The organism is Maribellus sp. CM-23, assembly GCF_021354595.1.
Lineage (GTDB): Bacteria > Bacteroidota > Bacteroidia > Bacteroidales > Prolixibacteraceae > Draconibacterium.
The window spans coordinates 517,808-633,150 of the sequence record NZ_JADWYJ010000002.1 but is presented as its reverse complement, the minus strand read 5'-3'; the positions used below and the strand labels follow the sequence as shown (position 1 = coordinate 633,150).

General features: G+C 43.2%; 89 protein-coding genes, 2 tRNA genes, 1 pseudogene and 1 riboswitch (1 of these 93 cut by a window edge). Of the genes and pseudogenes, 60 read left to right on the top strand and 32 right to left on the bottom strand.

Annotated features, from left to right (window positions below):
- Positions 1-12: 12 nt before the first annotated feature.
- From folD to INQ51_RS09905, 11 genes are all read left to right on the top strand, one after another.
- Positions 13-888 (top strand): bifunctional methylenetetrahydrofolate dehydrogenase/methenyltetrahydrofolate cyclohydrolase FolD, encoded by an 876-nt coding sequence (gene folD / locus INQ51_RS09955; protein ID WP_233377824.1) that lies wholly within the window; start codon positions 13-15, stop codon positions 886-888.
- A gap of 278 nt (positions 889-1,166) precedes the next feature.
- A complete protein-coding gene (locus tag INQ51_RS09950; RefSeq protein ID WP_233377823.1) occupies positions 1,167-1,580 on the top strand; it encodes a DUF3276 family protein in 414 nt (137 codons plus the stop codon).
- Between the two features lie 176 nt (positions 1,581-1,756).
- Complete coding sequence (locus tag INQ51_RS09945; RefSeq protein WP_233377822.1) at positions 1,757-2,350, top strand: RNA polymerase sigma factor; 594 nt, start codon at positions 1,757-1,759, stop codon at positions 2,348-2,350.
- Between the two features lie 227 nt (positions 2,351-2,577).
- On the top strand, positions 2,578-3,615 hold the full coding sequence (locus tag INQ51_RS09940; protein WP_233377821.1) for a FecR family protein: 1,038 nt from the start codon (positions 2,578-2,580) through the stop codon (positions 3,613-3,615).
- Positions 3,616-3,760: 145 nt separating this feature from the next.
- Positions 3,761-7,300, top strand: a complete 3,540-nt coding sequence (locus INQ51_RS09935) for a SusC/RagA family TonB-linked outer membrane protein (protein ID WP_233377820.1) — start codon at positions 3,761-3,763, stop codon at positions 7,298-7,300.
- Between the two features lie 18 nt (positions 7,301-7,318).
- Positions 7,319-9,124: a RagB/SusD family nutrient uptake outer membrane protein gene (locus INQ51_RS09930; RefSeq protein WP_233377819.1), complete on the top strand. Its 1,806-nt coding sequence runs from the start codon at positions 7,319-7,321 to the stop codon at positions 9,122-9,124.
- A gap of 261 nt (positions 9,125-9,385) precedes the next feature.
- A complete protein-coding gene (locus INQ51_RS09925) occupies positions 9,386-10,063 on the top strand; it encodes an endonuclease/exonuclease/phosphatase family protein (protein ID WP_233377818.1) in 678 nt (225 codons plus the stop codon).
- 8 nt (positions 10,064-10,071) lie between these two features.
- Entirely contained in the window at positions 10,072-10,830 is a 759-nt protein-coding gene (locus INQ51_RS09920; protein ID WP_233377817.1) for a hypothetical protein, read from the top strand.
- 2 nt (positions 10,831-10,832) lie between these two features.
- The gene (locus INQ51_RS09915) at positions 10,833-11,627 is read left to right on the top strand and encodes an endonuclease/exonuclease/phosphatase family protein (protein WP_233377816.1); all 795 of its coding nucleotides are present in this window, start codon (positions 10,833-10,835) and stop codon (positions 11,625-11,627) included.
- A 71-nt stretch (positions 11,628-11,698) separates the two neighbouring features.
- Positions 11,699-13,537 carry a PQQ-binding-like beta-propeller repeat protein gene (locus INQ51_RS09910; protein ID WP_233377815.1) on the top strand — a complete coding sequence of 613 codons (1,839 nt, stop codon included), beginning with the start codon at positions 11,699-11,701 and terminating at the stop codon, positions 13,535-13,537.
- On the top strand, positions 13,534-14,460 hold the full coding sequence (locus tag INQ51_RS09905; RefSeq protein ID WP_233377814.1) for a phosphodiester glycosidase family protein: 927 nt from the start codon (positions 13,534-13,536) through the stop codon (positions 14,458-14,460). The genes INQ51_RS09910 and INQ51_RS09905 overlap by 4 nt, the downstream gene beginning before the upstream one ends.
- A gap of 426 nt (positions 14,461-14,886) precedes the next feature.
- On the opposite strand, the gene INQ51_RS09900 is transcribed toward INQ51_RS09905, so the two are convergent.
- Together INQ51_RS09900 and INQ51_RS09895 are read right to left on the bottom strand one after the other, a co-directional pair.
- Complete coding sequence (locus tag INQ51_RS09900) at positions 14,887-16,773, bottom strand: ABC-F family ATP-binding cassette domain-containing protein (RefSeq protein ID WP_233377813.1); 1,887 nt, start codon at positions 16,771-16,773, stop codon at positions 14,887-14,889.
- 8 nt (positions 16,774-16,781) lie between these two features.
- Entirely contained in the window at positions 16,782-18,041 is a 1,260-nt protein-coding gene (locus INQ51_RS09895; protein ID WP_233377812.1) for a serine hydrolase domain-containing protein, read from the bottom strand.
- A gap of 299 nt (positions 18,042-18,340) precedes the next feature.
- Between INQ51_RS09895 and nth the strand changes: the two genes are divergently transcribed.
- The gene (nth, locus tag INQ51_RS09890; protein ID WP_233377811.1) at positions 18,341-18,988 is read left to right on the top strand and encodes an endonuclease III; all 648 of its coding nucleotides are present in this window, start codon (positions 18,341-18,343) and stop codon (positions 18,986-18,988) included.
- An 84-nt stretch (positions 18,989-19,072) separates the two neighbouring features.
- Here nth and araA read toward each other — a convergent pair whose 3' ends face one another.
- From araA to INQ51_RS09870, 4 genes are all read right to left on the bottom strand, one after another.
- On the bottom strand, positions 19,073-20,578 hold the full coding sequence (gene araA, locus INQ51_RS09885; RefSeq protein WP_233377810.1) for an L-arabinose isomerase: 1,506 nt from the start codon (positions 20,576-20,578) through the stop codon (positions 19,073-19,075).
- Positions 20,579-20,691: 113 nt separating this feature from the next.
- Positions 20,692-22,125 carry a pyridoxal-dependent decarboxylase gene (locus tag INQ51_RS09880; RefSeq protein WP_233377809.1) on the bottom strand — a complete coding sequence of 478 codons (1,434 nt, stop codon included), beginning with the start codon at positions 22,123-22,125 and terminating at the stop codon, positions 20,692-20,694.
- Between the two features lie 97 nt (positions 22,126-22,222).
- The gene (locus tag INQ51_RS09875; protein ID WP_233377808.1) at positions 22,223-22,495 is read right to left on the bottom strand and encodes an acylphosphatase; all 273 of its coding nucleotides are present in this window, start codon (positions 22,493-22,495) and stop codon (positions 22,223-22,225) included.
- Between the two features lie 58 nt (positions 22,496-22,553).
- On the bottom strand, positions 22,554-22,913 hold the full coding sequence (locus tag INQ51_RS09870; RefSeq protein ID WP_233377807.1) for a hypothetical protein: 360 nt from the start codon (positions 22,911-22,913) through the stop codon (positions 22,554-22,556).
- A 183-nt stretch (positions 22,914-23,096) separates the two neighbouring features.
- On the opposite strand from INQ51_RS09870, the gene INQ51_RS09865 reads away from it, so the two are divergent.
- Positions 23,097-23,321: a hypothetical protein gene (locus tag INQ51_RS09865; protein WP_233377806.1), complete on the top strand. Its 225-nt coding sequence runs from the start codon at positions 23,097-23,099 to the stop codon at positions 23,319-23,321.
- 33 nt (positions 23,322-23,354) lie between these two features.
- On the opposite strand, the gene INQ51_RS09860 is transcribed toward INQ51_RS09865, so the two are convergent.
- Positions 23,355-24,350 carry an FAD:protein FMN transferase gene (locus INQ51_RS09860; RefSeq protein WP_233377805.1) on the bottom strand — a complete coding sequence of 332 codons (996 nt, stop codon included), beginning with the start codon at positions 24,348-24,350 and terminating at the stop codon, positions 23,355-23,357.
- Between the two features lie 272 nt (positions 24,351-24,622).
- Here INQ51_RS09860 and INQ51_RS09855 point away from each other — a divergent pair, with 272 nt between their 5' ends.
- From INQ51_RS09855 to INQ51_RS09845, 3 genes are all read left to right on the top strand, one after another.
- Positions 24,623-26,449 (top strand): sodium:solute symporter family protein, encoded by a 1,827-nt coding sequence (locus INQ51_RS09855; protein ID WP_233377804.1) that lies wholly within the window; start codon positions 24,623-24,625, stop codon positions 26,447-26,449.
- A gap of 10 nt (positions 26,450-26,459) precedes the next feature.
- The gene (locus INQ51_RS09850; RefSeq protein ID WP_233377803.1) at positions 26,460-27,647 is read left to right on the top strand and encodes a glycosidase; all 1,188 of its coding nucleotides are present in this window, start codon (positions 26,460-26,462) and stop codon (positions 27,645-27,647) included.
- A 188-nt stretch (positions 27,648-27,835) separates the two neighbouring features.
- Positions 27,836-28,855 carry a Gfo/Idh/MocA family protein gene (locus tag INQ51_RS09845; RefSeq protein ID WP_233377802.1) on the top strand — a complete coding sequence of 340 codons (1,020 nt, stop codon included), beginning with the start codon at positions 27,836-27,838 and terminating at the stop codon, positions 28,853-28,855.
- A gap of 446 nt (positions 28,856-29,301) precedes the next feature.
- Here INQ51_RS09845 and INQ51_RS09840 read toward each other — a convergent pair whose 3' ends face one another.
- Positions 29,302-30,771: a sulfatase gene (locus tag INQ51_RS09840; RefSeq protein ID WP_233377801.1), complete on the bottom strand. Its 1,470-nt coding sequence runs from the start codon at positions 30,769-30,771 to the stop codon at positions 29,302-29,304.
- Between the two features lie 280 nt (positions 30,772-31,051).
- Between INQ51_RS09840 and INQ51_RS09835 the strand changes: the two genes are divergently transcribed.
- The 3 genes from INQ51_RS09835 to INQ51_RS09825 all read left to right on the top strand — a co-directional run bounded on the left by INQ51_RS09835 (position 31,052) and on the right by INQ51_RS09825 (position 36,099).
- Positions 31,052-32,947, top strand: a complete 1,896-nt coding sequence (locus INQ51_RS09835) for a sulfatase (protein WP_233377800.1) — start codon at positions 31,052-31,054, stop codon at positions 32,945-32,947.
- 18 nt (positions 32,948-32,965) lie between these two features.
- The gene (locus INQ51_RS09830) at positions 32,966-34,351 is read left to right on the top strand and encodes a sulfatase (protein ID WP_233377799.1); all 1,386 of its coding nucleotides are present in this window, start codon (positions 32,966-32,968) and stop codon (positions 34,349-34,351) included.
- A 185-nt stretch (positions 34,352-34,536) separates the two neighbouring features.
- The gene (locus INQ51_RS09825) at positions 34,537-36,099 is read left to right on the top strand and encodes a sulfatase family protein (protein WP_233377798.1); all 1,563 of its coding nucleotides are present in this window, start codon (positions 34,537-34,539) and stop codon (positions 36,097-36,099) included.
- A gap of 112 nt (positions 36,100-36,211) precedes the next feature.
- Here the strand turns inward: INQ51_RS09825 and INQ51_RS09820 are convergent, their stop codons facing one another.
- The 6 genes from INQ51_RS09820 to INQ51_RS09795 all read right to left on the bottom strand — a co-directional run bounded on the left by INQ51_RS09820 (position 36,212) and on the right by INQ51_RS09795 (position 50,664).
- Positions 36,212-39,457: a DUF5107 domain-containing protein gene (locus INQ51_RS09820; RefSeq protein ID WP_233377797.1), complete on the bottom strand. Its 3,246-nt coding sequence runs from the start codon at positions 39,455-39,457 to the stop codon at positions 36,212-36,214.
- A 90-nt stretch (positions 39,458-39,547) separates the two neighbouring features.
- Entirely contained in the window at positions 39,548-42,373 is a 2,826-nt protein-coding gene (locus INQ51_RS09815) for a sugar-binding domain-containing protein (protein WP_233377796.1), read from the bottom strand.
- Positions 42,374-42,385: 12 nt separating this feature from the next.
- Entirely contained in the window at positions 42,386-44,347 is a 1,962-nt protein-coding gene (locus INQ51_RS09810; protein ID WP_233377795.1) for a glycoside hydrolase family 97 protein, read from the bottom strand.
- An 8-nt stretch (positions 44,348-44,355) separates the two neighbouring features.
- Positions 44,356-45,750, bottom strand: a complete 1,395-nt coding sequence (locus INQ51_RS09805; protein ID WP_233377794.1) for a sugar porter family MFS transporter — start codon at positions 45,748-45,750, stop codon at positions 44,356-44,358.
- 21 nt (positions 45,751-45,771) lie between these two features.
- A complete protein-coding gene (locus INQ51_RS09800; RefSeq protein ID WP_233377793.1) occupies positions 45,772-49,044 on the bottom strand; it encodes a sugar-binding domain-containing protein in 3,273 nt (1,090 codons plus the stop codon).
- A 63-nt stretch (positions 49,045-49,107) separates the two neighbouring features.
- A complete protein-coding gene (locus INQ51_RS09795; RefSeq protein ID WP_233377792.1) occupies positions 49,108-50,664 on the bottom strand; it encodes a sulfatase in 1,557 nt (518 codons plus the stop codon).
- 254 nt (positions 50,665-50,918) lie between these two features.
- Here INQ51_RS09795 and INQ51_RS09790 point away from each other — a divergent pair, with 254 nt between their 5' ends.
- Positions 50,919-51,845 (top strand): AraC family transcriptional regulator, encoded by a 927-nt coding sequence (locus INQ51_RS09790; protein ID WP_233377791.1) that lies wholly within the window; start codon positions 50,919-50,921, stop codon positions 51,843-51,845.
- Between the two features lie 97 nt (positions 51,846-51,942).
- Here INQ51_RS09790 and INQ51_RS09785 read toward each other — a convergent pair whose 3' ends face one another.
- Together INQ51_RS09785 and INQ51_RS09780 are read right to left on the bottom strand one after the other, a co-directional pair.
- The gene (locus INQ51_RS09785) at positions 51,943-53,244 is read right to left on the bottom strand and encodes a hypothetical protein (protein WP_233377790.1); all 1,302 of its coding nucleotides are present in this window, start codon (positions 53,242-53,244) and stop codon (positions 51,943-51,945) included.
- 169 nt (positions 53,245-53,413) lie between these two features.
- Positions 53,414-55,069 carry a putative transporter gene (locus tag INQ51_RS09780; RefSeq protein ID WP_233377789.1) on the bottom strand — a complete coding sequence of 552 codons (1,656 nt, stop codon included), beginning with the start codon at positions 55,067-55,069 and terminating at the stop codon, positions 53,414-53,416.
- Positions 55,070-55,686: 617 nt separating this feature from the next.
- A riboswitch (cobalamin riboswitch) is annotated at positions 55,687-55,923 on the bottom strand.
- A 192-nt stretch (positions 55,924-56,115) separates the two neighbouring features.
- Between INQ51_RS09780 and INQ51_RS22730 the strand changes: the two are divergent.
- The 21 genes and pseudogenes from INQ51_RS22730 to INQ51_RS09685 form a co-directional block, all read left to right on the top strand.
- Positions 56,116-56,274: pseudogene (locus tag INQ51_RS22730) on the top strand (DUF6922 domain-containing protein); the annotation flags it as partial.
- A 97-nt stretch (positions 56,275-56,371) separates the two neighbouring features.
- Entirely contained in the window at positions 56,372-56,521 is a 150-nt protein-coding gene (locus INQ51_RS22725) for a nucleotidyl transferase AbiEii/AbiGii toxin family protein (protein ID WP_410796250.1), read from the top strand.
- Between the two features lie 679 nt (positions 56,522-57,200).
- Positions 57,201-58,136, top strand: a complete 936-nt coding sequence (locus tag INQ51_RS09775) for a hypothetical protein (RefSeq protein ID WP_233377788.1) — start codon at positions 57,201-57,203, stop codon at positions 58,134-58,136.
- A 53-nt stretch (positions 58,137-58,189) separates the two neighbouring features.
- Positions 58,190-58,843, top strand: coding sequence for an NAD(P)H-dependent oxidoreductase (locus tag INQ51_RS09770; protein WP_233377787.1), 654 nt, complete (start codon positions 58,190-58,192; stop codon positions 58,841-58,843).
- A gap of 27 nt (positions 58,844-58,870) precedes the next feature.
- Entirely contained in the window at positions 58,871-59,527 is a 657-nt protein-coding gene (locus INQ51_RS09765) for an SDR family NAD(P)-dependent oxidoreductase (protein WP_233377786.1), read from the top strand.
- Between the two features lie 86 nt (positions 59,528-59,613).
- Positions 59,614-60,297 (top strand): VOC family protein, encoded by a 684-nt coding sequence (locus INQ51_RS09760; protein WP_233377785.1) that lies wholly within the window; start codon positions 59,614-59,616, stop codon positions 60,295-60,297.
- A 10-nt stretch (positions 60,298-60,307) separates the two neighbouring features.
- Positions 60,308-60,652, top strand: a complete 345-nt coding sequence (locus INQ51_RS09755) for a 5-carboxymethyl-2-hydroxymuconate Delta-isomerase (protein WP_233377784.1) — start codon at positions 60,308-60,310, stop codon at positions 60,650-60,652.
- A gap of 45 nt (positions 60,653-60,697) precedes the next feature.
- Positions 60,698-61,249 (top strand): DUF7010 family protein, encoded by a 552-nt coding sequence (locus tag INQ51_RS09750; RefSeq protein ID WP_233377783.1) that lies wholly within the window; start codon positions 60,698-60,700, stop codon positions 61,247-61,249.
- Positions 61,250-61,326: 77 nt separating this feature from the next.
- Positions 61,327-62,490 (top strand): helix-turn-helix domain-containing protein, encoded by a 1,164-nt coding sequence (locus tag INQ51_RS09745; RefSeq protein ID WP_233377782.1) that lies wholly within the window; start codon positions 61,327-61,329, stop codon positions 62,488-62,490.
- Between the two features lie 26 nt (positions 62,491-62,516).
- Positions 62,517-64,316: a tetratricopeptide repeat protein gene (locus INQ51_RS09740; protein WP_233377781.1), complete on the top strand. Its 1,800-nt coding sequence runs from the start codon at positions 62,517-62,519 to the stop codon at positions 64,314-64,316.
- Positions 64,317-64,445: 129 nt separating this feature from the next.
- On the top strand, positions 64,446-64,991 hold the full coding sequence (locus tag INQ51_RS09735) for a carboxymuconolactone decarboxylase family protein (RefSeq protein ID WP_233377780.1): 546 nt from the start codon (positions 64,446-64,448) through the stop codon (positions 64,989-64,991).
- Between the two features lie 65 nt (positions 64,992-65,056).
- Positions 65,057-65,479 carry a nuclear transport factor 2 family protein gene (locus tag INQ51_RS09730; protein WP_233377779.1) on the top strand — a complete coding sequence of 141 codons (423 nt, stop codon included), beginning with the start codon at positions 65,057-65,059 and terminating at the stop codon, positions 65,477-65,479.
- 10 nt (positions 65,480-65,489) lie between these two features.
- Positions 65,490-66,383 carry a helix-turn-helix domain-containing protein gene (locus INQ51_RS09725; protein ID WP_233377778.1) on the top strand — a complete coding sequence of 298 codons (894 nt, stop codon included), beginning with the start codon at positions 65,490-65,492 and terminating at the stop codon, positions 66,381-66,383.
- A gap of 242 nt (positions 66,384-66,625) precedes the next feature.
- The gene (locus tag INQ51_RS09720) at positions 66,626-67,621 is read left to right on the top strand and encodes an NAD(P)-dependent alcohol dehydrogenase (protein ID WP_233377777.1); all 996 of its coding nucleotides are present in this window, start codon (positions 66,626-66,628) and stop codon (positions 67,619-67,621) included.
- Positions 67,622-67,781: 160 nt separating this feature from the next.
- The gene (locus INQ51_RS09715) at positions 67,782-68,153 is read left to right on the top strand and encodes a DUF4260 domain-containing protein (protein ID WP_233377776.1); all 372 of its coding nucleotides are present in this window, start codon (positions 67,782-67,784) and stop codon (positions 68,151-68,153) included.
- 5 nt (positions 68,154-68,158) lie between these two features.
- A complete protein-coding gene (locus tag INQ51_RS09710; RefSeq protein ID WP_233377775.1) occupies positions 68,159-70,501 on the top strand; it encodes a TonB-dependent receptor in 2,343 nt (780 codons plus the stop codon).
- A 4-nt stretch (positions 70,502-70,505) separates the two neighbouring features.
- Positions 70,506-71,309 (top strand): DUF4249 domain-containing protein, encoded by an 804-nt coding sequence (locus INQ51_RS09705; RefSeq protein ID WP_233377774.1) that lies wholly within the window; start codon positions 70,506-70,508, stop codon positions 71,307-71,309.
- Positions 71,310-71,327: 18 nt separating this feature from the next.
- Entirely contained in the window at positions 71,328-72,041 is a 714-nt protein-coding gene (locus INQ51_RS09700; protein ID WP_233377773.1) for a DUF4386 domain-containing protein, read from the top strand.
- A 20-nt stretch (positions 72,042-72,061) separates the two neighbouring features.
- The gene (locus INQ51_RS09695) at positions 72,062-72,709 is read left to right on the top strand and encodes a hypothetical protein (RefSeq protein ID WP_233377772.1); all 648 of its coding nucleotides are present in this window, start codon (positions 72,062-72,064) and stop codon (positions 72,707-72,709) included.
- A gap of 11 nt (positions 72,710-72,720) precedes the next feature.
- Entirely contained in the window at positions 72,721-73,713 is a 993-nt protein-coding gene (locus INQ51_RS09690; RefSeq protein ID WP_233377771.1) for a DMT family transporter, read from the top strand.
- A 68-nt stretch (positions 73,714-73,781) separates the two neighbouring features.
- The gene (locus INQ51_RS09685; RefSeq protein ID WP_233377770.1) at positions 73,782-73,928 is read left to right on the top strand and encodes a hypothetical protein; all 147 of its coding nucleotides are present in this window, start codon (positions 73,782-73,784) and stop codon (positions 73,926-73,928) included.
- Between the two features lie 804 nt (positions 73,929-74,732).
- Here the strand turns inward: INQ51_RS09685 and INQ51_RS09680 are convergent.
- Both INQ51_RS09680 and INQ51_RS09675 read right to left on the bottom strand, forming a co-directional pair.
- A tRNA-Pro gene (locus INQ51_RS09680) sits at positions 74,733-74,810 on the bottom strand.
- 13 nt (positions 74,811-74,823) lie between these two features.
- Positions 74,824-74,910, bottom strand: a tRNA-Ser gene (locus INQ51_RS09675).
- Between the two features lie 424 nt (positions 74,911-75,334).
- Here INQ51_RS09675 and folE point away from each other — a divergent pair.
- The 4 genes from folE to INQ51_RS09655 all read left to right on the top strand — a co-directional run bounded on the left by folE (position 75,335) and on the right by INQ51_RS09655 (position 79,505).
- On the top strand, positions 75,335-76,057 hold the full coding sequence (gene folE / locus INQ51_RS09670) for a GTP cyclohydrolase I FolE (protein ID WP_233377769.1): 723 nt from the start codon (positions 75,335-75,337) through the stop codon (positions 76,055-76,057).
- A 237-nt stretch (positions 76,058-76,294) separates the two neighbouring features.
- Complete coding sequence (gene glyA / locus INQ51_RS09665) at positions 76,295-77,575, top strand: serine hydroxymethyltransferase (protein ID WP_233377768.1); 1,281 nt, start codon at positions 76,295-76,297, stop codon at positions 77,573-77,575.
- Between the two features lie 127 nt (positions 77,576-77,702).
- Positions 77,703-78,458 carry a sulfite exporter TauE/SafE family protein gene (locus tag INQ51_RS09660; protein WP_233377767.1) on the top strand — a complete coding sequence of 252 codons (756 nt, stop codon included), beginning with the start codon at positions 77,703-77,705 and terminating at the stop codon, positions 78,456-78,458.
- A 138-nt stretch (positions 78,459-78,596) separates the two neighbouring features.
- Complete coding sequence (locus INQ51_RS09655; protein WP_233377766.1) at positions 78,597-79,505, top strand: CobW family GTP-binding protein; 909 nt, start codon at positions 78,597-78,599, stop codon at positions 79,503-79,505.
- Between the two features lie 19 nt (positions 79,506-79,524).
- Here the strand turns inward: INQ51_RS09655 and INQ51_RS09650 are convergent, their stop codons facing one another.
- From INQ51_RS09650 to INQ51_RS09620, 7 genes are all read right to left on the bottom strand, one after another.
- Positions 79,525-80,220 (bottom strand): LrgB family protein, encoded by a 696-nt coding sequence (locus tag INQ51_RS09650; RefSeq protein ID WP_233377765.1) that lies wholly within the window; start codon positions 80,218-80,220, stop codon positions 79,525-79,527.
- Positions 80,208-80,567, bottom strand: coding sequence for a CidA/LrgA family protein (locus tag INQ51_RS09645; RefSeq protein WP_233377764.1), 360 nt, complete (start codon positions 80,565-80,567; stop codon positions 80,208-80,210). The genes INQ51_RS09650 and INQ51_RS09645 overlap by 13 nt, the downstream gene beginning before the upstream one ends.
- 26 nt (positions 80,568-80,593) lie before the next feature.
- Positions 80,594-81,178, bottom strand: coding sequence for a beta-phosphoglucomutase family hydrolase (locus INQ51_RS09640; protein WP_233377763.1), 585 nt, complete (start codon positions 81,176-81,178; stop codon positions 80,594-80,596).
- Between the two features lie 167 nt (positions 81,179-81,345).
- Positions 81,346-82,074 carry an SIMPL domain-containing protein gene (locus tag INQ51_RS09635; protein WP_233377762.1) on the bottom strand — a complete coding sequence of 243 codons (729 nt, stop codon included), beginning with the start codon at positions 82,072-82,074 and terminating at the stop codon, positions 81,346-81,348.
- A gap of 3 nt (positions 82,075-82,077) precedes the next feature.
- Positions 82,078-83,802, bottom strand: a complete 1,725-nt coding sequence (locus INQ51_RS09630; protein ID WP_233377761.1) for a cellulase family glycosylhydrolase — start codon at positions 83,800-83,802, stop codon at positions 82,078-82,080.
- A gap of 103 nt (positions 83,803-83,905) precedes the next feature.
- Entirely contained in the window at positions 83,906-84,793 is an 888-nt protein-coding gene (locus INQ51_RS09625; RefSeq protein ID WP_233377760.1) for a dienelactone hydrolase family protein, read from the bottom strand.
- Between the two features lie 114 nt (positions 84,794-84,907).
- Positions 84,908-85,795, bottom strand: coding sequence for a metallophosphoesterase (locus INQ51_RS09620; RefSeq protein ID WP_233377759.1), 888 nt, complete (start codon positions 85,793-85,795; stop codon positions 84,908-84,910).
- A 67-nt stretch (positions 85,796-85,862) separates the two neighbouring features.
- Between INQ51_RS09620 and INQ51_RS09615 the strand changes: the two genes are divergently transcribed.
- Positions 85,863-86,309, top strand: a complete 447-nt coding sequence (locus INQ51_RS09615; RefSeq protein WP_233377758.1) for a YybH family protein — start codon at positions 85,863-85,865, stop codon at positions 86,307-86,309.
- A 14-nt stretch (positions 86,310-86,323) separates the two neighbouring features.
- On the opposite strand, the gene INQ51_RS09610 is transcribed toward INQ51_RS09615, so the two are convergent.
- Both INQ51_RS09610 and INQ51_RS09605 read right to left on the bottom strand, forming a co-directional pair.
- Positions 86,324-87,661, bottom strand: a complete 1,338-nt coding sequence (locus tag INQ51_RS09610) for a carboxypeptidase-like regulatory domain-containing protein (RefSeq protein ID WP_233377757.1) — start codon at positions 87,659-87,661, stop codon at positions 86,324-86,326.
- Positions 87,658-88,242 (bottom strand): RNA polymerase sigma factor, encoded by a 585-nt coding sequence (locus tag INQ51_RS09605; RefSeq protein WP_233377756.1) that lies wholly within the window; start codon positions 88,240-88,242, stop codon positions 87,658-87,660. The genes INQ51_RS09610 and INQ51_RS09605 overlap by 4 nt, the downstream gene beginning before the upstream one ends.
- Before the next feature lie 113 nt (positions 88,243-88,355).
- Between INQ51_RS09605 and INQ51_RS09600 the strand changes: the two genes are divergently transcribed.
- From INQ51_RS09600 to INQ51_RS09585, 4 genes are all read left to right on the top strand, one after another.
- Positions 88,356-90,203, top strand: a complete 1,848-nt coding sequence (locus INQ51_RS09600) for a vWA domain-containing protein (RefSeq protein ID WP_233377755.1) — start codon at positions 88,356-88,358, stop codon at positions 90,201-90,203.
- A gap of 126 nt (positions 90,204-90,329) precedes the next feature.
- Positions 90,330-92,453, top strand: coding sequence for a S9 family peptidase (locus tag INQ51_RS09595; protein WP_233377754.1), 2,124 nt, complete (start codon positions 90,330-90,332; stop codon positions 92,451-92,453).
- A 257-nt stretch (positions 92,454-92,710) separates the two neighbouring features.
- Positions 92,711-93,454, top strand: coding sequence for a helix-turn-helix domain-containing protein (locus INQ51_RS09590; protein ID WP_233377753.1), 744 nt, complete (start codon positions 92,711-92,713; stop codon positions 93,452-93,454).
- Between the two features lie 30 nt (positions 93,455-93,484).
- Positions 93,485-93,910 carry a VOC family protein gene (locus INQ51_RS09585; protein ID WP_233377752.1) on the top strand — a complete coding sequence of 142 codons (426 nt, stop codon included), beginning with the start codon at positions 93,485-93,487 and terminating at the stop codon, positions 93,908-93,910.
- 8 nt (positions 93,911-93,918) lie between these two features.
- Here INQ51_RS09585 and INQ51_RS09580 read toward each other — a convergent pair whose 3' ends face one another.
- Positions 93,919-95,376 carry a PLP-dependent aminotransferase family protein gene (locus INQ51_RS09580; RefSeq protein WP_233377751.1) on the bottom strand — a complete coding sequence of 486 codons (1,458 nt, stop codon included), beginning with the start codon at positions 95,374-95,376 and terminating at the stop codon, positions 93,919-93,921.
- Between the two features lie 87 nt (positions 95,377-95,463).
- On the opposite strand from INQ51_RS09580, the gene INQ51_RS09575 reads away from it, so the two are divergent.
- Positions 95,464-95,910 (top strand): GNAT family N-acetyltransferase, encoded by a 447-nt coding sequence (locus INQ51_RS09575; RefSeq protein ID WP_233377750.1) that lies wholly within the window; start codon positions 95,464-95,466, stop codon positions 95,908-95,910.
- Between the two features lie 1,010 nt (positions 95,911-96,920).
- A complete protein-coding gene (locus INQ51_RS09570; RefSeq protein ID WP_233377749.1) occupies positions 96,921-98,237 on the top strand; it encodes a tetratricopeptide repeat protein in 1,317 nt (438 codons plus the stop codon).
- Positions 98,238-98,703: 466 nt separating this feature from the next.
- On the opposite strand, the gene INQ51_RS09565 is transcribed toward INQ51_RS09570, so the two are convergent.
- Positions 98,704-99,720: a LamG domain-containing protein gene (locus INQ51_RS09565; RefSeq protein ID WP_233377748.1), complete on the bottom strand. Its 1,017-nt coding sequence runs from the start codon at positions 99,718-99,720 to the stop codon at positions 98,704-98,706.
- 462 nt (positions 99,721-100,182) lie between these two features.
- Positions 100,183-101,625, bottom strand: coding sequence for an SDR family oxidoreductase (locus tag INQ51_RS09560; RefSeq protein WP_233377747.1), 1,443 nt, complete (start codon positions 101,623-101,625; stop codon positions 100,183-100,185).
- Between the two features lie 422 nt (positions 101,626-102,047).
- Here INQ51_RS09560 and INQ51_RS09555 point away from each other — a divergent pair, with 422 nt between their 5' ends.
- The 8 genes from INQ51_RS09555 to INQ51_RS09520 all read left to right on the top strand — a co-directional run bounded on the left by INQ51_RS09555 (position 102,048) and on the right by INQ51_RS09520 (position 112,181).
- Positions 102,048-102,845, top strand: a complete 798-nt coding sequence (locus INQ51_RS09555) for a class I SAM-dependent methyltransferase (protein WP_233377746.1) — start codon at positions 102,048-102,050, stop codon at positions 102,843-102,845.
- A gap of 307 nt (positions 102,846-103,152) precedes the next feature.
- On the top strand, positions 103,153-103,785 hold the full coding sequence (locus tag INQ51_RS09550; protein ID WP_233377745.1) for a DUF6563 family protein: 633 nt from the start codon (positions 103,153-103,155) through the stop codon (positions 103,783-103,785).
- Positions 103,786-103,812: 27 nt separating this feature from the next.
- On the top strand, positions 103,813-104,613 hold the full coding sequence (locus INQ51_RS09545) for an ion transporter (RefSeq protein ID WP_233377744.1): 801 nt from the start codon (positions 103,813-103,815) through the stop codon (positions 104,611-104,613).
- 219 nt (positions 104,614-104,832) lie between these two features.
- Positions 104,833-106,023 carry an aspartyl protease family protein gene (locus INQ51_RS09540; protein WP_233377743.1) on the top strand — a complete coding sequence of 397 codons (1,191 nt, stop codon included), beginning with the start codon at positions 104,833-104,835 and terminating at the stop codon, positions 106,021-106,023.
- Positions 106,024-106,148: 125 nt separating this feature from the next.
- Entirely contained in the window at positions 106,149-107,660 is a 1,512-nt protein-coding gene (locus INQ51_RS09535) for a LysM peptidoglycan-binding domain-containing protein (RefSeq protein WP_233377742.1), read from the top strand.
- Positions 107,657-109,126, top strand: coding sequence for a GDSL-type esterase/lipase family protein (locus tag INQ51_RS09530; RefSeq protein WP_233377741.1), 1,470 nt, complete (start codon positions 107,657-107,659; stop codon positions 109,124-109,126). Before INQ51_RS09535 ends, INQ51_RS09530 begins: the two co-directional genes overlap by 4 nt.
- Entirely contained in the window at positions 109,126-110,481 is a 1,356-nt protein-coding gene (locus INQ51_RS09525) for a GDSL-type esterase/lipase family protein (protein ID WP_233377740.1), read from the top strand. Before INQ51_RS09530 ends, INQ51_RS09525 begins: the two co-directional genes overlap by 1 nt.
- 11 nt (positions 110,482-110,492) lie before the next feature.
- The gene (locus tag INQ51_RS09520) at positions 110,493-112,181 is read left to right on the top strand and encodes an MBOAT family O-acyltransferase (protein WP_233377739.1); all 1,689 of its coding nucleotides are present in this window, start codon (positions 110,493-110,495) and stop codon (positions 112,179-112,181) included.
- A 4-nt stretch (positions 112,182-112,185) separates the two neighbouring features.
- Here the strand turns inward: INQ51_RS09520 and INQ51_RS09515 are convergent, their stop codons facing one another.
- Positions 112,186-114,024: a hypothetical protein gene (locus tag INQ51_RS09515; RefSeq protein WP_233377738.1), complete on the bottom strand. Its 1,839-nt coding sequence runs from the start codon at positions 114,022-114,024 to the stop codon at positions 112,186-112,188.
- Positions 114,025-114,182: 158 nt separating this feature from the next.
- A protein-coding gene (locus tag INQ51_RS09510) for a sulfatase (RefSeq protein ID WP_262909895.1) crosses the window boundary here: on the bottom strand, positions 114,183-115,343 show its 3' portion. It continues 447 nt past the right edge of the window; only the last 1,161 of its 1,608 coding nucleotides appear in the window; its start codon lies off the right edge, out of view; its stop codon occupies positions 114,183-114,185.

The window sequence follows — 115,343 nt, the reverse complement described above, 5'->3', positions numbered from 1 at the left end:
AAATCAGAAGTAATGGAATTGATCGACGGGAACAAAATTGCAGCAGAAATTAAGGCGGAGATTGCCGAAGAAGTAAAAACCATTATTGCCAACGGAGGGAAACAACCGCATTTGGCAGCGATCCTTGTAGGACACGATGGTGGCAGCGAAACTTATGTAGCCTATAAAATTAAAGACTGCGAAGCAGTTGGTTTCAAATCTACGTTGATTCGTTACGAAGATGACGTTACCGAAGAAGAGTTGCTGGCCAAGGTGGATGAGTTGAACAAGGATGAGGACCTGGATGGTTTCATTGTACAGCTGCCTTTGCCCAAACATATTTCAGAGCAAAAAGTGATCGAAGCCATCGATCCGAAAAAAGATGTGGATGGTTTTCATCCAATCAATGTTGGCCGGATGGTGATTGGCCTTCCATCGTTTGTTTCGGCTACTCCCTACGGAATTGTGGAGCTTCTGAAACGCTATAAAATTGACACCAACGGTAAAAACTGTGTGGTTTTGGGGCGTAGTAACATTGTGGGCCGCCCGATGAGTGTATTGATGTCGCAAAAGGCGATGAATGCCACCGTAACCGTTGCTCATAGTCGCACAGAAAACCTGAAGGAAGTTTGTCGTAATGCCGATATTCTGATCGTGGCTATGGGCGTTCCGGAGTTTGTGAAAGGCGATATGGTAAAAGAAGGAGCGGTAGTAATTGATGTGGGGACCACCCGTGTAAAATCGGATCAGACAAAGTCGGGATGGAAACTGAAAGGCGATGTGCTGTTTGATGAGGTCGCTCCTAAATGTTCTTACATTACGCCGGTTCCGGGTGGTGTTGGCCCAATGACCCGTACTTCGTTGCTTCTGAATACACTGCTTTCAGCTAAAAAGGAAATTTATCAGTAGATACAGAATACCTGTTTAACTAAAATTCCGGAGGCGCTTGTAAAAAGTGTTTCCGGAATTTTTTTATGTCTATAAGTGAATCATTTAATTGAACATAAAATCAAAACATGAGATTTTCAGTTTGCGTTGGATGATTGAAAAATCCTAATTTTAAATGGATTCTTTATAAATAGAATAAATTGATTTATCCGGTGCGAGGTTTCTGTTCTATTGTTAAATTTTCTAAAATATTTTTCTATTTTTGAAACTAACTAAGTCAAAAATCAAAAATTGAAAGAATGGAAAGTGCTGGAAGTAAGGAGGGAACAAACAATTCTGGAAGCAAATTTAAACAGGAAATTCATTCAAAAGTTATCCGCGCCGGGAAAAGAACCTATTTCTTTGATGTAAAAAGTACCCGAAGCGACGAGTTTTATCTAACCATTACTGAAAGTAAGAAACGCTTTGGCGAGAACGGAAAGTTCAGCTACGAAAAGCATAAAATCTTTTTGTACAAAGAAGATTTCGAGAAATTTATGGAAAGCTTGCAGGAAGTAGTGGATTACATTTTTGAGAAGCAGCCGGAAGATGAACTGGTAAGCCGCTCAAGAGACGAAGGATATGAAGCCGAAACCGAAACCGAAGCCGAATTCGAAGAAGCCGAAGCTGCCGAGGTTAAAGATTACACAAACGTAGAGTTTGAGGATATTTAAAATTGTAAGACACTAATTATTAGTTCCCACGGGGTTGTTATTCACATACTTCCTAATCATTATTTATTTAAAGTAGCCACAAAGATCAGGGTAACTTTAATCTTTTTTTAATTGTCCTTTCTCAGTTGAAGTAGATATTCGATCTATCTTCGCGACAGTTTTATTAATTCGAATTAATGAATAAAGAAATTAATACTGATCACAAATTGTGGCAAGAGATCTGTGCCAACAACGAAAAAGCGTTCAGTATAGTTTTCGATAAATATTTTAACCGGCTTAGTTATTTTACCCATTCCATAGTTAAAGACCACGAAGCGGTCGAAGATATTGTTTCCGATGTTTTTGTAAAGTTGTGGTTAAACAGGCATAAAATAAAACTTACAACTGAGCTAAAACCCTATCTTTTTGCGGCTGCTAAAAATACAGCACTAAATTATTTAAGAAGCTCAAAGGTGACTCTCTGTATCGAAGATGTGCCCGAAAAGGATATGGTCTCGAATGTTAGCGCCGACTCTGATTTGGTTCACAGCGAAGTACTAAGTGAGTTTAAGGAATTATTAGGGATGATGTCGCCGCAACAAAGTCTAGTCATTAAATTACACAAACTGGAAGGTTTAAGCCAAAAGGAAGTAGCCGATAAATTATCCATTTCATTAAAAACTGTACAAAATCACATTTACCTGGCGATGAAATTTCTATCCGAAAAAATGGCTGCCAAACAATATGATCTCTATTTTCTTTTCGTGATACTTTTGCCGGCAATTAAGTAATTCTCTTCAATCTTAAGCTCTTCTTATTATTCCCGATTCTCTTGTACTCTGAGATACAAAGCTGAAGCAATTTCATAGTGACTTGACTCCCAAAGGACAATGAAACGTTAATGGTCTCATGTCATGGAAAAGTTTCATTTTTATGTTGTTTAACATTTTAATCGTTTTGTAATAATTTCTGCTGGGAAAATTTTCGATTTGCTGTGTCATACCATAAAGCATTTAAAATGAATCGAGAAGAATTATACGAATTATTTGCAAAGAAAGAATCCGGAACAATTACAAAAGATGAATTAGACCGCCTCGAACTTATTCTAAAATCGGATCAAAACAAGGCACTTTACGATGAGTTTAAAAGGATTGTTGATCAAAAAGAAAACTATAGCAACACACCTGAATTTAATTATGCCCGAACACGTGAGAAAATAATTTCCGGAATTCAAAAGCAGGAACCTGAATTTAGCATGGGAGAAGCCGGCAAAAAGCGATCGATCAACCGGTTCAGGAGTGCGTATAAAGTAGCCGCCGTTGCCTTGGTATTACTGGGGATTGCAGGTGTGGTATTTCTTAATCAAAGGGCTCATAAATCTTCTGTTCCGGTGGAACTGGCCTACCTTGAATTCAGCACCAAACCTGGGGAGAATCTAAATGTTGATTTGCCCGATGGTTCTTTTATTCGGTTAAATGGCGGCTCAAGCCTTCGTTTTGAAGAGCATTTCTCGAAATCAAAAAGGGAAGTTTATTTGACGGGCGAAGCTTATTGTGAAATTGCGAAAGACCATAAGCGACCATTTACAGTGAATATGGGTGATTACCAGGTAGAGGTACTTGGAACAACTTTTAATGTTGATGCCTATCCCGATGCCACTAACCTTTCGGTGGCTTTAGTGGAAGGTAAAGTGAAGGTTTGCCAGGCCGAAGGTGAAAATGTTTTTCTTGAACCGGGAAAAATGGTCGCCTTTAATCGGGAAACGCGGGAGTATGTAAAAAGTGATTTTGATTTTGATGAACAATTGGGGTGGAAAAATAAAACCTTCAGGTTTAAGAACACGCCTCTTCCCGAAGTATACCGGCAATTGGAATATCGGTATGGTGTAAGTTTCGAAACCGGGGAACTCGATGTTTCAGGCATCAAAATAAACGCAAGCTTTGATGACGCTTCTTTCCTGACAATTATTACGGCCATTGAAGTGGGGACTGAGTTATCATATGAGATACTTGAGGATAAAAAAATAACTGTTACGAATAATAAGAAACTGAATTAGATATGAGATAAATCCTAATCCTGACAGCATCCAAATCGGATGCAAAAAAAAGTCCCGGGAATTTGAGAAAGGATCAGTTTCTCAAATCCCATCAGGACAAATTGTACAATTAAATATTGAAGCATTAATTACACAATTCAAAATTATGAAAAAAACAATTATTGGAAAGTACTTAATTATGTCATTCTATGCCATATTACTACAATTGGTATTTGCGGGGACTGTTTTGGCCACTGCAACAGGCAGAAGCCAGAGCATCGAGCGGATGAAATTAGACCTCGAGACAAGATCCTGTACCTTAAAAGAATTCTTCGATGAGGTGGAACAAAATTCCACGTTTCGTTTCTTTTATATTGAAAAGGAAATTGACGAAAACAGCCGGGTAACGATCAATCCCGGAAAGGAGAATTTTAAAGAAACCTTGCAGGATATTGCTAACCAGCAAATGTTGCAATTCAAGGTAATCAACGAGGTAATTGTTGTTAAAGATGCGAAAGAAGAAAAACCGGCGGTAATTGAACAAGAGGTAAAAACCATAAAAGGTAAAATAACCGATTCATCAGGTCAGCCACTACCCGGAGCTTCTATCGTTATAAAAGGTACATCAGTAGGTGTTACTTCAGATTTTGATGGTAACTATACCATCGACGTACCTGTTGATGTCAAAGTTTTGGTTTTTTCATTTATTGGAATGAGAACGCAGGAAATTGAGATTGGTACACAATTGAATTTGAATGTGCTGTTGGTTGAGGAGAGTTCTGAACTTGAGGAAGTTATCGTTGTTGGATATGGTACCCAGAAAAAGGTGAATTTAACGGGTGCCGTTGAAGCTGTGGGGAGCGAAGCTTTTGAAAATCGTTCAACTTCGAACACAACACAGGCCTTGCAAGGAGTTATCCCGAACCTGAACATCTCATTGGAAGACGGAAAGCCTACTCGTTCAGCTTCCTACAATGTGCGTGGTAAGACATCAATTGGGCAGGGGGGAAGTGCGCTGGTTCTGATTGATGGTGTAGAGGGTAATCCTTCATTATTGAACCCGAACGACATTGAGAGTGTCAGCGTGTTGAAGGATGCCGCTTCGGCTGCCATTTACGGAGCCAGAGGTTCGTTTGGCGTGGTACTGATTACAACCAAAAAACCACAGAAGGGCAAGACGAAAATTAATTATACCGGCAATTATTCCATTCAATCCTTAGCTCAGAAGCCTGAGTTTGTTACTGACGCCGTTACTTGGGTTGAACATTTCAGGGCATCCTATTTTAATCGTCAGGGAACAGTGCCAACTTCAATCAACAACAATACACAAGCATACAGCGATGAGTGGCTGGAGAGGTTAAAGGCATGGAAAGCCTCAGGTGAAGGTCCGAAAACAGAAATATTGCCCAATGGAGATTATGAATACTATAGCAATACCGATTGGATGGATTTGCTTTTTAAAGATCAAACATTTACCCAGGATCACAATCTGACGATTTCCGGAGGCAACGATAAATCAGATTTTTATATTTCTGGTCGCTTATACGACTTTGGTGGCATGTATAATTTTGATCCGGATACTTATCGTTCTTATAACCTTAGGGCAAAAGGATCATTACAGGCCTATCAGTGGCTGCGTCTTTCCAATAATATGGAATATGCCAACGATTCCTATCACATGCCTTTCTCTGCGCTGGGACGAAGTGCAAACATTCAACGTTACATTGAGGTAAGCGCTTTTCCAAGCATGCCAATGTACAACCCCGACGGAACCTATACCCGAGGTGGAGCTTCAACTTTAGGTGGTTTTGTTGACGGAAACAATTACCAGAATAACAAACGAAATCTATTCAAAAATACGGTATCTCTTAATACTAATTTTTTCGGGAATAAACTTCGTGTAAATGGAGATTTTACCTTCCGCTACGATGGTCGTGATTTCTTTTGGAAAAGGGTAAAGATTCCGTATTACCAAAATGAAAATGCTACCAGTCCAAAATATCTTGGCGATACCAATGGTGTCATTTACGAGTGGATGGGGCACACACTATACAAGGCATCCAACCTTTACGCCGAATATGAAAATACCTTTGTTGACAAACATTACGTAAAAGCAATGGCTGGATGGAACTACGAAACATCGTCATATAAAGCCAATAGTATTCAACGTAACCAGTTGTTACTTGAAAGTGCTGAAAGTGTTCAGTTGGCAACAGGTACCTCCATTACTCCGGGAGCAAGCGTTACCCGATGGAAAACTGCCGGAACATTCTTCCGCGTAAACTATGGCTACCTCGATCGTTATTTGGTGGAAGTAAACGGACGCTATGATGGTTCATCCAGGTTCCCTACTGATCAACAATGGGGTTTCTTCCCGTCTGTTTCGGGAGGATGGAGACTTTCGGAAGAACCTTTCTGGAATGTGAATGAAAGTATTTTATCGGATATCAAATTCCGTGCGTCATACGGTTCTCTGGGGAATGGAAATATTTCTCCTTACCAGTTTCTTGAGTTGTTGAGTATCGGCACTTCGGGGCGCGTACTCGACGGTGCTTTGAACAAAAAGACAAGTGCGCCATCTCCTATTCCTGATGGGCTTACATGGGAAATAGCTACAACAACCGACTTTGGTCTTGATTTGGGGATGCTGAAGGGCAAACTCCGTTTCAGCGGAGACTACTATGTTAGGAAGACAACTGATATGTATGTGGCTGGCCCAACCTTGCCTGATATTTTTGGTGCCACATCTCCAAAAGGAAATTATGCAGATATGACCACAAATGGATTCGAGATTACATTCACCTGGCAGGATAAGTTCAACCTGGCCAACAAGCCTTTCAACTATCAGATACGCGGTTCGCTGTACGATTATGTATCAACAATCGACAAGTTTAACAACCCAACCAAAAAGATCACTGATTACTACGAAGGACAAACAGTTGGTGATATTTGGGGCTTCAGAACAGATGGTTTGTTCCAGGAAGATCCTGATCCGAGTGAATACATCAATACCATTTTTAATAGTTCTGCTGATGCTGTGTGGCGTGCAGGTGATCTTAAAATTAGGAACCTGGATGGCAGTGCCGATAACATGATTACACAAGGAGAGCAAACGGTTGATAATCCGGGAGACCTTACCATTATTGGTAATTCTGAGCCTCGTTATCAATACAGCTTTAATCTGAGTGCCGATTGGAACGGATTTTTCTTTTCTGCGCTTTTCTCCGGTGTAGGCAGGCAAGACTGGTATCCGGGAAGAGAGACTGCATTTTGGGGACAGTACAACCGGGGATACAATCAAATGCCTGCATGGCATCTTGGCAACTACTGGACTGAAGATAACCGCGATGCATATCTTCCAAGATATTCACAGTACAACGGAGTACTTTCGTGGGGAGCGGGTCATGTACCTAACGACCGCTATCTGCAGAGGATATCTTATTTAAGGCTGAAGAACTTGCAAATTGGTTATTCTTTGCCTAAAAGCTGGATATCAAAAATCGCAATGAAAGAAGCTCGGGTTTATTTCAGTGGAGAAAATTTGGCCAGTTGGTCGCCGTTGTATAAAGTGGCCAAAAACTTTATGGATGTATCATCTGCAACTGGCGGAACCGATTCCGATTTGAATAGCAGTTACAATCAGGGTGATGGAAACAGTTATCCGTTGCTAAAAACAATCTCGTTTGGTGTTTCGCTTACCTACTAATTAAAAAAACAGAAGAATATGAAAAAGTATATATTAATAATATTAGCAATCGTACTTTTTAATAGCGGGTGCGAAATGGACGAACCGGCTATTACGACAACCGATAAGGATGCAATATTCGGATCCGAAGAAGGATTGAATGCATATTCGATGTCATTTTACGATATGTTTCCCAGTGCATCTGATCAGGCAATTGTTGAACAATCATTGGTTGATTTTGGGGCTACCAGTACACTCAGCGGATTTACTTTGCTGAATGCATACAGCGAGAATAATTCATCAGGATGGAGCTGGTCTAATTTGCGGAATGTCAATTATTTTATTGAAAATTGTACCGATCCTGATATTCCTGAAAGTGTTCGGAATAATTATATGGGCCTTGCACGCTTTTTTCGTGCCTGGTTCTATTATGGTATGGTACAACGATTTGGTGATGTCCCGTGGGTAGATCATCCGTTAAGCCCGGGAGAAGAGGATATTCTGTATGCTGCCCGCGATTCACGCGAGTTGGTGATGGAAAAAGTATACGAAGATCTGATGTTTGCCGCTGAGAATATCAGCAGAACAACGGATGCCACACAATGTACTATGATTACGAAGTGGGTTGCTTATGCATTTGCTTCACGCGTATGTCTTTTCGAAGGTACGTTTCGTAAATACCACAACCTGAATCTGACCACTTCGGCTGCAGTTTGGCTGAAACGAGCTGAAGATGCTGCAAGTATTGTGATGGAACAATCAGGAAAATCACTGAACAGCAATTACCGTGCTTTGTTTACCAGCGATAACCCTCCTACATCTGAAACTATGCTGGCCATTGCTTCAAGTGCTTCATTAGGTATAAAGCACAACACAAACTGGCGCTGGACTTCCGAAACTTTCGGGACGGGATTAAATATGGTTCGTTCTTTCCTTTGCACTTATTTGCAATCCGACGGAACTCCTTATACCAGCCGCCCAGGATGGCAGTACGAGGATTTTTATGAAGAATTTCAGAATCGTGATTCCCGTTTAAATGCAACGCTTCGTTATCCGGGATACAAACGTGAAGGTGTGCTGACTTTGCCGGTTTACAATGGCTATGCTCGTATAGGTTACCAGCCAATTAAACTTTGTGTTGATGCAACAATTGGCGATACACAGAGCGAGAGTACCCACGCGATTCAATTAGTCCGCTTTGGTGAAGTATTACTTAATTATGCGGAAGCAAAAGCAGAACAAGGAACACTTTCCGACGCCGACTGGGCAGCTACCATCGGAAAACTTAGAGCACGTGCGGGTATTACCGGAGGTCTTACCCAAAAACCAACGCAACTTGATCCATACATGCAGGAAACTTATTTTCCGAACATTACTGACCCGGTGATCATGGAGATTCGCCGTGAAAGAGCCATCGAACTAATATTTGAAGGATTCCGGTTTGACGACTTACTTCGCTGGAAAGCTGGTGATTTGTTTAAAAATAGCTGGACCGGGATGTACATTTCTGGGATCAACAAGCCTCTTGATGTAGATCATAACGGTACCGACGACGTAATTTACTATACTGACGATGCCGGACTCGAAGCTGCAATGGCTCTTTCAAATAATGCAAATCCATATAAAGTAAAAGTGAGTACTGATCCAACTGCAAGCGTCATTCAGGTACATGCTGCCGGCGATGGCACAGGCTATTATCTTGCCTGGTTTACCAATAACGACTCAAAGAAAGTGTGGGGACCCAAACAGTATTTCTATCCTATTCCGGTAAGTGCATTAAATAAAAACCCCCAACTTACGCAGAATGCAGGTTGGGAAAATGGTGCAACAAACGACGGGAATTAATCTCTGGTAATAGAATCGTTTAAAAACGATCGTGATTATAACTTTTCTCTGTGTTGCTCTGTGGTAAAATAGAAATATTAGACCACAGAGTTTCACAGACTTATAGTGTGTTAATATACAATGAGCAAATTGAATTCAAACCAAATGGAAAAAAGCGTAAGGTTAAAGCAGTTTAAAATAAAACTCGTGCTTGTTTTCTGTGGAGTTCTACTTGTGCTTCAACAAAGTACGGCACAGTCAAATCCTTTCCGGTTAAAAATAATGAGTTTCAATGTTTGCAGGTCGGGAGAACTAACCCAGTACTCGGTTATTCCTTTTGCCGACCTGATCAGGCAATACGAGCCTGATATTATTGCCTTACAGGAGCTCGATTACATGACAAGCCGAAATACGGGGATTGATTTTACTACAAAACTGGGGGCCGAGTTAGGGATGTTTCCGGTATTTGGAAGAACAATTTACTACAAAGGTGGAGAATATGGCCTCGCGGTGCTTTCAAAATATCCTTTTTTGCAAGTAAAAACAGAACCCTTGCCAACTCCATCGGATAAAGAGCAAAGAGCTGTTCTGATTACTGAAGTTCGTCTTCCTACAGGTCAGAACGTACGGTTTGCCAGTACACATCTCGATCATTCCAGCGATGCGATAAGTGCAGTGATGGCCCAAGCCATGAATGATTTTCTTTTGAAAGACGATATGCCAACCATAGTTGGGGGCGATTTTAATACAAGACCGGAAGAAGGAACTATTGCCAACGGTATGCAGCAATGGAAACGGTTTTGTAACGACAATCCTACTTGCCCTGATATTCCAACAAAAAAAATTGATTACCTGTTTGGATACCCAAAAGAAAAGTGTTCGACCATTAGCTATCAGGTTATCGAGAAGACAGGAATATCGGATCATTGCCCAATTGTCGCAGAAGTTGAATTTCAATGATTGTGAAAATGAAAAAAATAAATATTCTGCTCTTGTCGTTGATCGGTTTTTGGTCTTTTATTTCTTGCGGGGAAGAGGAAAATCCTTCGCCTGATTTACCAGAGACAGGAACAAACAATAGCATTTCAATTCAGGTTTATTCGCGTTTTAATAATCAAAAGCTTTTTAATGCGAACGACTATGCCGCGGTAGTAGGTCGGATTCGGAGTAATCAAAATTCTGTTGTTCTTCTTCAACGGGTTGATGCTACGACTAGCTCAACTGAAATAAAAAATCCAATGGTTACGATTGCTGAAGAGACCGAGAAAATACCTCTTTTCGCATGGACCCGCTATGCCGATACGCAAATTGAAGGTTCCGGTATTCTGGTCGGGCAAACCATTACTGAAATGAAAAGCATCCCAACGAGTGAGGGCTGTTGCTATGTATCGGTTCCGTTAACGGTAACCGGAGGTAACGGCATGAATTTTTCATCAATAACTTTCGAAAATGAAACACAGTTGGCAACAGGAATTGCTGCAGTAAAAGCGAATCTGGACGATAAAACAGTGTTGATTGGGTTTGCGGCAAAATCACTTCAAAACAAACTGAAAACTGAATTTTCTGGAGAAACTTATCGTTTCGAAACCATGGAAAGTTCAGGGGGAAACACTACTCAATTTTTGTTTTTACTAACCAATCCTAAATGGAAACTCCAAGAGTACAAGGAAACTGCTGTCGGAACAGATGGTATATCCTGTATCGATTTAAAAATTGAAAAGTTATAATTATGAATACTAAGTTTATCTTCTTCTTTCTTGTTTACATTCAGTTCTTTCTTGTTTTACCGGATGCAACGGCGCAGGAAGAACAAGCACCTGTAAAACTCAAGATACTCTGTTACAATCTTCGGTTTGGAGAATTGGCTTCGCTGGAAGAACTGGCTGCCTTTATCAAGGAGCAGGATCCCGATATTGTTGCCTTACAGGAAGTGGATTGCCGAACCTACCGTGAGCGTGCACCCAAACAGCACGGTAAAGATTTTGCCACCGAACTTGGTTTTCGCACAGGCATGCTTTCGGCCTATGGCAAAACCATTGACTATGCGGGAGGATACTACGGAATTGGAATTTTATCCAAATACCCGATGGCTTCAATCGAACGCATTTTTCTGCCTAAAACCGAAAATGGTAAAGAGCAACGTGCTGTTCTGGTTGCTGAAGTTGAACTTCAAAAGCAGCAGTACATAACATTTGCCTGTACGCATCTGGATTATACAAATACGCTCGAAAGGCAGGTACAGGTGGATTCACTGAACGAAATTCTGCAAAAGAAGATCAATCCTGTAATTTTATGCGGTGACTTTAACGCACAGCCTGATTCAAAAGAGATCAAAGAAGGAATGAGTGCCTGGAAAATAGTCTCGGATTTAGAGCCTACAATTCCGGCCAACGATCCCAAAAATACCATTGACTATATTTTTTGCTATCCGAAAGATAAGTGGATTGAAACCGACGCGAAGACGCATAACGTACAACTTTCTGATCATTTGCCGATAAGCAGTACCGTGGAATTGAAGTTATAAGTGGAGTTCAATTCAGGCAAATAAGCCTTAAATACTTTCAAATGGAGAATTCAATTTTAAAAGAGTTTATTATGAAAAATATAGGGAGAACGATTATCCTTATTTTCTGTGTTTTATTATTTATTGCTTGCGAGACAAACGACGAAATCCGTTTTGCATTTGTAACTGACGTTCATATTGGGCGCGATAAATGTGACGAGGACCTGAAGAAAACGGTAGACGATATTAATTCGATGAAAGATGTTGACTTTGTAGTTGTGACAGGAGATGTTGCCAACTTTGGAGCAGACGAAGAATTACAGCAGGCAAAGTCAATTCTGGATAAGCTGAATAAGAAATGGTATATTCTTCCCGGAAATCATGATACCAAATGGAGCGAAAGCGGATGTCGCAGCTTTGAAAGGATATTCGGAACAGAACATTTTGAGTTTAAACACGGGAAATATCGTTTTATTGGTTGCGGAAGTGGCCCCGAAATGCGCATGGGGCCGGGGATGGTTCCGTATAGCGAAGTACTTTGGTTGGATTCGGTTATGACGAAAACAGTCGGAGAACCAGTTATTTACTTAAACCATTATCCAATAAATGAAACATTGGCCAATTGGTACAAAATAATTGACATCCTCAAAAAAGGAAATACGCAAGCGATCTTGTGTGGGCACGGACATAAAAACCAGCAACTGAATTTCGAAGGTATTCCCGGAGTTATGGGGCGTGCTAACGTCAGAGGGAAAGATGAAACAGGAGGATACAACCTGGTAACGATAAAAAACGATTCAATTTTTTTTGCTGAGCGGACTCCCGGAATAGAGACACATGAAATATGGAATCGTGTAAGCCTGAAAAATCCTGGGGCGGACGATGAATCATATCCTCGTCCTTCTTATGATATAAACGAAAAATACCCCGAGGTAAAAGAACTGTGGAGCTTGCAGGACAGCAGTGACATTGTTTCAGGAATGGCAGTTACCGACAGTTTTTGTTTTTATACCAATACCCGGGGAGAAATTGTTGCATTGAATATCAACTCCGGTAATTTGTTATGGAAATACCAAACAGCAGGAAAGATATTCTCAACACCGGCTTATTCAAATAAAATGCTTGTAACCGCATCTACTGATGGAAGCGTGTATTGCCTGGATGCATCAAGCGGAAAACTGATATGGAAAGTTGTGACATCAAAACCGATTGTGGCATCTCCGGTAATCGATGAGGAAGTGGTTTATATGGGAAGTTCTGAAGGAAAAATGTCAGCCTTATCACTTGCCGATGGAACACTGATTTGGGAAAATGCGACCTTGGAAGGCTTTATTGAAACGCAGCCACTGGTGGATGATATACATATTTATTTTGGAAGCTGGGGCGGATATTTTTATGCACTGAACAAAGCGGATGGTACAATCGATTGGCAATGGAAATCGAAGAAAGGACAGCTGTACTCTCCCGCGGCCTGTACTCCCGTTTCTGCTCATGGAAAAGTTTTTATTGTTGATCCGGAACGCTATACAACGGCATTTGATGCTGTTTCAGGAAAGCAGATTTGGCGCTCGAACCGGTATGAAGGCCGTGAATCGATCGGAATATCTGAAGATAAATCACTTATTTATGTGAAAACTATGAGGGATTCGGTGGTCGCACTTTCGGCAGAAGCAGATGAGTGTAAGCTGGAATGGGCCGTGAATTGTGAATTTGGTTTCGAGCTTGATCCTGCGTCGGCTGTCGAAAAAGAGGGAGTGGTTTTTGTGCCATGCGATAATGGGTGTATTTATGCGATCGACCGGAATAGCGGGCAAATAATTTGGATACGAAAGCTTTCCAATGCGCTGATCAACCCCATATATCCCCTGGGAAACCGTCAATTACTGGCATCGACAATGGATGGTAAAATTATCAGATTAGAATACAAATGAAAAAATGTACTTTCACTCTCTTCTTGGTTTTCGTAATTACGGTCGTTGCAAATGCGCAGAACGACTCGCTGGCGTTTGTATCGGCCAAGTGGCAAACGGAAGTTGTTCATCCGGAAGTAAAATGGATGAGTTATCATTTTAACGATGGGGAATTATTCCAAAGTAATCAAAACATCAGCGTCCTGGAATTACCCGCAAAACGGAAAAAGGTAAAGCTAAGTATTGTATATAGCGATTCACTGGAGTTAAGTTCACAACTGGCTTCAAAAAGTCATGCGATCGCCGGAATTAACGGATCATATTTTGAAATGAGGGGAAAAGATCCGGATAATCATCCAGAGTTAACAGCTGTACCTCACACTTCTCCGGCAAATATCAATCGCAACCGTTCACAAACTTATCTGAAAATTGACGGCAAACTGATTGCTGAGAACTATGCGAAGTCATCGCACGTAAAACGTTATCCGCGCGGAGCACTTGCTTTTGGGAAGAAGGATATTTCAATTTTTAAGGTTGATACTACCATCAGCAACTGGGAGAACAGTATCCGGGCAAAGAACATTATCACGTCGGGGCCCATGCTTGTGAGCAAAGGTATGGAAAACAGTATGCCTGACGATTCGTTCTGCGGTAAACGTCATCCCCGCACGGCGGTTGGCTTACGTGCCAATGGTTCTGTACTGTTTGTGGTGGTCGATGGCCGCTCAAGCGACGCCAATGGGATGAATCTGAATGAAATGCAAAAGATTATGCGTTGGCTCGGCTGTGTGGATGCCCTAAACCTTGACGGCGGTGGCTCGTCAACAATGGTTATATGTGAGCAGCCATTTCACGGAGTTGTCAGTTACCCGTCGGATAACAAAAAGTTCGATCACGAAGGAGAACGAGAAGTGGCTAATGCCATTTTAATTTTGGAGAAATAGTTGTCGCCGGTTTTTAAGGAAAACCATTCTCTCTTTAGTGTTCAATCTATTCGTACATATTGATAAAGCTTAAAAGAAAAGAGAAGTTACAGGGGAAAGCTTGACCATGCCCGGTGAGCAGAAAAAATTGCCCGGGGGAGGCTCAACTTTGCCGGTGAGCTTAAAAAACTGTCCGGGGAAAGCTAAAATTTGTCAGTGGGGTTAAAAAACTGCCCGGGGAGAGGTTACTCAGGCTGGTGAGCAGAAAAAAACGTCCGGGGAAGACTCAACCTGGCCGGTGGGAAGAAAAAAGTCCCGGGGAAGGGGCGAACCTGCCTTGGGACCAATAGAATTAAGGCTTTCAGATTTGTTTCTTGTAGAAGCCAGACAAAAAAATCAAGAGAAAATGCTAAAATTGGAATTAAAATCTATACAATAGACGGAATTTTATCCCAACTCGCTTAACTCCAGCCATCTCATCTCTTTCTCATCGAGCAGGGTTTTTATTTTATCTAGCTCCAGCGATTTCTCGTACAGTTCGTCGTGTGGAAGATTGCCCGAATTCATGGCCTCTTCCAGTTCTTCCTTTCGCTGTTCCAGTTCCGGGATTTCCTTCTCAAGCTGCTCAAATTCTCGCTTTTCGTTGAACGTAAGTTTGCGTTTGCCCTGGCTCTTTTCTTCCGTTTTTACCTTCGTCTGAACCTTTTCCTGTGCCTGATTCTGAGCCTTTGCCTTCGCCTGTTCTCTCTCCTGGTCTTCCTCTACCTTATTGCGGTAAATGGTGTAATTTCCAGGGAAATCGCTGACTGTTCCTTCGCCTTCAAAAACAAAAAGATGGTCCACTATTTTATCCATAAAAAAGCGGTCGTGCGAAACTACCACCACACAACCCGCAAATGCTTTCAGGTAATCTTCCAGTACATTCAGAGTGATAATATCCAGGTCGTTGGTTGGCTCGTCGAGTATCAAAAAGTTGGGATTTTGCATCAAAACGGTGCATAAATACAACCGTCGTTGTTCGCCTCCGCTCAATTTTTCAATGTAATTGTATTGCGTTTCCGGAGGGAACAAAAAGCGTGTGAGCATTTGTGTGGCGCTCATTTTTGTGCCGTCTTCAAAGTGAATAAACTCGGCAATTTTCTGAACGGCCTCAATCACTTTTTCTTTTGGATCGAATTCAATGCCGTCCTGACGGTAATACCCAAATTTGATGGTTGGGCCAATCTCAATCGTTCCGGTATCGGGAGTGAGTGTTTGTGTCAGCAAATTCAGAAAGGTTGATTTACCGGTACCGTTGTTGCCAATAATACCCACTTTCTCAAAACGCTGAAACTTATAGGTAAAATCCTCGATCAGCTTTACACCCGGAAACGACTTTGAAACATGCTCCAGTTCAACAATTTTTTTCCCGAGGCGAGCCGATTGTACGTTCATTTCCACTTTGTTGTCGCGGAAATTATGCGAGGCTTTGTCTTGCAGATCGTAAAAAGCATTGATGCGGTATTTGGCTTTGTGACTGCGGGCCTGCGGCATACGGCGCATCCATTCAATTTCGGTGCGCAGCAGGTTCTTGGCTTTGGCTACTGTTGCCTGTTGCATTTGAACCCGTTCCTCTCTTTTTTCTAGAAAATAGGAGTAGTTCCCTTGGTAGCGATAAATCTGGTTGTCCTCCATTTCGATGATCTCGTTACACACCCGGTCAAGGAAATAGCGGTCGTGCGTAACCATCAAAAGGGTCGATTTTGTTTTTTCGAGGTACGCTTCCAGCCATTCGATCATTTCCAGGTCGAGGTGGTTGGTGGGCTCGTCCAGAATCAGTAGGTCGGGTTGGTTGATCAGCACTTTGGCCAGTGCCAGCCGCTTTTTTTGTCCGCCTGAAAGCTGCGAAACCTTTTGTTCGAGGAAATTGATTTTTAGCTGGGTCAGAATCTGTTTAATCTCCACCTCAATGGACCACGCACCCAGTTCATCCAGCTTTGATGAGATGGCTGCAATTTCTTCCTGGTTATTTTGGGCCAGAGCCAGCTCAAACGCTTTTATGGCATTGATTTTCTCGTTGTCGGTTTCGAAAATTTCTTCAATAACGGTATGGTCGGGATTAAGATCCGGTATCTGTTCGAAATACCCGATTCTCACATCATTGGTAAGTGTAATCGTGCCTTGGTCGGGCGAATCTTTTCCTGCCAAAAGATCCAGCAGTGTTGATTTTCCTGTGCCGTTTTTAGCGATCAGGGCCACCTTTTGCCCTTCAAATACGGTAAACGATATATTTTCGAAAAGCAAAAGTTCTCCCCAGCGTTTCGATAGGTTTTCTCCCTGTACAAATGGTTTCATGAAGCGTGTTACGATTTATCGTCAATGTTTTTGGCCGAAGAATTTTCCATTGCGATTCTTTCTTTTTCGGCAAAAATAAGGTTCAGAAAGTCCGGAATGTTCTGCGCACTTTCGCTCACCGGCGAATTGGTAAGAAGTGCAATACCGATTTCTTCATCTTCGCAATAGGCCATTTCTGCCTTGTACCCGGAAACATAACCACCGTGATAGGCCACTTTTCGGCCTTTGTAATCGACGATTCTCCAGCCAATGGAATATTGTTTGGATTGAACTCCTTTTCCCCAACTGCGGAAATAACCACGATTCAAAGGCGATTTTACGAGTGGTGTTAATATGGTTTCGCGGACTTTGTCCGAAATAACTTTCGAGTCAGGATCGGTAAGATTTGCCAGCAACTGGCCCAGGTCGGAAATGCTTGCATTTACTCCCGCTGCGGGTGCTGTGGAATAATACCGGTCGTTTAGTTTCAAGGCCTTAAAATGGCGGTTCCCCACATTTTGATGAGGATAAGCTTTGTTCTCGTTTTCCTTAAAGGCCTCAAAACCGGTAGAGGCATCCTGCATCAGAAAAGGAACGAAAACTTTTTCACGCATGAGGTGGTCAAAACTTTGCTTGGTTTTAGCCGAAGCCACCGGGTCGTAAAGACTGTACATCACATTCTGGTACCCGTATATTTCTCCCGGTGCTGCTGTTAACGGAACTTCAGGTAAGCGTTCAATAATTTTCACAAGCGGAACATGGTCTTCCACCATTAAATCATAGGCATGGGGCACCAGTCCTGTGGTGTGGCTTAATAAATGCCTTACGGTAAGCTCTTGTGCACAATGCGGATCATGTAAGGAAAATCCGGGAATATAATCGGCTACTTTGTCATCGAGGTTAACCAGATTCTCATCGTCGAGAATACTCGCTAAAACACCGGTAATGGATTTGGAGACGGAAGCCAGACGGAAAATCGTGTTTTTATCTACCGGATCTTTTGTGCCCGCTTTGCGAACACCGTAACATTTTAACAAGGCAATCCGGCCTTTGTACGTTACAACGGCGGCAGCGCCAACCGTTCCCGATTGTTTTAAATTTTCTGATAAAATACTGTCGAACCGATCAAGCGTAGATTGTATTTCAACAACCGGATTATAAACGGGTTCCGGTTCTTCCAGTTCTTCTGTTTTGATATTAACAGGTTGCTTTACAAACGAATGCACCGTGAACGTTAGAATCAGAAGAACTGAAACTATTACTGCGAAATAAATCTTTTTTCTAGCCATCCAACACCTTTCCTTCCGAGTTTGAAACAAAAATATAACTTCTCCGACGGAATAAAAGTATTCTGATGTATTTAGAATTGATTTTTTATTCACTACCGGGTTTTGATAACGGTATTGAAACAAAAAAAAGCCGGTCATCACCGGCTTTTTATACGTCTGTTTAATTATTTGCTTAAAACCACTTCTATCAAGGGGAGAAATGATACTTAAGAAATACATTCAATAAGACAATGTTTAAGCAAAATTGTTACAGACGGAAAGAAAAAAAATTAAATTATTTTTGAAAAAACATTTTAAGAATGCGAAAAAGAGAGTTATTCGACCGTGTGATTGCCTATTTTGAGGAAACGATGCCGATTGCAGAAACCGAACTGGATTATCAAAATCCGTTTGAATTGATTGTAGCTGTTATACTATCGGCCCAATGTACCGACAAGCGTGTGAACCAAATCACACCCGATTTACTCAAGCGTTTTCCAACTCCTTACAAAATGGCGGAGGCCGAGGTAGCCGAAGTTTTTGATTACATCAGAAGTTGTTCGTACCCCAATAACAAGGCAAAGCATTTGGTGGGAATGGCTCAGAAACTTATTGAATTGTACGGTGGGGAAGTGCCCAGTGACGTGGATGATCTTCAAAAGCTGCCGGGGGTAGGACGTAAAACCGCCAATGTGATTGCTTCGGTGGTTTACAATAAACCTGCTTTGGCCGTGGATACCCATGTATTTCGGGTGGCAGCGCGAATTGGTTTAAGCACCAATGCCAGAACTCCCCTGGCTACCGAAATGCAGTTGATGAAGTACATTCCCGAAGAGTTGGTTCCCAAAGCGCATCACTGGCTCATTCTGCACGGGCGTTACACCTGTGTGGCCCGAAAACCAAAATGCGAAAAGTGCGGCTTAACCGAAATCTGTAAATACTATCAGAAAGAAGTAGCCGGCAAATAATTCAGCTCTCACCTTGGTATTCAAAAAAATACCCGGAGAAAACGAGCTTCACCGGGTAGAACTACTTTATCTATGGAAACTTAATCAGATTCCTTTTGCCAGCAGGTAATACACTTCGTTCCACTTCAGTTCTTTTTTGAATTCCGGAACTTTTGTGTCTTTATCAATAAATACATATTCCACATCGGCATATTCTGCAAACGTTTCAATAAAATCGGGTGTTAATGCCAACGTGAATACCGAGTGGTGCGTGCCGCCCGCATAGATCCAGGCTGCAGCCCCGTCGGCCAGGTTCGGCGCCGGTTTCCAGAATGCGGAAGCCACCGGTAGTTTGGGCATTTTTTCAAGAGGCTCAATTACCTCAAGTGTATTTACAATCAGCCGGAAACGGTTCCCCATATCGATCATGGTAACGTTCAACGCATCGCCGGTGGCGCTTTCAAAGATCAGGCGGGCCGGAGCATCTTTACCGCCGATTCCCAGTGGTTGTACTTCCAAACGTGGCTTTTTTGCTGCAATGGTAGGGCAAATCTCGAGCATGTGGGCGCCCAAAACTGCTTCGTTTGCCGGATCCATGTGGTAGGTATAGTCTTCCATAAAAGAGCTTCCGCCTTTCATTCCGGCCGACATGGTTTTTACAATCCGAAGTAAGGCTGCTTGCTTCCAGTCTCCTTCGGCACCAAAACCATAACCGGCTTCCATTAAACGCTGGGAAGCGAGGCCGGGCAACTGGCTCAGTCCCGTCAGGTTTTCGAAGTTGGTGGTGAACGCCTTGAAATTGCGGTCTTTCATAAAACGTTTCAAGGCAATTTCGTAACGCGCCTGAACCCTTACATTTTCATGAAATTCTCCTCCTGGCTTGCAATTTTCTGCCACTTCGTATTGAGCTTCGTATTCTATGTACAGTTCGTTCACTTCTGCATCGGTAACTTTGTCGATGTAAGCCACAAGATCGCCAACACCGAAAGCACTGATCTGCCATCCGAATTTGATTTGAGCTTCCACTTTATCACCTTCAGTTACGGCTACTTCGCGCATGTTATCACCAAAGCGGGCCACTTTCAGTCCTTGCGAATCGGCCCAGCCAATGGCAGTTCTGCACCACGCTGCCATCTGGTCCTGAACTTTTTCATCGGCCCAGTGCCCCACCACTACTTTGCGGTTTTTGCGCATCCGGGCGTTAATAAAACCGTATTCGCGCCCTCCGTGTGCACTCTGGTGCAGGTTCATATAATCCATGTCGATTTCGCTCCACGGAAGATCGCGGTTGAACTGCGTATGAAGGTGCATGTATGGTTTGCTGAGTGCTTTCAATCCTCCAATCCACATTTTGGCCGGAGAGAAAGTGTGCATCCAGGTGATGATACCAATGCAGTTTTTATCGGCACTGGCCTGGACACAAATATCCAGAATTTCATCGGGTGTTTTTACAACCGGTTTAAAAATAACCGGAACCGGAATTTTTCCTGAGGCGTTTAAACCATCAACAATTTTTGAAGAATCTTCGTCAACTTGCTGCAATGTTTTTGGACCGTATAAATGTTGACTTCCAGTGACGAACCAAATTTCCATCTGTTTAAAATCTGCCATGTTTTATCGATTTAAGTTTGATTACGAATGTAGCAAATTTTATATAAATGTAAAAATTACACTTTTAGGAGTTGAGAAAATTTCATCCTATACATGTTCATCGTGTTTTAAAATCAGGCTAATTTCCGGGCTGTATCCGAAATAATGTTCCAGGCCTCCTCAACATGCTGAAGTTCAGTGTGGGTTTGGCCGATACTCATTCGCAAAACCACCTGGTTGTTTAGTTTGGTATGGGTGAAAAATATTTTTCCCTTTTCATTGATGGTGTTCATCAACTTCATATTGAAATCGTCGCCTTTTTTATGACGGAAGCAAACCAGGTTCAGTGGTGGTTCAACAAATAATTCAAAGTTGTCTGATTCTTTGATCCATTGAGTGAATTTCTCAGACAGTTCCACGTGTTTGCGAATATGGAATTGTAACCCTTCAATGCCGTAATGACGGATCACAAACCATAGTTTTAGCGAACGGAAACGGCGTCCGAGTTGAACGTGCCAATCGCGGTAATCAAAAACCGCCCCCGATTCGGTGGCTTTGTTTTTCAAATATTCGGGCAGAATGGAAAAGGTATGGATCAGCTCGTTGCGGTTGCCTACCCAAAATACGTCGCAATCAAAATTGGTGAACATCCATTTGTGCGGGTTGAAAACAAAACTGTCGGCAAGTTCCACACCTTCCATAAAATGCCTGAATTCGGGGCAAAGCATGGCTGTTCCCGACATGGCACCATCGATATGAAACCAGCAGTTTTCTTTTTGGGCTATTTCCCCGATTTTTCGGAGCGGATCTATGGCATTGGATGAAGTGGTTCCGAGCGCACCGCAAACAAAGAAGGGGAGGAGCCCTGCTTGTTTGTCTTTTCGAATTTGCTCATCAAGTAGTTCGGGGCGCATGGCAAATTGGGCATCCACCTCAATCAATCGGAGGTTCGCTTTACCAATACCTGCCATTTTTATGGCTTTTTCGAGCGAAGAGTGCGTTTGTGTGGAAATATAAGCTACCAGTTTCTGGCGTACTCCCGTTTCATTTGATTCAAATTTTGTGGCGCGTTCGCGTGCGGCAATCACAGCAGTTAATGCCGACGTTGAAGCGGTATCCTGAATAACGCCGCCACCCGTTGAGCCTGACATGAATTTTTCGGGCATTCCCATTGCCTGTGCCAGCCAGTCGAGCACCCGCGTTTCCACTTCGGTGGCAGCGGGGCTGGTGGCCCAGATCATTCCCTGTACGCCCAGTCCCGATGAAACCAGGTCCCCCAAAATGGACGGAAAAGAAGTGTTGGAAGGGAAATATGCATAAAAATGAGGCGATTGCCAATGCGTAATTCCGGGCATAATTTTTTCATCCAAATCCTTCATCATTGCACTCATTGCCTCGCCATGGAAGGGCGGATTTTCCGGAAGAGAGGAAAGAATTTCTCCGGGTTTTACCTGTGAAAGAACAGGATATTTTTCAATGTTTTCGTAATAATCGGCAATCCAGTCGATGATTTTTTTGCCTTCTTCCCGAAATTGTTCGGGAGTCATGTGGTAGCTCGTTTCTTTCAAGGTTACATGTTTTTATTGATACCCGTAAAGATATCAATTAATGTGGGAACCTATTTTTGAGCTTTGCAAAATTTGAGATGCGCCTTTTTCGCCTGTATCAATAGCGGATGGTAAATTCAGAAAAAACATTTACTACCTGCATTTCTACTTTTTGAAGGCTGGAAACATGAGAACGTGTCGGCCCAATCCGGAGATAATCGGTAAAAGTATCGACGTCTGTTTGGTGTCCCTGCACAAGTATAAGCACCGAACCGTCGGGAGCGTTCTTCACCCATCCTTTTAGTTCAAGAATATCAGCTTGTTTTTTGGTGAAATACCGGAAGCCAACTCCCTGTACTCTTCCGTTTACTTTAATTTCGTACTGAACCATACTGGAAAGAACGGTTTTAAGCCGGAAGTTGTTGACTGAAACTTTGTATTTTCACGGATCAGGAGTTTTTGAAAAGCTCCACTGTTTCCGGATTACTCAGCACCCAAATCGAATAAACCCCAATGGCAGTTCCCACAGGAAAACTTACCAGGTCAAAAACCGAAAGGATCAGTGTCAGGATGCGCGCCCATTCTTTTTTCCGAAACAGGCCGATACCGGCAACAATTCCCGGCAGGCTGAGTACGGTCGCAAATACGATCATCACATTGGCGATAATCGACAAAACCACTTGTGCTTCGTGTTCCCCGGTAAAATCGCCGATAAAATGGAGCAGAGCAAAAAGAACTCCTGCTACAACCAATCCGAGCAGGCGTAAGCCGATTTGTAGCGCTGCCAGTAGATTTACATGTTTTTCCATGATGTTGTTGTTTTTTGTTTCCGTAAAATTAAAAAGCAGTAAGAAAAGAATTGTTAAGTTTTAGACGAACCAGAACAATTCATCGTTAAAATAGTTATTTCGGTGGGGATTATTTTATTTCAAAAGAGTAATTTTGCATTCTAAAATCTAGGAAAGAAAATGGAAGTTTTAAAAGTTATTTTGATGGCGGTTGCATTAGTGGCAATTGGAATGCTCGGAATGGCCATTACCATGTTAGTGAAGAAGGGCGGAAAATTTCCAAATACGCACGTTAGCGGAAACAAACACCTGAAAGAGCAAGGAGTTAGCTGTGCCCAAACACAGGACCGCCTTGCCCAGCGGGAAGCCTGGAAACAGGTTAGTTATAAGAACGCATCTTTTACACCAGATATGAAAGCCGGCAAATAACCGGCTTTTTTTGTGTTTTTTTTCGGCTTGGTTTTACCGGGCCACGTACTGCGAGAAACCTTCCGACATGTAGACCTGGTTGTTGCCCTGATCGTCGGCATAAATAAAATAGATTTCCAGCCCCGGAACTTTTCGGGCCACTTCAATTCCAGCATCCTTTCCCAAAACCATAAAAGCTGTGGCAAAAGCGTCGGCTGTCATACAATTGTTGGCAAGAACGGTGGAACTAAGTACGCTGTGCTGTACCGGATATCCCGAAGATGGATCGATGGTGTGGGCATATTTTTTCCCGTCTTCTTCATAGAAATTCAGGTAGTTTCCCGAGGTCGCCAACGCGTGGTCGGGTAAACGGATGGCGGCATTCAGATCATTGCTGAATGGATTTTCCACCGGTTCGCGAATCCCAATGGTCCAGGTGCGTCCTTTGTCGTTGTTTCCTTTGGCAACCACTTCGCCACCTATATCAACCATAAAGTTTTCGCAGCCTTTTTTAGCCAGGAAATCACCAATAAGATCACAGGTGTAGCCTTTGGCAATGGCGCTCATATTCAGTTGAATTTCAGGAATCTCTTTCTCCACTTTCCCGTCAACGATTTTTATTTTTTGGTAACCGGTAAACGCTTTTAGCGAATCCACTACCGACTGGGTCATTTTTTGTCGGTTTTCGGGGCCAAATCCCCAGGAACTGATAAGCGGGGCGGCGGTAATATCAAAAGCACCGTTGGTTATTTTGGCAATTTCCTGCGCCCGGTTAAAACAGGTAACAAATTCAGGCTCCAGCTTAACTTCTTCGTTGCGGTTAACCTTTGAAATCGTCGATTCTTTTTCGTAGTGCGAAAAGATCATTGTTAAACGCTGAAATTCCTTGTCAACTTCTTCCTGGAAATCCGATCCGTTGGGACTTTCATATTTTATACTGTAATAGGTACCGTAAACCATACCGCTGTTGGCAATGTACTTGGCGGTAGGCTGGTTGCAGGCCGACATCAAATATAACGTAGCAGCCAGAATTATAAAACGTATCTTCATTTGTTTGAATTTTATTTTCAAGGAAATCTGTTGTGAGCCAAATGCTCTTTGCAAAATTAGCATTTTCGAACAGAGCTGGTTTTACCCGGTCGATAAAATTGGAAACGGCTATCGGTCATCTTTTTTAGGGTTCGAGAAAAAAAAGTTATTGTAAAAAGTACGAAAAGTGTATCTGCTTTTGTTTTTAAGTACTGATTTCTGTAATATTGAGCGTCCTGAAAACGGAAAACAAACCGTTTCAGGACTCAAAATCAAAAACTAGTAAGCCTACGATGAAACTAACAAGCATTGACATTGTGATCATCTTTACCTACCTGGTATCTACGGTTGTGATCGGGTTGGTACTCAAGAAAGTTGCCCAGAAAAGCAAATCAAATTATCTGTTAGGCGGAAATAAGCTGCCCTGGTATATGCTGGGTTTGTCCAATGCATCGGGTATGTTTGATATTTCAGGAACCATGTGGCTGGTTACCTTGCTGTTTGTATATGGTTTGAAAAGCATCTGGATTCCGTGGCTGTGGCCGGTTTTTAACCAAATATTCCTGATGGTGTTTCTCAGTATTTGGTTACGGCGCTCGAAGGTAACCACCGGTGCTGAGTGGATCAACACCCGCTTTGGCCGGTCCATGGATAGCAACCTTTCGCACGGAGTGGTGGTGGTGTTTGCGCTCATCCTTTGTTTAGGCTACCTGGCTTACGGGTTTATCGGACTGGGAAAATTTGTGATGATCTTTATTCCCTGGGACATTGTTCAGCCACATTTGCCCTTCCAGGTGCCGCTCGAATATGTTCCGCACGTTTATGGAATAGCCTTTACTCTCTTTGCAGTATTTTACGCGGTTCTCGGAGGTATGACCAGTATTGTTTGGGCCGATGTGTTGCAATACATTATTATGACCATTTCAGCGATTTTGATAGGTGTGCTGGCGATGAAAGCCCTGGCAGTGGAATCGCTTCATGTTCCCGAAGGCTGGCATTCGCCGTTTTTTGGCTGGCGGCTCGATGACCTCGACTGGAAGGGAATAATCAACGAAGTAAATTCCAAAATTTCCAGCGACGGCTATTCGCTGTTCTCCATCTTCTTTATGATGATGTTGTTTAAAGGACTGCTTGTTTCGCTTGCCGGTCCTGCACCTACTTACGACATGCAAAAGATTCTTTCAACCAAATCGCCCAAAGAGGCGGCAAAAATGAGTGGTTTTGTTTCGGTGGTTCTGATGCCGATCCGCTATTTTATGATTGCCGGTTTTGCTGTGCTTGCCATTTTGTATTACGATAAACTGAACCTTTTGGTGGCCGGGCAGATCGATTTCGAACAGATACTTCCGTCGGCTATTGCTGAATTTGTGCCGGTTGGTTTTATGGGGCTTCTGCTCGCCGGTTTGCTGGCAGCTTTTAACTCTACCTTTGCCGGAACCCTGAATGCTGCCCAAGCCTACATTGTAAACGATATCTACCTGCGGTACGTGAAACCCGAAGCCGATAACCGTCAGATCAAAAATATGAACTACATCACCGGTGTGGTGGTGGTGATCATCAGCATCATTTTTGGGGTGTTTGCACAGGACGTGAATAGCATGTTGCAATGGATCGTTTCGGGACTGTACGGAAGTTACGTGGTTTCGAACGTGCTGAAATGGTACTGGTGGCGTTTTAATGGCTACGGCTATTTCTGGGGAATGGTGTTTGGCTTGATCCCGGCACTGATCTTCCCACGTGTAACCGACACCCTCGACCTGTATTATTTTCCCTGGTTGTTTGTTATCTCGCTGGCAGGTGCCCTGTTGGGGACTTTCCTCTCCAAACCAACCGATGAAGCAACCCTGAAGGATTTCTACAAGACCGTTAATCCGTGGGGATTCTGGGGGCCGGTTCGCGACAAGGTAGTGGCCGAGAATCCGGGATTTGTACCCAATAAAACGTTCAAACGCGATATGCTGAATGTAGTTCTTGGAACAATCGGACAAACAGCACTGGTAGCTCTTCCTATCTACATCGTTTTACAGGAGGCCGTTCCGATCTGGATCACCATCGGAATAGCGGTTGTTTGCGGATATATTTTAAAAAAAACATGGTGGGATACGCTTCCCGAACAATAATAGTTGATGTATGAAACCTACAAAAGAACAATTTGAAAAGAGGCTTTCAGAATTAAAAAAACAACACGAAAAGCTTCTGGCGAAAAAGAATAAAAGACGGAAGAAAGAGTTCAACGGAATTTATCATCGTTACAAACGACCGGTTTTAACGGCTGCACACGCACCCCTGCACTGGCGTTACGATTTCAATTACGAAAGTAATCCTTACCTGATGCAACGAATCGGTGTAAATGCCACCTTGAACAGCGGTGCCATCTATCTCGATGGCAAATACCTGTTAATGGTGCGCACCGAAGGCTGGGACCGCAAATCGTATTTTGCAGTGGCAGAAAGCCCCAACGGGACTGATAATTTCCGCTTCTGGGAGCGTCCGGTTACCTTGCCCGAAACCGAAGATCCGGATACCAATGTGTATGACATGCGCCTTACGCAGCACGAAGATGGCTGGATTTACGGAGTATTTTGTTCCGAAAGAAAGGATAAAAGTGCGCCCCAAGGCGATACTTCGATGGCAACCGCGAGTGGAGGCATTGCCCGCACCAAAGACTTGGTAAACTGGGAGCGTTTGCCCGATTTTATTTCGCATCATGGGCAACAGCGGAACCTTGTGCTTCATCCCGAATTTGTGAATGGAAAATATGCTTTTTACACCCGCCCGCAGGATGGTTTTATTGAAGTTGGTGGCGGTGGCGGAATCGGCTGGGCACTGGTTGAGGACATCACAAAGGCGGAAGCGCCCGAAGAAATGATCATTGATGAGAAGATCTATCATACCATAAAAGAGTTGAAAAACGGACAGGGCCCGGCGCCGATCAAAACCGAAAAAGGCTGGCTGCATCTGGCTCACGGCGTTCGCGGTTGCGCGGCAGGTTTGCGTTATGTGCTGTTTATGTTTATGACCGATTTGGAAGACCCGTCGAAAGTAATTGCCCGCCCGGGTGGTTATTTTATGGCTCCTGAGGGCGACGAACGGATCGGCGATGTTTCCAACGTACTTTTTACCAATGGCTGGATTTGCAACGAAAACGATGAGGTGTTTATTTATTATGGCTCTTCCGATACACGGATGCATGTGGCTACGACTACTGTTGATCAGCTGATTGACTACTGCCTGCATACGCCGGAAGACGGATTTCGGTCGGCTGCCAGCGTACAAACCATCAATAAACTGATCGATAAAAACAAAGGGATGTATTAAATTTGGCTGCAGAGATGAGCCAGATATCCTGCGATCGCCGAAACTTTATGTAAATTAATCGCATTGAACTGTTTTCCTGGTTGAAGGGAGATAGTTGAGAGGAAAACGGTGTAAAGTTTAAAGGAGAAACAGTAATATGGCTTTCTCTGGTAAGGCAGGTATAATAATCTTTGAAACATAAATCAGTCATGAATCAATCGTCAGAAACAAAAATATATAACTGGGCCGTTTTAGGCTGCGGAAAGATCGCCCGCAAATTTGTCAGCGATCTTAAATTATTGTCCAATGCACGGCTTTATGCTGCTGCCGCGCGCGATTTGTCCCGGGCACAGGAATTTGCCGGTGAACTGGGCTTTGAAGTGGCTTACGGAAGCTACGAGGAGATGGTCAGTGATCCGAAAGTAGATGTTGTTTACATTGCCACGCCGCATTCGCATCACCGCGAACATGCCTTGTTGTGTCTGAGTCACCAAAAAGCAGTATTGTGCGAAAAAGCCCTGGCCATGAATTCAAACGAAGTAGACGAAATGGTGGAGTGCGCCCGCAAAAACAACACCTTTTTTATGGAAGCTTTCTGGACGATGTTTCAACCCAGCTACCAAAAAGCAATGGCAATTCTTCGCTCGGGGGAGCTGGGGAAACTAAAAATCGTTCGTTCCGACTTTGCCTTTAATGCGCCATACCTGGAAGACAAACGCCTGTACAATTTAAAATTGGGCGGTGGTTCGTTGCTCGACATTGGTATTTATCCGGTGTTTGCGGCACTCACTTCGCTGGGCTTGCCCGAAACGATCAAAACATTTGCCGATTTCAGCCCGACTGGTTCCGAAGAAAGCATCAGCGTAATTTGTAAATACGCTGACGGCGCCATGGCCAACCTAACATCGAGTTTCTCGTCGTATTCGCCCACGCAAACCGAGTATTTTTGCGAAAAAGGTCACGTGGTACTGACCCCGCGTTGGTTTACGCCTACGCACATTACGGTGTGGAAAGAAGGGGGCGAAGTAACCACGTATCCCAACGAGCACAAAGAGGGATTTGGTTACCAGTACGAAGCAGAGCACGTAATGGAGTGCCTCGATCAGAACCGGATCGAGAGCCCGGTAATGAGCTGGCAAATGAGCCGCGACCTGATGAAGTTCCTCGACCGCATCCGGATCGATGCCGGAATCTTTTTTCCCGATCACGACAAGAATTTGTTTTTCTAAAGACTTCGGAGAATAAGCGTTTAGAGTTCAGTGTTCAGTGTTCAAAGTTCAGTGTTCAAAGGATGACCTTGTTCTGTTGAATGCAATGCTCATTTGAATTTGCACATTGGTTTTTTGAACGTGCACAATCTTCATTCGAAGATGTACAATGTCCTAATGAAATTATACATTGTTCTGTTGAAGTTTTACAATGCTCATTTGAGTGTGTACATTGATTTTTTGAACGTGCACAACCTTCATTCGAAGATGTACAATGTCTTAATGAAATTATACATTGTTCTGTTGAAGTTTTACAATGCTCATTTGAATTTGCACAAAGCTTATTCGAAGTTGAACATTCCCATAAGCCACGAATATCCGGCCACCGGAATGCTGAGGCTTGCGAATATGTTTGTCTCCAAAAACTGATAGCTGAGACCGGGACTGTCAACTAAGTTGATAAGCGCTTAGTTAGCGTATAAGCCGGTATTTCCTTTTTCCAACAGAGGCATAAGCTGCTTAACAATTTCCGGGTGAGTGCCTGCAATGTTTTGGGTTTCGTTTGGATCTGTTTTATGATTGTACAGTTCGATGTCCGGCATTTGATCCCGAAAATATTTGGTCAGCCGGTATTGTTCGGTTCGCAGGGAGATCCCATTTCGAAAATACCCGTAGGAAACATTGGTCCATGCTGTTTCCGGATCATTCAAAAGCGGAACAACACTTTTGCCGTCGGTAGCGAAAGGCATTTCAACGCCGCACAAATCCATCAGGGTAGGATAAATATCGACCGAGTTTACCACCTGTTCAATTTCAGAACCCTGTTTCATTCCCGGTGCGCGGATAGCAAAGGCACTTTTCAGCGCGCGTTCAAAAATGGTGTGTTTTCCCCACACCAACTGATCGCCCAAATGCCAGCCGTGGTCGCCCCAAAGAACCACAATCGTGTTTTCTGAAAGTCCAAGTTTATCCAGCTGGTCGAGTAATTTTCCAACCTGGGCATCGGTGTAACTCACACAGGCAAAATATGCATGCCGCAGTTTGCGGGCATAAGCATCTGATATTGGGCCATCGAGCGTAGCCTGTTCATCGCCCAGCAAATAGCCGTTAAACTCGCCGCTGGTATGTAAACTGGCTTTGTTCACATTCTCCGGAATAAATGGGTTGGGAGAAAGTGGAAGCTCCTCTTCGTTGTACAAATCCCAGTATTTTTTGGGGGCATTAAACGGAAGATGCGGTTTAAAAAAGCCTACGCCCAAAAAGAAAGGCTGGTCTTTGCGGGCCAATTCCTCCAGCTTTTGAAGGGCCAGTTCTGCGGTCAAGCCATCGGGGTAACCGGTGTCGTCGGTATCAGCACATTCATAGGGTTTTACCTGCCGCTTCCGGCTTTGGCGGTTGCTTCCGTCGGCATAGGCAAAAAAGGTGTTCCATCCGGTACCCCATTTTCCGGGGTTGAATAGCATTTCATCCCAGCTGTGTGGCAATTCGTATTCGGTCCCCACTGAATCTTCGTACTCATACAACAAGCCATCCACATAATGGCTTATTTTCCCTACGCCAACCGTGTAATATCCATTCCTCCGCAGGTGGTGAATAAAAGTCTCCGGTTTCTCGGTTTCTGCTTTTCCCGAAATAAAAGTACGGGCGGCCTCGTTGCTCAAATGTTTTTTTGTTGTGGGCAACATGCCGCTTAGCATGCTGTAGCGCGATGCCCCACAGGTTGGAATCTGTACAAAATGATTCACAAACAGTGCCCCCGAAGCTGCCAGTTTGTCGATGTTGGGAGATTGAATGTAAGATGCCCCGTAGCATCCCAACTCAGGTCGAAGATCGTCGACCGCAATAAAAAGAACATTGGGTTGTTGTTTGTTCTTGTCGTCAGAATGGGAACAGGCAAAAAGCAGGGGCAGAAGAGAAAGAATGATCCATTTATACATGATTCCTTTGGCTTAGATTTGAGTTAAGTCGATCAGCTTGATTGAAATTTCGTTTAAAACTACATGTTTTAATTGAGCAAATAGTGGTTTTTAGGAATCTTCGTAATCTCTCATCCAATTTTTTTGAATGAATAATGACCATTTCTGATTTTACGCTGCATATGCACATTTTTGAACGGAAATTACTTCTAAAATGAATTAAACACTGCTCCTCTTTGCTGGTCTAATTTTTATCTTTATGTGCAGTTTTCGCGTGTAATTAAACCAATAATCTGAACGAATGAAGAAAACTTTGTGGACTTTATCATTTCTACTGGCCGTATTGATTGGTGTAGCACAAAACAAACCCAATATTCTATGGATTACCATTGAAGATTCGTCTCCTCAGTTTTTTGGGTGTTACGGAAATAAGAATGCGCGAACACCGGTGATTGATAAACTGGCCGAAGAGGGCGTTCGCTTTTCCAATGCATTTTCTACCGGAACGGTTTGCTCTCCAAGCCGGAATACAATTATCACAGGGGTAAGAACATTTAAAATGGGCACCGGAAATCACCGGAGCAATTACCCCATCCCCGAATATATCAAGGGATTTCCTTTTTACATGCAGCAGCAGGGATATTATGTTACCAACAATGCAAAAACCGACTATAACGTAGCCAATGCCAAAGCCTTTACACAGGAAGCATGGAACGAAAGTTCGGGGAAGGCCGGCTGGTGGAATCGCCAACCCGGGCAGCCGTTTTTTGCTGTTTTCAATTTTGAAGATTCGCATCAATCGCGCACCATGACCATGCCTTATGAGTGGTACCTCAAAAATGTTTGGGAGAAGTTGACGGAAGAAGAGCGCATTGCGGAGGACGATTTCCGGATGCCGCCCATTTACCGCGAAAGCCCGGAAATGCGGAAACATTTTGCACGTGTTTACAATTCCATTTCATTGACCGATAAACGGATCGGCGAATTGCTCGACCGGCTTAGTGCCGATAACCTGCGCGACAGTACCATCATCTTTTTTTATGCCGATCATGGAGAGGGCGAGCCCCGCGGGAAAACCAACGGGATCGATTACGGCTATCGCGTGCCTTTTGTTATCTGGTTCCCCGAAATGTACAGGCATTTATCGCCCTGGGGGACTGCTGGTGCTGTAAGCGACGAACTGATCGATTTTGAAGACCTGGCTTCAACACTGGTAAGCCTGGCCGGGGCGGAATTGCCGGAGCATTTAAAAGGCCGGGTTTTAATGGGAGAGAAGCGCTCGGAGCCTGCCGGTCATTTGATTTTATCGGCCGACCGCTCGGATAACGGGATAGATATGGTACGCAGCATAACCGATGGCAGGTACATGTATTCGCGCAATTACCTGCCGTTTATTCCGCAGGGAAGATACATCCGTTACATGTACATTTCTGAAATAGTACAGCAAATGCGAAGTGATTACAGTGCTGACCGGCTGGATTCGTTACAAAAAAGTTATTTTGAGGAACGGCCTCACGAGTACCTGTTCGATATTGAAAATGATTTGTGGGAAACTAAAAATCTGGCAAATGATCCTGAATACAAGTCAGTGCTTGAAAAAATGAGACAGCAGCTGGATGACGAAGTTCTGAAAGCCCGGGATGTGATGTTTTTGCCCGAGTATGAAATTGGCCTGATTTCGGAAAGCGAAACTCCTTACGAATTCAGGCTGGATGCGCAGAAATATCCGTTTGAGGAAATATCTGTGGCGGCATCTCTTTCCGGAAAAAGAGGAAAAGATATAGCGGAGGAACAAGTAAAGTTACTTCAAAGTAAAAACGATGTTGTCAGATATTGGGCCGTAATGGGATTGAGGAGCCAGCCCCGGGAAGTGCTGGATAATTTCCGGGAGCCGATAACTGAAAGCATGAATGATGCATATCCTTTGGTTTCGTTGACTTCTGCAGCCATTGCTTTTCAGTTTTGGGGAAATCAAAAGGCAGCCGATATTCTTATCAAAAATTGTGAGTCGGAGAACATGGATATTGCCTTGCTGGCTATCAACTTTTTGATGTACACTGACAACAAGGCTCCCTTTGTTGAAACAATTAAAAAGGTACACGAAATGCCGGAAAGAAACTACCATGTAAAAGCTGGTTGCATGGATTTTCTGGGCAGTTTAAACCTGGTTCCCAATAATTTTGAATACAGAGATTAAACGAATAAACCAATCATTATGAGATCAAAAATATTGTTACTACTGCTTACCTTTTGTTTATCGGATATCAGCCTTTGGGCACAGGAACAGAAGCCAAATTTTATCATTATTTTGGCTGACGACCTGGGTTTTGCTGATTTAAGCCTGAACGGAAGCAAGCAAATTCCCACGCCGCATATCGACCGCCTGGCGGAAAACGGTATAAACTTTACCAACGGTTATGTTTCAGGCCCGGTTTGCAGTCCGTCGCGGGCGGGTTTGCTCACCGGAAGAAACCAGGTTACTTTTGGGCACGACAATAACCTGAGTTCCGTGCAGCCCGGTTTCGATGAAGAGTACAACGGTCTTCCATTAACCGAAACCACGATTGCCACCCGCTTGAAAAAGCTTGGTTACGCAACCGGTTTAATCGGGAAATGGCATTTGGGCGAATTGCCAAAATTTCATCCGCTTCAGCGTGGATTCGACGAAATGTGGGGTTACACAGGCGGTGGACACGATTATTTTTCATCAAAACCGGATGGAAAAGGCTACCAGTGTCCGATTGAATGTAATTATAAAACGCCTCAGCCGATCACTTATATTACCGATGATAAGGGGGATGAATGTGTTGATTTTATTCGGCGGCATAAAGAGGAGCCATTCTTTTTGTATGCTTCGTTTAATGCGCCGCATGCACCCATGCAGGCTATGGAGGCCGATCTGGAGTTGTTTCAACACATTGCTGACAAAAAGCGCCGGACCTATTGCGCCATGGTTCACCGGCTTGATGTAAATGTTGGCCGGATAATGCAGACCCTGGAAGAGAACGGACTTGCCGAAAATACACTGGTGGTTTTTCTGAGTGACAATGGCGGCCCCTGCGATTCGAACGGGTCCATCAATGCTCCCTTCAACGGGCAAAAGGGGATTTTACTGGAAGGTGGAATTCATGTCCCTTTTGTAATGAGTTGGAAAGGTAAACTGCCCGCAGGGTTAAGCTATGAAAATCCGGTTATTTCGCTCGATTTGGCGGCTACTTTTTTTGAGCTGGCAGGTGGAGAGAAAACCCCGTATGTGAAATTCGACGGAGTCAATCTTGTACCTTTTCTGCTGAATGAAAACGCCGGGGAGCCGCATGAATTTTTCAACTGGCGGTTTACGATTAGCGCCGCTATCCGGCAGGGAAACTGGAAGCTGGTGCGTTTGCCCGATCGTTTGCCCATGTTGTTCGACCTGTCGAAAGATATCTCGGAACAAAACAATGTGGCTTTGGATCATCTCGACATCACCAGAACCTTGCTGAAAAAACTGGGCGACTGGGATGTGTCGCTTCCTCATCCCGTATTTTTGGAAGGTCCCCAGTGGCGCGTCAGGCAATTGCACCTGTACGATGAGAAGTATCAGTTGTCGCAACCGGAATAAGGTTTTGGTTTTTACGTGCCATTCAAATCAATATTTAAGCTGAAATAGCAGGATAATAGATGATTGTTTAATATTTTAGCATGCTACAAATAAAAAGACCATGTCTGCGCAGTTGGAGACTTTCTAAAACCAGAAAGCCTGTCCGCCGGCTGAAGAACCGTTAAAAACAAACAATTCTAAATCATATGAAAAAGATCACATTATTTTTTCTTGCATCCATTGTCATCGAACTGGTTTTCAGTGGATGTGCAGGGAATTCAGGGAAAGTTGCAACTGAAGAAGCTGCAACCGCCAAACCGAACATTGTTGTTATTTACCTCGACGATTTGGGCTACGGCGATGTGGGGGCTTACGGGGCTACCAAAATTCAAACACCCAATATGGACCGTCTGGCAACCGAAGGGGTACTTTTTACCGACGGACATGCGTCGTCTTCTACATGCACGCCTAGTCGTTATGCTCTGCTTACGGGTGTTTACCCCTGGCGAAACAAGGATGCCAAAATTTTGCCCGGAACAGCTCCGCTTATTATCGATACTGCGCAGCAAACCGTTCCTAAAATGCTGAAAGAGCAGGGATATTACACGGGCGTTGTGGGGAAATGGCACCTTGGTTTGGGTAGTGGGCATGTGGACTGGAACCAGCACGTTTCGCCCGGGCCAAACGAAATCGGTTTTGATTATTCCTACATTATGGCAGCCACGCAAGACCGGGTACCAACGGTTTATCTTGAAAATGGCCTGGTGGAAGGACTTGATCCGAATGATCCGATTGAGGTGAGTTACAGCCAAAATTTTGAAGGAGAACCAACCGGAAAAGACAATCCTGAGTTGTTGACGATGAGATGGGAGCATGGGCATAACAACTCAATCGTGAATGGCGTGCCCCGGATCGGTTTTATGAAAGGTGGCGAAAAGGCCAAATGGAGCGATGTGGATATGGCGGATCATTTTCTGGCCAAGGCACAAGACTATGTAAAACAACATAAAAACGAGCCTTTCTTTCTGTATTACGCCTTGCAGCAGCCGCATGTTCCGCGTACACCGCACCCAAGGTTTGTGGGTAAAACCGATCTCGGTCCGCGCGGCGATGTTATTGTGGAAGCCGACTGGTGTATTGGTGAGTTCATAAAAACACTCGAAGAAGAAGGAATTCTGGAAAATACATTGATCGTATTTTCGAGCGACAACGGGCCTGTACTAAACGATGGTTATTACGACGATGCCGTTGAGCGAAATGGGGATCATACTCCCGCTGGGCCACTCAGAGGAGGAAAATACAGTTTGTTTGAAGCCGGAACACGTGTTCCCTTTATCACTTATTGGAAAGGAAAAATTCAACCAGGAACATCGGATGCCCTGGTTTGCCAGATGGACTTGCTGGCATCGTTGGCGAGGTTGGCCGGAACCCGCGTTGATAACACCGACAGCGAAGAATTGCTGGATGTGCTGATGGGAACCAGTAAAGAAGGGCGCAGTTCGCTGGTTTTGGAAGCGTCAACACGCACAGCCTATCGGGCAGGCAACTGGTTGATGATCCCTCCTTACAACGGTCCGGCAGTTGCCAGCAATGTAAATATTGAGTTGGGAAATTCACCTGAATTTCAATTGTACAATTTAAGCGATGACCTGGGGCAACAGAATAATCAGGCAACAGAAAATCCTGAGAAATTGCAGGAGATGTTGGAGGATTACAAAGCAATCATCGGTGCATCCAATCCGAAAGTGGAGGCGCTGGAATTAAAATAGCCAATTTCCAAAAGCAGGATATTTCCATATTTTAAAATGGAAATATCCTGCTTTTTTTGTTGTTTTATTCGCGATCTCTCCAAATCACGCAAACACTCTTCTTGCTACATTCTTACACCTCTTTTGTCAATTCGCCGGCGCCGGTATGCATGGCGTTCAGTTTTATCACTTCAGAAGCGATTTGTTTTGATTCAGAAATGTTTCCCAGGCCTTTCTCTGCCAGTGCTACCAGGTATTTGTTTTCCCAACAGCTGCGTTTTTGCAGGTCGTCATCAAAAACCAGCAGCAGCGGCAAAGAGGTAGCAAAATAGTCGATCTTTACTTCTTCTTTCAGTTTTTGTTCGGCGTATAATTTCAGCTTTTTCAGCAACTCAGAGGCTTCGTTTTCCCGGCCCAGTTCTCTTAGCGAAAGGGCGCTGTAATAGGTTAGCTCCGAGAAAGCACTTACTTCCATATTAATAAAATCGCCTTCTTCGCTGGCACTTGCCCCGAAGTGTTTGGTAGCAAGCTCGTGGTTGCCCAACGTTTTGTAGGCTTTCCCCAGCCAGTAGTTTATATGGGCTACGGCTTGTAAGGGGTGGTATTTTTCACCGAGGTTGTCAGGGGTGTTGATGGCGCGCTGAAACCAGTCAAGCGCCTGTTCTGCCTGATTGCTTTGAAGGGCTTCCTGGCCCAAGGCCAAGCAGCTGTGCGTGTATTGTTTCAGCACCTGTCCTTCGCCGCCTTCCCAAGGGTGAAAGTTGTGACTTTCAAGAAGCAGAAGCGCTTTTTTGTGTTGTCCGTTAAAATTGTACAAGGCAGCCAGTTCCACGCTGAAATCGTCGCGGGAAGTTATTTTTTCTCGGAGTGGTTCCAAGTCTGCCAAACGTACCACCGGATCATCGTTTCGTTTTTTTCGGAGCTGGTCGTATTCGTATTGGATGCGCATGTCTTCGGGCGAAAGCTCAATGGCTTTCCGGTACCAGTGCGCAGCTTTTTCGCCTTCGGAAGAATAATTCCAGCAGGCAATACCTAGGTTGCGGTACAGGGTAGCATAGCAACAGTCGTTGTTGGCAGCTTTTTCCCAGGTTTCAATGGCATCGGCATGGCGTTTCAGGTTGTAGTAATAATTTCCTAAACCATAAGCAGCAAGCGGATTATTTCCCGTTTTTTCCAGCGCCCATTCCAAAACCAGTTGTTCGTTTATTCTGGATGGAAAGAAATAATCGTACGAAAGGTTTTCTGTCTTGTTTAATAGTTCGGTTGACTTTGAATGTTCTCCGGCTTTTCCGTATAGCCAGGCCAGCATAAAATACGTGGACGGCGATACATTCATCGGGGTGGGAACGGCGTATTCAGTTACTTTGTTTTGATGATGCCATTCTATCAGACTGATGGCGTCTTTATAAAAACCTACATCCGCATAGTCAAAAGCAAGATCAATGATCACTTGTGCATCGTTACCGCCCGAGCTCAGAAAAGAATGGAAGTTTCCTGTCAATATCGATTGCTCGTAGTTGGCCCACTGGTCAAGCGCATCTTTTTTTCTGAGTTCACCGAGCGTTTCGGCAGCTTCCTGTTGTTGCCCGGCTTTTCTTTGTAAAATGGCTTTTAAAACCAGTGCCTTGTTGTTTTGCCGGTTGGTATCGAGCGAGGCTTCGATGTGTTCCTGCGCTGTATCAAAGTCCGATTTCCGGCAATCCAGCAATGCCAGCTGGTAGTATGCCGCCGAGCGCCATTCATAATTCCATGTCGATTTATAGAAAAGCGCGTAAGCTTCCTCCGTTTTTTCCTGTTTCAGACAGGCAAGCCCGCAGTAATAATGTGCTTCGCCTGTTGCCGGATTTGGATGATAGCGGGTGATGATTTTTATGGCATTTTTGAGATGATCCTCTGCGTCTGCAAACCTCCCTATTTTGTAGGTCGAGCGCCCCAACGCAATGTGCGACCGGTAGCTGTCCGGATCGCATTGGATCGCTTCCCGGTGGTAGGTTTCCGCTTTCCGGGTAGGATGACGGTACAGTTCAAGGTGTTCTCCAATAAGCTCCAGCTCGTTGGCGCTGGTAATTTCATTGGCCTGTTTGGGTTCAAAAGCCAGGTTGCGGGTTCTGCCAGCACTTGTTTCCCGGTGATGGTACGAAATCAGTTCCTGTCGTTCGGAGGTTTCTACGCTCAGCGAAAGCATGTTTTCCTGTCCGGCTGTTATTGAAATATCCGGGCCTTTCCATGTTTTTTCGGGAGATATTTCGATGTGTTCAAAAATGGTTGTTTGATCCCCGGTTTTTAACACTACGCGCAGGTTTTTGTGACGCTTGCTGGCGGCTACTCCAAAGTCGAGTTTGTTGCCTTGCCGGATTTGCAAACGTATCGCCATCTCTTTATTCGCATTCTGAACCGGCCCCAGGTTTTTGTAGCTCCACCAGAATTGCGAGAATGTTTTGGTTTCGTAGGGCAGGAGGTAGGTGAAATCGGGTTGATTGTCGGTGTAAACGCCCGCCATCAGTTCGAAATACGGCCCGTCTTCATCGGTCAGTTCGCGGTCCCAGGCTTTGCCAAATGCCTCGTTTCCCCAGGTCCACTGCTTTTTGCCGGGAGCAATGTGCCGGTTGGCCACATGTACAAAACCACCGTCGGCTTTAAAATCGTAACCTCCGAAAAAATCATAACGCGTATCGCAAACCATGTAGCTGGTTGGCACCGGAATATCCTGGTAACGACGCAAATCGTTTTTTCCGGGGCGCCGGTGGTAAGGAACTCCGTAATAATCGTTTTCTGCCAGCGGGAAACTGCTCATCGCACGAACAGCGTGGTCGGCCACATAATTTACATCGGGCGGGAAAAAACTTTGGTAATCTTCGTGCACCCGAACAGCCACATTTGCCCACCAAAGAAAAGTGTGGGTCACGGGTGTCGGGTTGTACAATCTTCCGCGCAGCTCAATTAATGAACTGTCGGGACGCAGCCGTATGCCGTGCATGCCTTTCAGACGGTTCATGGGGTCGTATTCCGACATCCATACGGTGCGTGCCCCGTCCGCTTCTTCTTCGATATGTACCGCAGTTGGCAGGTAGGTTCCCGGACGGTGGTGCTGGGGCCAGTTAAACTCAACGCCGCCGCTAATCCAGGGGCCCGCAAGCCCTACCAAAGCCGGTTTTATCACGTGTTGTTTGTAGAAGAAATCGTAGTTGTTGTTGGCTTTGTCCTGTGCTTCAAAAATACGTCCGCCGATTTCGGGCAACATTACGAGGCGCACAAAATCGTTTTCAAGCCTTACCGAATCGTATTTTTTATCCGTTTTATGATCGAATACTTTGTCGATAAACGGAGCCGGGTATACTTTGCCTGAAGATCCCTGGTAAACCCTTTTTTCAAAAAACATTGGGTTAATTTCAGGTTTCCCCAAACCATATGTCGGGACTATTATTTCCTCTCTTTTACAAATTACTTGGTTGATCATTCTCTGAAAAAACTAGTTGAACATTTTTTGTATTTCTTCGGGGGCCAGTTCGCTGACCGGTGCAAATTTTTCGCTGCTCATGTACTTCATCAGACTGTATTTTAGCTGACGGGCTTCCGGCCGGTTTTCCAGATCGGAAGTTAAATCGATGCCCGAAATCAGCAGTTTGCCTTTGCCCACACGGGCTTCAAAAAGTAAGGCGAGTTGCCGATTGGTCACCCAGTCGTCGATAACCCTGACGATGGGTTGTAGTGGTTGTGAAAAAGCTTCATGCATGATTGCATTTGAATGGCTCATGGCATCCCACCACTGCCAGTTGGAGTGGTATTCGGTGGGGAATTGCTCCAGCGCCGGATGCTCAGGATCGCACAAAATTCCCAAGGTGTGCGGTTTTTGACCTCCTGTCCAGGCAGTATTCCAAAAAATACTGGAAAAGCCAATGCCAATATCTCCTCCGTAGGCCGCGTTTATACTGCCTTTTAAGGTAGTAAGAAGTACATCTTCGCCATTCTTTAGGGCATCGATGGTTCTCTCATCGAGCGTATTAACCACCCTGATATTTTTTGAAACCGGAGGCGCCTGCGCCGGATAAACCCAGCAATCCCAACTATTGGCAAAATCTCCGATATTCACTTCGAGCGTGACTTTTCTCGGACGGTTTTCTGGCTGAAATTCATAAACAATTTCTCCCAGTTGAAGGCCGTTGCCAATGGAAATATCCTGCTGTCCCAGTGTCCCTTCGGCAATTGTTTTATCGCCTTCCGTAAGTTTCCATGCCGGGTTGGCTGAGATGGGATTTTCGCCAAAATGAGCCACTTCGATCGCGGCAGTCAGGCTTTCGCCTTCGTTAAAAACTCGTTTCGGAAGCCTTGCCAGGGGCACGGTGGTATTGCAAAAACGCCTGTACTCTTCGGGCGAAATATAGCCTTTTTCTTCCCAGAACGGATCGAGAACGCCCACCAGCGCAGTTCCCTGTCCGGGGAAATCGTGTAAGTCGAGTAACTGAAATCCAGCAAAACCCGGTGTTCTCAGGGCTGCTTCAATATCGGCTTTGTAGCAAAGAGCCTGTAATTTTCCGGAAGCCAGTAAAAAGCTGTCGGCCAGTTCTTCCATGTGATGGGCTTTCAGGCTTTCGCGAAACACTTCAAAGTTTTTGGCTTTTAGTACGCCTGTATATTTTTCAATTTCCCGGAAGTTGGGATACACACACCATTGCCCGATTTCGTGGCTGACAACCGGAATTCCGTCAGCCGGAAGTTTGCTGGTCCAGTCGTAATCGGTTCGGGGAGGCTGTGCATTAATAATGCTGTTGAGCTGTTCGCCCCATCCCTGGATACGCGGAGCAGGTAAATTGTGGTACTGGTTCACCGAAAGTGCCGGCCAGCCTGCCGCACTGGTATACACACGCCGCTGATCGTTTTCTTTCCAGTAGTTCACAAATTTGGTGAGGTATTCCCGGTATTTCGGGCCGCCGGGCTCGTTGCCGTAAGTCATCATTACAAACGAAGGATGGTTGCCATAGGCTTTTACAATGCGCTTGCTCTCGTCCCGGATATACTGATCTACAGGAAAGCCACTTCCCAGTTGGGTACTTTGGTTGGCCCACGACGAACACTCTACCTGTAGATAAACACCCATTTCGTCGGCTGTTTCGAATGCGGCTTTGGGCGGGCACCACGAATGAAAACGTACGTGGTTGAGCCCGTGCGCTTTTACGGCCGTGAATATTTTTTTCCAGTAAGCGGTTTCAGTTGGCGGGTAGCCGGTCAGTGGGAAAATAGCACATTCCAATGTTCCGCGCAGAAAAACCGGCCTGCCGTTAATCGTAAAGTGCGATCCGTTGGGTGTGAAATCGCGAAATCCGAAATCAACACTGGCATTGTCGGTTTCTTTGCCCGATTTCAGATGGAGATTAAGCTGATACACATTGGAACTGAATTCGTCCCAAAGCAAGGGTTCTTCGTCTTGAGAATAATTCATTTCCAGGCTGTTTTCTCCCGGGGTAAGTTCAAAACTCCACGTTTCTTTAGCGCTGTTTTCGTTTGTACCTTTTAATGACGTAAGGGCCGAGAACGTTACGGGCAACGTTTTGTCAAAAGAATTGAAAACCGAGGCGCTGATTCTGACGGTTTTACTTTTTGCATCGGGAAAAACCGCTACATTTTCGAAATAAATTTTTCCGGTAGCTTGCAGCGAGATATCGCCAACAATGCCGTTCCAGTTAGATTGGGTGTGGTCGCTTATGCTGTGCGAGTTTTCTCCCACATCTACATCTTTTATCCGGTTGTCGATGCAAATGGTCAGGGTGTTTTCTCCGGATTTTAAGAACGGCGAAACGGAATAAACATGAGGAGTGGCCAGGCTGTTTTGTGTGCCTGCAAATTCGCCGTTTATCCACACCCGGGATTCCCAGTGCGGACGCTCCAGGCAGAGTGTTATGTTTTTCTCCTTCCAGTTGTCAGGTACAACCACCTTTTTCTGATACCAGGCGGCGCCTGTATATTTTTTCTCGGGTTGCAGCCAAAAGGGGAAACGAATGTTTTGTGTGTCGATGTAAGGGGCGTAATTCGGATCGTTGTACCACTGTGGATTCTGGATGCCACCGGTCCAGTGGGTGTCCAGTGTAATGTCATCTCCTTTTCCGTTTTCGGCCATCGAGCCCGAAAGTTGTATGCTTTCCTGAAATGCCGAGTTGAACCATTTCTCGTTGATCCCGCAGTCATCAGGATCGGTTTGAAACTGCCATTCTCCCGAAAGGTCGATGGTGGAAGCGGAACGTTGCGAACAGCCGGTAAAGCTGGCCAAAATGATAAGGGTATAAAAAAATAATGTTCTCATTTTCCCAGTTTCTTATTGATTTTCAGAAGGAGTGATTCGTGCGATCCAACCACCGCCTGAACTCATTTGAATGGTAAGCGGGGCACCTGCTGTTATCGTTTTTCGGATCAGTTGGTAATCTTCTGCGCGGGTATTGGCATTTAGTCCATCCTGAACAGCTTCGAGCAGGTATTTTCCGGGCGCCAGAAAGTCAGTATTGATGGTAAGTGTTCGCTCGTCCCAATTGGTGATGGCCCCGATGTACCAGTCGTTGCCGGAACGTCTTGCCAGTACAGTGTAGTTGGCTATCTTGCCATCGAGCAGCCTGGTTTCGTCCCATTCCACCGGAATTTGCGACAGAAACTGCGTGCATTCTTTTTCCCGGTAGTAGTCTGACGGTGAATCGGGCAACATGGTCATGGGGCTGCTGAGTATCACAAATAAGGCCATGGAATGTGCCCTTGTCCCTTGTCCCATCGGGTAATCACCGAGGGCTTTGAAGTTGTTTTTGGTTGAATTCCGCATGGTTGCGGGAATGTAATCCATGGGACCAGTAAACATTCGGAGGTACGGCAGAATGTTGTGGTGTTCGGGTGAATCCTGTGTTGTCCAGCCGTTGTTCTCAAACTCGATCAGCCCTTCGCGGGTGAGCACATTCGGATATTTCCGGCGTAATCCACAGGGTTTATAGGCTCCGTGAAAATCGACCACCATTTTTTTCTCTGCCGCTTTTTGGGCAACTGCTTCGTAAAATTCCACCATTTCCTGGTCGTCGCGGTTCATAAAATCCATTTTTATTCCGCGTATTCCCCAACTTTCAAACAGGTCGAAAGCTTCGTTCCATTGCTTTTCGAGGGTTTTCCAAATCACCCACAGCATAACGTCAACACCCTTTGAGCGGGCATATTCGGTTACTTCGGCCATATCCAGTCCGGGCACCGGCGCCAGTAAATTATCCTGCGGGCTCCAGCCATCGTCAAAAAGAAAATACCTGAAACCGTGTTCGGCACAGAAATCAATAAAATATTTGGCCGTTTCGGTATTAATTCCCGCCTTAAAGTCAACTCCGTAGATATTGTTTTTTGCCCACCAGTCGAACATTACAACGCCGGGTTTTATCCACGATGTATCCTGAAGCGCATTGGGCGACGAAAGCAGGTAAACCATGTTGTTGTCGATCAGGTCGGCTTCATGACCGGCCACGGCAAAAATACGCCAGGGGTAGCTTCTGTTTCCGGCTACTTTCCCGATGTAATCAAAAGTTTCGGTAATTTGTCCGTGCACATACACACTGCCGGTAGTCCGGTAACTTTTCGGATAAGGAGGATGCGTGCTGTTTAGCTGTGCGCGGCCTGTACCTTTTAGCCACAAACCCGGATAATTGTACAGATCGGCTTCGGTTACCAACACAAAGGTTCCGCTTTGCTTTTCGGCCAGTAACGGCAAGTGGCACAGTTGTTCGTTTTCGATTTCTGAAACAGCGCGGTGTTCGTAAGGGGTTTCGTACGAGGAGTTAAACGAGCCGGACGCCTGAAAGCGGATCGAGTCTTTTTCATCTAAAACAAGCGACAGGTTTTCGCGGTAAACGATCAAGCTGTCTTTTGTGAAAGTGAAAAAACGATAGGCGAGCCCTTCGTTAAACAAGCGGAAAGTGATCCCGCTTTTGTTTTTGAACCTAAATTCCAGTTCGTTGAATGTGTTCTGAATAGAGGCAGCTTTTTCGCGGATAAAGGGTTGGACGGTTTCATCAACCGATCTGTGGTTAGTTTTCAGGCCTTTTAATTCCGGGGTGCTAAGCAGGTTCTTATCGGTTTCCAGCGAAAGATTATTGAGCGTAAATACATTGCTTCCGTCTTTGCTTAGAAGCACGGAGATACTTTCTGCGACGTTAATTTTGGCTTGTAGCTTTCCGTTGGGCGATTGCAAAAGATACTCTTTGGCAAAAGCGGAGGAAATGAGGAATACACAGGTGATAAGCAAAACTGTTTTTTTCATGCCGGCTTTTATTTTAGGATGTTTTTTTCAATTTCTTCGAGGCTTTTCCCTTTGGTTTCGGGGAGTTTTTTCAGGATGAACAGGAATCCGGCAACGCTGATACCGGCATAAAGCCAGAAGGTTCCCGAAGCATGCAGCGCCTTGTTCAGGATGGGGAAGGTGTAGGTGAGAATAAAAGAGGCTATCCACAGCGAAGTGGTGGCAATGGCCATGGCGGCTCCGCGCACGCGGTTTGGGAAAATTTCGGAGAGTACTACCCAGGTAACCGGTGCCAAAGTAAGGGCATAAACGGCGATAGCTAAAACCACGAGGACTAAAATCAGCAGGCCCTGTAGTTGCCAGAAATAACTGCCTCCCAGAAAGAGGTAGATCAGCGCCAGCCCCGACGATCCCAGCAGCATCAGTTTTCGGCGGCCCCAGCTGTCGATCATTCGCATGGCCACCAGTGTAAATACAAGGTTCACAGAACCGGTGATGACAATGTTCAGCAGCATGTCGGAAACCGAATACCCGGCTGAGGTAAATACTTCTTCAGCATAATTAAAAATGACGTTGATGCCGCACCATTGCTGAAAAACGGCTAGCACGATACCGATCAGTAAAATGGGCCTTATCTTTTTTGCCTTCAGTGCTTTCCAATCGATTTTATGAGAGGCATCTTTCAGGCTTTCAGCAATATCTTTCTCAACGGTTTGGGCATATTCGGTACCTCCAATTTTTTCAAGGATCTTCTGAGAAGCTTCATTTCTGCCTGATTTGGCCAGGAAACGCGGGCTTTCAGGAATTAAAAAAGCGAGAATAAAAAAGGCCGCAGCGGGCACGGTTTCTGCCCAGAACATCCAGCGCCAGCCCGTTTGTCCGTTCCACGACCGGGCAATAAATTCGTCGCTGGCACCGGTCGGCACCTTTTGGGCGATGAGGTAATTGATGATTTGGGCGGCCAGAATCCCGATTACGATGGTGAGTTGGTTGACTGCCACCAGCCGGCCACGCATGGGAGCGGGCGAAATTTCAGCAATGTACATGGGCGAGATGGCGGAGGCAATGCCGATTCCCAAACCTCCCAGCACGCGGAAAACAATAAAGGGCGCAAAGTGGTTAACGGCACCTGTTCCAAGGGCTGAAACGGTGAACAGCAGGGCGGCAAAAATAAGCGGCAGCTTACGCCCGAAACGGTCGGAAAGCCAGCCGGATAAGGAGGCGCCAAGCAGACAACCGATCAGTGCGCTGCTCATGGCCCAGCCTTGCAGGTTTGCCGATTGCGTGATGTCGAAAAAGCGTTCGTAAAAGGGTTTGGCGCCGCCAATTACCACCCAGTCGTACCCAAACAGCAGGCCGCCCATGGCTGATACCAGGGTAATGCCGAGGATAAATTTTTTATTGAATCGGTGATCGTTTCTCATTGGTTTACGGTTTAGCTGGTTTTATTCTTTTAATAATACAACTTTTGAAATCATCAGGTTGGGACCGGTCAGAGCTTTGGTTTTTAACCTGAGTTTTCCATCGTTGCTGTCTTCGCGCATCACATGAAATTTTACCCATTGACCATCGCCCGTGTGGCTTTCTAGTTTGGTTTTCCTACCTTCAAACTCAAGCAGGCCGGTGCGTCCGTTTTGGTTCCAGTCGCTGAAATGAACCAGCAGGGTTCCCAAAATCCCGTCGGGACACTGAATGTTCAGTTCCATTTCTTTCCCGTGCCAAGCCGAAACATGATCATCTTTCCATACTCCGTCGGCTTTTACCGAATAGCTGACATTTTTTGCAACGATAACATTGTCGAGTTCGTTTTTCCAGGGGAGATTTTCATTCTCAGCCGATAGCCTGGCTGCTGCATCCAGGTAAAATATGGCACTTTCAAAGTCGTCCGGAACATCTAATTTTTCGGCTTTTGGAATAAGCGGAAACAGCTTTTTCAGCCAGGTTTCGCTTACAGGTTCTGCGGGTTGAAAATCCTCAGAGTTCATGTATTTCAGCAAACTGAACCGGAGTTGACGGGCAACCGGTAAATCCGCATCGAGATTATATCCGCAAACCAGCAGCTTTCCATTGTCCGCTTTTAGTTCGAAAACCGAACCCACTTTGTTGTTTCGGTGAAAATCGTCTACAGGCTGGGCCAGCGGATGGTAAGAGGCAGGCAGGTCGTTCAGAATAAAACCTTTGGCATTTTGACTGATGGTTTCCCATTGCCAGTCGGAATGATAGGAGGTTGGAAACCCGGAAAAGGCAGGGTGATAGTTGTCGACCAGCAGGCCAATGTTGGTTTTGCCCTGACCGGGAAAAAAGGTAAGCGACCAGTACAGCGGATAAAAATGCGCAGTTACTGCATTCTCTTCCGTTCCCAATTCGCTGGCATTTAGCAGTACTTTTCCGCCGTTGCGAAGTTTCTGGAAGGCCACGCTGTCCAGTTCGGAACAGATGTAAATATCGTCGCCGTTGTTAACCGCCGGGAGCTTTTCGGGATACACCCAAATGTTCCATGAATTTTCGAAGCCCGTATTTTCAACTTTGATTGTTATCAGCAGCTCCTCCGCTTTTTCAAACTGGTTTAGGTTGAAGGCGATGTTGCCCAAATCGTTAAGTGAACCTTGCCGGAAACTGCTTGACAAAAAAGTGCCACCGGCGAGTTTATTTCCTGATTTTCCGGTGATCTGCCAATGGCATTTTTCGTGAAGGTCAGCGTTTCCGTAATGCGCCAGCTGGGCTTGGGCTGTAAATGTTTCGTTGCTCTGCCAAACCATTTTTTCCATTCTCAGGAGCGGGACCGTGGTCGTAAAATGCTGTCTGAATTTTTCAGGAGTTGTAATACCTTTGCTGTCCCAGAAACAATCTAGCCAGCCGATAAGCGCCTCACCCTGTCCCTGGTAATCCTGAATGCTCAGCAATTGCACGCCGGCACAATTCTCGGTACGCAGAAACGACTCGGTTTCGTACTTGTACATAATTTGGTTGAGTGCGCCTGATGCCTGCACCAGCTTTTCGTTTTGACCGGCAATGCCGTTTTCTTCGGCCTGTTTTTTCATCTCGGCAAGGTTCCGGGCTTTTAAGGTTCCTGTGTATTTGTCGATTTCGGTCCAGCGCGGGTAAACTGGCCATTGCCCGATTTCGTGCGCAATTACGGGAATGTCTAGTTTGCCGTAGTTTTCATTGAAGTCCCAGTTGGTGCGGGGCCCATTTAATCCACGGGTACGCCCAACTCCCGGAATATTGTGGGTGGCGTTAAAGTCGTCCACTTCGGTAATTTGCCGGGCAGTTGAGACCGAATACAAGCGCCGCGGGTCTTTTGCTTTCAGGTCGGCTACCCACTTTTTCATTGCATCGAAATCGGAGTTTCCCAGTTCATTTCCGATACAAAACAAGGTAAATGACGGATGGTTCCCATAAAAATCAACCACGCGGTTCATTTCCTTTACCACAAAACTATCGCGCGAAGCATTGTGTCCCAGTCCTTTTGGGAAGCCTTTGGTGTTCATTTCGGGCCGTCCTCTTTCTATATTATCCACGCTCATCCACCAGTCGATCCAGATCGATGCCTCGGCCTGCACGTAAATGCCCACACGGTTGGCGGCTTTAAAAGCAGCTTCGGGCGGGCACCACGAGTGAAAGCGAACGTGGTTCAAACCATAGTCTTTGTAAATGCGGAAGATACGTTCCCAGTCTTCCACTTTGCACGAAGGATAACCGGTTAGCGGAAAATGAACACAGTCGAGGTTGCCGCGCAGAAAAACGGGTTCCCCGTTAATCAGTATTTTGTGTTTGCCGGCGGTAACTTCATAAAAGCCAAATTCTGAAGTAGAAGTGTCCGAATTTTTGCCGCTGTTTAACGATACATCCAGTTGGTAAACTTCGGGGGTAAATTCGCTCCATTTTTTTAGTTTTCCCTGAACCGGTATCTGGATAATGAACTGTTGCTGCCCCTTTTTCGGACGGAAAATTTCTTCGCCTTCCAATACTTTCACTTTTTCTGAAACCGGGCTAATGACATATTTCAGGGCAAGCGGTTTTTGCGGCGGAGTGTTGAGCGTAACTTCCACTTTTAATACGTCTTCTTCAATGTCCGGGAAGGTACGGACTGCGCTGATGTGCACAGGATCAACTGCCTTCATTTCCATGCGGCCAACAATACCGTTCCAGATGCTTTGGGTGTATTCTCCGTAGGCGTGGCCTTTGTCTCCAATGTTGTGAATCATTTCATTGTCAACCAAAATGGTAAGCTGATGGCTGCCCGGAGATAATTTTCCGAGGTGATGAACATGAGGCGTTCCCAGAGCATCGTTGGTGCTTCGTTCTTCGCCGTCGATCAACACCCGGGACTCCCAAAGCACGCGTTCCAAAAACAAAACAATTTCCTTGTTTTTCCACGACGCAGGTACCTGTATCTCTTTTGTGTACCAGGCTTTGCCGATGTATTTGTAAGAGGGGGTGAGTATCCCGAAATCGGAGGAGTCGGTCTTAAAACCATAGCCAAATTGGGCAAGTGATGCAGGGAGTGTTATGCTTCCTTCGGTTTTGCATTCACCGTTGGCTTTTTTTACCCATTCGTTCTCCGGATCGAGCTTTACCTGCCATTCTCCGGAAAGATCGGTCGGCTGGCTTTGGGCATAACCCGAACAGTGTAGCAAGAGTACAATCACTATAAATTTTACTTTTGACAGAGGCGCCCGAAGGTTTGAAAGGGATGAAATTTGCTTGGTCTTCATTTGAAATGTTCGTGTTTTTATTGTCGGTTGATTCCTAAAATATCAGTTGATTCAGTTATTGAATTAGTATTTCCCAATGTTTTGCTTGCACCAGTTTGTATAGGCGTTTTGAAGTTCCTGTACTTTTTCGGGCATTTCTTCTGCCAGGTTTATCCGTTCCCCGGGATCATCTTCGAGGTTAAAAAGTTTCAGGCTTAAATCGTTGGAAATGGGTTTGAGGTAGTAGTTGGAAGGGCGTCCTTTTCCCCACGATTCGTTGGTATTGGTTAGTTTCCATGGCCCCAAACGCGCTGCCCAGGTGTTTCCCCATTTCCAAACCAGCAAACGATCGGTAGTTGTTTCGCTTGCCAGCAGGTTTTTGCCATCAATGGTTCCATCATTTAAGGTAATTCCGGCGGCATTCGCAATGGTTGGAAGAATATCAACAGCGGAAACATATCCGGTATTTGTGCTGCCGGCTTTTACCTTGGCAGGCCACGAAATGGCCATCGGAACACGAATACCGCCTTCCCACAACGAGTATTTGCCTGCAGAGAGCGGGGCATTCAGTGCACCGGTTATGGGCGAGCCTCCGTTATCGGAAATATAGATGATCAGCGTGTTTTTGTCCAGTCCTTCCTTTTTCAGCGCATCCAGTACACGGCCAATGTTATCGTCAAGACAATTCAGGTTGGCCAGGTAGTATTTGCGCATATCCTCGTCCTGTATTGCGCCTAGCCTTGTGTATTTTTCGTAATAAGCAGAATACGATCCCGGAGTTTGATTGCCAAAAGTCTCCATGCTGTCAGGATCGTAATTATGGATAGGTTTTACCTGGTATTTGTCGAGGTATTTTTGTGGAACCTCGTGAATAATGTGGTGAACCGAGTTGTAGGCGAGTGTCAGAAAAAATGGCTGGTCCCGTTTGGTTTTCAGATACTGAATGGCTTCATCTGTGAAAATATCGGTGAGGTAGCCTTCGGGATAGCTTTTGTAAGTATTGTTGTGCATCAGTGGGCCCAGGTGAGCGCTGGTTCCGTTCGGGTCGGGAGTTCGTTGGGCTATTTCCTCCGAGTAGAGCCAGTAATCGTGGGCGTGTGCGCTAAAACCCAAAAACTCGTCGTAACCGTGGTTGAGTGGGTATTCGCGCACATCGAACCTGTGGTAATTGGTGCCAAAATCGCTTTTGCCAATCCTGGCCGTTGTGTAGCCGGCTTCTTTCAGGTATTCGGCAATGGTTTTTACCGTGTCGGGCAAGCCCGGCCCCCAGCTGGCTTTTTCGTCCCATCGGAACTGGTATTTCCCGGTATTTAAACCGGCTCTCGACGGGCTGCAAACGGGAGCAGTGGTGTAAGCCTGTGGAAATATCATGCCGCTTTCGGCCAGTCGTTCCAGGTTGGGGGTTGAAGCCTCCGGCGAATGGTTCTGAAAAGGTGAAAAATCGGCATATCCCTGGTCGTCGGAAACGATCAGAAGAACATTCGGGCGCTGTTCGGCTGGTTGGTTCTTTGGGGCGGAACACCCGAAGAGGATTGCAACAGTTATTACAAGTATTATATATTTTATTGACTGATTCATAAGATTGGTTTTTTCGCCTTCTTTTGAAAATGAGAAAGGTAAAAGCAGGCTGGTTTTATTCATTCGTTCACTTTTTTGTTGCGGAGATGTTTCCAAAATTGCCGGACAATCGACATTTCGAAATTAGTGATCTGCTGCATTTTCTTCAATGGATAATTTTATTATTCCATGTATAATCCGATTATTGTGGAATTTAAGACTATTCCTCCTGAATTGATTTATGTTGCAGATTTATAATAATTTTATATGATATTTAAAGACAATAGAGTTAAGTGTTAGATTTCATGAATGGATGATTCAGTTTAATTTTTGGTTGGATGAAAGCAAAAGAAATGACACACGATAAGTTCGGGACAAGTCCTGAAATGGGCAAAGAAGACCGGTTTTTTGGCGACCGAAGTGTGGTGTTGTCAAAAAATCAGCTTGAATATGTGAAAAGAAACGCCAGGCTTGGTCAGTTGTATTTCAGCGATATAGGCTTTTATCCGAATGCCAAAAATCATTTTCGCCAGCGAAAAAAAGGCATTGGCGAGCATATTCTGATTTATTGTGTCGACGGTTTTGGTACGATAGACGTAAACAACCAGGTATTTTCGATTTCGCCCAATTCGTTTTTTGTAATTCCGGCTGAATTGCCGCATTCTTACTGGTCTTCCGCCCAGGCACCATGGTCGATTTACTGGCTTCATTTTGGCGGAAAAAGAAGCTCCGCTTTCGAAGATTATTTTGGCAAAGTAAACGCATTGCCTCATTCTTCTGACTCCCGCACTGACGACCGGATTCGTTTGTTTAACGAGATACTGACAGTAATGGAATCGGGGTTTATCAACGAAAATATGGAGTATGGTAATTTGTGCCTGAACGGTTTGCTGGCTTCTTTTTTTTATGTTAATACCTATCGCGCAGCAAAGGGTGTTAAAAGTTCGGATCCGGTTGATCGGGCCATTTTTTTTATGGCAGACAAGCTAAAAGAAACTTTGACAATTCGTGACATTGCCCACCATGTAAACCTGTCGGAATCGCATCTTTCCAAATTATTTCGGAACAAAACCGGGGCGTCGCCGCTTGATTATTTTATCAAGCTGAAAATGCAGGAAGCGATCCGTTTGTTAACCAATAAATCGATGAATGTTAAAGAAGTAGCCTTTCTGCTGGGGTATAAAGACCCGTTCTATTTTTCGAGGCTATTCACCCAACACATCGGCGAAAACCCCAAGTCGTTTTTAAAAACCACGAGGAAGTAGCAAACTTAGTTTCACTTGAGTCTTTACAGCAGTTGTTTATGAGATTATATTTTCAAAATTGCGGTTTTGAAATGCTTAAAGTCTCGCAATCTCAGTTCTAAATCACAATTTGTGTTTGAAAAATAAACGTTCCCAAATGTTGGGAAGGAACTCCGGCTTCGACGTTTTTTGCAAGCGGACGAAAGGAATATTGCATACTGAACTTTAGCTTGTGGCCGTTTGCAAACAGATTCGCTCCAAAATCGTAGTTGTATATTTTTTGCGGAAGCGCTTCAAAATCTTTTAATGCGTAAGCACAGAAAAGTTGCAGCCGCCCGGCTTTTTCCATAAAAGACCGGGGGAGAAGATAACCCAGCGTGCTGTACCAGATGTTTCCGGTACCGATTTTATACTCCGCATTTCCGGCGCCTTCTGCGGCTGTTCCCTCATACCAGCGGTTCATGGTACCGGAAGTACGCAAATAATTTGTCCCAAAATTGTAGTTGTAAATCACACTGTAAACCGAAATCGCCTGGTTGTTTTTAAAAGGGAGTTCCATAAAATAGTCGGCACCAAGCAGCATCCGGTCTTTCAAAGTCCGGTCGCCGCTATTGTCGAATTCAGCAACCGATCCGGGATAAAAATCAAATCCTACCCCCAAATTGCAAATTTTTTTCTCTCCAAAATAGGTCATCGGAACATAAGGTGTCTGAAAATATTCTCTCTCCCAAAAATTCCAGGTTGTATAAGCTTTCCATGCCAGTTGAGTCGACGGAAATTCGTAGCCTTTTTCTGCGTCAGGCTGTTCTGGTACTCCGTTGTAGACCATCGGCTTGGAGACGACTGCTCGATAATTTAGCCGGTTTAAAGTTCCTTTAATAAAAATACCGAATTGACGGATTTCCAGATCGGAATGATTCACCGACGGGATGTTGAATCCCGGGTTATCGAGAGTCAGGGTTTTCTGGTAGCTGGCATTGGTCAACCTCGAAATACCGTTCCATCCGTTTAGCCCAAAACCAAGGCTCAATGACTTTGGAAGCAGGTCGTACATAGCCCAGACATCATGAAAATAAATGGTTGGTTTTGAACTGGAGGCATTCAGGTTATTAAATCCAAACTGGGTGTAAAAAGTTGTTTTTTTGTTCAGTTTATTGAACATCGAAAAACGGGTGCGCCGTAGGGCAAAGTCGAATTCAGATGCTATTGGGTCGCCCGAGATGGTTGTACTGCCGGGATTCAGTTGTGTTTGCCGCGCCCAAAACTGTGTGGCAAATGATAGTTTGGAATAAGCCGATCCCGAATCATTTAAAGGAATCAGAAGATTATTGGCGATTTTTGACTCATGACCTACCGGTGTTTCGGCGGAAGTTAGAATCGAAAAACAAATCAGTGACAAAAGAATAAAACTACATTTCATGAGGCGAAGTTGTCAAAAGTTAAGGATGATATTGGTTCTCGAATGGAATAATTAGCTTTTGGAATCACCCACTTCCCGCTCTGCAAAGCGGGAAGTAGGTGATCAGCAGATCGATTGTAAGCAGGGAAAGTAAGTGGCATCATTCATCGTTCTGTCTAAAAAAAACGGTTTATAAGAAGATAAGTACAAGCGCTTGTGCCAGTAAAATCCGTAGAAACATAACCAGTGGATAAACCGTGGCGTATGCTGTTGACTGGGCCTGTACCGGTGCCTGCGAGTTTGCAAATTCAAGGGCTGGCGGGTCGGTCATAGAACCGGCAAGCAAACCGCAAATCGACAGGTAGTTAAATTTTAGGAACCGGGCAATAAAGCCGATAATCAATATCGGAATTGCAGTAATCGCTACTCCATATACCATCCACATGTAGCCGCCGTTTATAATGGTTTCAACAAAGTGTTTTCCGGCCCCAAGCCCAACACAAGCCAGGAATAGGATGATGCCGAGTTCGCGGATAAAAAGGTTGGCTCCGGGAGTCATGTAAAAATCAAGTTTCCCGATTCGACCCTTATGGCCCAGGAACAGGGCTACCAGCAATGGTCCGCCTGCCAGACCCAATTTGGCAGGAGCCGGTAATCCCGGTATGGCAAAAGGAATACTACCGAGCAAAACTCCGGCAAAAATTCCAATAAGAATGGGGATAATGTTGGGGTGCGATAGTTCTTTCATTGAGTTTCCGAGTAGTTTGGCTACTTCGTCCAGCGCTTTTCTTTTTCCTACAATGCGAATGGTGTCGCCAAATTCAACACTGTCGTTTTCGCTGGGCATAATTTCACTACCGAATCTGAAAATACGCGTAATGTTCACGGGAAAACGTCTCGAAATTCCAATCTCTTTTATGGTTTTTCCTGCCAGTTTCTTATTGGTAAAAACCACGTGTCGCATTCCCAGACGTCCGGTAATGTTTAAATCGCCGGTCTTTTCAAGCTTCCCGACTTTTAACTCGAGCGTATTAAAGTTTTGTTTGGTAGAAACTCCGTAAAGAGTGTCTCCTGTTTGAATGGTGTCGTCCTCTTCAGGTATAATAAATTCATTGTTCCGGAAGATTCTAGACAAAACAAATTCGCCCGAAAGTGTTTCGCGGAGAAAAGCAATTGTTTTTCCTTCCAGTGCCTGGTTGCTTACTTTTAGGTTAACGGCTTCCAGCTTTCCGGAAACGCCCGATACTTTATTTGAAAAATCTTCTGCTTCTTTTTGAACTTTGATTCTGAAAAAGCCCCGGATGATGAGCATGGTCAGGATAATACCAATGATACCAAAAGGGTAGGCAACAGCATAGGCCATCCCGGCGAGTTCGGTAAGTTGAGGATTCGAAAGCTGCTCTTGAATAACTTGCTGGGCGGCTCCCAGTCCCGGGGTATTGGTAACTGCTCCGCACATTATCCCTGTAATTACGGGTGTGGGAATATCAAATGCCAGCTTTAGTCCAATGGCGCAAAGAAAACCCAGCACTACAATTCCTACAGCCAGAAAGTTGAGTTTTAGCCCGTTACTTTTTAGTGATGAAAGAAAACGGGGGCCTACGTCGAGGCCAATGGAATACACAAAAAGTATCAACCCAAATTCCTTAACAAAGTGCAGGGTTTCGGCTTGAGAGCGGGCTCCCAAATGCCCGACTAAAAGCCCGGTAAAAAGTACGCCGGCAATACCCAGTTTTACGTTGAAGATTTTGATCTTTCCGAGTAGGATGCCAGATATACCCACCAGACTCAGGAATAGTAAAGTAGAGGGAGTTCCACTTTCTGAAAATAAATTGATTATACCCATTGTTGTTTGTTTAAAGGGGAGTAATTGGAATTAAAGCCTCATACCCCCCTGGTACCCAGATAAAATGTCTTTCATACAGGACAGTGCCCCGTATCGATTTTTATAAAATCTGCATTAAATTATGTTGATGTTTTTTTGACCTCGAAATAATTATTCCGGCTTGTCGTTGGAGGATGAGGTATTCAGTCAGATCCTCGAATGCTCAGATAATAAAGCTTGTGTGAGTAACCGTAGCTTTTCTTGGCATTATTATAACAACGGTCGTTTGTCGTAGGGGAATTCACCGGCTTTTCGTTTCTGAATTTTAAAAACGAAATGTGGTTGGAAGGAATGAAATCAATCCCCGGTTCGTATTTAAATCTACAACTTTTGTGTTGTTCTGTTTCTCCGCCTTGTTTGAGCTTCGTTTGCGAAAATTCTCCTTTCAAATAGACTTCGCATTCTTCTTCTGGCTTCCGGGCAAATCCAATATGCGCGCCCTCCAGGTCTTGTGTAAGCATACAGCAATTACTAATTAATAAAACTTAAACTGAATGCTTTGCGAGTAAAAAAATAGTTGGTTGAAAATAACAGGTGTGTTTCGTTCCAGACTACTGCTTCATACCGCGAAAGCAATTGCCGTTCAATAAATATAAGACAGGTTTTCTGGCTTGTCCGTTTTTCTGCTTCCGGGCGCCTTTCTTCATTTCTCCCAAAAGGAGAAATATTCTCATCCTGTGGAAGAGTTAGGACAGACCAGATGCTGATATGATAAAAAACTGTGGTTGGACTTTACAGTTGCGCGACAGCTCACGACTTTCACGTGATTTCCTGTTCAACCGGTTTTACCGGGTATCTTACGTCTCAGATTTTTGAATGAACGCCGGGCAAATGTAATTTCAAAATAGAACAAAACAAAAATAAACGCTTGTTTGGGGAGTTTGTTCTTGCTTAATTAACAATCTATATTCTTGAAATAGCCAGCAATCATAGAGTAAGTAAAAGTTTTCAAAGTAACATATGGTTGATAGGTAGGATGTTGGGCGACTAAAGGTTGGGAAAAAAGCAAAGTCAGTGTAATAAAGCGCATCTTTGAGCGGGGTAATGATCAGGAAATTACAGAAACAATGTGTTTTTATGGGAAAAAGAAAGTAAAAGCCATCTTTGCCCACATCTCAAACCGTTCCTCAGTATTGGAAAGCCATATGAAGAAATATCTTCAGTGAGTATTTGATCAACCAATTAAAATACAACACTGTAGAGCCTCAGCTACGTATGATATTGTCATGGTTGATGGCTGAAGAACTTTTCGCTTAATTTCGATTGGTTGGAGGTACGGCGTTAAGTTTGCAGTTAGAACATCGTGAATCTGTTGACATTGATTTGTTCACCGAAGCTCCTTACGACGAGATTGATTTTGACGTAATAGATAAGCACCTTAAGAATAATTTCGAATATGTTGATTCTCGTTAAGGTCAGGTTGCAATGAGGAAATCATACTTTATAGGAAATTCAGTAGAAGACTGTATTTAAACTCGATTTGTATTATATCGTTCCTTTTATTCGCCTCGCTTTGGTGATTGACAATATAAGGTTTGCAACACTCGACGAGATTACGGCAATGAAGATTGATGTTGTAAGCCGTGGAGCACGAAAAAAGGACTTTTGGGATTTACATGAGTTGTTAGACTTCTATTCAATCCCTCAAATGATTCTGTTGCATGAAGAGCGTTGTCCGTACTCGCATGATGCGGATGAAATATTCGGAAACTTTACCGATTTTGAACAGCTGATAATGATTTCGAGCCGATTTGCTTAAAAGGTAAATTTAGGGAACTCATAAAGTTGGATTTTGTCGAAGCAATCAAGGCGTTAAGCAACGAATAGTTTTAGATTAATCTATTTTCCTATGTCTTGGTTTCGGTATATATTCGTAGAGGGAGAGTGCTCCCATTCAATCCCGTATACACTTTCGAAGATGTAGTTATTTTGCAGAGGGGGCGAATTCCATTAGTTCATAATTTATTCAAAGTGATTTTTTAATTTTAGTCCGACTTTCCAAAATAAAACGTCCGACTTCCTTAAGATTGTCGATTAGCACTGATTGACACGATAATTTTGGTGAAAAATTTAATCATCAAAATTAGAAATCATGAAAACAATTTTTACACTTCTATTATCTATTTCCATCTCGGTTGGAAATCTGTTCGCCCAGAAAAATGAAAAATTTGGAATTACTCAGTGGGCTGAAAAAGGCAAGATTGAGGTATCGAACAAGATGGCCGATCAATCTGAACCAGATGTTTTACCGCAACAAAACAATCAAAATGAAGAATCCAAAGTATTCACACCGAAGACAACAAAAGAAAATATCAAACTATCATTTAGCGATGGTAGAAAAGATGCCGTAGGTTTAGTTGATATTAATGCTGTATTGCGTTCAGTTGGTGTACGAGTCAGCACTGTAGAACTACCAGAAAAGGCAAAGCCAATTCTTGAGACATCAAAAACAAGAGCGTTAAATAAGGAAGAGGCTAAGAATTTGATCGCTGTTTTTCATTTAGACCGGGATGCTTTACTTAATCAGATAGAAAAAGCAGGAAGAGAACCAGCTGCAGAAGATGGAGGCTCTTTAACTACCGGTGAAGACAACATGGCTCCATATCCTAAAGTATATGATATGAAAGTATTATCGCCAGAAGTAACGGTGTTTCTTCAGGATAAATTTGGAAAACTACACGTAAATAGTGCAGATGATGGAACGGGTATCGATGAAGTAATGACAATCGTTTCAGGAGGTCCGTGGACATGGTTTTTTGTATTGCCGGATAATGTGGTTGGAAAACTAACCTTAGGTCATGTGGCGATTGATGGTTTAGGCTGGAGAATAAGTTACCCGGGACTAGGCCCACATGGAGGTTTCTTTGATGCTGAATACGGTTTGGTAGTGGCATTTGCTCATGGCCCTGAAAAATTTGTAATGCGTTATGAAGATCCGGGTGTAGAATTAGATAAATGGATGGGAAAGAATCCCTGGATAGATTTTTCAGGCAACACACCAGAATTGTTGGAAAACATCAGCAAGTAAGCAATTTAATCCCTAATTCAAATTGAATAATTGTCAATTTAAAGAATAAGAAAATGGAATTATTAAAAAATTTAGAATGGCGTTATGCCACCAAAAATTTCGATCCCGAAAAAAAAGTAAGTACAGATGATTTAGAAAAGTTAAAACGAGCGATCCAACTTTCAGTGTCTTCTTACGGTCTGCAGTTCTATAAAGTACTTATTATCGAAGATCAGGAAATTAGAAAGGAACTAAAACCAGTATCATGGAACCAGAACCAGATAACTGATGCATCGCATTTATTTGTGTTTTGTAATTACAGCGAAGTTAAAACGGAAGACATTAATGCATTTATTCATCTTACAGCCAAAACCCGGAATATCAATTATGACAATTTACAAGGATATGGCGATTTTATTTCCTCGAAATTGAATGAGAAGACGAAAGCGCAACAAACCAATTGGCTGGAACGGCAGCCATATTTGGCGCTGAGTACACTATTGATGGCTTGTGCCGAGTTAAAAATTGATGCTTGCCCGATGGAAGGTTTTGAAACTGATAAATACAATGAAATTTTGGGCTTGAAAGAAAAAGGATTAAATGCCTGTGTAATTGCATCTGTTGGATACCGGGTGGAAGGCGACAATTTGCGCCACACACCAAAAGTAAGAAAGCCAATGGATCAGTTGTTTGAAGAAGTTAAACAAGCCGTTCCTGTGGCTGTTTAAATAGGTGAATTCTTAAAATCGTTCGTAATGAAACATGCTATTATTACCGGGAGTAGTCGTGGAATTGGTTTGGCTCTGACCAAAGTTCTGATTCATCGTAAGGACTTCAAAATAATTGGGAGTTCTACTTCCGGAAAACATCCGATTAAGGCTAATAACTTTGAATGTTATCGACTGAATTTAAACGATGAAAAATCAATTAAGAAGTTTGTCGGTAATGTTCAGCACCTGAAAATAGATTACCTGTTTAACAATGCGGGAATATTAGTGGATTCAAATGGTGATCCAAAAATTGACCTTAAAAAACTGGAACAAACATTCAGCGTTAATCTGTTTGGTACCATGCAACTTACAGAATTATTAATTCCTCATTTAACTAAAAATGCACATATCATTAATATTTCTTCCGGTTGGGGATCGTTTAGTGAGAAGAATTTTGATGCTTTTAATCCTCATTATAAAATGTCGAAAGCAGCGTTGAATATGTATACCAAATTACTTTCTGAACGATTGAAATCAGCCGGCATAACAGTTTCAGCATTCGATCCGGGATGGGTTAAAACCGACATGGGTGGAGCAAATGCCGACAGGACCAGCGAAGAAGTTGCCGATGAACTAATGGACTTAATGTCCAAAAGTGAAACCGGAAAATTTTGGCACCAGGGGAGTAGCAGGGAGTGGTGAACAGAACATTGTTGTGCAGAATTATAATTCAGAACGCTTAGGCAGAAAATTGCTCTTACTTTTGTTTCAAAGAAAACGGACTTAATATGAAGTTTAGAAAATTAAAGCTCTATACCAATAAACTTGAATTAGAAAAAAGATTCTACTCGGATATTTTTGGATTTCAGATTATTGACGAAAGTTCTGATTCCTTCTCTTTAAAAATCGGATGGAGTGAATTAACATTTGAAAAATCTGAAATAGAACACAAATATCATTATTGTTTCCTTATTCCTTCAAATAAATTAAAAGAAGCGCTGGAATGGTTGGGAAAAAGAATTGCGGTAATAGCTATTGAAAATGGCCGTAAAATTCAAAATTTTGAAAGTTGGAATGCCGATTCATTCTATTTCTACGATGCAAGTGGAAGTGTTGCCGAATTTATTGTCAGGTATGATTTGAATAACAACATTGAAGAAGAATTCGATGTTTCGGCAGTTTTGGGAATAAATGAAATTGGGATAGCTGCAAACGATATTCAGCAAATAAACAAGCAACTTCAGGCTGAATTAGGTACAGAATTTTGGAAAGGTGATATAAAGCGATTCGGAACAAACGGTTCTCAAGAAGGAATTTTCGTTATGGCCAATTACAAATTGAAAGAAATTTGGTTCCCTACCACATTAAAAATAACACCAGAACCTTTTGACGCAATTATTGAAAATAAAGGGAAGGGATATTCTGTGGAATTTAGAAATGAAGAATTAAAAATATTACATACAAAATCATAAAAATACAGATATGCCACACTTCATAATCGATTGTTCAGAGAACATTGTAAAACAAAAAGATCCCATAGAAATCATGGAGGAAGTTTATCATAAAGCAGCATCAACCGGCCTGTTTGTGAAAAACGATATAAAAGTTCGAATTCATCCTTTTCGGTATTATTTATCCGGAACTTCATCTGATGATTTCATTCACATTTTTGGCAACATTATGGAAGGACGAACAACAGAGCAAAAACGCGAATTATCATCAGCAATTATTTCCGGGTTAAAAATTATGTTCCCGGATGTTCCGGTCATTTCAATCAATATCCGGGATTTTGAAAAAGCTACATATTGTAACAAATCAATGCTATAATAAAATTGGTATAGGTATTTATTCATTTAAGGTAAAAACTGACAAATGGAACAGCAAATAAGAACACTTGACGAACAAAGAAGCGAATTTTCAAAACGAAAATTTTTAGCGACTCCGATAGCTGGTTTAATTGCCTGGCTGGTTGCCGGAATTTCAGGAATAATGCTGCCACCAACAATTCTAGTTTGGGTACTTTTTATTTCAACAGGAAGTATTGTTTATCTGGCTCTTTTTATTTCACGATTTACGGGCGAAAATTTTCTGGATAAAAACAAACCCAAAAACGAATTCGACCGGCTTTTTTTCTTTACAGTAGGGCAGGCGGTTTTGGTGTATGCCATTGCCATCCCTTTTTTTATTATCGACTATTCTTCGTTGCCCATGACCATCGGGATTTTAACCGGATTAATGTGGTTGCCTTTTTCGTGGATGATTCGGCATTGGGTTGGGATTTTTCATGCGCTCGTGCGTACTGTCGTTGTGCTTGTCCTTTGGTACCTTTCACCTGAACACCGCTTTGTGGCTATACCTTTTGCCATTGTTTTCCTTTACATTGTAACGATTGTAGTACTAAAAAACAGGAAAGTAGAAGCGTAAGTTTAAGGTAAGAAATAAACTTTTTATTCGCACTCATGTTTACAATTGATATATCCAGGGAAAAAAGATATATCAAAATGCAACTTCTGGTATTATTAAATTTTGCGGCTGCCATTCAAGGTCTGTTCTTAACTTATATTATTGCTCACAATCGGCTGAAAGAAACAAAATCTGTTGTTTTAGGACTGCTTACTTTTGTACTTTCACTAAGTCTTTTGGGTGGCATTTATGGGATGTCGGGATTTTATAAAACCTTCCCGCATTTTACCAATGTTGCCGATCCAATGTTTTTGCTTTACGGACCGCTTCTCTTTATCTATATTTTTGTGCTCACTCGTAACCGTTTACCACAATACTATTTATTACACGGATTGCCATTTCTGATTTACATTATTTCATTTATTCCTTTGTACATAAAAAGCGGTGAAGAAAAAATTGAATGGGCCGAGTATATCTTTTTAAATGATCATGTTCCTTTGGAGGGATTGTTAATGCAATTGTTGCGCGTGGTTCACATTTCAATTTATATAATACTGAGTCTACTGGCGGTAAAAAAATATCAGAAAAAGATCAAAGACAATTTTTCAGATATCGAGAAGATTTCATTGAATCAGGCGAAGAATATTCTTTATTTCTTTTTGTTTGCACTTGTTGTAGCCTGTGTTTCATTTGTTTTTGGCTATTTCCTATCCTACAGTTTTAGCTTATCGAATAATATAATTGGGCTGGTTATCGGCATCATCATTTTTGCACTTGCATATTCTACGTGGAACAAAAAGAACATTCAGGAAATGGGAGCTTCGAAATTGGAGGATAAAGCAGGTAATCCAATTGATACGTCCTCTAAAGTTAAAGGAAGGAACGTTTTTGTACTCACTCAGGAACAATTGGAAGAGTATGGAGTGAGGCTGGCAACTGCCATCGAAAAAGAGAAAGTCTTTATAGAGAATGAACTATCTTTAGCTGAATTAAGCAAAAAAATAAACATACAGGCCTACCAGTTATCCGAATTAATAAGTCGGCTTTACAATGAATCTTTTTTCGACTTTATAAACCGGCATCGTATTGAAGAAATTAAAGCAAGAATTGAAGACCCTGAATCAGATTCTTATTCTCTGTTAGGAATTGCAATGGATTGCGGATTTAATTCAAAGTCGTCGTTTAATACCGCATTTAAAAAATTTACAGGTGTAACACCCAGCGAATACAGGAAACAAAAATTGGTAGAACAACATGTTTAGAATATGGATCTTTTATTTTTTAGCAAATGAAGGAAAAACCCTCAAGAGAAAAAACGATAGCTGTACTTCCGTTTGTAAACATGAGCGGAAGTGAAGAAATGGAATATTTCAGTGATGGGATTACCGAAGAAATTATTAATGCGCTTGCCCGTATTTCACAATTAAAAGTCACCTCCCGAACTTCTTCATTCTTCTTTAAAAACAAAAACATCCCAATCGGACAGATTGCCAGGGAGTTGAATGTGACAACTATTTTGGAAGGAAGCGTCAGGCTGGCAGCCAATACCATTCGTATTACGGCACAGTTGATTCATGCAGAAGAAGACTTTCATTTTTGGTCGGAATCATGGGACCGTATGCTGGATAATATTTTCGAAATCCAGGATGAGATAAGTCTGTTGATTGCTGATAAGTTACGCGAACAATACGGGCACCTCGACATTCAGGATCACCTGATTGAAACTAAAACAGCGAATATAGAAGCTTACGAATATTTTTTGAAAGGCAGGTATCACTTTAATAAGTGGAATCCTGAGGATGCCGGGAAAGCTATCGATTTCTACGAAATGGCCATCAAGCTCGATCCAATCCATACCGATTCGTATGTTGGTCTGGCTGATGCTTACAGCTTTTTTGCAGTTACCGAACTGATGCCCGCTGAAGAAGCATGGCAAAAGTCACGGGAAAACATGGACAAAGCTTATGCTTTAAATCCTGGCAATGCCGGAGTGCATTATTTACTGGCTAATTATTCGTTTTTTTATGAAGCTAATTTCCAGGAAGCACTTAAACACGGGTTGAAATCAATTGAATTAAAACATAACTATCCCGAGGCGCAACAATTTATATCGTTGTTGTATTTAATATCCGGTGATACGGCAAAAGCTAAAGAATATTTGGAAGTGGCACACAGTATTGATCCGCTTTCGCAGGAAACCCTGTTTTATCGCGCGTATTATCAGTACCGAGCTGAGAACTTTTCAGAAGCCTTATCCTTATTTGATGAAGCACTGAAGAACAATCCGCAAAATATTCCGGCATACATTGTTCGTAGTTATTGTCTTTTAAAACTGGGACAATACAACGAAACCATTTCCTTTCTTGAAAATATGCCAAATGAAATTGTGGTTCATGATGAACGTTTGGGAATTTTGAACCTGGCTTACATCCTCAAAAAAGATACTGTAAAATCCGAAGAATATTTCAACAAGTTATACGAAGCGGCACAGAATCCCAAATCATTTCAGGCACATTCCTATTTGTATCTGGCTTATGCAAATTTGAACGAAACTGACAAGGCATTTAACTGGTTGAAAGAAACGATCAAACTAAAATCGTCGGTGCTGTTACTAAATTATACCGATCCGCTTGCCAATTCTCTAAAAGATTATCCTCGCTACGGAGAATATAAAAACAGGCTTTACGGACATCAACCGGTTATAGCTAGTACCGCAAATGCGAAAGCTCCTCTGCTGGATGCCGCAACAGTAGAAGCTTTTAGCAATAAATTAACAAAGTTTGTAACGGAAGAACAGCCGTTCTTAATTCCAAATCTATCGCTTCGTTTGCTGGCCGACCAGGTTGAAATTCATCCGAACAAACTTTCGTGGCTTTTAAACGAACGGATAGAGAAGAACTTTAATGAATTCATTAATTATTACCGAATTGAATACTTTAAGCAACTGGCAATCGATCCCAAAAACAGTCACATTTCATTAATCGGGTTGGCTTACGAAAGTGGTTTTAACTCGAAAACCGTGTTTAATACCTATTTCAAAAAAGAAACCGGAATGACCCCCAAAGAGTTTCTTAAGCAGAATGCTTAAATAATACGAGCAAAAAAATCAAAGGAGAAAATTGTCCATCCACCTACGAAGTTTGTCCATTTTACAGCGGTAGAATACCCTGCATCTTTGTACTGTCGATAATGACACAGAACATAAGAACAATTAAAAATGGAAAATTTAGTAAAAACAGAATTTAATGTCCCAACACGAGAAGAAGTATCTGCAACAAACCAGGAGATTTTTGATGCTTTAAACAAAGCTTTAGGTTTTGTCCCAAACCTGTATGCAACAATCGCTTATTCTGATAATGGTTTAAAGCGTTATTTGGATTTTCAAAATGCCAAAACATCATTATCAAACAAAGAGAAAGAAGCTGTAAACCTTGTTGTTAGCCAGGTGAACGGTTGCGTTTATTGCCTGAGTGCACACACGGTATTGGGGAAAATGAATGGTTTCACCGACGAGCAGCTATTGGATATTCGTCGTGCGAAAAGCGAAAATGCAAAAATTAATGCCCTGGTGAAATTGGCAGCAGATTTAACCGAAAACAGAGGGAATGTAAATAGCGCTAATGTTGAAGACTTTTTCGAACATGGTTATACCAAAGAAAATTTAGTAGACCTGATTCTGCAAATTAGCGATAAAACCGCCATGAATTATTTACATAATCTTACCAAAATTCCGGTAGATTTCCCCATTGCATCAGTTCTTTAATTTACAACGCAGGAAAGGAGAAATAGCAGAGGTCTGTTTTCTCCTTTCTCTAAACTAAAAACAAAATGAATAACGAAGAAAAAAGATATCCACTGCCGCCATTTACAATGGAAACTGCCCTTGAAAAAGTGCAAAAAGCAGAAGATGCCTGGAATAGCAAAGACCCGGTAAAAGTTGCTCAAGCGTATACCATTGATTCAGAATGGCGAAACCGGACTCAGTTTATAAACGGGAGGGAAGAGATTGTAGAATTTTTAACCGGCAAATGGGAAAGAGAAAAAAATTATAAACTAAAGAAAGAACTTTGGGGTTTTAGAGAGAACAGAATTGCAGTAAAATTCGAATATGAATTTCAGGATGCGAACGACCAATGGTACCGCGCCTATGGAAACGAGCTTTGGGAATTTGACGAAAAAGGATTGATGCAAAAACGTTTCGCAAGTATTAACGACTTAATGATTGATGAAAAAGATAGGACGTTGACCTAATTTCATGCTTATGATACAGAATAACGATTTCACACTTATTGATCCGCAAACCGGTAACCAGGCTTTCAAAGTGTTTCGCTTTGAAAAGAATAATCCGTTTGATGATATTCAACGATTGAACCACTATTCAATGATTTGGTTGGAAAGAGGAACGGGTAACGTAAAAGCTGATTTCTCGGAATATAATTTTCGGGAGAATGTTCTGCTTTCTTTTTCGCCTTACCAACCTTTTATGCTTAATCTTGAAGGGGAAATCAGGGGCTGGGTTATCAATTTTCATCCCGATTTTTTCTGTATTCATAAGCACCACAAAGAAGTTGCATGCCATGGTGTTTTGTTCAATAATATTTACAATCCGCCATTTGTTTATATCGATAAAAAAGCTGCTGCAAATTTTGAGATGGTGATCGAACAGTTTAAAGCTGAAATGCAAAATGCGGCGCTGGCACAGTATGAATTGCTGATTTCGTACCTGAAGATATTTCTGATCACTGCGTCGAGATTAAAAACAGAACAGCAAACGGATGCCCAACAAGCCACAGTAAAAGAGGAAGAGCCATTTATCCTGCAAAACCTGAAAAATGCTATTGAAATGCACTACAAAACAAAACATAGTGTCAGCGATTATGCCGATCTTTTGGCCATAACACCAAAAGCATTGACCCGGCTTACCAAAACTCATTTCAATAAAACTTTAAGCGACCTAATTGCTGAACGGATTATTATTGAAGCCAAAAGAGAATTGTACCTCACCAATAAAACAGTTAAGGAAATTGCTTACTATTTAGGTTATAACGATGAGTATTATTTTAGCCGGTTTTTCAAAAAAAATGCCGAAGTGTCTCCGCAATATTACCGCGAAACGGTTGGTTTTGATAAAGCTTCTGCCGTATTAAAAACGTAAAAATTCCTGCGCACGAATGGATGCCGAGGGTAATCAGTTAACCTCTGTAAGTGTTTTTCTTCTGAGGAGCCGTATTCGTATATTTTTCTTTAGCTGACTGCCGTGTTTGCCCCCAACTTTTAAGCCCGCAATTATAATTCCGAACTTCTGTATTGTTTTCCCGAACGAATGACGTTACTACCTGTTCTACTTTTGCTTCATGATTTCAATTCAACAGAAATTAGAACAACAAAACAGATGTCATGAAAGAAATGAAAGCAATTGTAGTAAGCGGTTATGGAGGCCCCGAAGTACTCCAAATTAAAAGCATGCCCAAGCCCAGTCCTAAAGAGAATGAAGTGCTGGTAAAAGTAATAGCCACTTCGGCAACAACTGCCGATGGAATGATGCGATCAGGGAAGCCATATTTTGGGCGATTAATGACCGGATTACGAAAGCCAAAACATCAAATCCCCGGTACAGGCTTTGCCGGTTATATAGTTGAAACAGGATTAAATACCAAAAAATTTATTCTTGGAACGCGGGTGTTTGGTGAGACGACTTTAGGAATGAGTACCAATGCCGAATATGTTGCAGTACCTGAGGACGGTGTAATTCTGCCGATGCCCGATAATATGACCTATGCCGAAGCAGCAACCTATGGCGACGGGCATGTAACCTCCCTGAATTTTCTCAAAGAGATTGCACAAGTTGAGCCAAACCATAAAGTATTGATTAACGGCGCCTCGGGAAGTCTGGGAACTGCAGCGGTACAAATTGCAAAGTTTGTGGGGGCAGAGGTAACCGGTGTTTGCAGTACGCGAAATGTAGGTTTGGTAAAATCGCTGGGAGCCGATCATGTTATTGATTATAACAAAGAGGATTTCAGCAGAGGCCATATAAAATACGACCTTGTTTTTGATACGGTTGGGAAAAGCTCGTATGCAAAAAGTAAAAATATTCTAACAGAATCAGGACAATACGTGTCGCCGGTATTAAAATCCTCATTGCTGTTGCAAATGCTATGGACATCAGTATTCGCGAAAAAGAAAGCTAAATTTGCCGCGACAGGTTTACGCACTGAAGCTGAACTTCACTCTCTTTTTACACGGCTTGTACATATTTTTAGGGGAGGACATTTAAAAACAGTTATCGACCGGCAATATCCACTAGAGAAAGTTGCCGAAGCACACCGTTACATAGCTTCAGGACATAAAAAAGGAAATGTTGTTATTATAGTTGATCCAGTCAGCATTTAAACAATATGTAGTATAATCCCAACTTTTAGAGACTGTGTCCTAAATTCCATAAATCAAGATGGTCTGACTTTCGAAAGCCGAACGTCCGACTTCCTTAAAAACGTCGAACTCCATATTTCAGTACCCTAATTTTGGTTCTAAATTATTTAAAATCAAAAAGATGAAGCTTTTTCTGAAAATTGAGGAAATCAGCATGTTGTACCTCTCATTCTATGTGAGTTTACTTCTTGGATACGATTGGTGGGTGTTTACACTTTTTTTGTTTACCCCTGACATCAGCATGCTTGGCTACATACTCGGGAGAAAAACAGGCGCTGTTATATACAACATCTTCCATTACAAATTTTTAGCTGTATTAATCGGGGTAACTGGATATGCAACTTCTATTAAGGAACTGGCTTTTGCCGGTGCCATTTTATTTGGACACAGTTCGTTTGATAGACTCTTCGGATACGGATTAAAATATTCAAAAGGCTTCAAATTCACACACCTCGGAGCTATCGGAAGCAACAATGAAAACAGAAATAATTAAACAAGATGAAAAACAATTCGAAAACAAGAAACAAAATCGTACTTACGTTGCTGATGATCTTCTTGACAATTTCGTCAGTCTTAGCCGACGAAAATGTCACCATCAGCGGTCATGTGCGAAGTGCCGAAACAGGCGAAGGCCTTATCGGATCCACCATTTATGTAGAAGAACTTAAAACCGGAACGGCAACCAATGCCTATGGTTTCTACTCACTTACAATCCCAAAAGGAAATTACACTATTCGTTATTCGTACATCGGTTACCAACAGAATTTACTTCCGCTCAGTTTATCAGAAAGCAATGTAAAGAATATCGAACTTCAACCGTCATCGGCCGAAATGGAGGAAATTGTCGTTCGCAGCGAAGCGGAGGATAAAAATATCAGGGTTGCTGAAATGGGTGTTACAAAATTGTCGCCACGAGAAACCAGGATTATTCCTGTAATATTGGGCGAACAGGATATTCTGAAAACCATTCAACTTTTGCCCGGAGTAAGTTCAGGAACAGAAGGAACCACGGGATTTTATGTGCGTGGTGGCGGAATAGACCAAAACCTGATTATCCTTGACGAAGCACCGATTTACAGCGCTTCCCATTTAATGGGATTCTTTTCGGTTTTTAATTCCGATGCCATAAAAGATATGAAATTGTATAAAGGAAATGCTCCCGCGATTTATGGAGGTAGATTGTCCTCAATTCTCGATATTCAAATGAATGAGGGCAACGCTAAAAAGTTTAGTGCCTCGGGTGGCCTGGGACTTTTAGCTTCGCGCTTAACAATTGAGTCGCCAATTGTAAAAGACAAAGGTTCGTTTATCATCTCCGGGCGACGAAGCTATGCCGACATGTTTCTGATTTTCTCGCGAGATAAAGCACAAAAAGAAACCGACCTTTATTTCTATGATTTGAATGCCAAAGCAAACTACAAAATCAATGATAACAACAGGATTTATCTGTCGGGATACCTGGGGCGCGATGTATTTAATATCGATGATTTGTTTGCACTGAAATGGGGAAATAAAACGGCGACTTTTCGCTGGAATCATATCTTCAACAATCAGCTATTTTTAAACAGCTCGTTAATTTATAGCAACTACGATTATGGATTCGGATACAACTTTTCGGATAATATGATTTACATTAATTCCGGTATCCGCGATTTAAACTGGAAGGAAGATCTTCAATATTACATCAATACCAACCACACCATAAAATTTGGTTTTAATGCAATTTACCACACTTACCAACCGGGCGAAATAAACGCCGATAACGATGATTTTTTCAACTCTGTTTTTATGGGCGAAAAGCAGTCGTTTGAAGGCGCTGTTTACCTCTCGCACGACTGGAATATCTCCGAGCATTTTAGTGTGAATTACGGCTTGCGTTACTCCGGATATATGGCGGTTGGTCCCGACACGGTTTATACTTACAACGAGCAAGATGAAAGAGTAAATAGTGAAGCTTTTGCAGATGGCGAGGTTATTCAGAAATATAAAGAGATCGAGCCCCGGATGACTTTTAATGTCATTTTGAACCGGAATAGTTCGCTCAAATTTTCGTATGCGAGAAATGCCCAATATGTTCACCTACTCTCAAACTCATCAGCTTCCCTTCCAACCGATGTTTGGATACCAAGCAGCAAAAATGTAAAGCCACAGGTTGCGGATCAAATTGCAGTCGGCTACTTCCGGAATTTCAAAAACAATATGTTCGAAACCTCGGTGGAAGTGTATCACAAAGACCTTTATAACCAGATTGATTATCAGAATGGTGCCGAAATCCTTTTAAACCAGGATGTTGAATCGCAGTTGGTTTTTGGCAAAGGAAGAGCTTACGGGCTTGAACTTTACTTGAAAAAGAGAACTGGAAGATTAACCGGCTGGGTGGGCTATACGTTATCGAAAACCGAAAAATCGATGGATGAAATTGAAAACGGCAGATGGTTTCCTGCCAAACAGGACCGCACACACGATATTTCGGTAGTAGGAATGTACCAGCTAAATGAAAAATGGAACTTGTCGGCCAACTGGGTTTTTAATACCGGAAATGCCGTAACCTTCCCCAGTGGAAAATATTCGGTTGACGGATTTACTGTGCCGGTTTACACTTCGCGCAATGCCTATCGCATGCCCGATTATCACCGCCTTGATCTTGGAGCTACTTACACTCCGAAAAAGAAAAAGCGTTTTGAATCGAGCTGGAGTTTTTCTCTTTACAACGCTTACGGAAGAAAAAATGCGTTTTCTATCACTTTCCAGGAAAATGAAAACAATCCTACACAAACCGAAGCCGAGCGCTTAGCGCTGTTTCAAATGATTCCATCAGTAACCTACAATTTTAAATTTTAATACCATGAAAACAATAAAAACATTCATAATACTATCGGGCATTGTGGCCCTGTTTTCCTCTTGTCGGAATATTATTGATATCGAACTTGATTCGATTGATCCAAAGCTTGTCATCGATGGTGCCGTTACCGATATAAACGAGACTCTACGGATCAAACTCACTAAATCCGTGGACTATTTTGAGACTGGAGTTTACCCCAACGTTTCGGGAGCCGCTATCATTGTTTCCGATAGCCAGGGTGAGATGCGCCAATTAAATGAAACTGCCCCTGGAATTTACTCCGCATACTTTCCCGGCATTGAAGGCAATGAATATGCATTAACTGTTATGGTTGAAGCTGAAGAATATACTGCCGAAGTTGAAATGCCTTACAAGGTTTTCATCGATTCATTATCTGTTGAGCCAACGCCTTCTTATCTGGAGTTCTCGGGAGGTTATCTTGTAAATTGCCACTTCAATGATCCGCCTGGAATTAAAAATTTCTATCGATTGAAAGTTTCTGGTATCAATGATCTGGAGGAAACGAATGATGCCCTCATTGTTTACGACGATGCTTATGTTGATGGTAACAATATTACACTGCGCTGGGACGAAGAACAGTTTCTTCCTAACGATACGGTGGTGGTTGAGTTGCAAACACTGGCTGAATCAACTTACGAATACTATCGCACACTGGCAAGCCTTTTCGAGAGCGGAATGATCGGGAACGCCAATCCGGCCAATCCTATTACCAATCTATCGGGTGATGCACTCGGCTACTTTGGAGCGTTTACCGTTAGCCGGGATACAATAGTTATTTCTGAGTAATTTAGAAATATTGAAGCCATGAAAACAACAATTGAAAAAATAAAAACCAATGCTCGCATTGCCGGTGTGTTGTACCTCGTCATTATTCTCACTGGCTTGTTCAGTGAATTATTTGTTCGCTCCGGAATCATTGTCCCCGGCGACGCTACAGCAACAACCGAGAATATTGCCGGTAATACATTTTTATTCCGAATTGGCTTTTTCAGCGATCTAATTATGGTAATAGCCGATGTAACAGTGGCACTACTTTTCTATCTGTTGCTGAAATCCGTGAATCAAGGACTGGCTTTGCTGGCAGCTTTTTTCCGCCTGGCTCAGGCAACTGTTATCGGTTTAAATCTATTAAATTATTACATGCCACTGTTGATATTGGGAGACACCGGATCATTCTCCGGTTTTTCTTCCGAGCAGCTTAATACACTGATTTTGCTTTTTCTGAATGCATACTCATATGGATACCTTATTAGCGGCGTATTCTTTGGCGTTAGCTGTATAATTTTCGGCTATCTGATTTACAAATCGATATACTTTCCCAAATGGCTCGGGTTATTTGTGTCAGCAGCAGGAATCAGCTACATAATTGATAGTTCTGTTAACTTCCTGTTCCCTGAATTTGCATCCTCAAGCGAACTTCTGGTTATGACAATCGCATTAATTTCAGAGCTTTCGCTATGTCTCTATTTATTGGTAAAAGGGATTAAATCGATCCCCGCAGTTTCTCCGTCATCCTGATAATCTTCAAACTAGAAATCATGAGAAATACATTTACAAATTACGTTGCACAATTTACGCTGATCATATTCACAATTCTGTTATCAATCTGTGCTTATGCCGGTGAAGAATCTCAACTTCAATTCAGTCCGGAGAATTTAATGGGTAATCGTTCAAACAATTATCAACATATCATCGGTGCTATGATTACTGATAAACTACACTTTTCGAATTTCGCTTATCTCGATAGCGACTATAGCACAAAGGCGAATCTATACAATATTCGTAATACCATATCATACAATTTGGTAGATAATTGGTTCTCAAACCTGGCTGTGGGGCTAAAAAATCCGGGTGTATATACTACATTTTCTGTTCAATACGTTAAAAAGTACAATACCTTTTCTTACTTGCTGAGAACTGGTGCGACCTATCAGAAAAGCTGGACATCTGAGAGTTTTGCAACTATGCAGTATGTTCCAAAGATTAGTGATAGTATAAACGCCTTCCTGAATGCATCGCTCTCATTAAACGTCAATACAAAAGGCATTACCCGCGGTATTCAACAATTTCGGATGGGGATAAAAAACAAACAGTTGACATACGGATTGGCAAGTAATTTCGACCAGTTTAACTACAACCAAAGAACGTTAACCAACCATGGACTTTTTTTAAGAATTAACTATTAAAGTGATTGATGATGAAAACAACAAACAAAATAAAAAATCAAAAGGTTCTGGCTAATTTAGGTTTGGGAATTGTTACCCTGATCGTAGGCTTATCGTTTATTTTTGTAAAAATCGGGTTACGAGAAGCAGATGCCTATGATTTGCTGGCACATCGATTCACTATTGCATTTTTTATGATTCTGATTCTTGGCATGTTTGGGAGAATAAAATTTCCCAAAATACATTCAAAAGATTGGATCAGCATCTTATCTGTCTCTCTTTTTTACCCCATTCTGTTTTTTGGTTTTCAAACGATTGGAATGGAATCTTCCACTGCCTCGCAAGCAGGAATTATATTTGCTCTGTCGCCCACTTTCACCATCATTGCAGGAGCGCTATTTTTAAAGGAAAAAACCACTTTAATGCAGAAATTTGGAGTTGCCATGTCGTTTCTTGGTTTGTTGTATATTTTTCTTTATAGGGGCGGTGTGCAAAATCAAAGCTGGTTAGGGAACCTATTCCTCATTCTTTCCGTGCTATGCACAGTTGGTTATTACATGATTGGAAAAAGACTTGTGCAGTTTTATGATTCGTCAAGCCTGACAGCAATAATGGTTAGCATTGCTTTTATCGCATTCAACACATTAGCGATTACCAGACATCTTATAAACGACGATTTAAATACATTTTTTGAGTCTTTTCAAAAACCTTCATTCTTGCTTTCAGCATTGTATCTGGGAACCTTATCGTCAGTGGTTACTTCGTTTCTTACCAACTATGCTTTAACATTTGTGCCTACAAGCTCGGTAAGTATTTATAACAACCTAAACCCGATAATCGCAATTATTGGAGGCGTAGTTTTTCTTAGCGAACATCTTTACACTCACCAGTTAATTGGAGGTTTTGGAGTTATTGCCGGCGTTGGCATGGTGCTGTTGTTTAAGAAAGAAGTGATGTTCGTTCAGCTGGCTTTAAATCGAAAGAATTCTTGTAAAGCATTTTCTAATTACACTACATCTAAATGAAATATATTCATCTGATGCTCCCGGAGCAGTATTCCTTGTCGCAAAAATTAAACTGAGAGAATTGAAACATGAAAAAAGAACAGATTTGGGACTCATTATTTGACGCCATTGTTATGAACGAATTGTATGAGATTAATGATGAGAATGTGGAAGAGGTGATAGATACAATTGCAGAATGGTTGTATCGTGATTTTTTTGAAGTAAATAGAAGATAGAATTGACAAACAACGTTAATTTTAAAGAGATCATGAGGTTATAGAATCTAGAATTAAATCACTTCGAGTTTATTTAAATTTCTGTCTATTATAACTAATAGTATAGAAAAATAATACGTTGAATAATTAGCGCAAACATTATCTCAGCAAGCACCCATAAAGCCAATGCGGGATAACTACACTCTTTCCCAATTTCTGTTTATGATCCTCCTGAAGTTGTTCCAATTTGTCGGTGTTAATATCATATTTCAATTTGATGGTTTTAAGAATATGCAGTTGCCGGGCAACTTCTGGCAACATCCTTATCCTGTTGTGCTAATGGCAGAATAGAGGATCGTACGATGAGTGAAAATCTCATGCCCCAGAAGCCAAATAGCAGGATTGTAAAACAAACCAACAGGATAGAAAGGATGGTTGTGTTGTGGTTGCTTAATATTCGAATATTAAAGAGCCAACGGAGCTTCCGGTTGAATCGAAAAATAAGCAGTCCTGATTTTTTGATTATTATTTTCATACGAGCCGTTCTTGTTACAGATTCCATTAAACATCAACACTATTTTCTTCTTTCATCAGCATTGATATTTAGTGGATTAAAAGTAAAGAATCTGGAACATACGATCAAATGGAAATCCGTGATGGCGTATTTTTTGCACTCATTTGGCTGCATTTGGCTTTCGAAATGTTGAATAACATAGAATGCCTCTGTGTATCTGGTAACTTTTGGTGGTTTTTATCAAGTGATTTTGTTGTACCCGGACAAACAAAAAAAGGAGTTAAACTTTCGTCTAACTCCTTCTTTTTCAGTGGTCGGGATACCAGGATTCGAACCTGGGACCCCCTGCTCCCAAAGCAGGTGCGCTAACCGGACTGCGCTACATCCCGAATTTATTTGTCGCGGAGAGAGGGGGATTCGAACCCCCGGTACGGTTACCCGTACGGCAGTTTAGCAAACTGCTGGTTTCAGCCACTCACCCATCTCTCCTGAATATGGTAAAGCTGCCAAATTTCATCTCGCCTCTCAGCGAATTCATTTTAACTTTATCACAATTTCAAAAAACGCGTTGTTTTTTCGTGCGTGCAAAAGTAGAAATTGTTTTTACATTGGCAAAGCTTTTGGCTAAAAAACCAAAACTTTTTTTGACGTCCATTTTTCTGCTTTCCACAAGAACTTGGATAAGTGATTTTAGATCAATTGTTAGGAAGCCAGCAAGAGTGAGAATATTTTTTATTCTCCTGCCATCTTTTTTTGATTCCCCCGTAATACAGCTATTCCGAAGACATATTTAATGCTTGTTACTTTAGGTTTGTGCAATCCTTGTTTAGAAATCTTGTTTTAAGTTTAAACAAAATACTATTAGGTCTGTTATTGGTCTTGTTATAAACAGAAAACAATAAATACGCATACAATGAAAATCGACACACAGAACGCAAAGGTGAACGGGAAGAATGGTTTTCATTCCAATGGTCATTCAACCGACATTGTTAATGGTTACGATGTAATAGGAGACAATCACGTAGGAACTTCGATTGATACTCCGATGAGGGCCGACGCTTTTGAGCTTTCGGACGAAGAAAAGATGGCTGTTATAGAAGACCGCTTCAGAGATATAATGGAGGTGATGGGGCTTGATCTTACAGATGACAGCCTGCAAGGGACTCCTCACCGCGTGGCAAAAATGTTTGTGAAGGAAGTATTCTATGGTCTTAATCCCGCGAATAAACCCAAAATATCAGTATTTGAAAACAAGTTTGGTTATGGTGAAATGCTGGTGGAGAAGAACATTAATATGAACTCAACCTGCGAACATCATTTTCTGCCCATTGTTGGCAAAGCGCACGTAGCTTATATTTCTAATGGTGAAGTGATCGGTTTAAGCAAAATCAACCGGATTGTGGATTACTTTGCGCGTCGTCCGCAGGTACAGGAACGATTGACGGTTCAAATAGCCAACGAACTAAAAGAAATTCTAAAAACCGAAGATGTGGCGGTGGTGATCGATGCCAAACACATGTGTGTTTCTTCGCGCGGTATTCAGGACGAAAGCAGCAGTACGGTAACTGCCGAGTATTCGGGTCGGTTTAAGGAACGTGCTACCCGCGAAGAATTTCTGAAATACATCGGATTGTAATTGGCGTATTTTCTGCTTTTGGGTTGGGTAAATCCCTTTCGCACATTTTATCAGCTTGCTGCGAAATAGTGGATGACATATAGGTTATATCGTTCGGTTCAAAAAAGAATCGCATGACGACACTTTTGTGTCTGTAGATTAATTGTTCAAAAATTATCCTATTTCTGTGTTCGGTCATTTATCGACTGCTTTTATTTATATTAACTTTGGGCTTTTAAAAATTTAAGATTCAAGGAAATGAAGAGAGACACTTTGGTATTTGACATTATAAAGAAGGAGCACGAGCGCCAATTAGGTGGTATCGAGTTAATTGCTTCAGAAAACTTTGTAAGCGAGCAGGTTCTGGAAGCTATGGGCTCAGTAATGACCAACAAATATGCTGAAGGATATCCGGGTAAGAGATACTACGGAGGTTGTCAGTTTGTGGATCAGACCGAGCAACTGGCCATCGATCGTATCAAGGAAATTTACGGTGCAGAATGGGCCAATGTTCAGCCACACTCGGGAGCGCAGGCAAATGCAGCCGTTTTAAGTGTGATTCTGAATCCGGGTGATACTTTTCTTGGATTGGATCTTTCTCACGGTGGTCACCTTTCGCACGGATCGCCTGTAAACTCGTCGGGTATTCTTTATAACCCGATTGCTTACAAAGTAAAAGAAGATACAGGTTTGGTGGATTACGACGAAATGGAAGCTTTGGCCATCGAGCACAAACCCAAACTGATCATTGGTGGTGCATCGGCATACAGCCGCGAGTGGGACTACAAACGCATGCGCGAAATTGCTGATAAAATTGGCGCATTGTTTATGGTAGACATGGCACACCCTGCCGGATTGATTGCAGCCGGTTTGCTCGACAACCCATTGAAATATGCACACGTGGTTACTTCAACCACTCACAAAACATTGCGTGGCCCACGTGGTGGTATCATTTTGATTGGAAAAGACTTTGAAAATCCATGGGGAATTGCCACGAAAAAAGGTGAAGTTCGCATGATGTCTTCGCTGCTTGATTCTTCAGTTTTCCCGGGACAACAGGGCGGTCCGCTGGAGCATGTTATTGCAGCCAAAGCGGTTGCTTTTGGCGAAGCACTTCTGCCCGAATACAAAGAGTACCAGGCCCAGGTGAAAAAGAATGCGGCAGTTATGGCCCAGGCTTTTGTTGATTTGGGATACAAAGTGATCTCGGGAGGAACCGATAATCACTCTATGTTGATTGATTTACGTACCAAATACCCTGAAATCACAGGTAAAATTGTTGAAAACACTATTGTGAAGGCCGAAATTACCGTGAACAAAAACATGGTGCCTTTCGACAGCCGTTCACCTTTCCTGACTTCAGGTTTGCGTGTAGGAACTCCGGCGATCACAACCCGTGGTGTAAAAGAAGATTTGATGCCGGTAATTGTTCAGTTGATTGACGACGCGATTGCCAATATCGAAAACGAAAAAATGATCCATTCAATTGGTGAAAAAGTACATAGTCTGATGAAAGACTATCCGCTGTTCGCATATTAGTTTAGTGTTCAAAGTTCAGAGTTCAGAGCAATCAGACTCTGAATAAAAAATAAAACTCAAAAGCCCTGGAGATTTTCTTCAGGGTTTTTGTTTTCTTTGAGCTTTAAACATTTAACTCTGAACTACAGTGGAATGGTACTTTGTTTTGGCACTGATCGGAACCGGAATTGCTGCCGGCTTTATCAATACTACTGCAGGAGGCGGTTCCATGTTAACACTCCCTTTGTTAATGGCCATCGGGCTACCTGCCAATATGGCCAACGGTACCAATCGTATTGCCATTTTACTTCAAAATATTATAGGTGTAAGCACCTTTAAAAATAAACATGTCCTTGATCTTAAAACTGATTATAGACTGGCTGTTCCGGCGGTTGCAGGTTCGCTTGTCGGGGCATTGTTTGCCGTTGAAATGGATGTTGACCTGCTAAAAAAGGTCATCGCCGGCTTAATGGTGGTTTTGCTGCTGGTGGTGGTTCTAAAGCCTGAGGTTTGGGTGAAAGAACAGGTTGGAAAGGTAGAGGCAAAACCATCGGTGATGCAATATCTTATCTTTTTCGGAATAGGTTTATACGGCGGATTTATTCAGATGGGTGTCGGTTTTTTTCTACTGGCCGGACTAGTACTTGGCTGCGGACATAACCTGGTGCGCGCCAATGCAGTAAAGGTTTTCATTGTGTTGATCTATACTGCCTTTTCACTCGGAATATTCATTTTTCATAAACAAATTGATATTGTTGCGGGTCTAATACTTGCTGCCGGAAATATGCTTGGGGCCTGGCTGGGTGCCAATTTTGCGGTTAAAGGAGGGGCTAAATATGTACGTTATGTATTAATTCTGGCCATGGTTATTGTGATTTTAAATTTGTTTGGCGTGTTTGGATAGTAAAACTACGAGCTTCAAGCCACAAGAAAAAAATTGGCGTTCGTTTAAGTTTTGGAAAACAAGAAGCTTTTGAAAAGAGAATAATCTTCCTTCTCAGTGAGGAGTGCCCGAAGGGCGAGAGTTACATACACATTTGTATTGAAGGAAAAGACTAAAATACCGGTTACTGTTATCACCGGCTTTCTGGGAGCTGGGAAAACTACTTTTATCAATCAGTTACTGAAGCAGTATGCTGACAGTAAATTTGCCTTGGTGGAAAATGAATTTGGCGAAGTGGCGATTGATACCCAACTCATAAAAGGAGTGGATGCCAGTCAAATGTTCGAACTAAAGCAAGGGTGTATTTGCTGTACCATTACCGATGAATACGAACTGGTGTTACAGGAGTTGGCCGATCGTTTTCCGGATGTGGAGCATTTACTGATCGAAACCACAGGTGTGGCCGACCCGGCGCCTGTTATTCAGCCTTTTTTTGCTGATGAGAACCTGAAGGAACTCTATTCATACAACGGAACCATTTGTTTGTACGATGCTCTTCATTTTGACAATCAACCCGAAAAGGAGATCAGCCTGAAGCAACTGGCGGTGGCCGATTGGGTGCTGGTCAACAAATCGGAAGGATTGACTGATGAAGAAAAGCAGCAAAAAAGTACCGAAATTGCGGCGCTTAATCCTTTTGCCAGGATCATGTTCTTGGATTATGGCGATGTCGCAGGAATTGATCTGCACGACATTCAGCGGAAAAAGCGAACAGCATTTGATTTTATCTCCTTCGGAACAGGGCACAGCCATATTGAAACCAGGTTGATGGAATTCGATAAGCCCATCAACAAGAACGAATTTCTACGCTGGTTTTCCTATTTGATGGATGTAAACAAGCGGCTGATATACCGAACCAAAGGAATACTTTACTTCGAGAACGAACCATTTGAATATATTTTACAGGGGATTGGCGGCAACTTTGAAATAACAGAAGGAGATCTGGTGCTTGAACCGGGAGAAAGCAAAGTCGTTTTTATCGGGAAACTGGAAGGTATTCAGTTTTAATCCTTCGTTTTTGAATAGATTAATACCATCCCATAAATTGCAGTAAAATTACTATCAGAACGGTTGTTAAAGCAGCTACTCCGATTGCCAGTCCGCTCATAGCGCCTTCGGTTTCACCCATTTCAATGGCTTTGGTGGTTCCCAGTGCATGCGACGAGGTTCCAATACTCAGTCCTTTTGCCACCGGATGTGTTACACGTAGTAATTTCAGCATAAAAGGAGCGATAGATGCGCCCAGCAAGCCGGTAATCATAATCGAAATGATGGTGATTCCTTCGTTTGCCTGCAGCATATCACTCAGCCCGATGCCGATAGGGGTGGTAACCGAGTGTCCGATAAGGGAGCGCTCCAGAAATTCGTTCAATCCCAACAAACGGCTGAGAACAATGACCGAAACGATGGCCGAGACAACTCCGGAAACAATTCCTCCGATGATTGAATATTTGTGTTCAACCAAAAGTTTACGGTGGCGATATAAGGGCAGGGCCAAAACAACCGTAACCGGTCCCAAAAGCGCATGAATAACCCCTCCGCCTTTCATATAATGTTCGTAGGGAATTTCACCCAAAACAAGGATGCAGATAATGATGACCGTTGACAACAAGAGCGGATTAAGCCAGTTAAATCCTGATTTTCGCCGGGCAAGCGAAATCAGGTAAAAGCAGCCCACTGTCAGAAAAATACCAAAAAGGTGTGCGTTGGTTATCGTTTCCATTTTTCTTTTAGATTGATTAAAAGCTGGGTAGACAAAGCTGTAACCGCCAAAACGATAACCGTTGACAAAACCACGACCAGCGCGGTTTGAAAGTAGTAACCGTCTAATGCATGATAAGTAACCAGTACACCTACAGTTGCCGGAATAAAAAAGAAACCCATATTTTGGATCATAAAATCGGCCGTTTCCCGGATGTGCTTTTCTTTCAGAACTCCGGTAAGCAGCAGAATCAGCAGTAAGATCATGCCGGTAATTGATCCCGGAATGGGGAGGTGGAGGTAACGGCTCAGTAAGTCGCCCGCCAGGTTAATCCCCAGGATAATAAAAAGTTGTTTTAATACTTTCATAACGAATTGTATGATGAAAGGCTTGATTAGTAAGTGTACGGACGAACATCCGTTATAAACATCCCGGCAGTTTCGGCGGCTTCGATACCCAATACTCCGTCTTCAAAAACCTGGCACTCGTGTGCCTGAACGCCCATTAATTCTGCACATTTTAAAAATGTTTCGGGTTGTGGTTTGTGAAGGGTAACATCGTCAGCACTTACCACCGCTTCAAAATATTTGTTTAATCCGAGCGCTTTCAATTGAACTTCGGCGCTTCGCCGGCTGGCACCTGTTCCAATGGCCATCGGGAGTTTCCCGTGGTGTTCAAACACCAGATCAACCACCGGTTTATGAGGTTTTAACAGCGAGGCGTGTTCCCAAAACAATTCCTGTTTCATCCTTACAATTTTTTCAGGTGCTTCGTTTACTCCGTATTTTTCTACCACGCGTCGTGCAAAATCGATGGTGGGGCGGCCTGTTAATTCGTAAAGAATTTGAGGATCGAAATTAAATCCGAATTGTTCGGCAATCATCTCCCAGGTTTTCAGGTGGACCGGAAGTGAATCGGACAGTGTCCCGTCCAAATCAAAGATCAGGGCTTTTGCCTCCGGATGAACTGTTATTCCCATGTTTAATTATTTGCCGTCAAAGGTAACAGAAGCCGCTGAGAAGTACCTTGCCTTGTGAGGCCAGCGTAAAAATTTAATTATCAGTTAAAAGAAAGCGTTATGGTTGAAACGACAAATGAAAAGGGGACTTTGCGGGTCCCCTTCGTTTTTATCTGTTGTACGGCTGATTATTGGTTAATTTCCCACGAAATAAAAATATTGGTGTGCATTTCCACTTCATCCGGATTGAGTACATCCGTAATTTTGGCTGCAGCTCCCTCCTGGTCCATCATGGCAAACATCCGCAGTTCCGGTTGTACCGGCCCAATTGATCTTTGGGGTTCCCCGTATTGAATGTTTTTGATTTTTCCGAGCGAGGCTCTCGAAGCTTTGGCGATCCATTCGGCTTTCTGACGGGCATCTTGCACTGCCAGCGTGATTAGCTTTTCTTTTACTGCATCCATTTGTTCTTCGGAAAGCGAAAAATTGAGGTTGAAGTTCGATTCCAGGTTGTCTTTTATCAGCTCAAAGATTTTATCGTTCTTTTTGTAATCCCGTTTGGTTCGGATCGTCACCGGAATATTGGCTTCGTAACCATCAAAAACAGACTGCCGCAGTTCCGGATCGTATTTCTGGATTTCGCGGATTGAATAATTATTTGCTTTGATCAAATCTTTGTCGATACCGTTTTTTACAAAGAGTTTCTTGATGTTGTCCATTTTTTCAACCGCCATTTCGGCACACTTTGTATAATTATTGTCTTTTACGCTTAAGTTAACTGTAAACGACAAATCTTCCGGCATCAGCTTAACCGATGATTTCCCTTCTACCGCAATCTGGGCGCCTGTTGCTGCCGACTGCGCAAACGATGTTGCTGTAATACTTATAACAGCAAGTAATAATAGGATCTTTTTCATGACTTACTTTTTAATAATTTGTGTTGTATGTTTTCTGTTCTGGCTCAGCAGGGATACAAAATAAATGCCAGAAGCCAGCTGATTCATGTTGATGCTGTTGATTTGTTCGTTTATGTTTTGCTTCAGAAGTGTTTTTCCTATCGCATTCGTTATAGTAAGTTGTTGAAAATTATCGGAGTTATTTATCGTTAACAAAGAGCTAACCGGATTGGGGAAAATTTTTGTTTTCAACTCTTCTTTTTGCCGTGCTGAAGTGGGCTCCTGTAATTCGATTGATTCAAGAACAATTGAGTCAAAATAGACATCATCAGCTGATACACCAAGGTCGAAAACCAGTCTGGCAGCATTGTCTGAACTGTTCATGGTAAAAACAAAAGAATACTCTTTGGGGCTTGTCGACAGGGTAATGGAGTTGTAATCGCTGTAAGCTTTCCATGGATCAGCATTTTGCCCAAGGTAGGCGGTAATCGTACGTTCGGCCGTTGCTGTGGCTGTTAGGGTTACCCGGTACTTTTTCCCTTCCTCCAGCTGAATTCCGTTTTTAACCAGCTGCACAAACCAGTTTTGTGTCCCAATGGTTCCGATGTTTATTTGTAACTGATTATTGGCGCGTTGCATGGTGGCTGATGCGGTGCTTTGTAAATACAGGTTCCATTCTGAAATGGTTTGCGAAAAATCGGAGGAATAAACCGGAGTTCCAATATAATAAGCCGGTTCGGGCATAGGGTTGTGCAGCAAGGCATCCACCAAAAACTGGTTGAAAGTTTGAGAGCCGGGATTGTAGATTCCAAAGCCAGCACTAAATTCCCAGTACGCCCAGCTCCACTCCAGCGAATCAAAGTAGCGGGCCAGGTAGGTGGTCCATTTTTTTCGCGATACCTCGTCGGCTTTACTGTACGAACCAAACTCGCCAATGTGTATCGGAATATGCTGTTCCAGTTCCAGTTTTTTCAAAGGGGCAAATTCGTTTTGTATCACCTGACGCTCGGTTTCGGTATCCGTCCATTTGGTGCCAAGCCAGGCTTCCGAACCTTCCGACCATTCAGCGCCCTGGTGGGTAAAATGAAACGGATTGTAGTAATGGATGGTTAAAATGATGTTTTGATCGTTAGGAATTTCGAGTTTCGACAGGCCGCCCAAACCGCCCCATTCGGGTGTTCCGATCAGTACAATCCGGTTAGGATTATCTTGGCGGATGGAGGTAAGAGCATCGGCTAAAAAGTTGTTCCATTTGGTCGCGGTTAGATCGCCGTGTGGTTCATTCAGAATTTCAAAAAGCAACTGATCCGGGTAATCTTTAAAGTACTCCGAGATTTGCTTCCATTGAGCCAGAAAACGCTCCTTTTGTCCGTCAGGATCAGCAAAGAGTGCTTCGTGATGGTGCATATTAATGATGGCCGACAAACCATTGTTCAGGCACGAATCAACCACCTGTTTTATGCGATTCAGAAATACCGGGGCAATGGTGTACGGGGCTGCGGGATTGCTGCGGTCGCTCGGTTCCCAGCGAATCGGGATCCGAACATGCGTAAAACCCAAATCGGCAATCATGCGCGGGTAATCCGGCTTCCAGGGGTTTCCCCATCCGGTTTCGGAGGGGGCTTCAAACATGTTCCCGAAGTTTATTCCGCGGCCCAGTTTCGAGTTAATTTCAAAAGCTTTTTCACGGGTTTGGGCAAAAATTGAAAGATGAAATAAAAGCAGGACGGATAGCAGTTTTAGTTTCATAATGAAGGAGTATTGGCTTAAGTTGTAAAAATAACAAAAAGGCCGTAAAATCATTTGTTTACGGCCTTTCTATTTTTAGTTTGAAAAAAAAGTTCGCGGTGTTTTACGATAAATTTGCTTTAAAAAAGTTGATGGTTCGTTGCCAGGCCAGTTTGGCGGCCGTTTCGTCGTAGCGGGGGGTGGTATCGTTGTGAAAACCATGATTTACGCCTTCGTACATGTAGGCGGTGTATTTCTTACTATTGGCTTTTAAGGCAGCTTCGTAGGCTGGCCAGCCTGCGTTTACCCGTTGGTCGAGCGATGCAAAATGGAGCAGGAGAGGGGCCTTTATTTGCGGAACATCCCCGGTTTCCGGTTGGCCTCCGTAAAACGGAACGGCAGCTTTTAAATCCGGTACCTGCACCGCCATCATATTCGAGATCCAGCCACCAAAGCAGAAACCAACTACGCCAACATTTCCATCACATTCGGGGTGGTTTTTGAGTGTTTCGAAAGCGGCAATAAAATCCTCGAGCATTTCGTTCCGGTCGCGTTTGCTTTGCAGTGCCCGTCCGTCATCGTCGTTACCCGGGTAACCTCCCAGCGGTGTTAAGGCATCCGGCGAAAGCGAAATAAAGCCTTCCAGAGCGGCGCGTCGGCCCACATCGGCAATGTGCGGGTTTAAGCCCCGGTTTTCATGGACCACCACAATTCCGGGTAGTTTTTTCGCATGGTTGGCAGGTCTCGATAGTTGCCCCTTGATTTTTCCTCCACCCTTCGGTGAAGTATATTCGATAGTTTCAGTTTTTAAGCGGCTGTCATCGGCCTTTACCTGGATTTTTTCCTGGTAATCGGGCATTATAAAACTCATCAGCGACGAAACCGTCAATCCGCCTACCGCGTAGACCGAAAGTCGTTCCATAAATTGCCGGCGATCAATCTTGTTGTGCGCGTACTCGTCGTACAGGTCAAATACGCCCTGGTCGAGTTGTTCTTTTTTGATGTGCTTCATGGAAAAGTATTTTCCTTAAAAACCTGAACAAGAACGTTTTTGTTCAATCGGGAAAAGACTTTTAACCAGTTTGCATAAAGCGTAATGAAGATGAAATTGTGATTCTTCGGGCAACTAATTCAGCGGCAAAATACGTTGTGGCTCGTTTCCAAAACCAGTAACTTCAATTGCAGTCTCACTAAGTTTTATGATGGCGAATGAGTTGATCGCTTCAGTTTCAACCATGCCTTTCAGGTTTAAAAAATGGATGCTATCTGAAAATGTATAGTTGCCCGCATGATTGTGCCCATTCATCCAGCATTTTACCGCATCGTATTTTTTCAGAATATCAACCACTTCTTCTGCATTCCAAAGCGAATGTGCTTCGTAGGGAAGCAGCGGATAATGACAAAACAATATTACTTTTTGCCGACTGGCTTGCGCCTCCTGAAGCTGGCTTTCCATCCATTGAAGTTGTTCTTTCCCAATTCCTCCGTTCCATTCGTGGTAATTGGGTTTGCCTTCATCTTTCAACTTTGCGGTAAGCATCTTGGCTTTTTCTACCGTTTCCGGATCGTTCGATTGAAAAGTCAGATCACTTCCGTTCAGAAAAATAAAACGCCACCCTTTTTTTGTAAACGAATACCAGCTCTTTTCGAGCTTTAGTTTTTGAGGTACCTGTTCAAAATATTCATTTTTAACAGACAGGTCGTGGTTGCCTATTACCTGGAAAATCTCTGCTTTTGATTGTGCAAGGATTGGATAAACACTGTCGTAACTGGAGAAATTTTTATCGATCAAGTCTCCCAATCCAACAACAAAGTCCACCTTATGGCTATTGAAATGTTCGATACAATCGTGCAGTTTATGGGGCGAGTTTCGGTAAAAGCGCGTGCCTTTGGTATCGCAATCGCAATACTGACAATCGGCAAATACGCCCAATTGAATTTGCGACTTTGCTGCCTGGCTAAAACCAATCAGCCATACAACAAAAAAGAGTTTTACCATCGATTTTCTTGTCATTGAGTCGAATTTATGCTTCCTGTAATGGCAGGTTTGCTAATTTAGCAAGGAACATTCAAAATTGAATATGCAAAAAACAATAATTCTACTACTTACGCTTCTTTTTAGCTTTTCGGTAATGGCTGAAAATCGTTTGAGTGAAAAAGATGAGAACAATATTCGGAAACTGATTCAACAACAGGTGGACGCCTGGAACGAAGGCAAGCTGGAGAAGTTCATGGAAACTTACTGGAAATCGGATCAACTTTCGTTTGTCGGAAGCCGCGGCCCAACTTACGGCTGGCAGGCAACGCTGGATAATTACAAAAAAGGTTATCCGGACAAAAAAGCAATGGGGCACCTTGATTTAAAAGTGCTGAATCTTTCGCAAATTGATACAAAAACAGTGTTGATGATTGGCCGTTTTGAGTTAACACGGGAGGTTGGCGATGTTGCGGGGCATTTTACCCTGGTGATTCAAAAAATAAAAGGCGAATGGAAAATTATCAACGACCACTCCAGTGCAGAGAATTGAGTTTATAGCTGATTTTACTTTTCTTTTCTGAATACGATTCGAAGTTTTACGCTTGAATCCACTTTCTCTCCGTTAACCAATTCCGGATTCCACGCAGGTCCGTCTATGATGATTTGTTTTGCTTTTGCAAACAGCGTTTCATCGGCCTGGTTCAGGTTTTCGATTGATTGAATCACTCCGTTTCGGTTAAAATTGATATGGAGCTTTATCACCACTTTATCTTCCGGGTAGCTGGGCGGTAAAATGGCTTCCCGGTTTAAATATTCACGATAAGCTTTGTGTCCGGAAACCGGTTCTGCCGCCAGCTTTTGAGACTGGGGCGCGGGACTTACTTCTGTTACACTTCCGGTTAGGTTTTGTTGCTTTTGCGTACCGTACCCAACTACTACCACTTCGTCCAGGGCCAACATATCTTCGTCGAGTTCTATGGTTGCATTCAGGCTGTCGGCCGGAGAAATTTCCTTGCTTACCATTCCAATAAAACTGACCGTTACGGTGGAAAGGCTGTCTTTCAATGGAAGTACAAAATTACCATCGATATCGGTAAGCGTGCCATTGGCCGTGCCTTTTTCAGTAAGCGCAGCACCGGGCAAAGGCAATTTATCGGTGCCCGAAATTACCTTCCCTCGCAGCGTTTTCCCTTTTGCCGGAGATGCGACGGTGGCATAACCTCTTATTCTTATGTTATCATCGGTGGCCACATGCCCGGCCACACCTCTTATTTTGGGTGAGTCTTTTCTTTGAACCGTCACTCCCGCAACACGACCCGTTAGCATTTCAACCGGCTGGTTTTTTTCTTTGTCAAAAGCTTCCGCAAGCATTTTCGGCTCTTTCCTTTCAATCGGAGCCATAACCCGGGCAGCTTTTTCCGGTTTGGATACAATGCTAATTATATCTGTTTCTGTTATTTCCGGTTCATCCAGTTCCGGCTCAATTTCTATTTCGTTGATCGTAAATGTTGTATCAGTGTCGGTTATAAGCGACATATCTCCCTTTTTCTGTACCTCGGGAGGGAGTTCCATCTTCTTCGTTTGTGTTAGTTCGGGAACAGGATTCTCCTGGTTGATCTGGAGCCATAAAATACCCATCGAAATAAGAATCAGAATGGAGGCCGCCGCAGCAATGAACCTGATCTTTCGGCTTTTCTTAGGTGTAGGAATCCGGGCAGAAAGCTCTTGAACGTGCTGAGATATTTCTTCCGGGGAAAGCTGTTCCATGCCTTCCAAAGCATCGGCCATAAACGGATCTTTTTGCAGTTCTTTTTCAAACGCATTCCGTTCTGCAAGTGTCATTTCGTTGGTACGGTACCTTCTGAAATCATCAAAGCCGATATGTCTTTCCCCTTTCTTCATTTCTTTTTATCCAGACAAATCTTCAAATTTCGTTTTGCATTCTGAATATAGCTTTTTACTTTTTTTTCATCGGTGTGCAGAAAATCCGCAATTTCGCGGTAACATTTATTGCTAAAATAAAACAAGCGAATGCTTTTTTGCTGTTCCATCTTCAAATGTTCGATGCATTCCTGCAACGCCTTCTCCAATTCTTCGGTTTGTTCTCCGTCAATAGGATGCATTTCGGCATCGTATTCCATAAAAGAATCGCTCTTTTCTACTTCGGTCAATGAAATAATCTGCCCCGGTTTTGCCTTGCGCAATTCCATCAAACAATGGTTTTTGCTAACTACGTACAGCCAGCTTTTAAAGTTCCTGATGGTGTGGCGATCTATCTCAGTCTGAACCTTTTCGTAGATCGAGATCACCGCATCTTTGGCCTGGTGGGTATCTTTCAGGTATTTCAGACACAATCCGAAAACCAGGTGAATGTGCCGTTCGTAAAGTTCACCCAACGCGCCCACACGCCCTTCTTCAATAAAAAGAGCAAGCAATTCTTCATCGCTTTTTGAATTTCGGTGGCGGTTGTAGATGAGCTTCATGCTGGTGTGAAAATCACCTAAAAGTAGAATAATTCAGAAAACTTTAAAATTTTTTATGGAATTCAGTTCGCGCGTGCATCCTGTTAGTGAATGCAAATTTAAATCTGAAAATTATGAAACGAATATTTTTAATCCTGATGATGGCACTAAGCTTTGTTGCCATGGCTTTTTCGAACGAAAGCAGAGAGATTTCCGGAACAATCACCGATGAATCGGGAGCTGTGCTTCCCGGAGTAACCATAACTGTAGAGGGCACCTCGCGGGGAACGGTAAGCGATGCAAACGGTTTTTATAAGATTACGATCAATCCTGAAGATAAAAGACTGGTATTTTCTTTTGTAGGAATGAAAACCGAAAAAGTGAAAATACCCGGTAGTAATACTTTGAATGTGGTTTTGAAGGCAGATAACGCGAACTTAGATGAGGTAGTGGTGGTTGCTTACGGGGTACAGAAAAATGTCAGTTTGTGCGGTGCCGTTTCGGGAGTAAAAGTTAGGGGCACCCGCCATATTTGGGCGGCAGCGGATTACAACACCGAAAATTATTCAACCATCCGCGAAAACGGTTTCAAGGATGTGAAAGCCAGTCCGCTTTCCACGTTTTCGATTGATGTTGACAGGGCGGCTTATTCCAACGTGCGCCGCTACATCAATCAGGGAAATTTGCCGCCTGTGGATGCCGTGAAAGTGGAGGAAATGATCAATTATTTTGATTACGATTATCCCGCGCCCGACGGAGAACATCCGTTTAGTGTAAGCACCGAAGTTTCAACCTGCCCTTGGAATCCAAAACATTACCTGATGCACATTGGTTTGCAGGGAAAACACATTGATAAAACAAACCTACCGGCTTCGAACCTGGTTTTCCTGCTCGATGTTTCCGGTTCGATGAATTCAACCGATAAACTTCCGCTGGTAAAACGCGCCTTTAGTATGCTGGTGAATGAATTGCGCCCCGAAGACCGCGTGGCCATTGTGGTGTATGCGGGAGCAGCAGGCAAAGTGTTGGATTCCACTCCCGGAAATAAAAAGAAAACGATTCTGGATGCACTGGAACGTCTGAATGCCGGAGGTTCGACGGCCGGAGGAGAAGGACTGAAACTGGCCTACAAAATTGCTGGGGAAAACTTTATTGAAGGGGGCAATAATCGCATTATTCTGGCTACCGATGGTGATTTTAACGTGGGCGTTTCCAGTACTTCGGAAATGGAGCGGCTGGTGGAAAAGGAACGTGAAAAAGGCGTGTTTATGACCGTTCTGGGGTTTGGGAGCGGCAATATCAAAGACGATAAAATGGAAACGATCGCCGATAAGGGCAACGGGAATTATGCTTACATCGACAATATTCAGGAAGCCCGGAAAGTTTTTATCACCGAATTTGGCGGAACGCTTTTCACGATTGCCAAAGACGTAAAGTTTCAACTGGAGTTTAATCCCAAACAGGTAAGATCATACCGATTGGTGGGCTACGAAAACCGCTTGCTAAACGATGAAGATTTCAATGACGATAAAAAAGATGCAGGCGAAATGGGTGCCGGTCATACGGTAACGGCTTTGTACGAAATAGTGCCGGCCAACTCATCTGATGACGATCACAAACCTTCAGTGGATCCGTTGAAATACCAGACCTCCAAAACAGTTTCGGGAAAAATGGGCGAGGAGTTGCTGACGGTTAAGCTGCGTTACAAAGCTCCCGAAGGTGGCAAAAGCAAACTGCTGGAAATTCCGGTTGCAACTAATTTGCTGGAGAATACTTCGGATAATTTCCGCTTCTCGGCAGCTGTGGCCGAATTTGGAATGTTGTTGCGCCGTTCGGAATTTGCCGGGAATGCCAGTACCGAATCTGTTCTGAAACTGGCACGCGATGCCAAAGGCGACGATGAGGAAGGCTATCGTTCGGAGTTTATTCAACTGGTAAAAATGGTGGATGAACTGCAATTACTGGCAGAAGAAAAAGAGTAATCTTTCGTGATTTATCTCAGGGCAGGGATTTGTTCAGTGGTTTTTGGACAACAGGATCCCTGCCATTTCTCATCGCCCCTGTCCGTAACTTTTAGTACATTCGTCGCCCAAATTAAAACACAGAAAATGTATCGGATTGTATTTTTATTTCTATTGTTTGCTCAACTATCGGTAGTTGCCCAAACCAAACAAATGAGCCTCGAAGATGCCATAATGGGGCGTTATACACATTTAAACCCGGCATCGGTCAGGGGACTTTCCTGGCAGGATGATGAAAACTATACGCAGATAAAAAGCGACTCGCTGATGGTCATCCATGCAAAAACAGGCCAGGAAAAATGCCTGTTGACCACCAACGAACTGGAAGAAATCACCGGTGCTTCGTTGCGTTATTTTCCTGCTTTCAATTGGTTGAAAGACGGCTCTTTGCTGGTACAGGCTTCCGGTACTTATTTCGTGGTAAATGCAACCGAAAAGTCGCTGGTTTATTCGATCCAACTGCCGGAAGAAGCGCAAAACGCTGTTTTTTCGGAGCAGGGGAAATGGGTGGCTTTTACGCAGGGCGATGATTTGTATGTGGCCCTGAACGACGGTGCCGTAAAACAAATTACCCGCGACGGTGGCAAGGGCATTGTAAACGGACAAAGCGTACACCGCAATGAATTCGGAATTTCCAACGGCATTTTTATTTCGCCCAACGGAAATTTTATCGCTTTCTATCGCAAAGACGAAAGCATGGTAAGCGATTACCCACTGGTGGATTATATGGCCCGCGAAGCCTCGTACACACCGGTAAAATACCCGATGGCCGGACTTGCAAGTCACCACGTTACGTTGGGGGTTTACAACATCGGAACCGGTAGCACTACTTTTCTGAAAACAGGCGAACCACTCGATCATTTTCTGACCAACGTTGCCTGGTCGCCCGACGAGAAAAATATTTACATGGCCGAGCTCAACCGGGAGCAAAACCACATGCAGCTGAATTGTTACGACGCTGCCACTGGTGATAAAGTAAAAACCTTGTTCGAAGAAACAGGCGATACCTATGTGGAACCTTTGTTCCCGATACATTTTTCAAAAGTAAATCCTGCGGAGTTTTACTACCTGAGTCGTAAGGATGGGTGGTTTCACGTATATAAATACAACACCGATGGGCAGTTGGTAAAGCAGCTTACAAAAGGCGAGTGGGAAGTTACCCGCCTGCTGGGTTTCGATCCGAAAGAGAAAAGCCTTTTTGTGGAAGGAACGCTGGATAGCCCCATCGAAAATCACATTTACAGGATTGATGTGAAAAGCGGTAAAAGTACCCGGCTTTCGGTGGGTGAGGGGATGCACAGGGCGGTGTTAAGCCCCGGTGCGTCGTATGTGATTGATAACTGGAACGGAGTGGAGGTGCCCCGGAAGGTTGACTTGTTATCGGCCAATGGGAAAGTTCAGCAAAATATTTTTGAAGCGGCCAACCCCTTGGCTGATTACGACCTGGGCGAAACAAAACTGGTTACGCTGAAAACGGCTGACGGAAAATACGATTTGTTCGGGCGTTTGATTCTTCCTCCGAATTTTGATTCATCGAAAAAATACCCGGTGGTGGTGTATGTTTACGGCGGGCCGCATTCGCAAATGGTGGATAAAAGCTGGCAGTACCAAACCCGTTGGTGGCAGTACTACATGGCTTCGCAGGGGTACATTGCTTTTACCATGGATAACCGCGGCACCAACAACCGTGGGCGGGCGTTTGAAACGGCGATTCACCGTCAGCTGGGGATTCCGGAAACCGAAGACCAGATGCAGGGAGTGGAGTACCTGAAAAGCCTGCCTTATGTGGATGCCGACCGGATGGGTGTTCATGGCTGGAGCTATGGTGGTTTTATGACACTAAACCTGATGATGCGTCATCCCGAAGTGTTTAAAGTAGGCGTTGCCGGTGGTCCGGTGGTCGACTGGAGTATGTATGAAATAATGTATGGCGAGCGTTACATGGATATGCCGCAGGAAAACCCGGAAGGTTACGAAGAATCAAACATGGAAAATCATGTAAAGGATTTGCAGGGGAAACTGATGCTGATTCACGGTGCGCAGGATGCCACCGTGGTGATGCAGCACAGCATGAAGTTTCTGCGCGAATGTGTGAAGCAAAACAAGCCGGTTGACTTTTTTGCCTATCCGATTCATCCGCACAATGTACGCGGTAAAGACCGTGTTCACCTGATGGAAAAGGTAAGCCAGTACTTTTTCGATTATTTATAAAATAGAGGGATCCGATCCGTATAAGTTGAAACGAAAACGGATCGGATCTTTCATTTTAACTGGTCATTGGCTTATCAGCCGGATTTTACTCTTTGTCTTAGAACAAAGAGTATGCTCTTTTGTATACATCGCTTTTTTGCAATGGGCAGGCTGAAGTCAGCTTGTATTTGGAAAAATGAAGCTCCCGCAGTATTATTGTTGTAATAAAAGCTGAAGTGGAGATGGGGTAACTAAACTTCATGAAAACGTAAACGTGCATGAGATACAGGGAGATAAAACCAAGCGGATTTCTAACGAACTTTATTAAGTGCTTTTGGGAATATGGAAATTCGGAAGCCGAAACCGTACATACGATTTTGCCCGACGGTTACTTTGATTTAATTGCCGAATACCGGGGGACAACGTTTGTAGGTTTGCGACTTACAGGTGTTTGGACAAAGCCGGCAAATGTAACGCTGCCCGCTGAAACCACCATGCTTGCCATCCGGTTTAAACTATTGGCCGCCGAATACCTTTTTCAGCACGAAATAAAATCAATCCTGGATGAAACCAAGCAACTGCCACCTGATTTTTGGAATGTCAGTCACTACCAAAGTCATGCGTTCGAAAATTTTGTTGCGGGTATTTCAACCCAGCTTACAAATTCGATCAAACACCTGGGAGAGATAGACTCTAGGAAACTAAAGCTTTTTGAACTTATCTACAGCGATACCCCGGGCTCTGTAAAGGAACTTTCTGAGAATGTGTATTGGAGCAGCAGGCAAATCAATCGTTATTTCAATCAGCAGTTTGGCTTTCCCTTAAAGGAATTTTTAAAAATAGTCCGGTGTAAATCTTCCTATAACGACATTTCAAAAGGAAACTTCTTTCCTCAGAAAGGTTATTTCGACCAGGCGCATTTTATCAAAGATGTAAGGAAATACACCGGAACAACACCGCGAAAACTCTACCAGAATAAAAACGACCGATTTTTACAATTATCAACCAGAAAGCAGGGCTAATTTTACCTCACAAATTTTAGAATATAGAAAATGAAAGCAGGAAAACTTACGCCCAACCTCGAAGTGGTGAACATTAAACAAACCGTTGATTTTTATAGCGAGAACTTTGGATTCGAACTGGTAATGGCAGTTCCCGAAAGCATGGACGGTGTGGAACAGGCATTGGCCGACGGAAAAGAATATGTTTATGCACTCTTGCAAAAAGACCAGGTAGAACTGATGTTTCAGCGCTCCGATTCGTTTAAAACCGATGTAGTTCTTTCGACTGAACCGGGCATTGGAGCAAGCGTTTCGTTTTACATGGAAGTGGAAGGAGTGGTTGAATTGTACGGAAAACTCAAAGGAAAAGCTTTGCAGATGACCGAACTAAAAACGGCATGGTATGGCATGCAGGAGTTTTATGTAAAAGACATAAACGGATACATTCTTGCCTTTGCCGAAAAAGTGGATGCTTAACTATGTAATCAGGTTTTGTGCATAGATTCAAAACTGTATTGGAGAACAGAGACCGCCTGTTCCAATTCACTTTCGTTCATGGAAGCAAAACCAAAGCGAAAAGCATTCTGTTCACGGTCGGCCCTTAGCATTTGTAACCGGGGATTTTCTTCCAGTCGGCCGACAGGATATTCCGGTAATACTTTTACCCAAATAGCCATTCCGCCCGAAGGCAACGTGAAGTAAACGTATGCTCCCAATTTATCTTTTAGTAAGGCATTTAGAAAATCTCTGCGTTGGTAGTAGATTTTCTTTGCCTTTTTTAAATGCCGTTTGAGTTCACCGTTTTTAATCAAAGCGGCCAAAGCATTTTGCATATAGCCGTCGCCACCAACATCAATAAGTTTTCTGAGCGCTACACATTGCTCAATGAAATTCTGAGGTGCCACCATAAAACCAATTCGGAGAGAAGGATCCAGTATTTTGGAAAAGGACCCGATATAGAGAACGTTTCCGTTATGACCGCTGCTTGCCAATGGCAGGTAGGGCGAAGATGTGTAGTGGTAATCATAGTCGTAATCATCCTCAATCAGCACAAATGAATGCTGAACGGATAGTTCCAGTAATTTCATTCTTCTTTCCACGCTTAGTGTTACGGTGGTAGGATAATGATGATGAGGAATAACATAAACGGCATTGATCTTTTTCTTTTGGCACAGGGCTTCCAGAGCATCCGTGTCCAATCCGTTCTCATCTACATTTACTTCAAGCAGATTGGCTCCCGTTTCTGCAAATGTTTGGTTGGCAACGGGGTAATTGGGTTTTCCAACTACAATGTGGTTATCCTTGTCAAGAAGCAGCTGCGCGGCCAGGTATATACTCATTTGTGCGCCGTGGGTAATGAGTAGGTTTTGCCCCGAAACATTTAGCCCTCTCGTTTCTGCCAGATAATGAGCCAGCTCTTCCCGTAATTTCACGGTGCCTTGTGCGGCCCCGATGTGAGCATTTTTTATACTGTGTTTTTTTGAAGTATAAGAACGATAGGTTTTTAATAATTCATCAATCGGAGACAATCTTACGTCAGGATGCCCGTCATCAATAATAAGCTCCGAGAGGGTAGGTTCATCGCATTCTTTTATTATCTCTTCAACCCTTTTGAAAGGAAGTAGAAGCTTATTGCCGTAGGGAGTTGAAACCGCCGGAGCATTCCATTTTTGAGGGGCCAGCAGGGGGATGCGTTCTGATACCAATACATGTTTTCTAGGGATGATCGTAATCCAGTCCTGTGCATTCAGTTCTTCATAGGCAGCAATGACCGTTTTTCGGTGAACCCCTACTGCTTTTGCGAGTTCGCGGCTGCCCGGTAAAGGCGCTCCGGCTTTTAGTGTGCCGTTTCGGATGGCGCTGATAAGCGAAAAAGCAATCTGTTTGTAAACAGCGGTTTTGCTGTCTTTATCTACGTGGATGATATTTTCGAATGGAAACATACTGGACTACCTGGTATTTGAAAACTGGATGGTAAATGTAGTCCTGTTTGGGAATAGTTTCGCGGTGTGAATTACAAAAATTATAAAATGGAACACAAAATTAAAAAAGCAGGTTTGGAAGACCTGGAAGCAGCAGCCGGGTTGTTCGACCTTTACCGAGTTTTTTACAGGCAGCAGCCCGATTTGGAAAAATGCAAACAGTTTATTCAGGAAAGATTGAGCAAAGAGCAGTCGCACATTTTTTTGATTTATGCCGATGACAAAGCAGCGGGTTTTGTTCAACTGTACGAACTCTTCCATTACATTAAACTGGAGAAACAATGGTTGTTGAGTGATTTGTTTGTTCATCCGGAGTTCCGGGGGAAAGGATTGTCGGTGGCTTTGATTGACCGGAGCAAGCAATGGTGCGAAGAAACCGGTGCTTGCGGATTGATGCTGGAAACCGAAAAAACAAACAACATCGGGAACACGCTTTATCCGCGTTGTGGGTTTGAGTACGATGGTTTGCACAACTATTATCACTGGTGGAAATAATCAACATGGGCGGGCTGCACCGGCCCGCCATTTTCCGCTGGTGGCATCAATGTCCGGCTCTTTTTTTAGGGATGGAAGGACAGAAGGATTGAGGGACTGAGGGACTGAGTTCAGGGGTTAAAGTTCAGAGTGTTTCGTACTGCGAGTGACCAGCAACACGGCATCACGGCATCACAAAGTTACGGTGATTGCTAAATTGTAAAATGGCTAAACTGCCGAGAGCATGGGGCAAAGGGCATGGAAGAAGTGCCGGTTTAATGGCGGCACTTGTTCGACCCTGGTTTTGTAAAATCCATCCACCCGCCCAAACGTTGGCGCTTGTGCTAAAACCGAAAAAAAAGAGTGCCGCGAGGTAAAAGACATATTACAAGCGCAATATACTTTATGAAACTACGTAATTTCCTAAAGAAAAGGTGACGATATTTTATCAGATTACGTAGTTTTCTAAAGATATGAGTGCAAATTTTTATCAAACTACGTAGATTCCTAAAGATTTGACTGAAATATTTTATCAAACTACGTAGTTTCCTAAAGATATGATCGCAGTATTTTATCAAATTGCGTAGTTTCCTAAAGAGCAAACAACTCGACGGGGAAGTTCTCTGTTGAAGTTCAAAGTTCAAAGTTCAAAGTTCAGGGTTCAGTGTTTCAGTGTTCAAAGATCCAACATCCGGAATCGAGAATCGAGTATCCAGCATCCAGTATCGAGTATCCGGAACAGCCAGGGGCCGGACGATGCGGAAATGTGCTATCGTTCTCATACACATGTTCATTGCTTTCGCAAATTTCACTCCTCTGGTGAACACTATCGCTTCGGTTGTTGTTCTTATGAGACTAAAGCCTAGCTCTTTACCAAAGGGACCCCATTGAGTAAAACATTTTATACCTGATTGACCATGCTAAAATTAATCTCCCCAAAGTTCCGCATCTTGCTTAAACAGCTGATTCTTGTCGTTTTTTTAGTAGCCGTAAGCCCTGGCCTTAGGGCACAGAAGGAAGAAATAAGCAGTTTGAGACAGCAACTGCAAACCCGGCAAGACGATACTTTGCGTGTTATTCAGTTAAACCGGCTGGGGTTTTTGTACCACACGTCGAAGCCCGATTCTACGATGCTCCTGGCAAAAGAGGCCCTGCTGCTGGCCCAAAAAAGTAATTATATCCGCGGAGAAGCCCGTACATTAAGTGTAATGAGCAATGCCTTTTACGCCACCGGCAACTATCCCAAGGCGTTGGAATTGCAATTAAGTGCCTTGAAAAAATACGAATCGGTAGATGATTGGGCCGGCATTAGCAATACCACCGGCAATATTGGCAACATACACGGTGTATTGGGCCATTACCAGGAGGCATTAAAGTACAATTCGCAAACGCTTGATATCAAGGAAAAAATTGGCGATAAACGTGGAGCAGCGGTTGCTTTGGCCAACATCGGTCAGATTTATTTTGCCCAATCTAAGCTTGATTCTGCCCGTTTTTATGTGCTTCAATCCTATGACATTGCCCTTCGGGAGCGTGATATCTACCGCGAAAGAGTGACCTCGCTCCATTTGGGGGGAATTTATTCTGATATGGACGAGCAGCAAATGGCACTGGAATATTATAAAAATGCTTACGACAGACATAACCCGGACAACTTCAGTTTAATGGCTGCGCTGGGGTTGGCAAAGATCTACAAATCTAAAGAACTGCCCGACTCCATGCTGCATTACGCCAACTATGCCTACACAAAAGCCGAAAAGGAAGGGCTGACCGATTTGGTTCATTTGTCGGGTACATTTTTGGCCGACTATTACAAAACACAGCAGGTATTCGACAGTGCCTACGCCTACCTGGAGATTAGTCTTGCCGCCAGAGACAGCTTGTACAACCAGGAAAAAAGGAACAAGATTCAGGCACTTTCGCTCGAAGAAATGGCCCGGCAGCAGGAAAAAGAGGAAGCACGGGCAGTACTTTTGCAAAAGCAAAAAACCAACCTGCAGTACATTGCCATTGCCGGTGTGATCGTCATTTTTATCCTGGTTTTTCTTTTGTTGAGCCGCAGTATTATCGTTAGCGAAAAATGGCTGAGCTATTTGGGGATCTTTATCCTCTTGCTGGTTTTTGAATTTATCAACCTGTACCTGGCCAGTCAGATTGCCCCGGTCGTTAACTTTTCGGCAGTGTATACGCTTATTGTTATGGTAATTGCAGCAGCCATACTGGTGCCCATGCATCACCGGATTGAAGCCTATATTACCAAAAAGATGATTGAAAAAAACCGGAAAATAAAAATCGCCGCCGCCAAAAAAATGCTGGAAAAACTGGACGCAGAACAAGCAGTGGAATAAGAAGATGCCAATGTCGATTGGTTTTCATCATTACATCGGGAAGTGGGGCAGTAGAGTTTGCAGACGAGTTTAGAGTTCAGGGTTCAAAGATTGAATGCCCAATATCCAACATCCAATATTCAATATCCAGAATCCAGCATCCGGTAAAAGACATTCCTGATTACGGCTAAGCAGCTTTTTCTTTTCAGACAGCGCAAATTTACATTTTGTGTCTTATGTGTAAAGATAAATTTTGATTCAATGGAACTTCAAGCCGATTGTAAATTGGTGCGGGGGGAATGTTTATCATTTATAAAATGACACATTTTGTTCATATCACGTTTAACGAAAAATTAAGCAGGAAAAACGAAAATGACACTTTGTGAAAAGCAGGAAATTTAAAAGCTGTATTTAAAGGCTCTTTTAAATACAGCTTTCCTCTATTATTCCGTAAAATCAATTTATCAAAATTGATGGGCCAGATATTTCATTTAGCATATTCGTAGATTAGTTGGATCTCATGCTCAGATAAGACTTTGTCATATATTCTTACATCATCAATTTTTCCACTAAAGTATTCAGCACTTCCCATACTTCCTATTGTCATTATTGTTCCTGTCCATGGCGGAACTTTTCCAGTAAAATCATTTTCGTTTGAAAGAACACCATTTATAAATATTTGTAATTTGGTTCCTGTCCATTGGCAAACTAAATGTGTCCAGGTATTGAGCTTTGCTGTTTCTTTACTATCACAGATGTAATGTACAGAAGGGTAATCATGCACAAAACGACAATTATATAATAAATTGGATTTTCTTATTTTAAGGTCAAAATCGCGTTGTGGAGTTACTTTTGAAATTATGGTATTGTGAGTATCGTTTAACGCCGTTGGATAAACCCACAAGCAAACACTAAAAGCGTCCAGATTACTAAAAAAATCATGATCCTGAACGATTATGTTACTGTTTCCATTGAAAAAGTATGCCGAATTTGCCTTCCCATTTCTGTCAGTTGTAAGTTGAACTCCATTTTCAGTTCCATTATGTTGATTAATTATATCATTCGCATTACCATTAAATGGATAATAGGCAATTAAACCTGAATATACACATTCATCTACTCCATTACAAACAAATACAAAATCTTCAATCTCAAATTCATCTAGGATACCATTATTATTTAAGTCTTTCCCGTAATCAATTCGAAATCCTCCAGCTTCACAATTCTCGCCAGCAGGTTCTGGTATCATACTTAAAAGTGAATTAATTCCATTTTCGCCATTACAGATATATTTAATTACTTCAATTTCATTATGATCAAGTATGTTGTTATTGTTCAAATCTATCCCCGAAAGGACTTTATAACCTCCACTTGAGCAATTATTTCCTGCAGGTTCACTCACAAAATCTAAGAGTGATTTTTTCCCCTCTGGGCCTTCTATTTCGCATCCAACAGAAATTATCATTAAAATTAGGATGGAAAAAATAAAATAATTTGTTTTCATAATAGTAATGTTTGATTAGAGCAGTTTTAATGTTATAAATAATACATTGGGGTTTTTCTAAATTTCATTCATTTTAGATAAACCATACACTGATCGTTACCGATGTTGTTTGTATTCGAGTTTTATTTGCGGGCGTGTATTCAATGGTATGCTTTTTAGTTGCTTAAAATTAACATAACTTTTTGATATAATGTCATATTATAAAAAAAGTATGTATATGATTTTATGAATAAAGTGCACAGTATATTCCGGAAAAGTTATAGTAGAATCTGAAGGTAGAGATTCTACTTCATATAATAACATGGAGTCATTCATGGTAGCTTAGCGGTATAGAATCATACAGGATACATTCTCACTGGCTTTGATGATAGTATCGGCTAAACCGTTAAATTGTCGAACTGTATAATTGTGAACTGCGATTGATCACTTTCTTCAGTATCTGCCATCTAAAATCGTTAATCATCATTCGACATTCTCTTCTCCGGTTTTGGCAATGTTCCGGATCATTCCGTTAAAAATAAAAAAGTGGAAAGGAGAGGTGGCGATCCAGTAAAGCCGTCCCAGGATTCCCCGCGGGCGGAAAGTGGCGGTTTGGTGCAAAACATTGTTTTCGTCGATTTTGAATTCGAGCCAGGCTTCACCAGGGAGTTTCATTTCAGCAAACAAGAGCAAGCGTTTTTTTTCGCGGCTGGCGTAGAGCACCCGCCAGAAATCGAGCGCCTCGCCGGTGGCAATTTCTCCGGGCAACTTTCTTCCCCTTGCCAGTCCAACGCCGCCCAGCAGCAAATCGAACCAACCCCTTATTTTCCACAGCCAGTTGGCGTAGTAATAGCCTTTCCCTCCGCCAATCTGCCAGATGTTGTGGATTACCTGGTCTACGTTGCCGACCTTTAGCTTTTTAATGTCTTTGTAGCAGCCAAAGTTGGGCACCTCGATAAAATCGGAAAGGGTAAGCCCCAGGCTGCTGCTGATGATGGAATCTTTCCAGCTGCTCAGTACCAGGTTTTGTTTTATTCTGAGGAACGCATATTTCAGCGCCATTTGGTAGGTGATGGGCTGTATTTTCAGCAATTCGGCCAGTTGGTTGTCTTTGCAGGTAACATCGTTTTTCATGCTGTCGACCAGGCTTATCGAAAGACTGAACGAAACGGAGGTAATAAAATACAGCCAGTACGACGAAACCCGCGGCGAGATGAGCGAGGTGGTATAAACGCGGCGTTTTAATTTCCTCATTTCGGCATATTGCAGCATCATGTCCTTGTAGGTTAAAACTTCCGGGCCTCCAATGTCGTAGTTGTTCCCGTAACATTCCGTCCGGCCCAAAACCCCCACCAGAAACTGGATAACATCGCGAATGGCAATGGGTTGCGATTTTGTCAGTATCCATTTTGGGGTGATCAGTACCGGTAGCTTTTCAACAATATCGCGGATGATTTCAAACGACGCACTTCCAGAGCCCACAATAATGCCCGCCCTGAGAACGGTGAGTGCGTAATGGTTGCTGTGCAAAATCTCTTCCACCATGCGTCTCGACCGCAGGTGTTTCGAGAGGCTGTCCTGGTTCGAGATGCCACTTAAATAAATCACCTGCTTGGCCGCTGTAGCTTCAATGTGCTTTTTGAAATTTTGGGCAGCTCTCGATTCCAGTTCGTCAAATTTTGCTTTTGATGAGCTCATGGAATGAATCAGGTAGTAGGCCACATCAATGTCGGCAGGAAGAGTGCCGGGGACCACCTCGTTCAGAAAATCGATTTCGATGATCGTGATTTTTTCGAGCAGTGGTTTGTGAAGCGTGAGCCTGCTTTTTTCGCGGACACAGCACACCACTTCGTGTCCTTTGTCGATAAGGACGGGGAGAACTCTTTTGCCCACATACCCGGTAACGCCGGTCAAAAGTATCTTCATAACACGGTGCTGATGTTAGTTAAACCACTGAACGTTTCCGAAGGTTTTCCGTTTTGCAGCGGAAATGCTTTAGTAAGATACTACAAATCGGGATTCTCCGCCGGTTGAATTTTTATTTTATTGAAGAGTGGGCATAAGATCTGAATTTATTTCGGCAGGCTCTCCGTTTTTTATACCTTTACGGCCGAACATAAAAAAACATTGCTGAGAATTCAACCCATACGCTAAAGGCGGCTTGGGAACGCAAAATCTGATTACAATATAAACGCTGCTTTAAGGCGCATGTAAGTGCCTTTTAAAATTCAAACTTTCATTAACGGAAGCAGTTTGTTGTATTTAGATTTTATTAGCTCTACTTCTTATTTTCAGTATGTCCTCATAAAATTTCTTTTAACAGATTGCTTCGTGAATACAACACGAAAATGCTTATTGATAAAAATACCAGGGAAGAACTAAACCGTCTCTTCTATTTGTTAAAACTTCAGGACAGGTTTGCCAATTCATCCCTCGACAAACAGGTGAAAATAGAGCAAATTATTGCCTACCTGGAAATCGTTCACGCCGAACTAAGAAATACATCCCGCAAACGAAAGCTGGTTTTTGTAGACTGCGGTGCCGGGAATTGTTATTTGAGTTTTTTGATCTATTATTTCTACCATAAAATAGAATCGAGGGAGCTTGAGATTCATTGTGTCGACATCAATGAAAAGTTGATGCAGGCAAATCAAAAGCTGGCACAGGAAATGAATTTCCGGGATATCTATTTTCATGCGATGGATATCACTGAATTTTCCATCGCAAAAAAAATAGACATGGTGTATTCGCTGCATGCCTGCGATACGGCCACCGATAAAACAATGTATCTGGGGATAAAGAACAACGTTAAAATCATTTTGTCCGTTTCCTGCTGCCAGCATTCCATCAGTATTCAGCCGCAGTTGTTAAAATCGATGGTTCGCTACAAGTCGTTCCGTGATAAGCTGCTGATGTTTGTTGCAGACAGTTTGCGGGCATTGCTGCTTGAGAGACACAACTACAAGGTGGATATATTCGACTTTGTTTCGTCGAGGTATACCGAGAAAAACACCATGGTGCGTGCCATTAAAACAGAATTCAGGAAACAGATCGACGAACGCGAAGAATACCGGAAGCTAAGCAGGGAATTCAATACAAAACCCTACCTGGAAAAGCTGTTGCTGGAAGAAGAGCCTGGTTATTGATTGTTGTCTGCCGGTGATTTCACTGCCCCTCGTTGTTGCGGGGAGTAGTGGAGTTCGCCAGGCGCAATGTGGGCTAGCGAGAAAGATGAAAGCAATGCTGCGGAATGTATTTTTTGCAGCTTTTTAAAAACGTTTTTCTTGTTATCTTCGGAAAACTAAAAAATAAATCACCGGCTCCTGAAATAGATTCAATTATGAACAAACTAAACCCGGATACCCTTTTACCCGGTTGTGGTAAGTTTTCACTGGCCGGAAACTCACTGACGATAATAATAAACTAAAAACAAAACCTTTAAATTTTATTTCCATGAAGCAGTTGGTATTGACAATAATTCTTTCAGTCACTGTTTTTTCTTTCTCTTTAGCACAAGATTCATCCTATCCCAAAGGGGCATACATGAGTTTCGATGAGATTGTGAACCGAAGTCCTTCCGTGCAAATCGACCTGGGAGTGATGAAAAGAACAAAAGGAGACATCAAAATGGTGGGAGGCAACGACTATAAATTAACTTCGGAAGACAAGGCTGTGAAGAGCAAATATCTGAAAAAAGAAATCTGGGCTTATTCTTTAGGCGACACCCTGTATCTGAATTGCTTCCACTACGAAGTACAGCCTTGGTATGCTGCGGTTATCAGCGATGGGGATTACCTTGTTTTCAGAGGCGGACTCTCGCAAAACTTGGAGGAGCAAGAACGACAAATGCAAATGGGCTATTCTTTTGGGGCCGTTGGAGGCGCCCTTGCCGGGGCAAAACTCGCGCTTCTTCGTTTCCTTTATGCAGTAGATAAAAATACCCATCAGATTATTACGGTAACTTCCGAGTCTTTACGCGGGCTGTTGCAGAAAAATAATGAATTATTGAACCGCTTTGAGGAGGAAGCCAATAAAGAGTCGGAGGAAGTTCTGCTTAAGTATTTGCAATTATTAAACGGACAATAACACCGGTGCTCCATAAAACATAAGTTGATGTTAAAGACTCAAATATATCGCTTGGTTGAGAAAGGTGCTCATGGACAAAGGCTGAATAGATTCTTTGATTTTTTCATATTATCGATGATTCTGTTATGTGTCGTCTCTATTATTTTGGAATCCATACCAGAGGTAAATGAGCGTTATGGCCTTCTGCTAAAGAGGTTTGATTTGCTTTCAATCATTGTATTTTCAGTGGAATATTTAATGAGGTTGTATGTCTCAGATTTGACACATCCTTCCGGGAATCGAATAAAATCGGCTTTTCGGTTCATTTTTTCTGCTTACGGCCTGATTGATTTATTGGCAATTCTACCCTTCTATTTGCCAATGCTGATTAAAATGGATTTAAGATTCTTAAGAGCCTTGCGCTTGACAAGATTCCTGAGGATTCTGAAAATTAATAGGTACAATGATTCCTTGAATGTGATTTGGATAGTGATTAAAGAAAAGAAATCAGAGTTAGCTGTAACTGGTTTCTTAGCCTTCTTGATTCTTTTGTTGGCATCGTTCATAATGTATTATGTTGAGGGAGCAGAACAACCTGACCAATTCCCCAATATATTAGCCGCATTTTGGTGGGCAGTAGCAACATTGACAACCGTAGGGTATGGAGATGTTTACCCAATAACCGGGTTCGGAAAAATGATTAGTGGCTTGATTGCAGTTTTAGGTATTGGACTGGTTGCTCTTCCTACAGGGTTGATAAGTGCAGGATTCATTAGTAAAATAGAAACTAAAAAGAAGACCGAAAAGAATAACATGTGTCCTCATTGCGGGAAAGAAATAGGCGGATAGGAGGGAGTGGCTTATAGCTATGTGCCAGTATTTATAAAAGCGGATTGGGTAGTAAGTATAAAATGATTACATTCAAAACCAGCTAAAAGATCATCACCTACAATCCAGTAACCGATAACAATGAAGAATATTGTAGCCCTTCTGTTCTTGTTTCTTTCGGTCAGTTCCATTGCTCAAATTAGCCGCAAGGATATGACCTTGTTTTATAGGTGCTTTATTATGAAAAATAGTTTCAAACTACAGATACTTTCCGTCGTATTGCTCTTTATAAGCGGCGGATGCTCAACACAATGGACAAAAGCAATACAGCGTGGCAAAATATCTAGTGAAGCGTTTCATGAAAATGTAAGCGTGGAAATTCAAAAAAAACTGATATTGGTACCGGTTACAATCCGTGGAAAACAGTATCGCTTTTTATTCGACACTGGCGCTCCCTTTAGCATTTCATCTTATCTTCAAAAAGAGTATGGCTTTAAAAAAGTCAGTAGCGGAAGTATCCGGGACAGTGATCACAACAGACAGAAAGTTGACTGGGTGCAGGTTGATTCAGTAAGCATTGGCAGTGTAGCCTTTGTGAACCAAACGGCATTTGTTGCAGACTTTGAGGCCAACCCGGTTATAAGCTGCCTGGGAATTGACGGTATTATCGGCTCGAACCTTATACGGCATTGCAACTGGACAATTGACCAGGAGCAGAAACTTCTCACTTTTGACAGTAATATTGATGCCTTGGCGTTGAAAGAATCGGTATCTATTCCTTTCGAAACCGATCACCAATACAATATCTTTATTGATGTGAATTTAGGACAAGCACGGGTGAAAAATTTGTTACTGGATTATGGTTCCAACGGATCGGTAGCATTAAACAAAGAAGTATTTGCCACGCTCAAAGAACATGCGGTATTGGGCAATACTTTCAAGGAAAAAGGAATTCAACAAACCGGTATTATTGGTGAATCGGTTGTGCTTAGCCGTGAAATAACCTGGTCAGACTCGCTTCGGATAGGTCATTTGAATCCCGAAAATGTTCTGTTAAAAACAGGAAAGACAGACTTGATTGGAAATGATTTCTTGTCGCGATTTCGTGTCACTATCGATTGGGAAAATAAACGACTTTACTTGAGTGAAACAGGAACACAACAAGCAATTAGCGGCTCTTTTGGCTTTCGGATAGGTACTTCACCTAAAAATGGAATTTATATACAATCGGTAACAGAAAACTCACCCGCACACAAAAAAGGAATAGAGCCTAACATGAAAGTGACAAAAGTTGATAACCTCGATTTTGAGAAGGATCATGATTTCTGTGATTATATGAGTTATGAGCCGGGAGACACGGTTTTCCTAGAGGTAGTTGATGCTGAAGGGAAAAAACGGGAATTCCGGATTGAAAAAGCGGTACTGAAATAACTGCCAAGAGAATCTCTCTCTGCGGATCGGTTCTTTTTCCAAAATAAAATCCTTTTTTCTGGCTCACCGGTTTTCATTCTGCATTGAAATGATATTTTTGCAGCTTAAATAATTAGTATTCCGGATTGAGCCAGCCACGTAAAAATACCGTACTCGTTCTTTTGCTTTCTGCGATTTTCGCAGGTTTTTCGTATTCCGCCCAGGCGCAGGACAGCCTTTATCAGGTAAGCGTACAAAATCACCTTGCTGAACTAGACACCTGGAGTAAGCTGATGATCGTTTCCGACAGTTCATCTTTCAATTATACAAACTCAGGCAATGCTTTGTCAGCAGATTTCCAAAACCTGGAATGGACGGTTTTTCAAGAGGAACTTCCCGGCTTTACTTCTTTCTATCACTTTTTCAATGAATTGCCACTTTCCGGCAAACAAAATTTACTCCGTGCTTTTGCCTGTTACGAGCCGTTGCTGGAGAAGCAAATTCAGGCAGCCGGATTGCCTGCTGAGTTGAAGTACCTGCCCATGGCCTTGTCGTTGATGAACACGGCCGCGACAGGAAACGATAAAAAAGCCGGACTCTGGCAGTTGACCCATTTTCAGGGTGTATTGAATGGCCTGGAGATTAACCGTTTGGTAGACGAACGCCTGAAAACAGAAGAGGCAACCCGGGCTGCTGTGGCAGAAATCAAAAAAAGTACACAGGTTTTTGGCACATCAGAGTTGGGAATACTTGCTTTTTTAGCCGGAAATACCGCCGTGCGAAATGCTGTGGCACGCTGCGGCGGCAGTATTTCGGTAGAAAAGCTTCTGCCGCTTTTGCCTGCACCGGTTTCACAAACACTGGCAGCCTGGCAGGCACTGGCTGTTTTTCAAAACAGGTATAAATCGGGCACTGCGCCTGTTTTTCTGACGACCGATACGGTTTGGGTACGGCAAAAAATGCATTTGCAACAGGTGTCCCAGGTGATAAATATTTCTTTGCAAAGCCTTCAGAAGTTGAACCCGCAGTTCCGGTACTCGATTATCCCGGGCGATAAAAACGAAGCTTTGCTGCTTCCCGGGGGGATGCAAGAAGACTACATTCTTTGGCAGGATTCTGTTTTTAATGCTTACGACTCAACACTGTTTGAGGTGGTGGCGCAGAAAGTGGAATATGCACCGGCACCCACGCGGCAATACATTGGAGAGAAAGTAAAAGACCTGGAAATAGAAGGGAAAGTAAAAATCAAATACACCCTGCAACGCGGTGATGTGTTGGGCTACATTGCCGAGGATTACAACGTACAGGTGGAAGATCTGAAATACTGGAACAATATTTACAACGAGCGGAAAATTCAGGCAGGGCAACAGCTAGCGATTTTTGTAGACGAAAACGAAGCGGATTATTACCGGAGTCTGCAAAAACAGCCTTCCGGAAAAGCAGGGCAGGGAACCGCTGCGGCCAGTCAGCAAAAGGCCTGGGAGATACCTGCTTCGGCGCATAAGGTGGAGCATGTGGTAAAAAGCGGCGAGTCGCCTTATGTAATTGCCAAAAAATACGGTGGCGTAACTCCCGAAGCCATTCTTTACTGGAACGGTATTGACGATGCGCGAAAAATTCAGATCGGACAAAAACTAACCATATACGTAAGCGAATGAAACCCATAAAGACACTTTTTTTTACACTTGGCGTGTTTGTGCTCCTGGCCGGAACGATGTGGATCACCCCGGAAGCTGGGGTGAAAGTGGGGAGTTTTACTTTCCATATGCCCACTTTTGAGGATATGTTGCTGAGCCAACAGGAAGAGTACGCCGATATTTCGGACCTGGTAAGCCATCAGTTTGAAATTGATTCGGAGGTGGAAATTGAGATGGACACTACCATGGCCGGAGAAACTACTACCGAAGTGGTGCATGGTGCCGATTACGATGAGTTGGTGAAGTCGATCCGGAAACTGGAAATGAACCACGAGGGGCGAAAGAACCTGGAGAAATTCTTTGGGCATCTTCAAAACGATTCGCTGGTTCGGATCATGCACTATGGCGACAGCCAGATTGAGGGAGACCGGATTACTTCGTTTGTACGAAATAAATTACAGGTTCGTTTTGGCGGAACAGGGGTTGGTTTGCGCCCGGCGCTTCAGCCCTATGACTATGTTTTCAGCGCCAAACAAGAGAATACCGGTAACTGGAAACGTTACCCGATCTACGGAAATGTAGACACGATGGTAACGCACAACAACTACGGCGTAATGGGGGCTTTTTCGCGCTATGCACCTTTGACTCCCGATTCGGTGCCTTTCCGCGATTCGATCTGGTACGAAGCCGAAATGAATGTTTCGAAATCGGATATTTCGTATGTGAAAACACGGGAGTACGAACACATGCGCTTTTTCTACGGCAATGCCAAAAGCCCGGTGGCGCTTACGGTTATTGCCCGCGGCGATACGGTTTTAACCCAAACTTTGCCTGCCAACCTGGGCTACGGAGTGGTGGAAAGCGACCTCCCGGATTCAACCAGCAGTATAACGCTGCGTTTTGCCGGCTACGACAGTCCTGATATTTACGGAATTGAACTGGCTTCGCGATCGGGAGTGATCATGGATAACATCGCCCTGCGTGGCAGTTCGGGGACCATTTTCACCCGCACCAATTTTGAACACGACCTGCAAATGTACCGCGACCTTGATCCCCGTTTGTTTATCCTGCAATTTGGTGGAAACGTAATGCCGTACATCAAGGATGTGAAAGCGATCGACCGTTACGGACGCTGGTTTGGCAACCAAATCAAGCGGATCCAGGAACTGTGTCCCGAAGCAGCGATTATTGTGATCGGGCCAAGTGATATGTCAACCAAAGAAAAAGACCGTTATGTTACCTACGAACATTTGCCCAAGGTGGTAGAGGCGCTCAAAAAGGTAACGCTTGCCAATGGCGCCGCCTACTGGGATATGTACCGTGCAATGGGCGGCCACAACAGTATGCCGTCGTGGGTGAACGCCGTTCCCGAATTGGCCCGCCCCGATTATGTGCATTTCTCGCCCAAAGGAGCTAGGCTGGTGGCCAATATGTTCTACAATGCCCTGATTTTTGAATTCAATAATTATCTGGAGGAGGAGATTTGATGGGAGGAGTAAGGAGTTCAGAGTTTAGAGTTCAGAGTTCAGAGTTCAGGGTTCAAAGCCTGAAGAAAAGTGTAAAAGTTGTTTGCTTTTTTATCGCGCTTTTCATTGTTTCTCAATTTGCGGCTGTTGCACAGGAGGAGGCTTATTTCTACCGCGTAAACCCGTACAATTTTATTCGGTACGATCTGAATGAAATGCATTTTCCGGGGAAACGTACTTCGATCGATCGCTTCTATTCAAAGCTGGAGAAACAAATAACTTCGGGGGAAGGGCGGATAAATATTGTTCATATCGGGGGCTCGCATATTCAGGCGGGTACTTTCTCTGGGCAGATGCGGAACCGTTTTCAAACCCTCAACGGAGAAATGAATGCCGGCTGGGGTTACATGTTTCCCTACCGGATTTCGCGCACCAATTCGCCTTTTGGCTATTACATCCGCCATACCGGTAGCTGGCAGAGCTTTCGAAATGTGGAAAGCCGAAAAAGCGGAACACTCGGAGTAGGAGGGATGTCGGCAACAACGAACTCTACCAAAGCAGAGCTAACCATTTTGCTTGAAAAGGAAAACAGACTGGATTATCGTTTCAATCAATTCAGGGTTTATTACGAGAATAAAGGAAAAAATTACGAGTTGTCGGTTGATCCGGCGATTCTTGATACTGTTTCGGCAGGTGACGGATACCTGGATTTTTCGCTGAATACTTATGTCGACAGTTTAACGCTGAGCCTGACGCGAAAAAGCGGCTCCACCGGAAGTTTTACCTTATTTGGAATTACTACTGAATCGGCGCCCAACGGTATTATGTACCACAGCATTGGGGTGAACGGTGCGCACGTGCCTGCTTATTTGCGCTGCCAGCTTTTTGAAAAGCAACTGGCAGAGCTAAAGCCCGACCTGGTGATACTCGGAATCGGGATCAACGATGCGTACGGAAGACGGTTTTCGCAGGATCGTTTTGAAGATCATTACGATCAGCTGATAGATGAAATTAAACGGGCGGCACCGGATGCTGCCATTGTTTTTACCACCAATAACGACAGCTATTTATACCGGCGCTATGTGAATAAAAACGGCGAGAAAGTGCGCGAAAGCATGTTTCGGATGGCCGCGAAATACAACGCAGGTGTATGGGACATGTTCTCGGTGATGGGAGGGCTGAACTCGATCGTTTTGTGGCAGAAAAACCAGTTGGCACAAAGCGACAAAATTCATTTTACCCGCGAGGGATACCTGTTAATTGGCGACTTGTTTTTCAATGCAATCATGCAGGATTTTGAGCATTACCTTGGCGCGCGCAAAGAGGTTTATGTGGATCGTTTGGGAGCCGGCAAAACAGAAACAACTGATAATTAAAATCACTGACTTTGGACTTACTTCAACAAATAGATATAGCAGAAGCCTTGCGGAGCATTTTTCTCTACAACGAAACCGCACCGCTGATTTTTACCCGCTTCTTTTTCTGGGCGTTTTTTGCGGTGGTATTACTGGGATACTCGCTGGTTTACAAAAACAAAAACCGCAGTATCAGGGCAGGCTACCTGTTTTTTGTGAGTTTGTTCTTCTATTATAAATCCAGCGGTTTCTTCTTTTTTATACTGCTGTTTAGTACGCTGGTCGACTATTTTATTGGCAAGAGCATTTACCGCTCGCAAAACGAATTTGTCAGAAAATTATTAATCGCCGTTAGTGTGGTCGTTAACCTGAGTTTGCTGGCATATTTTAAATACGCTTACTTTTTTGTTGACAGTCTGAATGTGATGTTAGGTACCAATTGGCAGGTGATCAACCATCTGGCACTGTGGGCCAACGATGCTACGGGAACACATTTCAATGTAAACCAGATTCTGTTGCCGGTGGGAATTTCGTTTTTTACCTTTCAAACCATCAGTTACTCGGTAGATGTGTACCGAAGGGAAACCGAGCCGGTGAAAAACCTGATCGATTTTGGCTTTTATGTGTCCTTTTTCCCTCAGTTGGTGGCGGGCCCTATTGTGCGCGCTTCCGGCTTTATCAAACAGATATACGAAGATTTTCACCTGACAAGGGCCGAATTTGGCTGGGCCATTTTTATGATTCTGAAGGGACTGGTTAAGAAGATATTTATCGGCGATTTTATTGCCGTGAATTTTGTGGACCGTGTGTTTTCAGATCCCATCACCTATTCAGGTTTTGAAAACCTGATGGCTTTGTTTGGCTATTCACTCCAGGTGTATGTCGATTTTTCGGGTTATACCGATATTGCCATCGGTGTGGCCTTGTTGATGGGCTATCGTTTGCCGCAAAACTTTAATTCGCCTTACAAAGCCAAGAATGTGGGGGAATTCTGGCAGCGTTGGCACATGTCACTTTCATCGTGGCTGAAAGATTACCTGTACATTCCGATTGGCGGAAACAGGGGTGGTTCCACATTTAGTTACATTAGTTTGGGGGTGATTCTGGCCATCATTGTTTTGCTGGCCGGTAAACTGATCCTGGTTCCGATTCTGGCAGGCGTTGTGATCGTTTTGGCCGTTCTGGCAAAATTTTCACCTCAGGTAAAACGAAGCATCGACACAAAAATCAACCTGATGCTGACCATGTTGCTGGGCGGATTGTGGCACGGCGCTTCGTGGCAGTTTATCATCTGGGGTGGTTTGAACGGGATTGGGCTGGTAGTGTACAAAGCCTGGCGGAAAATCAGCCCGTGGGAAAAGTACAGCAATGTTTGGGCAAACATTTGGAAGATAACGATCACTTTCTGTTTTATCACGTTCACCCGAGTGTTTTTTAGGTCAGAATCGATGGAGGTGGTAAACGGAATGTTGCACCAGATCAGTATGGCCATGGATCTGTCGCTGGTCCCGAAAGTGTTGGTAGCCTATAAATGGGTGTTTCTGGTAATGTTGTTTGGTTTTGTGATTCACTGGTTAAGCGACCGATGGAAAGAACGGATTAAAGACTGGTTTGTGGCTTCACCACTTTGGGTGCAGATGGTTTTGGCAGCTGTTACGGTGGTGGTGGTGTATCAATCTATTTCTTCGGACATGCAACCCTTTATTTATTTCCAGTTTTAGGAAGCTACTCAAATCGCATAGGAATAGGCTTGGAAGGATCAAACGAATTGAACCTTTGTTTGGATTGTTCGTCGAGGATGAAGCCCAAAAAACCGACATCTTTGGGATGGAAAGGATAGAAAGCAAGTCGCAAGCGGAACGTTTCAAAAACAAGGTTTTCGTTGTGTAGTCGCAGTCCCAATCCAATTCCCGAATAATAGTTTTCCCTGAAAATGAGGTTTTGGTTAGAGCCAATGATTCCGAGATCGGCAAAGCCAAATACTGCCATGTTAAATTTGTAGAACTGGTGCGGTAAAAAGACGACATGCTCCAGTTTTAGCGTCAGTCTTTGTTTGCCGGTGGCGGCTCTGCTGTTAAAACCCCGGATGTGTTCGTCTCCACGTAAAGTGAGGTTTTCTATTTCAAAACGCCTGATCCCAAGGGTATAATCAACGTTCAGGAAGGAACGGACTCTTTTTTTTCCGGCGGTCGACAATTTTGAAATAAACTGAAGCCCACCCCTGATCATACATTCTTCCATCCGGTTGTCTTTCAGATAACCGCCAAAGCCGGTTGAAAGGTACAGGTAGCCTTTCTGGCTAAGCAGCAGGTTTCCGTTGGAAGACGCAAACTGAAAGTAATGCCGGTCTCCGAATTCGTTGGCTTCGTAGCCATAAAGAATCTCGTTTTTGAATCCTTCCGGAATATCCTCTGTAATTCCGTAGCTGTAAATCAACTGGTCCTGAATGTATCTTCGTTGGGAGAGGACAAGGCCCGCCATGTAAAGGGTTCGGTTGGCAAAAAAAGGCTTTAAGTCGGGCTCCATCACCGGGTTTTCAAAAAAATGCAATCCATGAATTCCTGTGGTTACCGTAAGTTGAGTCAGATGGTCCTGGTTGTCTTTCAGGTTAAAGGCACGGCCGGCCCAAAAACTGTTGTAAGATTCGTTTAAAGGGTCTTCCATAATCAACTGGCCGTCTTCAATAATACGGTCGGTTCTGAACAGCCGGGTTGTATGAATGCCGTAGCCCCATTTTATCTCGTTGGTTAAGAATGGTTTGTTAAGGTCAAACACAAAACCTTCTTGTCTGAAGGTGTTTAAATACCCCAGTTGGAGATCGAGGAATTTACCCCCGATGTTATTGATCTTGTAAAAGGTTTCCAGCCCCAGGTAAGGTTCTTTGCTAATATGCCCGACAAATTTCACGGAAACCTCGTGCCCAATACCAAAAATGTTCTTGTTGTAAATACGTATGTCGCCGGATTGTGATCCGCTAACACCTCCCGAAACACCAAACGAAAACCTGTCTTTTGTAACCAGAGTGATATTGACAAAACCCGTATAGAGACTGTCTTGCTCTACCAGGAACAGGGCATCTTTTATATAAGGCAACTGACGAATAAGCCTTTCGTTTTCGTACATTTCTTCTGCATCCAGTACGTCGCCAACCTTAATGATCAGCTGTTTTTGTATGGTTTTAAGATTGGATTTGGTATGGATGGCATTGGCCGTTCTTTCCATCCAGCTGTCGGCTTTTCTGGTAGTGTCGGTACAGGTGGGGCCAAAAACATCCAGCGGCAGAATTGAAATGCTGGCAATAATTTTTCCTTCGTACGGATTGTAATAGTCCAAAGCCAGCGCCTTCTTGTCAACATAAGGCCGGCGGGGTGTGATCAGGACATCGTACAGCCAACTGGTAAATTTCCGTTGATTAGCTCTGTACTCAAGGCTGTCGTAGAAAACTTGCTGTTTCAGGCTTTTTTGCAGAAGTACTGTATCGGGCATTATTATCTGGGCACAGGCAGGCCTGATCCCCAAAATAAGGATCCCCAGTAACGGCAATATGTACAGTGCATTCTTCATAGCAAAAACCCGGTACGATCAGCATTGGTAATCAGGTTTTATTAAAGCGAAAAATTAGGTAATTTATTTGTAAGGCCTAATATTCGCTGTTAAATTTCGTTAATGCAATTCCGAAAATCTTCCGTTATTGGGGAGCTTATATTCGTTGTTGTAGCTCTCTATTTGTTATTGGCTACCCTTTGTCTTGCTTTTTCCCGGTGGTCGAGATAGGCTTTTAGGTACTTTTGATCATTTTCGTCACTGTCGCCATAACTACTGCGCATTTCATCGAGCCTTTCATGAAGCTCTTTTCTTACTTCGGCATAATTAGGGTCGTCGTAAACATTTCTCATTTCATTTGGATCGCTTTCGAGGTCGTACATTTCCCACTCATCAATGTCGTAATAAAAATGAATGAGTTTGTAGCGTTCGGTGGCAATTCCGTAATGGCGTTTTACCATGTGCACCGACGGATATTCATAGTAAGTGTAATAAACTGCATCTCTCCATTCCGAGGTTTTTCCACCAACCAGTTCGCGGAATGACAAGCCCTGCATATCTTCCGGAATGTTAATGCCGGCATAATCAAGGAATGTCGGTGCAAAATCAAGATTCTGAACCAGTTTGTTGATTTCCGTACCGGCCTTTATTTCTTTTGGATAACGCACCAGCAGCGGTGTGCGGAATGATTCTTCGTACATAAAGCGTTTGTCGAACCACCCATGCTCTCCGAGGTAGAATCCCTGATCGGAAGTATAAACCACAATTGTGTTTTCAGCCAGACCCGACTGGTCGAGGTAGTCGAGTAGTTCCCCAACGCCGTCGTCAACTGACTTAATGCAGCTCAGATAATCTTTTATATAGCGGTTATATTTCCATTTGGCGAGTTCAACGCCCTCGGGCATATTGGCAAGGAATTCCTGGTTTTCATTTTCATAGGCTGCCATCCAGTTGGCTCGTTGTTCTTCGTTCATGCGATTAAGATCGTTCATGAAACCAGTGGAGTCCCCGTTCGGGTCGACAATAAGCTTAAAGTCGTGTCCCCACATCATGTGGCGGTTAACTTCCATTTCCTGTTCTTTTGCAGCAGTGCCTCTTCCTTCGTAGTCATCAAAAAAGCTTTCCGGAAGGTCAAAAGTTTTGTCATCGTACAGGTTCACATATTTTGGAGCCGGAAGCCAGTTTCGGTGAGGAGCTTTTTGGTGATAGAGCATACAGAACGGCTGGGAAGCGTCGCGTTTGTTTTTTAGCCAGTCAAGTGCAGAATCTGTTATGATCTCTGTTACGTAGCCTTCCAGTCTTTTTCTTTCTCCGTTAATCAGGAAATCGGGGTTGTAGTA

Bases quoted from the DNA above. Each gene is read 5' to 3' on its own strand.
- folD (WP_233377824.1), top strand. From the start codon at position 13: ATGGAATTGATCGACGGGAACAAAATTGCAGCAGAAATTAAGGCGGAG.
- INQ51_RS09950 (WP_233377823.1), top strand. From the start codon at position 1,167: ATGGAAAGTGCTGGAAGTAAGGAGGGAACAAACAATTCTGGAAGCAAA.
- INQ51_RS09945 (WP_233377822.1), top strand. From the start codon at position 1,757: ATGAATAAAGAAATTAATACTGATCACAAATTGTGGCAAGAGATCTGT.
- INQ51_RS09940 (WP_233377821.1), top strand. From the start codon at position 2,578: ATGAATCGAGAAGAATTATACGAATTATTTGCAAAGAAAGAATCCGGA.
- INQ51_RS09935 (WP_233377820.1), top strand. From the start codon at position 3,761: ATGAAAAAAACAATTATTGGAAAGTACTTAATTATGTCATTCTATGCC.
- INQ51_RS09930 (WP_233377819.1), top strand. From the start codon at position 7,319: ATGAAAAAGTATATATTAATAATATTAGCAATCGTACTTTTTAATAGC.
- INQ51_RS09925 (WP_233377818.1), top strand. From the start codon at position 9,386: ATGAGTTTCAATGTTTGCAGGTCGGGAGAACTAACCCAGTACTCGGTT.
- INQ51_RS09920 (WP_233377817.1), top strand. From the start codon at position 10,072: ATGAAAAAAATAAATATTCTGCTCTTGTCGTTGATCGGTTTTTGGTCT.
- INQ51_RS09915 (WP_233377816.1), top strand. From the start codon at position 10,833: ATGAATACTAAGTTTATCTTCTTCTTTCTTGTTTACATTCAGTTCTTT.
- INQ51_RS09910 (WP_233377815.1), top strand. From the start codon at position 11,699: ATGAAAAATATAGGGAGAACGATTATCCTTATTTTCTGTGTTTTATTA.
- INQ51_RS09905 (WP_233377814.1), top strand. From the start codon at position 13,534: ATGAAAAAATGTACTTTCACTCTCTTCTTGGTTTTCGTAATTACGGTC.
- INQ51_RS09900 (WP_233377813.1), bottom strand. From the start codon at position 16,773: ATGAAACCATTTGTACAGGGAGAAAACCTATCGAAACGCTGGGGAGAA.
- INQ51_RS09895 (WP_233377812.1), bottom strand. From the start codon at position 18,041: ATGGCTAGAAAAAAGATTTATTTCGCAGTAATAGTTTCAGTTCTTCTG.
- nth (WP_233377811.1), top strand. From the start codon at position 18,341: ATGCGAAAAAGAGAGTTATTCGACCGTGTGATTGCCTATTTTGAGGAA.
- araA (WP_233377810.1), bottom strand. From the start codon at position 20,578: ATGGCAGATTTTAAACAGATGGAAATTTGGTTCGTCACTGGAAGTCAA.
- INQ51_RS09875 (WP_233377808.1), bottom strand. From the start codon at position 22,495: ATGGTTCAGTACGAAATTAAAGTAAACGGAAGAGTACAGGGAGTTGGC.
- INQ51_RS09870 (WP_233377807.1), bottom strand. From the start codon at position 22,913: ATGGAAAAACATGTAAATCTACTGGCAGCGCTACAAATCGGCTTACGC.
- INQ51_RS09865 (WP_233377806.1), top strand. From the start codon at position 23,097: ATGGCGGTTGCATTAGTGGCAATTGGAATGCTCGGAATGGCCATTACC.
- INQ51_RS09860 (WP_233377805.1), bottom strand. From the start codon at position 24,350: ATGAAGATACGTTTTATAATTCTGGCTGCTACGTTATATTTGATGTCG.
- INQ51_RS09855 (WP_233377804.1), top strand. From the start codon at position 24,623: ATGAAACTAACAAGCATTGACATTGTGATCATCTTTACCTACCTGGTA.
- INQ51_RS09850 (WP_233377803.1), top strand. From the start codon at position 26,460: ATGAAACCTACAAAAGAACAATTTGAAAAGAGGCTTTCAGAATTAAAA.
- INQ51_RS09845 (WP_233377802.1), top strand. From the start codon at position 27,836: ATGAATCAATCGTCAGAAACAAAAATATATAACTGGGCCGTTTTAGGC.
- INQ51_RS09840 (WP_233377801.1), bottom strand. From the start codon at position 30,771: ATGTATAAATGGATCATTCTTTCTCTTCTGCCCCTGCTTTTTGCCTGT.
- INQ51_RS09835 (WP_233377800.1), top strand. From the start codon at position 31,052: ATGAAGAAAACTTTGTGGACTTTATCATTTCTACTGGCCGTATTGATT.
- INQ51_RS09830 (WP_233377799.1), top strand. From the start codon at position 32,966: ATGAGATCAAAAATATTGTTACTACTGCTTACCTTTTGTTTATCGGAT.
- INQ51_RS09825 (WP_233377798.1), top strand. From the start codon at position 34,537: ATGAAAAAGATCACATTATTTTTTCTTGCATCCATTGTCATCGAACTG.
- INQ51_RS09820 (WP_233377797.1), bottom strand. From the start codon at position 39,457: ATGTTTTTTGAAAAAAGGGTTTACCAGGGATCTTCAGGCAAAGTATAC.
- INQ51_RS09815 (WP_233377796.1), bottom strand. From the start codon at position 42,373: ATGAGAACATTATTTTTTTATACCCTTATCATTTTGGCCAGCTTTACC.
- INQ51_RS09810 (WP_233377795.1), bottom strand. From the start codon at position 44,347: ATGAAAAAAACAGTTTTGCTTATCACCTGTGTATTCCTCATTTCCTCC.
- INQ51_RS09805 (WP_233377794.1), bottom strand. From the start codon at position 45,750: ATGAGAAACGATCACCGATTCAATAAAAAATTTATCCTCGGCATTACC.
- INQ51_RS09800 (WP_233377793.1), bottom strand. From the start codon at position 49,044: ATGAAGACCAAGCAAATTTCATCCCTTTCAAACCTTCGGGCGCCTCTG.
- INQ51_RS09795 (WP_233377792.1), bottom strand. From the start codon at position 50,664: ATGAATAAAACCAGCCTGCTTTTACCTTTCTCATTTTCAAAAGAAGGC.
- INQ51_RS09790 (WP_233377791.1), top strand. From the start codon at position 50,919: ATGAAAGCAAAAGAAATGACACACGATAAGTTCGGGACAAGTCCTGAA.
- INQ51_RS09785 (WP_233377790.1), bottom strand. From the start codon at position 53,244: ATGAAATGTAGTTTTATTCTTTTGTCACTGATTTGTTTTTCGATTCTA.
- INQ51_RS09780 (WP_233377789.1), bottom strand. From the start codon at position 55,069: ATGGGTATAATCAATTTATTTTCAGAAAGTGGAACTCCCTCTACTTTA.
- INQ51_RS09775 (WP_233377788.1), top strand. From the start codon at position 57,201: ATGAAAACAATTTTTACACTTCTATTATCTATTTCCATCTCGGTTGGA.
- INQ51_RS09770 (WP_233377787.1), top strand. From the start codon at position 58,190: ATGGAATTATTAAAAAATTTAGAATGGCGTTATGCCACCAAAAATTTC.
- INQ51_RS09765 (WP_233377786.1), top strand. From the start codon at position 58,871: ATGAAACATGCTATTATTACCGGGAGTAGTCGTGGAATTGGTTTGGCT.
- INQ51_RS09760 (WP_233377785.1), top strand. From the start codon at position 59,614: ATGAAGTTTAGAAAATTAAAGCTCTATACCAATAAACTTGAATTAGAA.
- INQ51_RS09755 (WP_233377784.1), top strand. From the start codon at position 60,308: ATGCCACACTTCATAATCGATTGTTCAGAGAACATTGTAAAACAAAAA.
- INQ51_RS09750 (WP_233377783.1), top strand. From the start codon at position 60,698: ATGGAACAGCAAATAAGAACACTTGACGAACAAAGAAGCGAATTTTCA.
- INQ51_RS09745 (WP_233377782.1), top strand. From the start codon at position 61,327: ATGCAACTTCTGGTATTATTAAATTTTGCGGCTGCCATTCAAGGTCTG.
- INQ51_RS09740 (WP_233377781.1), top strand. From the start codon at position 62,517: ATGAAGGAAAAACCCTCAAGAGAAAAAACGATAGCTGTACTTCCGTTT.
- INQ51_RS09735 (WP_233377780.1), top strand. From the start codon at position 64,446: ATGGAAAATTTAGTAAAAACAGAATTTAATGTCCCAACACGAGAAGAA.
- INQ51_RS09730 (WP_233377779.1), top strand. From the start codon at position 65,057: ATGAATAACGAAGAAAAAAGATATCCACTGCCGCCATTTACAATGGAA.
- INQ51_RS09725 (WP_233377778.1), top strand. From the start codon at position 65,490: ATGATACAGAATAACGATTTCACACTTATTGATCCGCAAACCGGTAAC.
- INQ51_RS09720 (WP_233377777.1), top strand. From the start codon at position 66,626: ATGAAAGAAATGAAAGCAATTGTAGTAAGCGGTTATGGAGGCCCCGAA.
- INQ51_RS09715 (WP_233377776.1), top strand. From the start codon at position 67,782: ATGAAGCTTTTTCTGAAAATTGAGGAAATCAGCATGTTGTACCTCTCA.
- INQ51_RS09710 (WP_233377775.1), top strand. From the start codon at position 68,159: ATGAAAAACAATTCGAAAACAAGAAACAAAATCGTACTTACGTTGCTG.
- INQ51_RS09705 (WP_233377774.1), top strand. From the start codon at position 70,506: ATGAAAACAATAAAAACATTCATAATACTATCGGGCATTGTGGCCCTG.
- INQ51_RS09700 (WP_233377773.1), top strand. From the start codon at position 71,328: ATGAAAACAACAATTGAAAAAATAAAAACCAATGCTCGCATTGCCGGT.
- INQ51_RS09695 (WP_233377772.1), top strand. From the start codon at position 72,062: ATGAGAAATACATTTACAAATTACGTTGCACAATTTACGCTGATCATA.
- INQ51_RS09690 (WP_233377771.1), top strand. From the start codon at position 72,721: ATGAAAACAACAAACAAAATAAAAAATCAAAAGGTTCTGGCTAATTTA.
- INQ51_RS09685 (WP_233377770.1), top strand. From the start codon at position 73,782: ATGAAAAAAGAACAGATTTGGGACTCATTATTTGACGCCATTGTTATG.
- folE (WP_233377769.1), top strand. From the start codon at position 75,335: ATGAAAATCGACACACAGAACGCAAAGGTGAACGGGAAGAATGGTTTT.
- glyA (WP_233377768.1), top strand. From the start codon at position 76,295: ATGAAGAGAGACACTTTGGTATTTGACATTATAAAGAAGGAGCACGAG.
- INQ51_RS09650 (WP_233377765.1), bottom strand. From the start codon at position 80,220: ATGGAAACGATAACCAACGCACACCTTTTTGGTATTTTTCTGACAGTG.
- INQ51_RS09645 (WP_233377764.1), bottom strand. From the start codon at position 80,567: ATGAAAGTATTAAAACAACTTTTTATTATCCTGGGGATTAACCTGGCG.
- INQ51_RS09640 (WP_233377763.1), bottom strand. From the start codon at position 81,178: ATGGGAATAACAGTTCATCCGGAGGCAAAAGCCCTGATCTTTGATTTG.
- INQ51_RS09635 (WP_233377762.1), bottom strand. From the start codon at position 82,074: ATGAAAAAGATCCTATTATTACTTGCTGTTATAAGTATTACAGCAACA.
- INQ51_RS09630 (WP_233377761.1), bottom strand. From the start codon at position 83,802: ATGAAACTAAAACTGCTATCCGTCCTGCTTTTATTTCATCTTTCAATT.
- INQ51_RS09625 (WP_233377760.1), bottom strand. From the start codon at position 84,793: ATGAAGCACATCAAAAAAGAACAACTCGACCAGGGCGTATTTGACCTG.
- INQ51_RS09620 (WP_233377759.1), bottom strand. From the start codon at position 85,795: ATGACAAGAAAATCGATGGTAAAACTCTTTTTTGTTGTATGGCTGATT.
- INQ51_RS09615 (WP_233377758.1), top strand. From the start codon at position 85,863: ATGCAAAAAACAATAATTCTACTACTTACGCTTCTTTTTAGCTTTTCG.
- INQ51_RS09610 (WP_233377757.1), bottom strand. From the start codon at position 87,661: ATGAAGAAAGGGGAAAGACATATCGGCTTTGATGATTTCAGAAGGTAC.
- INQ51_RS09605 (WP_233377756.1), bottom strand. From the start codon at position 88,242: ATGAAGCTCATCTACAACCGCCACCGAAATTCAAAAAGCGATGAAGAA.
- INQ51_RS09600 (WP_233377755.1), top strand. From the start codon at position 88,356: ATGAAACGAATATTTTTAATCCTGATGATGGCACTAAGCTTTGTTGCC.
- INQ51_RS09595 (WP_233377754.1), top strand. From the start codon at position 90,330: ATGTATCGGATTGTATTTTTATTTCTATTGTTTGCTCAACTATCGGTA.
- INQ51_RS09590 (WP_233377753.1), top strand. From the start codon at position 92,711: ATGAGATACAGGGAGATAAAACCAAGCGGATTTCTAACGAACTTTATT.
- INQ51_RS09585 (WP_233377752.1), top strand. From the start codon at position 93,485: ATGAAAGCAGGAAAACTTACGCCCAACCTCGAAGTGGTGAACATTAAA.
- INQ51_RS09580 (WP_233377751.1), bottom strand. From the start codon at position 95,376: ATGTTTCCATTCGAAAATATCATCCACGTAGATAAAGACAGCAAAACC.
- INQ51_RS09575 (WP_233377750.1), top strand. From the start codon at position 95,464: ATGGAACACAAAATTAAAAAAGCAGGTTTGGAAGACCTGGAAGCAGCA.
- INQ51_RS09565 (WP_233377748.1), bottom strand. From the start codon at position 99,720: ATGAAAACAAATTATTTTATTTTTTCCATCCTAATTTTAATGATAATT.
- INQ51_RS09560 (WP_233377747.1), bottom strand. From the start codon at position 101,625: ATGAAGATACTTTTGACCGGCGTTACCGGGTATGTGGGCAAAAGAGTT.
- INQ51_RS09555 (WP_233377746.1), top strand. From the start codon at position 102,048: ATGCTTATTGATAAAAATACCAGGGAAGAACTAAACCGTCTCTTCTAT.
- INQ51_RS09550 (WP_233377745.1), top strand. From the start codon at position 103,153: ATGAAGCAGTTGGTATTGACAATAATTCTTTCAGTCACTGTTTTTTCT.
- INQ51_RS09545 (WP_233377744.1), top strand. From the start codon at position 103,813: ATGTTAAAGACTCAAATATATCGCTTGGTTGAGAAAGGTGCTCATGGA.
- INQ51_RS09540 (WP_233377743.1), top strand. From the start codon at position 104,833: ATGAAAAATAGTTTCAAACTACAGATACTTTCCGTCGTATTGCTCTTT.
- INQ51_RS09530 (WP_233377741.1), top strand. From the start codon at position 107,657: ATGAAACCCATAAAGACACTTTTTTTTACACTTGGCGTGTTTGTGCTC.
- INQ51_RS09525 (WP_233377740.1), top strand. From the start codon at position 109,126: ATGGGAGGAGTAAGGAGTTCAGAGTTTAGAGTTCAGAGTTCAGAGTTC.
- INQ51_RS09515 (WP_233377738.1), bottom strand. From the start codon at position 114,024: ATGAAGAATGCACTGTACATATTGCCGTTACTGGGGATCCTTATTTTG.